Below are 115,343 nucleotides of genomic sequence, written 5' to 3'. Positions count from 1 at the left end.
TTATAATACGCTAGTTTAGAATCAATGTTATGTTTGTCGTTAATAATTACTTCATCGCTAGGAAATCCATCCATTTCAATTTGAACAGCTACATACTCTGCTCCTTCATTTACAGCTTCATTAAAACACTTTTCTAATTCCTCTAATGTTACACCCATCATTAACCTCCTATTTAAATGTCCATTTTGCTCAATAAAAAAGAGCATCCACGTCAGTAGATGCTAAAATATGAGAAGGGGATTTCCCCAATGAGCATTGAATAGGATATAAGCGGTTAGCTTGTCCTACACTATACTATATGATTTCTATATTAAAATGGTTCATCAAAAAGACACCTTATACAGGTGCCCTTTCATGAACATAGAGGTAACACTAAAACGCAGCAATAAATTTGATATCGTGGTGTCAATATCATTCTATGCTCGATATTCCCTAATATGCTTAATGGTTAATGTGTAATTTCTATATAACAAAGAAAAAAGCACCCGTTTTGGATGCTTTTTTTGTATTTAATCCTTCTTCTCTTTTACCACTAAAGAGAATACATTGTCCAAATTAACCATACGATCTCCAAATCTGAAGAATCTAGCTTCTCTTGCTTGTATAGAATTTTCTATAGCAGCAACTGTTACTGTCTTTTTATACTCAATTTCAAATTCGTGTTGTTTACCATCGACTGCTTCTATGCTTATTATAAATTTTTTCATTTACTTATTCCCCACCTCTCCCAATCTATCTATTCGACAGAAAAGAAGAATATCCTACAAAACAAAAAGCCATCACCGAAGTGACAGCTCCTGAAGGGGAAGAGAGAGAACAAATGGCAATAAGTATCTCTTCAAGCCTCTGGTATTCTAGATACTCTCAGTCTTCTCGTTTATACTCCGTAGAGTCGGCTACTTAATGTCATTTTCGCCAATGTCGAATTATAAAAGATTTATATCCAGACGCATATGTTTCTTCCTACGCCTTGTTTGAACCACACATAAAACTGAGGGGAATGTTCAGCTGTATTGGCTCAAACAAAGAGCGGAAGCTCTCTGCTCGTTTAATCGTTTAAGAAGAACAGCCTGACTTATATCGGTGATTGTCGGTAGCAATTACTAATATAATTTAGACTTTCCTTCTTTTATGACATGCAGTTCATTCAATCAAACCATCATATCCAATTGGTGCCGATCTAGTTTTAACATAGAAATCAAGAAATCCACATGACAGGCGTGATTTTACTACCTATGAGTCCACAAACGAAAGGCGGTACGCTTATACACTCAATGAGAAGTAAAATATAAATAATTTCGGGAAGCTCTTATTCCCTCCAGCCTCCGCGTCACCGAGTAACGTTATTATAATGGGAACGCTATCCCCAAAACGTATTCTCTTTTCAAAGAACTGTTTATAGGAATAGCTTATAATTTTCACGTTTTTATTTAGTCCCCCAAAAAGTTCGCATTTTGTTCGCGGTTTTCAGATGATTCCTAGCGCTGTAGCAATCAACTTAACTGCACTCTGCTTCTTCTCATAGAAGTATGTCTTCTTGAGTAATAGATCGTGATAAACATCTGAATCCTTCACTCTCTCGTTTGTCAGGAACTTCCGCTCTACAATTACGCTCATCTTCATCTAATAAATTGTTAAGTGCCTTTTCAACCTGCTGCACCTTCCATTTACTCGTGTTCCTTGAATCACGTAGTTCCGGAAACAAGCTGATTCCTTCTTGCTCCACTTCATTACTAAATCGCATCTTGAGTGCCCTGTATTCCTTTAAAATGCTCACTACTTCCTTCTGTACTTTCTTATCATCGATATCCGGTAACAAAGATAATTGTCTCTCCAAGTTGGAATCCCTCCTATTTCAAATTTTGGTTTTTATATTAACATCAGGTACGCGAAATTTTAATATCTCATTGTTGAATAAGGGAAACATGCATAGCGAGTAGCCCCCACCATCCACTCTGCATGGTTCCGTTATCCATTAAGCCTTTAATAATTTTCGTTTCTTGTTGACCATCTTCTCTTTTGTTGCTTCAATGTTATTCGTTACCTTTTTATGGTCCTGATCAAATTGAATCATGCCATCTATTACCGGTGTAAATCCTTGCTCATCGACGTATTGCAAGTAATCAACTGGTGCTCGTTCCGTCTGATCTACTAAGTACCCATAAATATCAAAGTCTGCTCTTGGTATCGACTTCTTACCTTTTGGCTGATGAGACATCCTTACATAAGATTGAATGACTGATAATGGTACCACGAATACTGACTTGTCTTTGCTAAACTCAATAAGGAAGAAACAAATCGCTCCCATCTTCTCTGCCTTCTCTAGATAATCCAATTGGTGCTGCGCAATGTTCTTTAAATCAAATCGTGTAGCATTCTCTGTAGACTTCGCTTCAAACGCAATAGCTCGTCCCTTATAAACGCCATCATAGTCCACTGTACTTTTAGCTTCATAGAATCCATTTAATACACGGCCGCCTTTACTTTTTAACACCTTCATAGGAGTTGGACACTTGTTTATAAGCGCCACTCCCCCTCTTTGATACATTTCGTTCGATAGATTAATAACCTTATCAAATGCCATTCCTTTGTTTCCTAGTCCCATAGTTATTCCTCGCTTTCTACTTGTAAATTTCTATTTCAATTGAATATGCAATATTTCATATTTTATTATTTTAATATCCTTTTATTAACTATTATTTTCTAGTTAATCATTAATATACATTGATAAATCAAAGTTTGTAATTTAATTCCTTATATTAAACCCGGAAAAAATACTTTTTAACACTATATCCAAATAACTACATTGGAATTTCTTAGTCTACACATCTATACGTGTTTTGTGTATTATATAGCAGAAGAGTAAGGTAAGAGTTACTCTTTGCCATTTTAGGAAAGGTTCTGTTGGAGACAACAGGGCCTTTTTTGTTCGAATTTCAATAAAACAATTCTTAAATTCCGTCTTATTTGAAATAACTATATAATGAAACTGATTAAATATTAGGAGTGTTATTAATGTCTGATATAATCCGTCTCTTAATTATCATGCTGCTTGCAATCTTTTTATTTTCTTCCATAATAATGGAGTTTAAAAAACCTCAAAAAAGTATGTTTTGGTTCTCAATTGAAGTCCTGTCTCTCCTCGGTGTTTTACTGCTAATAAAGGAATTTTTCATCAATCATATAACATAACCTCCCGAATAAAACTTAATATTCCGTCAATACTATAGATGACATTAGATTTTTCTCCTTGTTCCCCCTTGGAGATGAGCAGTTAGTTTTTGCTAACTGCTCTTTTATTTATGACAAAGATAAGATTCTTTAGAATGATTCTTCTTTATTTCTCAATATAAGGAGCCTTGGATTTTCATTAAAACTCCTGTAGTATATGAACAAAGAGTAAGGTAAGAGTTACTCTTTGCCATTTTAGGAAAGGTTCTGTTGGAGACAACAGGACCTTTTTTCGTAAAAGGATTATTTTGTTATGTTTTCTAACAAACTTCATTTCAAAATTTTCAGATCCAGATGAACCTCTAGACGCATACACCATATAATAATTTAAATACTTCTTAATAAAGCAGGTGAAAACTATACCATCTGTTGTTGGAAATCTGGTTGTACAAAATAGTAACGGTTCTTTCAACTTAGGCGATTTTTACAACGTTTCTCCAAAGGAAAATACGAAGGCTTATAATGGTTCAGGATCATCCAATGTTGCTTTTGTTGCCAATACCTTTAGCGGTGTTAGTGCAACAAACACATACGATTCTGATGTTGCAGACCAAAACCAAGTTGGGACAGTCTAGAATTGTTCATTTTCCTCTTCCTCCCCTGAATAAAACTCAATATTCCGTCAATAATATAGATAGGCGATAGCCAGAACTCATTTAATGAAGTCCCTAACCTTTCTCCTTTCCCCATTGGAGAACCAGCCGAGCAGTTAGCTTTTGCTAGCTGCTTTTTTACAAATACTAATTAATTTATCCAAGCACATTTTGAAAAATCCCGTATGATTTGGTGTATCCTTTCTTTTAAGTGAATGAACTCGTAACGAGAGCACTTTATTAAGTGCTCTTTTCGTGTTTCAAATACATACAAAATGAATTTTTTGTTTAAAACCATCCTTATTTTTAGCTATAGTCTTACTAACACTTTTGTGTTAAAATCCTCTAGAATATTGATCTTTATATTATTTTTTGGAGGATTTATGAATAATCAAAACAACAATGGAACAAACAACATCAGTAGACTATTGGCAATTTTTCTAATAGTATCACCACTATTAATACCTATTGTGCTCCCTACAGCTATAATTGTAGGAATAAAACAATGGATGCCTGATGACGTTGAATATCCAAGTATAATATCACTATTGACATTATGTATTGGATTTTTCATAGTAGGAATCATCTTCTCTTTAGTATTACGAGTATTCAAATTATCTGAGGAAAAGCTAAAAGAATTAGGTTTCTTAGGGTTTACAGTTTCAATTGTTAGTACCTTCCTGACGATGTATGTCGGATATTTTTGGCTAGCTAATCTTAATTTTACAACTGTGAAATTAACACCTCATGCTGTATTGATTTTTGCTATTTTATCTACGGTTCTTCTAGAGGCTATCTTTAAATTAATCGATAAATTTGATACCTCCGATGAAAGAGAATCAATAAATTAAAATTCAGCACCCCTTATCCAAGAGCACATACTCAAATGTGCTCTCTTTTATTTACTTATTAAACTAGCGTTTTTGTTCTAAATGATACCCTCATTCATTAGGACACATTTACCAGTATTTTTACCAAAAAATTCATGATATCGTTAATTAGTCGAGTACGTCATTACTTGACGATTACCCTTAGGAGCCCCGCAGACAATCGGGGTTTCTTTTATTTAAATAAGGATTTTGTTAAAATCTTACATACATTTAGCTTTTGATATATAATGGAAATATCTATATATTAGGAGTGTTAAAAATGTCAGAAACCATAATAATCTGCCTATATATTGTTTTCGGTATAAGTGCAGTATTGGGCTTAATTAAAGAATTAAAAAAGCCAAAGAAAAACCAATTTTTGATTTTATTTGAATCTCTAATTTTGATAGGAGCTATATTTCTAGTAGCTAGTATCTTCATCTAAATTACATAACGAGAACAGCGGAGCAGCTAGCGAAGGCTAACTGCTTTTTTATTAAATAACGCTTTTATTCAGTTTTGTTACCGCATGTCATCACGTTGTTCTATATAGTTCAGTAATTCTTTTGAGCTTCGTTCGATTTCTTTCGTCAAATTCGAAATGCCATTCTCTGCTTTTTCTTCTTCAATATGTCCTTCCTGTGACAAGTGAAACAGCATTTCTATCTTAGCGACCATTTCTGCCGTATACCTTGCGTAGTCTCTTACATGATTAATTCGATATTGGTTTAATCCATGTTTGTATTTCATCTCTCATTCCTCTTTTCTTAACAAAATTTAAATTCGGTCTTACTTCACTCCTATAGATCCGAATCCGTTTTCTCCTCTTTGGCCGTCCACTTCAACAAAACTCGCTGTTTTCACTGGCGCTATGACACCTTGGGCGATACGTGTACCTCTTTCGGTTTGTCCTTTAATAGTCACGCTCACTTTAACAAAATAACCAGTTGGTGTTTGTAAATATGGAACCTTTATCCCTTCCACATTTGGTAATGGAAATTCATAAATTTCGGCAGAGACATTGGGATCTATCTTCTTAACTTCAGCCCACGCACATGCCCAAGTGAGATATGATAAGTTAGCCTTTTTCTCTAATTTGTCATTCACATTTATGTCGTATAATTGTTGGAAAAGTGTTTTATCACTCATCCTATTCTCACGCCTTCACTCTGACGTAATGTAATTCCATCCCACTGCATTTCCTCTTTAACAGCTGCAAGTAATGATTTCTTATCAACCTTTGCTGGTTGTGGAACCATGTATTCCGGTGGAACTACAGCATCTAGTGCGATATCTAAGCTTGCTGGGTTCTTCTGAATACCAACTGTTACGATTGTTCCTTTGATACGCTTTACTTCTAATAAAGTCATTTTCTGATAGAGGTAATCTTTTAAGCTCTTACAATTGTTTTCTACCGCTCTCCTACGTTCTGCTAATCGCTTTTCTTCTCACTTGATAGCTTCTGTATCTGCTTCAAGGTTGCGAATCAGTAGAGCAAGGTTTTGCGCTTTATCTTGAATGCTTTCTTCAATAGCTTGTAATCTACCTTCTAATGCTGATGGACCTACACCATCCTCAATCATCATTTGTAATTCGTTATAGTTATTTGTTAAGTCGTAAAGTCTCATAGTTTATTTCCCACCTAGAATGGCATTCTTCCATACGCTTGACCTGTTAAAACTGTAATTACATAATCAATATCTAACTTTTTAAGCTTGTCCTGTTCTCAGACATCTTTTTTAATTCTTCAACCGCATGAGCCACTTGTTTAGGTAAAAAGTCTGTCATATTCTAACTCCTCCTTGTTCTTAGGAGAAAACATTTGATATAATGTAATTAGCGTAATTACATGTATTTTCTCCAAACCGTCCTAGGGGTAGGGCGGTTTTTTATTTTGTTTTGATGTTTCGCACATCGGAATATCCAGGAACCCATTTGCTAGGTGGGGGGTACCATTAGATTCCTGAATATATCAACAAGCGAAGACTTGTCCTATTGTTCATAATTCCGTAACACATATACATGAGTTCCTGTGTTACACTAAGCTCATTCGAAGAAGTCATTCGTTATTTATTGAATCAACAATTCTTAATATCCCTTCCCCTGCCCTAGCTCCCCTGCTAGGGTTTTGTGTTTTCTCTCGACTCTTTTGGGATTTCTAAAAGAGCATAGAACGTATTTCTTTTAATCGTTTCCAACAATCGAAAGCTTCATGAGGCGTATAGCCTTTTTCTTCAACTAATCTCGCTAGCCCAGTGATTATTAACTTTTGACCGAAACTACCCAAATTCAATTCATCTTTATTCATTTTCCATTCCCCTTTGTTCATAATTTCGTAACATCTATATATAAAGTTTGTATGAATTATGTGTTACACTTTGTACATTCCAAGAAGTTCTTATAGAATCGACAACTCGATGATCTTAGTACTGCCCTGCATCCTCTGCAGGGCTTCCCTCATTTATCTAGAGTTATATAATGGTACTTCACGATGACTTTCACGCTTTTATGTAACCCAGAAGATGAGAGAGAAAAAGAAAGCTTGGGAACAGTTAGAGATGTATGTTACTTATATGTAAAATAAAAAGAATGGCTAATCAAAGAAGACTACTTAACGTGACAGTCTTCTTTTTTATGTATTTGATTTTCCTTATAAGATTCATCTAGATATATTTTAAAAATATCTTCTGCTTTAATCGGAACCCCATGTTTCAAACCCCATTTCACCGCTTCCCTAACTCATTGCTCTTTCGTCATCATAAATTCCCCCTGCATCCTCTTTGTAGTTTGTTATTTTTTCCGAATATATCAATTTTTACTTAAATTAAGAAAAAAGAATTTCCCCAGAAAGCACGAAAACGAACGTACATTTTTGTCATCCGTGCTGTATTATTTAAATATTTTCTTATTCCTACACTATTATTCAGTAGTTTACATTCAAATCCTCATAAATATTGACTTCAACCAAATTACCCTGATATCCTCAAAATTTTAAACAAAAGTATACATTCAAAACAATATAAATAAAGAAATCGAAAGACTCAAAAATACAAAACTCATATTACTATTTTTATAATCTTATTATAAGACGAATATACCTCATAAAAGCATCTACTATTAATAAGGTACTGATACTCATAGATTATTGTCTGTAGTTTATTAATAAACTACAATAAATAAAATTTAAAAACTAGTATACAAGCACATACATAAATAAAAGAAATGAATATATTGACATTGAACAGTTTTAAAAATCTAAAGTAATTTCAAAAAGGAGATTAGATAATATGAGCGAACAATGTCCAATTAATGTACCTTGTCAGGTAGACGGACAAACTCAAACACCATTAAGTGATGCAGCTGCAACACCAATTCTTACTCCAGGAGCACCGATTGTAAAAATACCAGTTGTATTAGCAGAAAGAACAATTCAAATTGTTGTAGAATCTGATATTTCATTAGATCCTCCAGCAGTTGAAATTAAACGTATCTTAAAAAACGTGTTTTTAACACAATGTAAATTAGTTCCTGTAGCATTTACTCCAGTACCAGGTACAAATTACCGCCGAGTTACAAGAGCAAAATTATTTGTACAAGGATATATTCGTAAAAATATCGAATATGCAAATGATGAGTGTAATGGAGTGCTATATGATCGTATTGCAAATGTTCCATTTTCTGGTTTTGCAGATTTAACAGCAGCAGATTTTCTATCACAAGCTATAGTAGCTTCTTCCTCAGATACTACATCTCACTTTATTAATCCTAAAAATGGTGATTTACCACGTTTAGACAAATACTTCTTCGAAAATACAGTGTTTTATAATGAACAACCATATTGTGAATTAGTAAGCGCTCAATTTTTCGAATTAGACTTTTCCCCTTGTCCAACAGATTTAAACGAGCCATTTGATACACTTCGCGAAAAAATTGTACTAGATCTTACTTTAAAAGTTTTACAAGTACAACAAGTACAAGTTTAAAATAAGAGGACTTCTTTTTATTCAAAACCAACCTAGGTGAACTACTCGCCACTTAGCAAAGCTTGAAGTGGGAATTACTTTATTTCCAAAAACTAAGGGTTTTGAAATCTTTTTATAAAAAATAAAAAAGGTAAAGGGACCAATATGTCCCTTCACCTTTTCCTATACATGCATTGCTAATTTAAATTCAAGCCATATGCCTTGAGTCAAGTTTATGTTTGTAAATCTTTGCACCAGAGTCGTTTCCGTACCCCCTATTGATTCACTTCTTTTGCTACAAGAGCAGCATAAGCTTCTGCACCTATTTTCGTTAAATGTACGCCATCTGGTTCAAAGTACGCCTTATTTCCAGCACTTGCTGAATACCAATCAACTAACACCACATTTTTGTAAGATGATGCTGCTTCTTTTAGCTTCTCATTCACCAACGATTCCCACGGACGTGGTACCCTCGTATTGATTAATATAATTTTACGTTCATTCCCGATTACTTCTATTAATGATGCTAATTGCTCCTTGGTAAAGGCTCCATTTGTACCTAATCCAATAATGACATTACTTCCTAAATTCCCCTCATTCTTTAGCTGTTCCACAGCAGGGATTGCCTGTGACATTTGCCGTCCTATTTTCGCATCAATCCTAATATTAGGAAAAGCATTTTTTAAATACGGAGTAATATCAATCATGATTGAGTCCCCTACAGCTGTAACTGTTAGAGGATCTTTAGGCTGTGCGGGATTCTCTTCTTTTTGTTCTTCTTTATTCTGAGGTGGTTCATCGGCTGGTTTTTCCCAAACTGCAACTGGATGTTTAGCCTGTTCTTCTTGCACTGCTTCCACCTTATCTTTTTGAGTATTCTCCTTTTCTTTACTAGCTGTTGTTAATCCAAAAGTAGCTATCGAAGAAATGAATACTGCACATATTAAAACTAACTTACAACTTAAAGTTAAGTTTCTTATTTTCAAGTTCTTAATCCGAATATTCTTCAATGCGCCTTTTCGGATTGGATTTTCAATAAACTTCCACGAAATTTGTGCAACAATTATAATAAGAAGAAATTGAAGAATGGCTCTTGTAAACGAAAACTCCCCAGTATTTACCTTCGGAGTCGTCAATGTAATAATCGGATAATGCCAAAGATATATCCCATATGATCGTACCCCCATCCAACGCAGTGGTCTAAATCTCAAAAATTGTGCGATTCTGCTAGCCGGATGAGCGAGGTTAGCGACTAACAAGGCAGTAGCAATTGATAAAAGAACCATTCCCCCACGGTATAGAAACGGCTCATATTGATTCGTCTTCCAAAACATAGTGAGAATGATGATAAGAGCAACTCCCCCAATGATATCAAGAATAAGACGTGCTTGCGGAATAATTTTACTCGCAAGCCTACTGCTTGGCCAAATTAAGGCAAGTGCCGCTCCAATTAGTAAAGAAAAAGCCCGTGTATCAGTACCGTAATAAATTCTACTCGGGTCAGTGCCTGGCTCATATAGGATTGCCATTGCTAAAGCGGAAGCAATCGCTCCTAGACAAATAAATAAGATCATGCGTGATTGTTTTTTTATGTAATAAAACCCCAAACTAATGACAAATGGCCAGACCACATAAAATTGTTCCTCAACAGCTAACGACCAAAAGTGATTTAGCGGGGAAAGCTGACTAAAGCTATCAAAATAAGATAATTTATGATAAATATACCACCAATTACTAAAATATAATAAAGCAGCTAGTGAGTCTCCTCGCATTTTTACAAGTAAAGAACTATGAAAAATTGTAATCCATGCTAAGGTGACGATGAGCATGATAAGCATTCCAGGAAGTAATCTCCTTGCCCTACTGAGCCAGAATTTCTTCAAATCAATTCTCTTATTATTCTTCCATTCTATAGCCAGAATATCTGTAATTAAATAACCGGAAAGTACAAAAAATACAGTGACACCTAAAAATCCACCGGGCATCCAATTAAAATTGATATGATACAAAATAACACCTAGTATGGCTAGGCCCCTTAGACTGTCCAATCCAACCATATAGCGACTATTTTTCTTTAATGGTTCGGGCATTCGCAGTCACCCCCTATATTCATCTAAAAATTCTGCAAATACTTTTACTATAAAAACCTATTAATTTCATTCCCTCTAAAAAGTATGAACTATTTCCAAAATATAAAGATTACAAAAATATTACAAAACTCATTAACAAATAAACTTACTTTTTATGATTAGATACACAGCAACTAGAATTTTATCACGTTATCTAGTTTCATAAAATAGTTTTATACATAAACCTTTAGGTTCTGGTGCAAATATAATCAAATTTGAAAAAAGGGCAATAGATTTTGTTAGGAATCTACTGTTATACAATGAAACCGAAGAGAGTATTGAGGTTCTGGTGCAAAAAATACTGTCATTGTGTACACTGAAAATATTCATAAATAAAGGACGTGTACGACAATGAAAAAACCAGTGGATTTTAAATGGAAGCATTATGAACCGGAGATTATTCTATTAGCAGTTAGATGGTACCTCCGGTACAGTTTAAGTGGTTCTGGTGCAAAAAATCTCTTAAACTTGGACATACTGATACTATCAATCTAGAAAAGGGATGGTGTTCAGTGTGAATAAGTAAAACTCGTTCAAATGGAAGCACTATTAGCCTGATATTATTTTGCTAACAGTAAGATGGTACCTACGGTACAATCTTAGTTTTCGTGATTTAGTGGAAATGATGGAGGAGCGAGGTCTGTCCATTGCTCACACTACCATCATGCGATGGGTACATCAATATAGCCCTGAGTTAGACAAACGAGTTCGACGCTATTTAAAGAAAACCAATGATTCTTGGAGAGTCGATGAGACATATGTAAAAGTCAAAGGGAAATGGATGTACCTGTATCGTGCTGTGGATTCTGAAGGAAATACCATCGATTTTTATCTGAGCAAGCATAGAAATGCTAAATCAGCCAAGCGCTTCTTGAAGAAAGCCTTGGCTTTCTGTCATTCCGTAACACCTCGAGTGATTACAGTCGATAAGAACTCAGCATATCCTGTTGCTATGAAAGCATTACATTAAGAAAAAAGCATGCCGATAGGTGTGAAGTTGAGGCAAATTCGGTATTTAAATAACATTGTGGAACAGGATCACCGCTTTATCAAGAAACGCATACGTACTATGTTAAGTTTAAAGTCCTTTCGGACTGCCAAATGGATCATTGCTGGGATTGAAGCCATGCATATGATGAAAAAAGGACAAACCTCTAAAGAGAAGTCTGTCCAAAATCAAGTGAACCTCATTCATCAACTATTCGGTATTCTAGCATAAAAGCGGATTCCGTTAAGAATCTCTTTACTTCTTTATATCTTCAAAAAATGTTTGCAACAGAACCCCTCATAATCCAATTCAATCTCATAACTACTTGTTCCAAAATGACTATTTGTTTATTAACGCCATCACGATACTCATCACTGTCAATTCTCAAAAAGCCATTTCGGACTCGTTTTAAATTAGATAGTCTTCGTTCTGAATCGTTTATGAGCTGTTGAATTTCTTCACACTGCCAAAATCACATACGGTGTTATACACTCTTTTACATTAGAAATCTCTGTCCAAAGAACACCTTTCGCACTTTTCACTATAACCTTTCATATATTGTATTATGCTTGTCTATCACGTGAGATCGTTACTCACGTTATCTGGATTACAGAAAGGAGTGAAAAAATGTTCTCATCTAGTCATAGATTTTCTAACTTTAATTGTGAAGCACAAGCAGCTAGTACACTACCTGCCCTTGGTTTTGCCTTTAATGCTACTGCACCTCAATTTGCAACATTATTTACGCCACTACTATTACCTAGTACAAGCCCAAACCCAAATCTTACTGTTCCTGTAATAAATGATACAATTAGTGTTGGAACCGGTATCAGAATTCAAATAGCGGGTATTTATCAAATCAGTTATACATTAACAATAAGCCTTGATAACTCTCCTGTTGCACCAGAAGCAGCACGCTTTTTCTTGACACTAAATTCACCAACTAACATTATTCCAGGTTCAGGAACCGCAGTCCGTTCTAATATTATTGGCACTGGTGAGGTAGATGTGTCCAGCGGTGTCATTCTTATTAACTTAAACCCTGGTGATCTAATTCAAATTGTACCCGTTGAAGTAATTGGTACAGTAGACATTCGCGCTGCAGCGTTAACAGTTGCACAAATTCGTTAATAAAAACACAATGCTACCCAATCAATATTTAACTTTTCTCCTGCTCCCAGAACATATCTATATATCTTTTCTACTAAAATAGTGTTTTGCGGATTTGTCACACACTTAAATCGACCAAGCATATTTTATTGTATGTTGACCATCCGGTCATACAAATCTACGCTTTCATAAGAGCATACTTATATGTATGCTCCTTTTATTTGCTATTCAAATAACGCTTTTATAAAGAATTATTGAGGCATATTCATCGCCTTTTTTCATATATTAAAGTGTCAAAGAAAAACGAATGGAGGATACAAGTGACAAACCAACACATTTACGACTTCATTATGAAATATGCTCGAGGACCTCATTTCCATCAAGATTTCCCCATAATATTATTTTGGAGTCAAAAAAGCGGATGTACTTCACTTGCTCATAGGTTTTTTTATCAAATCAACTTGTTTAAGGAAGCAATAAAGTATAATCCATCCATTCATCCATAATTACGAATATGATATATACAAAAATTCAGCTTACTACTTTACAGGACTAGCTAATGCATTAAATACAAACGAAAAGCAGACATATAAACTTGTAAGAAATCCTTATAAAAGAACAGTAAGTTCATTCCTCTCTCTAATCGCTCCATTACATATTGAACATCCAGAATGGAAGCCAATCCGACGCTTTTTATACCACGATGAAAATTGTAATAAAAAAATCTCCTTTAAACTCTTCCTATATTACTTAAAAGCACATATGACAAATTTAGATGAAGTGAACCCACACTATGTGCAGCAATATATACAAGATGAGGAACGCTATGTGACCGACTATATATATTTAGAAAACTTTTCTGATGAAATTGCTAAAATAGAAGACATTTAGGGGTTGAAAAAATCTCCTTTAGACTTATTAACCAAATCATGGCACCATCAAAGTGGGCGTACTATTTTCGAAGGAGATTATGTGGATGCTGACATTACTGATCCTTTATTTCCACGAATCCCAACATATAATAGTTTTTATGACACTGAAACTATTCAATTAGTTGAAGACATTTTCAATAAAGATTTCACTACATACCAATACCCTCTAACCCTCCTTTAAGAACTAAACATTTTCTTAAAAGCTCTTTCATATCAAGTAACATTTTTATAAGGAGGTTTTTTTATTAATACTACTTTAATTTCCCATTTCTACAATGAAGAGTATCTACTCCCATGGTGGTTAATGCACCACACAAAACTATTTGATCACGGTATTCTTATTAATCGCGGATCTACTGATCGTTCAGTAGAAATATGTAGATTATTTGCACCTCATTGGGAAATCCGCAATTCAAAAGTCTTAGAGTTTGATGCCTTATTAGTTGATCAAGAAGTTATGGAAATCGAAAAAGAAATTACAGGCTGGAAAATGGTATTGAATACCACTGAATTTCTTTGCTGTTTTGATAAGGAAGCATTTTTTTCATCTCTTGCTACTTTAGGGCAAAACATGTATGCCATTAGGACTATTCTGATGGTGGATGATCCTACTCACGGTTATACCAATCCAAGATACGGAATTCCCCTTGTCAAACAGCGTTATCATGGGATAATACTCCACCCTAATCCACCTGCCCCTTAATACGGTGGTAGATTACTACACAATTATTTGTATGGTAACTATTGGGCAGGGCGGCATTGGTCACCTCATCCATTTATCGTTTACATGTATCCTGCTTTCGTTTTAAAATTCTTTTACAGCCCGTGGAATAAAGCTATGAAAAAGCGAAAATTACAAATTGGCCCTACTCTTTCTAAACATAGCATCCTGCATGACTTAGGTACTCATCACCTGGCAACACTAGATAAATTAGAAAAAAATTATATACACTTTACAACCTCAACTACTGATCTTCGGTTAATCCCGGAATATCAAGTTTTATTTCCAGATTTAAGTCTTCCTAACTAGTAATACATCAAAAAACATTTTCAAACTTTTCATACACACAAAAATCCCCTTGCACTTATAAATCATCATATTACTGTAATTATCCAGATAACGATTTTTTTTAAACTTTACAAAATTCACCTACCCTATTAATGAGTTGCATGCTATTTTTACTTATAATTGTAAAATTTCTTGTTCATACCTTTTAGAGAAAACATCTTATGCCATTTGAATCGACCTCCAGCACATGACATTTGTACAGCCGTTCCTATAAAAGGAACGGTCTAATTTTATCTTCGTATTTCCCTTTTCGCTATTTATTAAACTAACGGGCAAGATATGTTAATCAATTCGCGAATACTTCAAATAATCATTAGCAAAGATTCTGCATGAACCATAAAAAATGGTACCCTTAAAAAAGTGAAGGGGCGGCATAGCCTTATGAGACTAGGACATATAATGATTTTCGTCAATGACATGACAAAGGCGAGATGGTTTTATTCTGAATTGCTGGGTTTAAAAACATTGTTAGAGCAAGAAAATAAGCTTGCATTTGCCCTTGACGGCTGTCAGCTTATAGCTTTTAAATGTGAAAAGACCAAAGAAATTGGAGATTATTCAAACGAGGCTAGAACAGTTTTGGTGTTTGAGGTCGTATCTGTTGAGCAAACTTATAAGGAACTGAAGGAAAAGGGTATTCAATTTTTGCATGATAAACCTACTCAAGGGCGATATGCTGCTTTCGTTGATCCGTTTGGTAACGTGCATGAAATCGCTGAATCGTTCGGATGAGTCCCACGGCAACAATTCTTTCTTTTTCGGGCCATTTATAAAAACCTTTAAGACGATATGATAAAACCGTGATTTAAAAGTATATAGAGTTGAAATATGTAAAGAGAAGCCCTTTAAATATGTTCCTTAAACTTATTTTTATCACCGTTTATATGTGTTCTGTAAACAAATGTTGTTAAAATCACCTCAAAAAGTTAACGGAATTCCAGTTCTGTTAACTTAAAATGACGAGTGGTCCCTAAAAGCAGTAATCTTTGCCGTGCCCCTTATAGAATAAAAGTGTCCTAGCAGTTCAAGATATTGATCCCTATTGTTTGTATTAAATTAGTTTGTTTTGCCTATAAGGGGTACCGCCACATCGCTATCAAGCTAATAAAAAGAAATGCCCTCAAAACGAAAAAAAGGTTCTTTTTCATACGTGTCTAAACCTCGTGTGATAACAGTAGATAAGAGCCCTGCCTATCCTGTAGCGATGCAAGAGTTGAAAGAAGAGAACCATATGCCTGAAGGCATAAAACTAAGGCAAGTTAGATATCTTAATAATATAGTGGAACAAGATCATCGTTTTATCAAGAAGCGTGTGCGTTCTATGTTGGGATTTAAGTCGTATAAAACAGCAACTTCTATATTGAGTGGTGTGGAGGCCATGCATATGGTCAAAAAAGAACAAATTGATTTTTAGGACCAGTCTGTCCAAAATCAGAATATTTTTATCAACCAGCTGTTTGGATTAACTGCTTAACAGGTGATTCCGTTAGGAATCCTTGATTCTTTTTTATTTATTATCTTTTTGCACCAGAACCATAGATTACCTTATATCGCTACTCTATGTATGCAGAATTACATATCAACCTCTATTGAAAATAATCCTCGTTGTAACTATAATGGTTTCAGGATGTTTTATTTTCACTTCCTTTTCAAATCTCACAATATATTAAAGGAGGAACTAGCATTATGAAAAAAGTTATTTTAGCAGGGGCACTAGGAATTGGAGTACTGTCAGGTATGAATTTACCAGGGGCAGAGGCATCAAAAGCGAGTGCAGCAACTACGAATTTAGAAATTCAAGAAGTTACAAAATATTACTCTATGAGTTCTTATGAAGTGCCTCAAAAGGAAACATTTAATCTCAATAAAGGAGAAGAACTTACAGTCTTTGTACAAAATTCTGGGTTCCCAATTTCTTATACGGTCTTTGATGCAGATAACCAAGTAATTGGCACCTACAATGCTAATTCACCATATGGTCGAGTATTCAAAGCACAAAAAAACGGTAATATTTCTGTACAATTTCAAGCAGGTGTAAATTCTTCGTACATGAAGAAGATGAATTTCACAGCTAAATTTGCAGTTTCTAAGCTTAACTAACAATCAAAATTTCATTATCCTCTTTCAAAAAATTAAAAAGGTATATCCTTTCAACAGGATATACCTTTAACTTTAGTGAATTTTATATCGACCTGATAATTGTTCTTGCGCCATACGAACTAAACGTTTTGTAATTTCTCCACCTACTGAACCATTCGCTCGTGCTGTTGAATCCGATCCAAGGGTAACACCAAACTCCTGAGCAATTTCATATTTCATTTGCTCAATAGCACTTGCTGCAGCTGCTACTAAAATTTCATTTGAATTATTATTTTCACGAATTTGCATTCCTTACACTCCTCCACTGATTTTAGTAATATTATGTTTCATTTACGAAAAAATATGTAAATAATCTCCAAAACAAAAAAAGACACCTTAAGATGCCTTTTTTCAATATGTTCATGTAACGCTTAATTTGTTTTTAATTGTTAAAGCAAGTAAAGGGTCCACTGAAGTACTTTCTTCCTCATGATATACAGTTACTACAATGTTCTCCAATGTAATCATAGTTCAAAGATCTGTGCTTTTATAAGTCTAGAATTCCCATAACTTCTTTCGTAAATAGCTTAAAGTCTTTTAGATGTTTTTCAATAATTTGACGAACAATATCTAAGTTTACACTTTGATAATCATGAACAGCAATATTTCGAAACCCAACCATTGCTTTTAACTTACTTGCCAGTTCTGTACTAAGTAGATCTGCATCAACCAACAAATCAAATGCCTCTCTACTAGATTGAGGTAGTCCCAACTTCTTCCCTGCAACAATATGCATTGCTAAATCAATACTTGCTTCGCATGCTCTTTGAATATTTAATATTATAGAATCTTGCTTTGTATAATCCTCTAAATTATCAGGGTTATTTCCATATACCTCTTGAATTCTTTTTATACAACGCTCTATTGTAGAAATTTTATTCAAAATAACTTCATTCTTCATATATAGAACCTCTTTTCTTTATATCCTCAAATACGATTTTGCGTTCCTCATTCAATTTTGAATACATTTTTAAAGTTTTCATTTCAAAAATTGTTTTTCGCTCTTCATCCGAACAAAATATTGTCTTTCCTGTATGTATAATTTGAGCTTGGAAAACTGTAGAAGCTTCTGATAAATCAACTAAATCAACATCTCTATGAACAATATCCGCTAACTCCTGTGCTAATAAAAAACGTTCATAATTCCCTAATTTTATGTCACTTAAATAAGCTATATCAATGTCACTATCATCTCGTTCTCTGTCCTCTGCAGTGGATCCAAATACAATTATCCAATAGGGATTCACGGTCTCTTGTAATTTTTCTATAATAGCTGTAATCATGCTTTGAAAAATCATTTAATTCATCCCCCCTTATTATACTTGAATTTTATTATATCATAACCATTACCCAATCTTTTAAGCTGCACAACTACATAATTAAATTAAACCTTCTTGACGCTTAAAACACTTTATAGTTATAGATTTTTTTGCTAGAAGAATCCCATTGCAGGACTTAGGCCGCTTTTAGTGATAGGATTAAGACCTAATGCTGTAAACAGAAAATTTAAAGTTCTTGTAGGTATAAACCTTATATCATTATTTAAAATGTAATAACTACACAGATTTATAAACCTTTATATTTTCCTCATTTAAATACACCAGAAAGGTGTTAGAATCATATCCAAAATTATATATGGAAATATAGTATGTCATAATGTTATTTCATTTTTGAAGTTTTCTTTACAAAATTCTTAATTTCTTTTAATGTTTTTCCACTAATATTATCTTTGATGGTTGAATCTATTTCATTTTCAATATAAAAAGTTTTCTCATTAACCTTTGTTTCAAATTTATATTTGTTTTTATCCCAATTTATTAGATTACTTTTTAGGTGTGCGATATTCACTAAATCAAATTGAATCATAAAAGGTTCTAAAGCTGGATAAAAATGTCCAAGTTTACTATTCTCTTTTAAAAAAACTATATATGTGTCACCAGATTTAGGTTTTATATACAATGGATCTTTATTTTTCACTTTTTTTGTAAACACTTTCGTAGCACCTTTCAGAATTATTCCATTGTCATCAATAACTTCATTACTTTCCTCTAATACGAGACTTTCTGAGTATCTATGATTTATTAAAATTTTATTCTCTACAGAGTCCCCTTTTAAAATTTCTTTGACATGAAAATTAAACAGATGGCCTTCGACATCTTCACCTTGATTCTCATATGATGAATTGTTTGCCATATTCCATTTAGAGTGTAAACCGTCATATTCACCTAGTACAATTACATCTGATTCTTCCACCATTTCACTTAAATGATTTGTAGTTTTGAATGTCTTACTTAATACTATAGTTTCAGAATTCGATGAAACATTAGACATTTCTGCTATGTCTGTATTTGACCAAATTGTTTTACCAATAATAATTAAAAAAGTAAATATTAATAAACATAGACTCCATTTCATTACTTTATGTTTATACATTATAATAACGTCTCCTTAAAAGAAATTTTTTATGCCATTTTCTCAATATAAAATATTCGAAATTTTTAAAAAATATTAATCCAAAACAAGAGAATGATGCTATAATTCTCTTGTTAAAAATAATCTTTGGAGGGATAATATGAATTTTAGAAAAGGGGTTACTGCATTTTTATTAGGTAGTGTATTTGTCTTTTCCAGCGTTGGAGTTTCAGAAGCTTATGTAAAAGAAGGATGGAAGCTACCTTCAAAATCAGCTACATATAAGTGGGGAGACAGATTAGACGATGGCTCAAGTATCATTAAATCCGGTTGGCAAGCTGCAGATTCAGCCTGGTACACTGCTTCTCGTATTAACTTTACAGTTTCTTCTTCTTCTGTGAACAAATTAAACTCTTGGTTTGAAAGTTCCTCTACTTATTATGGAAGAATGAACACTACTTATAATACATCCACTAAAAAAGTAACGAAATTCGCTGGTGATATTAATGCAGGGAATACAAATATTACAAAATCTAATGTTGCTAAAAGTACAGGAGTTCATGAGTTTGGTCATGCAATAGGAATAGGTCACAACAGTGGCACTTCAATTATGAACAGCAATCGTAATCGTACTACTATGCATGTCCCTCAAACTGACGATAAGAATGGTGTAAATGCAATCTATTAACAGAAAAAGGAGATGATTTCTTAATGTTAAGTAAAAAAGCAAAAACTATAGTAATTGCAATTCCTTTGGCTGCAGTGATTGGTTTTGGAGGATATTCAGCATTTAATAGTCAATTCTCCATTGTTGCTGGCGAAGATAAGAATGCTGAAACTGTCATTCTCAGTAAGGATTTCCCTGCCACAAGTGATTTAAATCAAATGATTAATGAAGCTGATCTAGTTGTAATTGGTGAATATGAAGGTCTTGACTCTAAGTGGAATATGGCACGTAATCCAAGTAATCCATCAGAAGAGGATACAGAAAATTATGTTGAAGGACATCTATATAATTTCAATATTTCCGAAACAATTAAAGGTGTGACTGAAAATAAACAAATAAAAATCAATCATCGTTTTGCTGAAACTGTTAAGCTTGAAGATTCTAATGCAGTTGTTGCACCAGATGGCACAGTTACAAAACAAGCTACTAAGGTAACTACTAAAGAGGTTCAAAATAAGGATCCTTTATATATCGAACCTAAAGTTAATAAAAAATATATGATGTTTTTGAAGAAAGATCAATTATTTGGAAACTACTACGGAGCAATTGAACCATTCGCAATTACTTTTGATGAAAATAACAAAGCTGACCTTCAAACAAACATAGAAACTATTAATGAAAGTAAGATGTCTTCCAAGGCACAAATTGCAGGAAAAACAATTGTATTGAAAAATGAAATACATGAAACTATTACTGACAATATTAGCGGTAAGACCCTTAATGAATTAAAAGATCAAGTAAAACAAAATGTTAAGTAATAACCATGACTTATAATAATTTGTCCTAATTCATAAGATAGTTAAAATTAATTTATAAAAGTTGTCACAAATTAAATACAAATTATCTTGAACCACCCCTACTTTCACTTCGTTTAGAATTTTGGGATAGATGTCAGGAAATAATAAAAAAAAGGGCTTATCTTTAAGCAACCCTTAACATAAGCCCTTCCTTCTATCTAATTATTAAAACACATTCGTTTCTATCACTATTTACAGCAATTTCAATTGCAATAGATTACCTATTTCAAATAGCAAAGACTACAAATTAGGTGAAAAATTGAACGTTTATGCAGTTGGTTGGACTGCACTATTACCACCAATTTCCGTTATGCATACAATTGAAAAAGTAGCCCATTTCTAAATTTAGAATGAGGCTACACTGAAAGTTATTTAATTTTTGATATAAGACACTTCACCTAAAATATCCACTGTAGTACTTTCCTACTCATATAGTTAAAAGGCTCTTATGCTACTACGCATAAGAGCCTTTTTGACTAGTATCATAAACAACTAGTTATATAAGAATCCTGCAACAGAAAATAACAAAAAAGAATTACTTAAAGTATAAGTTACATTCTAATATTTTATTGTTGATAACTGACGGTATCATTATACAGCTTATTTAGAAGAGTCATGTACATTTCGAAGAAGTTCTTCAATAAGTATTGTTTTTTCATTCACCTTTGTGGCATATGTGAAATCACCATAACAATATGGATACCTAAAATTATTTTTATTTCCACCACAAGTGTACATCGCTGGGTTTTGATCAACTTTCATCTTAGAAAACTTTTTGGCCGAATCTTCCGAGTGTTGTTTAACTTCTTGACTAGCAATAAAATCAATATACCCTGGCCCCATATTATAGCTTTGAATAATTGTATCCATGCTAACATCTTTTTCCGTTCCATATTTGTACATTTTAGCAAAGTGTTTTACCCCTTGTTTAATGCTCAAGCTTGTCTCTTGAATTTCATTTGGCTTTAATCCAAGTGATTCAGATGACTGCATAGGGTCGTTTCCCTCACCTCTACTCTCTTGGTACATAATTCCTAATAAAACTGCTGTTTTCCCTCCTAAATTATATTTTTCTAATTCTTTTTTCAAGGTAGGGTCATATTGCAATACACGTTTTTCGGTAGCGAGCGCTTTATTTTGTTGAATATTAGTTTTATGATTAAAATATAGTATTCCAAGCATTGTTCCTAAACCTAAAAAACTAATAAAGAATAATATAATAATTTGTTTTTTACTCGTATTCTTCATATATTCCTCCTCGTATAAGAAATTCCATTTTTCAATGGTGGTTGGTTATTTACAAAAGATGTAATAATCATCTATTTCCCTGCCCCTTTTTAGACTCAAATTTATTTCTTTTAGGTTTAAAGTTTAATATAGAAATTTAAAAATAAAGTAAAGATAAGATAAAGAAAAGATAAAGTGCATTTTTTAGAGTACTTTAAAAAGATATTGGTACAAACGGATATGTGGGACAACTTGTTGATATGAATGGATATAGTGATAATGGAGAGGTTATTGTACAAGTTATTAATTATGGAGATATCATTCCAGAAGAAGATTTACCACCTTCTAACAATCAGCATCACACACGGCTTAATACATTATCAAAAAGAAAAAAGCTCTGCACTATGCAGGCTTTCTTTATGATTCCACTGTTAAATTATTCATAAAACTTTCTATAGAATTCGCCTGGAATATACGGAAATAAGGAGATTGAACGTCGTAATGTTTGTCAGTAATGATAAGGATTGAAGGAAAGAATTTAGAAGCTTTCGGTTGCCAATATTCATTATGCCATTCTTGGCTATGGAAGTATAACTCATATCTATTTATCTTATCTTGCATTAGCTTTTTACTGTACACTGACTTTTGAACTTCAATAAAGAATGGCGATCTACGCCATATTGTAAAAGCATCCGGCTCCATATATTCTTTCCCATACTTTGGTTCAACTTCGAATAGTTTAGGATTTTCATAATGAACGAGTTGTTTGTATACGTCCACAATACCAAGGAAATGAGGAATTTTTTGACTCGTTTTTCTGATAGAACTGGGTTGCGGAAAATAAATGTATGGGTGCTGCAATACGTTAGCATCAACATGACCATCTCTTCTTAATCGTTTCATAACTGTATTACAACAAGTTACCGCATTCTTTAAGCCTTGAAAATGCAAGTCAATAATATCGTCACGGGACATGCATCTAAATCGATTCAAATCATTCAAAATTCCTTTATCTCTACTCTTCATCATCTAACACCCCAAATAACGGAATTTCTTCTTGCGATGAATTCTGGAGTATTTTCTCCTCTTTAGACATGCGATATGTTTCAACAATTTGTTTCGCCTTACTTAATTCCAAATAAGGAGCTTGCACTTTCTTTAATCCATTTCGTTTTAAAATCATTTGGCCCGATTGCTCTAAATACTCTGAACCAGGAGTACCCATGATATTACTATTAATCACACTATCACATTTAAAGCCGATTCTTACAGTCATATTAAGTTTCAACTTACCATCTAACACCTTGGCATCTGGCCTCTGCATACTAAGCATAAGAAAGACTCCAAGTGATCGCCCGACTGCTGAAATCTTTTCAATTGTAGCCATACACTCTTTTTCATCTTTAAGCATAGCCACCTCATCGATAGCAAGTAGAATATATGATTTTTGATGATTAGGATTTAATTTGTTGTACGCATCAATATGATCAACTTCATATTCTTCCATAAGTTTTCTTCGTTCTCTGATTTCCTTCCATAACTTTTGAAGCATTATTTTCATTTCAATTTCTTCCATACAAACTTCTTTCACATGCTTCACTCTACGCAAAAAATGAAATTCAGAGTTTTTTAAGTCACCAAGGTACAAATACAACTTTTCAGGAGACATATATTGAATAAGTGTGGATAATACAACACGTACCATACTACTTTTCCCGCTTCCCGTTTCTCCTGCAATTAATAAGTGCGGTGAATTGGAATCAATCATATCGTATGCAATCATCTTTCCGAATTGGTCCCTACCGACCACAACAGGTAAACGGTACCCTTTTAATAGTGGCTGCCATTCTTTATAACAATAATTGTACGGTTTTAGCCCAGCATTCGAACGGAATACATGTAGGACAAATTTTTTCACATCACCTTCAATCGTAATATTACGTCCTAATATTTGTTGGAAACAAAACCACTTCTTTTCAATCTTCTGTGGATCTAATCCGTTGGGTATGGTAAATACATATCTCACGCTTTCTTTTGAAGAAGAAATATTATGTACCTTTGGATAAATAGGTACTTTCCCCCCGCGTGTTTGATGTTCCATATATAGACCTGCTTTTCCAAATACCTCTATAAGTTGATTCCTTAACCTTTGTGTATGAAGCCACTTCTTTATCAGTTTCATATACTCCCCCCTAAAACATGATTACGATGCGAATAAATACATATCCAATCAAACAAACTCCACCAATTCGCATGCCGTGATAAATTCCTTCACTTACAAATTTAGCTGCGGATATATAGTCATGTCGTACCAAATATTTTTCTAACATGACTGCCCCGATTAAAACCGTTCCCATTACTCCTAATGCAATGTAAGTAGTGAGTACCTGATTCGACATATGAAGGAATGCAAAAGGACTTAATGAATTATATTTACGTATTTTTTTTTCTTTATCTTCGTATGACCGATTCATAAACTCACGAAAAGAAATTGTTTCCTTCCTATCACGCATTTAAATGCCCCCTCTATAAACAGAATGAACAAACTAGATAAATATAGGGTTTATACGCTTATTACCTTGATAGCAGTATCTTGACTGTTAACGTGGTAGATACTTTGCTAGTACAAAGGCTAGTTGATTTGGTATCTACTTTGGTAATAAGTTTGCTAGATACCATGGTGGCCACCTTGATACATCATATTGCTTGGGGCTTGTACATTATTAACACTTTTGTTTAAAAAAATCATGCTTTGGTAAAGATGTGATTAATAGAGGATTTAAGAATAGGAGTGTTCACAATGTTTGGCTTGGGGAAACCATTATCAAAGTTTGGTAAATTTTTAAGAAGAAATAATATTACTCAAACCGAATTAAAGGAATGGAGTGGAGTAAATCAAAATACAATTAGTCGTATTTCTCGTTCAAATACATACAAACCTTCATTAGGGAATGGTCAAAAACTAATTAGGGCCTTAAAAAGAAAAGGTTACGGCGTAGACTTTGAGGATTTCTGGATGTAATAATCAGCTCGATAAACCGAGCTGATTATTTTTTGAGGAATTCATCATTCTTTTTGATTTTTTCAATACCGGTTTCTCTTTCATAAGTAAGAAATAGATTCAAAAACATTTAATTTAGATTTTTGGGCCTCGCTAGCTTATATAAAATTTCCCCACCTAAATCCATATAAAAGATCACTTTGATATTTATGTATACAGAATTTATGAGTGATACATCAACTAGAATGAACACAATTTTTCTAAAGGTATCACAAACTGAACCACAACTGGACAATTAAAATTAAAAGAACATTTTAATTCTCAAACTAAATATGGTGAAAGTAGAGGCTTGCTTCAATTGTTTAAAGTGAAACTAAAAACCTACCTTGAGGATATGAGGATTTAAAGTGCACTCGAATAACGTTCTTTTATTTGAATTTTCATAAAACATTTTTAAAATTCCGTGCCATTGGAAATACCTATATAATAAAAATAATTAATTATTAGGAGTGTCATAAATGCCTGATGTAATCCGTCTCTGTATTGCGATAGTCATTGCCTTATTTTTATTTTCCTCCATAATAATGGAGTTTAAAAAACCTCAAAAAGATAGTTTTCGATTGAAGTCTTATCTCTCCTTGGAGTTTTACTGCTAATAAAAGAGTTTTTAATTAATCATATAACATAATCTCTTGAATAAAACTCAATATTCTGTCAATATTGTAGACAACATGATAGTTTCTCCATTCCCCCTTGGAGATGAGCAGTTAGCTTTTGCTGGCTGCTCTTTTGTATTTTTCTTATCCAGTCTTTAATTGGCAACATTTTTTCTGTATATCCAATTTCATCAATCAAATTCATATCCTGGTAGAATCTTAAAAACTAATGTTTTTGAGACGTTAGCCTTTCTCTATTTTCGTTCGTTGAGTTCGTTTGTTTTTTTGTCCCCATATAAGCTACCCTATTCCTAATCAAATTAAGAAAGTGATAAATCCTATCCCGATGATTTTTAATATAGCTTTCAAAACAATTTCACCCAATCCGTTCATCATATAGCCATCATCCTTATCTTTCCTTAACAACAAATAAGACGCTAACCGATCACGGCAGCGCCTAAAATAATAATTACAAATTTAATTAGACAGACATACTACGGTAATGAACGTCTAATTTCTTCTATACGTTTGTTCATGAATCAAATACAAATTTATATTTAAAACAAGTTCTGTATGTCTTATATACTTACATTAATTTCAAGATACGTTCTATTTCCCCCATACTAATTACGCACCCTTTTTAGAGTAATAGTATAAGTATATCCAAGATTTAGGCAATACTTGCAATTATCTTGATGTTTTTGCACCCAAATCATTTTTAGCACACCGACTGTCGATTAATCGTTTCGCTCGTTCTACCAATTTTGTTGAATAATCGTCTGCCCCTAATTCAAATCCAGGTAACATATTATCTCCATCTACAAAGGGCGTCAACATAATGATAGGCACATTTGATGTCTGACGGATTCGCTGACAAACAGACCAACCATCTGCTTCAGGTAACATGATATCCACAATAACTAGATGAACTTCGTTTTCTTCAAATAAGGATAATGCTCCTTTCCTATCTATTGCTTCTAATACTTCATATTCTGCATTTAGAAAAGAATCTTTGATAATTTCACGCAAAACATCTTTATATTTCACTATTAAAATTATTCCTCGCATGTACGTTCTCCTATATTGTAATAAGAATAATAACTTTTCCCCTTCTTCTAACCAATAAGAAATTTTATTTATAGATTTACTATTCACTGGCTGTAGTGGATGGTAATGAAAGAGCTTCATATAAAATCCATTATTTTTTAGGTTCTGTTGCAAAGTTGAACAAAATGTAGAGAAGATTATAGATTTGAGGTAGCATTTAAGCAACCGATACTAATTTTTGCAGTTCTTTGTACGCTGAAAAGACGGAGTCCGTTTGAAGACTTCGTCTCTGTTTATATAGGGCCTGAATCGTTTCAATCCCTTTTATGGTACGTGAAGCATGACGAATATTTTGGAATCCAGAAGATGTGGCAAAACGTCGTTTCACATGCCGGTGGTCTTGTTCAATCAGGTTATTGAGATACTTGGCGGTGCAATGTTTCGTACTCACATAAAAGCCGTTATTTTTTAGCTTTTTGATTAGTTAGGGTAACACCATAGATATCGATTGGAATCAAATCCTATACAAGAGATAACAAAGGGGTTAAACGTTCTATTGTTTTCGTTCGTAATTTTAAGTGCATAATATTTAAGCCAATTTAATATAATACAATTTCATTTATAGGTAATCTGATTATTAATTAAAAATGAAGTAAAAAATTTAAGTAGCCATTTATATATATCAATAAAAAGTGGCATATCAAGAATACCTAATACAAAAATGGATTTAAAGCAATAATTCCTAAGTGACATTTTTTTGTTATAGAATAAACAAATCCAGGTATTGCAGTAACTACTGTTTTGAGGTCAATTTACTGTACATTAAGTGTTTAATGTCTACTTTTACTTTGGATTTATATTGCAGCACCTCTTAATTAGAGGTGCTGTTTTTTGTTAATTAACAACCATTGTACTCATAAAAATTAATAATATGTTATTGTGATGCGGTAATAAAGCTAGGGAGCATAGAGAATGTTAATACAAAGATTAACAACATATTAAAAATCTTTTTCATATGTCTTGTCTCCTTTGCTATTTCTATTCCTTTTGAAATCTATTCATTTCTTCCTCTTTTGCGGAAAAATTAAACTAATGTTGCGACCATTAATATATTGCCAATTAGATAAAAACAGTTGGCAATATACCGCCAGTATTTTGAATATTCCATTCGTCTTTTGTGTTTTCTACTTTTATTTTTTGAACTGATGATGAAACCTCTACCTCAATTGGATCTTCTAAATAACATATATCCATTTGGTGCTTGAATTGTTTCCACTGTATACTTTCTGAAGCATAGTGGTTCAGAAGTAGACTTACCATTTTCATCTGTTGTTAATTTCTCAACTTCTTTACCATCTTTGTCTAAAATTTGGAACACAGCATTTTTTCAGTTTTACATTTGAATCAGTAGCATCCACTTTTTCAATCTCAATTTGTCCAAGTGATTGAAATGGAATTTGGCTGTTGGTTCTTGCGGTGGTACAGTATCTCCTGTGACTTTCGCTGTATTTTTAATCTCTTTTCCAGCTTGGCCCTCGCATGGAATACCACTGTATGCCACTCTGTATTTGTCACATCTCCAAATTTTCCGTTTGCTTTTCCTGCATCAAATTCACCCTTGTCTGTGTCGACTGCATCTTTCACTGTTTGGCCATCTACTTGTAATGTGCCTGGGACATATTCCAATCCTTCTGGCAATGTATCCGCAATGGGTAGATTTTTCACAAGACTAGCAAGAAACGAACTCCGCTCATTTCACTGTCGTTTAGAAAATTACAAGAAAAAGATCTATTTCTTTCCACTCAGATAAAGTGTCTTTCACCCTTTTCCTATCTACCTCAATATTTAGATGCTAATTACAAATAAATAATATATGATTTTCATAAAAAAAATATAGTAATATTTTGTCGTGAATTGTATTATTTTGATATTGATAGTAATATTTTGTCGTGAATTGTACTATTTTGATATTGATAGTAATATTTTGTCGTGAATTATACCTGACGGAAAATAATTTATGAATCTATAAAGGAACAATGTGAAAATTTATCATTTAATTTAATTAAAAGGAGAAGGTAATGAATAATTCCATCGATATAAAACACTTGTGTGATCTCGCACATAAAGCTTTTAATGTACCTGTTCACATTTTATCTACAGACAAAAAAATCTTATATCATTCTACTTCTGATGATGTTTGTAGTCCTTTTTATTCTTCTAAAGAAGAACATCTTAGTGAAATTTATCAAGAAAATGACCCCAATAACTTCCCACTTTTCAGATGTAACAGTTATCTTGAAAATTTCGTCCTAATTCATATAACAAATCATGATTATATAAAAGGGTCTATTATAATCGGTCCCACTATACATCCAAAGGGCTCAGATGATATAACCTTGAAACTTCGGAAAGAATTTAGCTCAAATAATAATATTCAAGAAAGACTAGCCTATTATCAGTGCCTACCTGAGATTAAACAAACTACTTTAATTGATATGGGAGTTTTATTACATTACATGATTTTCAATGAAAAATTAGATGTAGATATTGTTTTAGAAAAAAATAAAGTGCTAGAGGAAGTTCCCTATAAAATTGTGAAACCTGATCTATATATTTTAAAACGCCAACAAAATAAACCTAAAACTCACAACATGGCATTAGTACATAATTATTTTTCAGCAATCAAAGAAGGAGATAAAAAGAAGTTATTGCAATATATGTATGCAGTTTCGCAAGAAGATGTTGAATTAATTTTAACAGCGGATCCACTCAGAAACCAAAAAAATCATGGGATTATTGCGATTACTTTAGCTACTCGATATGCGATAGAAGGTAACCTCCCACCAGACATTGCTTTTGCTCTTAGTATTTTGTATATCCAAACCATGGAACAACTAGATAACGTGGACTCTGTAAGACGATTGTCAGGAGACGCTTTACGTACTTTTGCAGATCGGGTGAAAGAATACAATGCGCAAAAATTTTCAAATGCGATTACTACATGTATGAATCATATTAGTAAAAATGTTTACGATGGAATATCTCTCAATGAACTCGCTAATCATTTGGATATTACCCCTACTTATTTATCTAAATTATTTAAAAAAGAAGTGGGGATTCCTTTAAGTGAATATATTCAAAGGGAACGAGTGGAAGAAGCAAAAAAATTATTAACACTCACTACATATCCATTATCAGATATTTGTGCTTGGCTTAACTTTAACGACCAAAGTTATTTTACAAGGGTTTTCAAAAAATCAACTAACACGACTCCTAGACAGTATCGTGAAAAATATACCGTAATATAAGCTTGGTGTCTGTTTCTGGTACAAAAACTTTAATATACGTATAATTAATCTCTAAAACTTGGGCATACTGTTTCTATTACTCTAGAAATGGTACGTGATTGATCTGGAAAAGGAACATGTATTCAAATAGATACATTATCAGCCTGATATTATTTTGTTAACGGTACGACCTCAGTTGTCGTGATTTGGTGAAAATGATGGAGAAACGGGGTTTATCCATTTTTCATACAACTATTATACGTTGCATACATCAGTATGGTTCTGAATTGGACAAATGAATCTAATTTCACCTCAAACCAATCACTCTTGAAGAGTCCATAAAACATATATCAAAGTAAAAGCGCAATGGATATATTTATATCATCGTGTTAATTTGAAAGGAAACACAAACCATTTTTTTCTAAGCAAAACAAAAAAACAGAAGGCTGCAAAGCGCTTTTTCAAGAAAGCTTTGCGGCCCTTTCATGCTTCAAAACTTCTTGTTATAACGATCGATATGAATCCAGTGGTTCTGTTGCAAAGTTGAACAAAATGTAGAGAAGATTATAGATTTGAGGTAGAGTTTAAGCAACCGATACTAATCTTTGCAGTTCTTTGTACGCTGGAAAGACGGAGTCCGTTTGAAGACTTCGTCTCTGTTTATATAGGGCCTTGAATCGTTTCAATCCCTTTTGTGGTACGTGAAGCATGACGAATATTTTGGAATCCAGAAGATGTGGCAAAACGTCGTTTCACATGCCGGTGGTCTTGTTCAATCAGGTTATTGAGATACTTGGCGGTGCAATGTTTCGTACTCACATAAAAGTCGTTATTTTTTAGCTTTTTGAACGCACAAAGCAAGGCTGGAGCTTTGTCTGTAGTAAGAACCGTTGGTTCTCCAAAAGTTTTGACGAGCCGCTTCATAAACATATAAGCCGTTTGATGATTGCGTGTTCTACGAAGGTGAATATCTAAAGTATGTCCATCCCCATCAATGGCACGATAAAGATAACACCACTCCCCCTTAACTTTGATATAAGTCTCATCTAAGTGCCAGGCATGATTTGGAGATTTATTTTTCTTCTTCCAGATTTGATAAATCAGGTTTCCGTATACATGAACCCAGCGCATTATCATTGTTGGATGAACCGACATCCCACGTTCCCTCAAGAGTTCAGAGACATCGCGATAACTTAAAGAAAAACGACAATAGTAGCCAACGGCTACCAAAATAATATCTTGTTTGAATTGTTTCCCCTTAAAATACCCCATGTTTCATGCTCCTTATCTCATTTTCCCTATAGTTTAGCTCTACTCGAAAAACTTTGCAACAGAACCGAAATTAATTACTCCTTCTTAAACTACACGTTAGTTTAAGAGAAACCTTCACAATCTCATCTAAAATTTAACATAGATATTCAATTTTCTTAAAAGGTATTGCTCAACCAAATATCCCTTTAACCGAATAACATGACTGGTGTTTTTCAAACAACTTTATTATCTCTGTACAGTTTCGGAAATTCGTTATATGATCCTTATAGTTTTTGCACCAGAACCGAAAAAAACTGTAGCAAACATATAAAATACTTTTGCTACAGTCTCTATTAATATTTCAACTAGTTATTATATAATTTTATTTCTGAAGCTGAAGCAAATCCACTATGCCCTGATACCACTTCAAGCTTTACATACCTAGCATCTACTTTACTGAAACTTGCATTCTTTGTAAGGTTATTATCTGCCCAGGTTCCAGTAGCAACCTTTGTAAAGTTAATTCCATCCATACTTGTGTATATATTATAACTAGTTATGTTACCGTTAGAGTTACTATCTTGTCTTGGAACATAAGCTAATTGTGATATACTAGTAACTTCATTAAGCTTTATGGTAATGTATGGAGTCTTATCACTGCCATTCCATAACGTATGCCACATTGTTATAGAGTTTCCATCGATTGCATTTGCAGCAGCATTATTAGCTGAAATTTCCTGACTTGAGACACCTGCAACTGATAAGTTTTTGTGCGGTATTAATCCTACTACAGCAGTATTAGTAAATTTAAAGTTAACAGCATCACTTGCTGGATTTGAACCAACAGCAAACTTTCTAACTGTTAAAGTAACATTTCCTGTTAAATCTGGTAAGTTAGGAGAAGTTGGATTATATTTTGTCCAGTTCGAACCTTGATCCGTGCTAAATTCCATCGTACCATCTATACCAAAAACTAAGTTCTCATCATCATTTGAAGAAACATTTAATTTAGCAGCTTTTCCAATTGGAATTAGTAAAGGCTGCGTTGTTCCAATCACTCTTACTAAAATACCATTCGTTGAATTGATTGCTGAGATTTCTTCATTACTAAGAAGCATATCATTGCTTGTAGCAGCTCTATACGTTTTCCCCCCATCAATACTGTATTCCGTATCGGTTTTAATTCCCATTAATTTCCCTGCATTTACTCCATCAAAACTAAAAGTAGCAAGGTACAACCCTAAACTTGGCATTTGGGCTTTTATATTATTAGCTACTTGCTTCTCATTAACATTTGTTATTGTGGAGAATGCATTTAATATATTTAAAGTATATTGCTGAAGCTTAGCTCTATCACCTGTATTAAGAACATGGCTTCTAATTTGAGTAAGAAGATCCATCATAGGTCTTGGCTCATTAGCAAAAGCAGAAACTATACTGTTATTTAATTCTTGCCACTCAGCATCTGTTACATTTTGATTTTGTAACATGAGAGAAACGTAATCTTTCCATACTAAAACATTAATTGGTAGAATATTAGTAGCTGTTTTATAAATTGCACTTTTCTTATCTGATGAAGACATCGCTTTCGCTAACCAGCGTAATCGCTCTGATTGATCTAGTTTTACTGAATCACGTTCAGCATTTTCAAATAATAATATGTTCGGTACTTGATTTTTCAAACTATTATCTGACCAAGGAATAACAGTTACATCATGACGGCCCGATTCTCCCCATCCAGATATATCATTTCCTAAATTCCAAGAAGATGGTTTGTCATTCCATATGAGTGCACAATGTCCAGGCTGTGTAACAGGCATAGCTGCCACACCAAAGGCTTGACTTACTTGCACACCAAACTTTGAAATACCACCGCATACCGCACCATTTCTGTAAATTGAGGAAAGATTCCAACCTAAACCATAGAATGCATCATTTCCAGCTTGAACGCTAACTCCATCTTTGTTGTTTGTTACATACTGAATCAAATATGCACTTTTCCCTATCTTATCTTGACTTTTAAGCTCTGGATGTTCCGTATTTATCATATTTCTTGCCCAAGTTAAATCTTCTTCAGGTGACCAAGTATTCACTACTAATCTTAAATGCCAAACATCATATGTTCTAAAGCAAGGAAGTAACTCATTATTTTGATCTGCTGATTTATAATGTTGATACCTCGTTAATGGATTAATAGGTTTATTATTTGTCCAATATTTTATAGGTTCAGCATGAGCTAACGATGTAGCTATCGCTAATTTTAAATACAATCCTTCATGAGAATCTGCATCCGCATTCCATATCGTATTCCATATCTCAAGTGCATTTACTGGATTCTTTCCAGTTGGACTACCTCCTTCAAGAAACGTATTCATTACATCTGTATTTTTCATAACCCAATTAAGAAAATTTTGATGCGCAGCATCTTTTTTAGCGAATGTATTCATTGCTGCAGCACCTGTTTGTGAGATCAATTGCCACTGAGCCAAAGCTGCTGCAAATACTGGGTCTGCAAGCTTATTTTGTAAATCCAATTCAGTGATATTTCCAATATTTCCATTCAGATACGCTGTGAGATAACTCAAATGACCCTCAAAATTACCATTTGCAATTGCCTGGTTTGTCTTTTGATTCAATGTTTCCAAATTGAATGTTTCTAGATTGGATGACACCGTTTCAGCTGAAACTTTTGTATACGGAATCGTAGCAATACTCCCTAACATAATTGGCATAGTTAATAATAAAGATGAAATCTTTTTCAAAATAAGTCCCCCTTGTTTTGTTTTTGACCTTTGACTGCTGCATTATCATCCTTTATATAAAATAATTCCCCACACCTAAAGGCATGAGGAATTAAACAGCCAACATGAATAAAATTTGGTAGTTTCCTAACCTTTCGGCAACTGGCTGACATAGTGGAATGCACCTTAGTCCCTATAGCTTTGCGCCATTAGCTTTCACTAATTTTGCCTTTATCGAATTTCACTCTCGGATAGAATCGTAACAAAATTCAAAATATATTTATATATTTTGAAACTTATTAAATCCAATTTCATTTAATAATGTGGTAATCCTTAATTAAGGAAAAAATTCTTCAATAGTTTTTTACCACTAGTTATTATCGTTATGGTTCATCGTGTTACATCTAAAATGATAAATAAAACTTTCATGAAAAAAACGACTTGAATAGTGACAATTCGTTTTTCTTCCGTAGGATAGAAAAACGAAAGAGTAGAAATGGAAAGTGTACAAACACAAAAATAATAATGATTCTAAATTTTCAGAAAATATAATCGAAAGGGGTTTATGTCCACTCTCTCTATAATTAAGATTTTATCACTAGAAATAAAATTAAACAACAAAATTCGCATAAATTCGACAATTTTTCTTAAATTAACTTAATATTATCTCAGTCTTTATAACCAAGTAATATACTTTTTATCTTTTTCCGATATTCATCTCCCACCTAAAATTGATGTTTCACACCTTCATATTTTCGAGGAAGGAGTCTTCTGTCGAAAAAAAATAAAAAATAACCCGAGTAGTGATTTTTTATCTTTTCTACTACTCGGGTTACGTTACTATAAAAAAAGCTAATTATTGAACTTTTCTACGGTAGAATAGAATTCCACCTAAAACGAACAAAATCATACCTCCAATAATTGAAATCATATCCAATGATTTTCCACCTGTATTAGGAAGCCAGGATGATTTCTCCTGATTATCTTTAGTAGATAGTACTTTTGTATCATCCTTAGGGTTTACAGGGTCCTTAGGGTCCACAGGGTCCTTAGGGTCCACAGGGTCCTTAGGGTCCACAGGGTCCTTAGGGTCTACTGGGTCTTTAGGATCTACAGGGTCTACATCCTTGATTTTTGTATTCGTGATGTCATAACCTTTTACTTCAGATTTATATCCGTCTACCGGTTGTTCTTTCACTTCGTACTTATATGCCTTACCTTCGGCATCATATGCCGCTAAATCTTTAAATTCATATATCCAATCGCTTGCTTTTGTTACTTCTTGCGTTGCGATTACTTGGCCATTTTGTAGTAACTCTACTTTAATCATTTCTGGACGATTTGTTGTGTTATCGTCTTTCCATGTCTTCGTTCCTTCTACTGTTGTCTGCGCTACTTTTGTATTCGTAATGTCATAACCGTGAACTTCTGATTTATATCCATCCACCGGTTGTTCTTTTACTTCATACTTATACGCATTACCTTCGGCATCATATGCCGCTAAATCTTTAAATGCATATTTCCAATCGCTTGCTTTTGTTACTTCTCGTGTTGCGATTACTTTATCATTTTGTAGTAAGTCTACTTTAATCATTTCTGGACGATTTGTTGCGTTTCCGTCCTTCCACATTTTTGTTCCTTCTACTGTTGTCTGCGCTACTTTTGTATTCGTAATGTCATAACCGTGAACTTCTGATTTATATCCATCCACCGGTTGTTCTTTTACTTCATACTTATACGCATTACCTTCGGCATCATATGCCGCTAAATCTTTAAATGCATATCTCCAATCGCTTGCTTTTGTTACTTCTCGTGTTGCGATTACTTTATCATTTTGTAGTAAGTCTACTTTAATCATTTCTGGACGATTTGTTGCGTTTCCGTCCTTCCACATTTTTGTTCCTTCTACTGTTGTCTGCGCTACTTTTGTATTCGTAATGTCATAACCGTGAACTTCTGATTTATATCCATCCACCGGTTGTTCTTTTACTTCATACTTATACGCATTACCTTCGGCATCATATGCCGCTAAATCTTTAAATGCATATTTCCAATCGCTTGCTTTTGTTACTTCTCGTGTTGCGATTACTTTATCATTTTGTAGTAAGTCTACTTTAATCATTTCTGGACGATTTGTTGCGTTTCCGTCCTTCCACATTTTTGTTCCTTCTACTGTTGTCTGCGCTACTTTTGTATTCGTAATGTCATAACCGTGAACTTCTGCTTTATATCCATCCACCGGTTGTTCTTTTACTTCATACTTATACGCATTACCTTCGGCATCATATGCCGCTAAATCTTTAAATGCATATTTCCAATCGCTTGCTTCTGTTACTTCTTGCGTTGCGATCACTTGACCGTTTTGTAGTAGGTCTACTTTTATTGTTTTTGGACGTTCTTTCGCATTGCCATCTTTCCACGTCTTTGTTCCTTCTACTTCTGTTTGCGCTACTTTTGTATTTGTAATGTCATAACCTTTTACTTCTGCTTTATATCCATCCACCGGTTGTTCTTTTACTTCATACTTATACGCATTACCTTCGGCATCATATGCCGCTAAATCCTTAAATGTATATTTCCAACCTGTTGCTTCACTTACTTCTTTCGTGTCAATCACTTGATCGTTTTGTAGTAGGTCTACTTTTATTGTTTTTGGACGTTCTTTCGCATTGCCATCTTTCCACGCCTTTGTTCCTTCTACTTCTGTTTGCGCTACTTTTGTATTTGTAATGTCATAACCTTTTACTTCTGATTTATATCCATCCACCGGTTGTTCTTTTACTTCATACTTATACGCATTACCTTCGGCATCATATGCCGCTAAATCTTTAAATGCATATTTCCAATCGCTTGCTTCTGTTACTTCTTGCGTTGCGATCACTTGACCGTTTTGTAGTAGGTCTACTTTTATTGTTTTTGGACGTTCTTTCGCATTGCCATCTTTCCACGTCTTTGTTCCTTCTACTTCTGTTTGCGCTACTTTTGTATTTGTAATGTCATAACCTTTTACTTCTGATTTATATCCATCCACCGGTTGTTCTTTTACTTCATACTTATACGCATTACCTTCGGCATCATATGCCGCTAAATCCTTAAATGTATATTTCCAACCTGTTGCTTCACTTACTTCTTTCGTATCAATCACTTGATCGTTTTGTAGTAGGTCTACTTTTATTGTTTTTGGACGTTCTTTCGCATTGCCATCTTTCCACGTCTTTGTTCCTTCTACTTCTGTTTGCGCTACTTTTGTATTTGTAATGTCATAACCTTTTACTTCTGATTTATATCCATCCACCGGTTGTTCTTTTACTTTATACTTATACGCATTACCTTCGGCATCATATGCCGCTAAATCTTTAAATGCATATTTCCAATCGCTTGCTTTTGTTACTTCTCGTGTTGCGATTACTTTATCATTTTGTAGTAAGTCTACTTTAATCATTTCTGGACGATTTGTTGCGTTTCCGTCCTTCCACATTTTTGTTCCTTCTACTGTTGTCTGCGCTACTTTTGTATTCGTAATGTCATAACCGTGAACTTCTGATTTATATCCATCCACCGGTTGTTCTTTTACTTCATACTTATACGCATTACCTTCGGCATCATATGCCGCTAAATCTTTAAATGCATATTTCCAATCGCTTGCTTTTGTTACTTCTCGTGTTGCGATTACTTTATCATTTTGTAGTAAGTCTACTTTAATCATTTCTGGACGATTTGTTGCGTTTCCGTCCTTCCACATTTTTGTTCCTTCTACTGTTGTCTGCGCTACTTTTGTATTCGTAATGTCATAACCGTGAACTTCTGATTTATATCCATCCACCGGTTGTTCTTTTACTTCATACTTATACGCATTACCTTCGGCATCATATGCCGCTAAATCTTTAAATGCATATTTCCAATCGCTTGCTTCTGTTACTTCTTGCGTTGCGATCACTTGACCGTTTTGTAGTAGGTCTACTTTTATTGTTTTTGGACGTTCTTTCGCATTGCCATCTTTCCACGTCTTTGTTCCTTCTACTTCTGTTTGCGCTACTTTTGTATTTGTAATGTCATAACCTTTTACTTCTGATTTATATCCATCCACCGGTTGTTCTTTTACTTCATACTTATACGCATTACCTTCGGCATCATATGCCGCTAAATCTTTAAATGCATATTTCCAATCGCTTGCTTTTGTTACTTCTCGTGTTGCGATTACTTTATCATTTTGTAGTAAGTCTACTTTAATCATTTCTGGACGATTTGTTGCGTTTCCGTCCTTCCACATTTTTGTTCCTTCTACTGTTGTCTGCGCTACTTTTGTATTCGTAATGTCATAACCTTTTACTTCTGATTTATATCCATCCACCGGTTGTTCTTTTACTTCATACTTATACGCATTACCTTCGGCATCATATGCCGCTAAATCTTTAAATGCATATTTCCAATCGCTTGCTTCTGTTACTTCTTGCGTTGCGATCACTTGACCGTTTTGTAGTAGGTCTACTTTTATTGTTTTTGGACGTTCTTTCGCATTGCCATCTTTCCACGTCTTTGTTCCTTCTACTTCTGTTTGCGCTACTTTTGTATTTGTAATGTCATAACCTTTTACTTCTGATTTATATCCATCCACCGGTTGTTCTTTTACTTCATACTTATACGCATTACCTTCGGCATCATATGCCGCTAAATCCTTAAATGTATATTTCCAACCTGTTGCTTCACTTACTTCTTTCGTATCAATCACTTGATCGTTTTGTAGTAGGTCTACTTTTATTGTTTTTGGACGTTCTTTCGCATTGCCATCTTTCCACGTCTTTGTTCCTTCTACTTCTGTTTGCGCTACTTTTGTATTTGTAATGTCATAACCTTTTACTTCTGATTTATATCCATCCACCGGTTGTTCTTTTACTTTATACTTATACGCATTACCTTCGGCATCATATGCCGCTAAATCTTTAAATGCATATTTCCAATCGCTTGCTTTTGTTACTTCTCGTGTTGCGATTACTTTATCATTTTGTAGTAAGTCTACTTTAATCATTTCTGGACGATTTGTTGCGTTTCCGTCCTTCCACATTTTTGTTCCTTCTACTGTTGTCTGCGCTACTTTTGTATTCGTAATGTCATAACCTTTTACTTCTGATTTATATCCATCCACCGGTTGTTCTTTTACTTCATACTTATACGCATTACCTTCGGCATCATATGCCGCTAAATCTTTAAATGCATATTTCCAATCGCTTGCTTTTGTTACTTCTCGTGTTGCGATTACTTTATCATTTTGTAGTAAGTCTACTTGAATCATTTCTGGACGATTTGTTGCGTTTCCGTCCTTCCACATTTTTGTTCCTTCTACTGTTGTCTGCGCTACTTTTGTATTTGTAATGTCATAACCGTGAACTTCTGATTTATATCCATCTACTGCTTTTTCTTTTACTGTATACGTATAGGCATTACCGTCATTATCATACGCAGGTACATTTGCAAATGTATAATTCCAACCGTTTGCTGCTGTTACGTCTTGTGTTTGGATTGCGTTACCATTTTGCAGTAAGTCTACTTGAATCGTGCTCGGACGATCTGTTGCATTGTTATCATTCCAAGTCTTCGTTCCTGAAACGGATATCGTTTTCACTTTATTCGGAATCTTAAGCTTTATGCCTTTTTCATCATTTGCGTCAATTGTAAAAGACACTTTTACTTGAGGATCGAAATCCAAATAGTTTGGACCTGTAATCTCCTGCACATAATAATTACCTGGGTCTAGATTAGGGACCTCAACCATACCTTGTCCATCCGTTGTATACGTACCGCCAATTTTCTGACCTGACTCTGTATATAAGTTAAATGAAACATTCGGTATGAATTTTGTTTCATCTCCGGCAATGTGCTTCACGATTCTTAACGTTCCTTTAGGAGGTAAATCGCCTTGCGCATCACCGCCCTGTTCTATATTGTTAACTCTAGCGCTACCCGATGTTGATACAGGATTTTCATTCGTAATCTTGTAATCAACCGTATATTGATTATCAAAATATGGTTGACTCTTTCCACTTGCAGTTATAGTAGATGTATAGGTGAACGCAAAAGTAAGACCACTTGCCTTATCCTTATTAATCACAACTTTAAACGCGTTATCACCCATAAAAGTAACCGTTCCATAACCTTGGGCTTGAAATTCTTGAGGTGTCATTGGAGCCGCAAATCCTCCAATACGGAAACTATCTTGATTAAGCGTTTGTCCAGGTTGCAAAGTATCTGTCAAAACAATATCATTATCTACATTTTGTTTCGCTCCATTTATATTCAAATACCAATTTACTATATTGCCATTTTCCGGTTTAATGTTACCCCCTTTACTATGAAATACTCCAGGGCTAGGGCCACCACCACCAGTTTCACCAATAATCGTGACTGCTTGAGCCTCTAAATTTGTACCTAGATTCGTATAGATTGTTTTCTGTTCTCCCTGTGCTACATCCCGAGTCGCTTCAACTTGAAAATAAAAATTCCCTCTAACATTTAGAAGTTTCTCAGCTGTATCACTAAATGTACATACCACATTATTTGTAGTTATTTGACAAGTACCAAAATTTTGTCCTTGCTCATCGTTCAAGGGAATCTCTCCCGTGAATCCTTTTAATTCCGGAGGCAACGTTAATGTTAATGTGTCTCCATTTTTTATTTCAAATCCTGGTTTTTCACTAAAATTAACTCTTATTCTCGTCTGTTCACCGACACCTAGTTTCGTTTTGTCGATTGTAAAGCTATTAACAAGATTTGTTGTATTTAATTCTTGTGCATTTGCTACTATAGGCACCAAACTCTGACCTAACGTCAACATAAAAAGCATTAAACTTAAAAAAATCGAAACTACTCTTTTTATCATGTCATTCTCCTATTAATTATATTTAGGTGGCTCCTAATATGCATGTGCAGCATCATATGCCGCTAAATCTGTAAACTCATATTTCTAACCTGTTGCTTCACTTACTTCTCTCGTGTCAATTACTTGACCGTTTTGTAGTAGGTCTACTTTAATTGTTTTTGTATGTTCTGTTGCGTTTCGGTCCTTCCACGTTTTTGTTCCATCAATTTTTCCCCATAACTACATTCCCTATAGGATTCGAAGGTTTTTCTGGTACTTCGCGAGCTGATACTGTAGCTGTATTTATAATTTTAGTTCCAGGTTGTACACCCTCATTTACTTTAACTTTGAATGTAATAACCGCTTTACTTTCTTCATGCACAAACACAACACCAAAATTTGTTCTAGGCGACTTTACTAGCATTCCTGTTTCAACCGGTCTCTTCCAATCAATATCATCTACTACTTTTTTCCTGTCCAATGCAGTAGTACCCGGAACATAAATTACATATTTCGGAAGTTAATCTTTCGCCGTTTTCCCTGTCGATGCTATCATTATTTGCAATTTCTAACGTATAAGTTAGTTCTTCGCACAGTTGAATTTCACCATTTGGACTAACAGGTTTCTTAAATGTGAGAGGCGCCACTTCTTTGTCTGCTACTGCTTCTTTATTTAAATTAGAATAAGGTCTGATTAAAAGGTGCTCACAAAAATAGAAATGGGATGCAAGGAAGTCCAACGCTCTAGATTACAACATCAAACAAAGTACTATCAAAAATATTTACAATCCGAATTTTCCTCCTTTATGCTGAGATACATAAATATTAAGCCCTCCACCAATAAATTTATGGTAATATTTTTATTGTATTTAGTATTTTTATAGCACTATATGTAATATTTTTCGAGTTCCAGTACAATGAATCTATCAAACCTAATATTCTATATTAATACTATAAAAAAGACTTAACCATTGAGCTCCGATTGAATATCGAATCTCGATGGCTGCATTGTCTTTTTTACAGCTGTCTACTTGACGGGGTAAGACCAGTCTTTTAATAATGACATAATACCTACATGTGGGGTAGGTATCGTAAGAGGATACTTTATCAATTTCCGCAATACTGGTAGTGTTTTATATCCAAGTTTTAAAGATTAGTTACCATTGTCTTGATAAATAAACATAACGGGTTCCTTCGTATACAAGGAACCGGTTATTTCATGTCCAAACTGTGTATACACGTTCGATTTTTATTGTAAGAGATTAAATGGCTAATCTCCTTTTTTATTTTAAAATAAACGTTAGGTCATTCAGTTTCTATTCTTAAGTTAATCGATATGAGAGACATCCCCTATTTTACAGCTCCGCCTATATATGCAGAAATATCAACATTTAATGCTTGTGCTAAACGTATACCATACTCTCTATCCGCACGGAAGAAGTTGCAAATCGCAAGTAATTTCGTTTGCTCATTCACATCTTTTAAATCATTTGTTAAGTTTGCGATTAAATTATCTTGTTCTTCTTTAGAGAATGAACGGTAGCGCTCACCAGCTTGCTGGAAGTCGTTTGGTTTATCAATTTTTTCACGAGATACATAACCTTCAAGCTTCATAGTTGAATCGCGGTAAGCCGGATCTTCAACTGGGTTTTCAACATGACGACTTGGCTCGTAGTTCGTTGTTGATGGGTTTTGATTCATTTGCATCGCACCATCACGTTGCTGATTATGAACAGCGGCGTATGGGCAGTTTACAGGAATTTGTAAATAGTTTGCCCCAAGACGATAACGCTGTGTATCTGGATAAGAGAATAAACGACCTTGTAATAATTTATCTTCAGATGGTTCAATACCAGGTACAGTTGCACTCGGAGTAAACGCCACTTGTTCTACTTCCGCAAAGAAATTTTGTGGGTTACGATTTAACGTCATTGTTCCTACTTCAATTAATGGGAAGCGGTCTTCCGGCCATACTTTCGTCGGATCTAATGGATCGAATTCTAACGTATCCGTTTCATCTAATTGCATCACTTGTACGTGTAAATCCCATTTCGGATGGTTTCCTTTTTCAATTGCATCGAATAAGTCACGAGTTGCGTGGTTGAAATCTCTCCCCTGCACTTGTTCCACTTCTTTTGTACTTAAATTACGTACACCTTGCTGCGGTTTCCAGTGGTATTTAATATAAACAATTTTACCTTCTGCGTTAATCCATTTAAATGAATGCACACCGAAGCCTTCCATTTCACGATAATTTGCAGGTGTACCGTAATCAGAAAATACCCATGTCATCATATGTGTAGATTCTGGCGTTAACGTCATAAAGTCCCAGTAACGATCTGGTGTTTGGATATTTGTATCAGGTGCGGGTTTTAATGAGTGCACCATGTCCGGGAATTTGATTGCATCGCGAATGAAGAAAACAGGCAAATGGTTACCTACGATATCGTAGTTTCCTTCTTCTGTATAAAACTTAACAGCGAAACCACGTGGGTCACGAGCTGTTTCTGGAGAACCTTGACCATGAATAACCGTTGAGAAACGAACGAATACAGGTGTTTCAGTTCCTTCATTTTGTAAAAATGCTGCTTTCGTATATTGTTTCATGCTATTTTTCGTTACAAAAACACCATGAGCACCTGCGCCCCGTGCATGTACAACACGCTCCGGAATACGTTCACGATCAAAATGAGCAAGTTTTTCTACTAAATGATAATCTTCTAATAATACCGGTCCACGGCGACCAGCTGTACGAGAATTTTGGTTATCTCCTACTGGAGCCCCTTGGTTTGTTGTTAAGCGATTATTGGGATTCATTTCCCTTCCCCCTTTTATAATAAATATTTATTTAAAATGATTATAATTTAATTATCATTAAAAAACAAGTACTTACTGTGCGGTTTTTATAATAAATACTTATTTAAAATAACTATAATTTGATTATTATTTAAAAATAAGCACATACTGTACAGCTTTTATATAAATTTTTAGTTTTGGTAAACAAACTTCAAATAATCCGCAAAGACGTTAAATAGTAAGTAATTCAAGCACAGACTGTATCTCTTTTTTTAGGTTATAGTATTCATATATCTAAGCCATATTGGTTTCTTGTATCAGAACCTCCAAATACTCTTATTGTTCAAGATGATGAATCTACTTATTGTTTTATTTGTAGGATTTTCTTATTTTTTGTCGAATATATTCAATAGGAGGAGGAATATTATATGCTTTTCAAAGGATTCTTCATTAATCTATCTATTTTTGCTTTCCTAGTTAGCTCAGCTATATTTATTCGAGTGTTGATTTTGAATATTAATTCAAAATTAAACCAGCTATATGGAGGAGTATTTGCCGGTATCATTGCTGCTATTTTGATGGTCTTTAATTTTAAGCACATGGGATTATTTTATGATCTCCGAATGGCTCCTCTTATAATTTCTTACATTTATTTTGGTCGTACGGCTGGTTGGATTACAATAACATTTATTATAATTATGAGAATTTTCTATCTTGGTGGTGATTGGGGACCATCTTTGATTGTTTATTTAGGAATAGCTACTATATATACTATTTTTGAAACATATCTCAAGAAGCCTCATCCTTTTAAAAGAATCTTTCTCTATTTAGCAGTTTATATAGCTATGATCCATTGGGTATTCGGATTCTTTTTTCCTTTAATATCCCTTGCATTTTTTGACATTCAAGGTACATTATTTATATCTTCTGGACTATTGATTGGTATTTTTCTTATGGAATCCTATCAAAAATTATATTGTTTAACACAAAATTTAACTAAAGCGAATGAAACATTACTAGAATCCAAGCAAGTATTAAGGGATACTGTACATGAATTGCAAGGAGGTATTTTTAAATTTAAAAAAGAAAATGGGGATTTTATCCACACTTTATGTGATGGGCAGTTATTTTATCACCATGGGTTTCACTCCGAACAAGTGGTAGGAAAAAGTTTACTGACCATAGATTCTTCCATTGTTCCATTTCATTTACTTCCTCGACTACTAAAATATTATCAAGAGGCATGGGATGGTGAAGAAGTCAATTTCGAACTGCCATGGCCAACTGATGAGACTATTATCCTTTTCTCTCTTAGGCCTGTTATACGAGAAGGAACAGTTATTGAGGTAGTTGGTTCTACGGTTGATATAACGAAAAGAAAAAATGCGGAAGATGAACTAAAGGTGACGAAAGAACGTCTGGAATCATTTGTAAATCATAACGTAGATGCTATCACTATATTTGATTTAGATGGACATATGATACAAGCGAATAAAGCTTATGAGAAGATATTTGGTTGGTCAGAAAAAGAAAGCTTGGGAAAAAAATTACCTTGCGTACCTGATTTTTTAATGAATGAAACCTTAGATACTATCAAAAATATTAAAAATATTAATACAAAAGACCCTGTTATTAATAGAGTAGAAACAGTTAGACAACGAAAAGACAAAACGCTCATTGATGTAAGCTTGACAATTTCACCCATTCTAGATTTAAGGGGCAATGTAATTGCTTTATCAGGAATTTGTAGAGACGTTTCTGAAAGAAAACAAGCAGAAAGAGAACTACATCGATTACATCAACAATTAAGGGACAGTGAAATGAAATACCGTGCATTAATCGAACAAGCAACTGACGCAGTATATGTAGTAGAGCTGGATGAGGATCATGTTCCAACTCGATTTATTGAGGTAAATCCTGTTGGGTGTAAAAGATTTGGATATAGTAGAGAAAAGCTTCTCTCGATACCATTTCCCGATACTGTACCACAAGACTCTCCAATGATCATACGGTTGTTAAAAAAAATTAGAGAAGGACAGACTTTTTTCACTTTGCAAGATGAATTTGTTTTCCCGACAGGTCAAACAATTACAACTGAGTTTAGTGTACGTATTTTTAACTTGAATGGCAAAAGCGTTTTCCTAAGTATCTCTCGTGATATCACTGAACGGTTAAAAACAGAAGAATTATTACGAAAATCGGAGAAACTTGCTGTAGTAGGCCAATTAGCCACTGCAATTGCACATGAAATTAACAACCCTTTAACGGCAATGCAAGGATTTATGCATTTACTAAAGTCACCAGAAAATAAGAACAATGAACATTATATAGATGTGGTATTATCAGAGATTAAACGAATAGGTAGTATCACCAATGAATTTATGGCGTTAGCGAAGCCTCAGGCGTTAGAAATTAAAATAAATGACCTTAATATATTAATAAAACAAGTTGTAATGATACTTGAGCCTCAAGCAATGATGCATAATATACAAATTATAACTGAGGTTACATCTGATACTGCATTCATACTTTGTGAAGAAAATCAATTAAAACAAGTGTTTATAAATATCTTAAAAAATGCGATTGAAGCGACACCAATAGGGGGAGAGATCTTAATTCAAATCGAATATTCGCCTGACAAGCACCAGGTAGATATTCGATTTATCGATCATGGGTGTGGTATTTCAAAAGAACGTATACCCTATCTAGGAGAGCCGTTTTATAGTCTCAAAGAAAATGGTATCGGTTTAGGATTAATGATCTGTTATAAAATTATTGAAAAACACCAAGGTAAGATACTTATTGAAAGTGAGGTAGGTAAAGGAACGACAATCAATGTAAACCTTCCTATATCTACTCTCGAAAACTAATATTCTTTCTTCTTAGGTACCATCATATCACCGGGAATTTAAAAATAATAACATATCAAAAGCGAAAGAATTTCTCTTCGCTTTTGATATGTTAATGTAGCTTAATATAATGGCATTTTCGAACAATCCTCCTTTTCCTAAAGTAATTTTCTATCCTTTCCTAACATCCTTCATCTTCCTTCAAATTGTAAATTATCAACCTTGCTTTTTAACTAGAATTTGAAAGAAACCTCTTTTTTCTAAGCGTAAAGTACAAAGTTCAGTGAAACTGGGAGATGAATTTCAGATTTTAGTTAAACTCCCCACACCTGAACTAAGTTTCATTGTCTCACCAAATTGGCTCTGACCACCTACGAATACACAAAAAATAGTGTTTTTTTCATTTTCAGATATTATTTGTTAATTAATAACAAATAATATCCAATATGTCTTTTAATTACATTCTCTCTTCACTAAAATCAACAACTGTATTACTATAATGAATTGGCAAAAATAATGTAACTGAAGTTCCTTTCCCGACTTGGCTTCTTATACTTATTTTTCCGCCATGACTTTCAATAATTCGATAACTAATCATGAGCCCAATACCCGTGCCCTTTTCTTTTGTACTATAGAAAGGTTCTCCAAGTCTGTTAATTCGCTCTGGAGGAATGCCTACCCCTTTATCTGCAATACAAATCATAACCTCGGTACTATTATGTTTTTTCACGTTAATAATGATGTCTTGACCATTCTGTATAGCTTCAATAGAATTTTGTAAAATATTTAAAAAAACTTGTTTTAATTGACTTTCGCAGCACTCAACTATTAAATTTTCAAAATCCATGTTTAATGAAATATGAATATTCTTCATAATTGCTTGCGTACTAATTAAAGCAACTACGTTATCTAATATAGTGCAAATGTTTTGGGGTTCAAATACTGCCACATTCGGTTCTGCAATAGATAAAAATTCTTGAAGAATCGTTTCAATACTTCTTATTTCAGAAAATATTAGTCTAAAGTAGTCTTTGTCTTCCCCTACTTCTTGTTGTACTAATTGCATGAATCCTTTAATTACTGTTAAAGGGTTACGAACTTCATGAGCAACCCCAGCTGCCAATTGCCCCACTGCTTTAAGAGTGTCTGATTTCTTTAATAATTCCGTTGTTTTTTTACGTTCTGTAATATCACGTACAATAATCATAATTTTATCCTTAAAAAGCGGTAAAAGTCTTGCTTCAAAATAATAAATTTCATCATCTAGTTGTAAAGAATAATCTATTAAAACAGGTGCGGCCAAAATTTGTGTTTGATTAATAGCTTCCTCAAATTGTTTCGTGATTTCAACAGGTAATACCTCTTGGAATTTTTTCCCTATAAATTCTTCGATTGGAACATACAATTTATGTATAGAATTAGCTTTATAATCCTTAATAGTCCCATCAAGATCTGACAAAAAGTATAAATCAGGAATTGCTTTAAAAATTAATTCTAGTTCAGCTGATGTCTGTTTAAGTTTTTCTTCCATTCTCTTACGGTTGGTTATATCAACTCCAATTGCCCCTATATTCCAGCCTGAAATAGGAATACTATGTAAAATATTTGACCACATGATAGTTTTTATCTCACCATTTTTACAAGTTATGTTGACCTCCCAATCTCTAAAATCATTTCCACTTATCAATAACTCATTACATAACTCATCTCTATAAGCTTTATTAGGGTGTAGCAATTCCATTGCTGCAGGATTGTTAATAATTTCATCTGCATTATATCCAGTTACTACTTCACACTCGCGATTCCACATAATAATATTTCCTTTTTCATCAATAGCATTAATCATAATTGGCATATTTTGTAATATACTATATAAATGATTATCATCATGTTGTGTTACGTTTTTCATTTTTGAATTTTTTTCATACAATTTTTTAAGGTGTAATTGTTGATTTGCCATCTCTTCAATTTGATTTGCAACACATTTAAAATGGTCTATCTGAGAACCCACAATACCCTCTTTATTAGCACTTTCCCCTATAACAAAGGTTCCTATATGTTCCCGTTCAATAATGATAGGAATATGATTTTCATGGGACAATTTGATTTTTTGATTATAAAAAGAATGGTCACCTTTGGAAAATAGAACATTTTGTTTATGATCAAGGAGACAGTATGAAACTTTAGTTAAATTATAAAGTTGTTCAGTTATGTTCTTAAATTCATTTATATTTATAAGATCTCCAAGTGTGTATCTCATTATTTAACCCATCCCCTTTATATATATTTATAACTCTTCAACGCAAATTGACTGTTCAGAAAAACAAACACTTTGGATAATCCCCTAATACAGCGATGTTCTTTTTCTACACTATCATCCGGGTATTTTATCCATTTTTTTGTAATTACTGTTAGTATTTTTTCCACTTTCTTCAACTCTGCACTGCCATAGGATTGGTAGAGTACTTGTCTAGAGTAATAACACAAGGATTTGGAATATAAAAAGGCCGCAAAGCTTTTTTAAAAATTGCTCTGCGGCCTTTTAACCTCTTGTTTTACCTAAATAAAAATCAATTGTGTTTCCTTCTGAACCATCGGCACGCTATAAATAGATCTATTACTCTTTTACTTTCATATAGATTATTTAATTCTGAATCATACTGATGAACCTGATTTGCAATAATCCCCAATTGAATTCACTTGGCTTAGATATACATCATCTTCAATCTTTATAAGTTGATAATATCAGTATGTCCTAGTTTGATAGATTCTTTACATCAGAAACAGTTTTTTATTATCTCATTCGTTGACGAGCGAATAGGATTCCACCTAAAATCAACAGCAACATACCTCCAATTATTGAGATCATCTCCATTGATGTTCCGCCTGTTTTAGGAAGCCATGCTGACATCTTATCATTTTCTTTAGTAGGTGGAACTTCTGGATCTACCTTTGGAGTTGTGTTCTCTTTAGGATTTACAACTGTTTCGTCTTTGATTTTTGTATTCGTGATGTTATAACCTTTTATTTCAGATTTATATCCATCTACTGGTTGTTCTTTTACTTCATACTTATACGCATTACCTTCGGCATCATATGCTGCTAAATCTTTAAATGTATATTTCCACCCTGTTGCTTCGCTTACTTCTTGCGTTGCGATCACTTGGCCATTTTGTAGTAAGTCCACTTTAATCATATTCGGACGATCCGTCGCATTATCGTCTTTCCATGTTTTCGTTCCCTCTACTTTTGTTTGACCAACCTTTGTATTCGTGATGTCATAACCTTTTACTTCGGATTTATATCCATCCACCGGTTGTTCTTTCACTTCATACTTATACGCATTACCTTCGGCATCATATGCTGCTAAATCTTTAAATGTATATTTCCACCCTGTTGCTTCACTTACTTCTTGTGTTTTGATGACCTGACCGTTTTGTAATACGTCTACTTTGACTGTTTTCGGACGATCTGTCGCATTGCCATCTTTCCACGTCTTTGTTCCTTCTACTTTTGTTTCGCCTACTTTTGTATTCGTAATGTCATAACCTTTTACTTCGGATTTATATCCATCCACTGGTTGTTCTTTTACTTCATACTTATACGCGTTACCTTCGGCATCATATGCCGCTTGATCTTTAAACTCGTATTTCCACCCTGTTGCTTCTGTTACTTCTTGCGTTGCGATCACTTGGCCGTTTTGTAGTAAGTCTACTTTTATTGTTTTTGGACGATTTGTTGCGTTTCCGTCCTTCCACGTTTTTGTTCCTTCTACTGTTGTCTGTGCCACTTTTGTATTTGTAATGTCATAACCGTGAACTTCGGATTTATATCCATCCACCGGTTGTTCTTTTACTTCATACTTATACGCATTACCTTCGGCATCATATGCCGCTTGATCTTTAAATGTATATTTCCAGCCTGTTGCTTCTGTTACTTCTTGCGTTGCGATCACTTGGCCGTTTTGTAGTAAGTCTACTTTTATTGTTTTTGGACGATTTGTCGCGTTTCCGTCCTTCCACGTTTTCGTTCCTTCTACTGTTGTCTGTGCCACTTTTGTATTTGTAATGTCATAACCGTGAACTTCGGATTTATATCCATCCACTGGTTGTTCTTTTACTTCATACTTATACGCGTTACCTTCGGCATCATATGCCGCTTGATCTTTAAACTCGTATTTCCAACCGCTCGCTTCTGTTACTTCTTGCGTTGCGATCACTTGGCCGTTTTGTAGTAAGTCTACTTTTATTGTTTTTGGACGATTTGTCGCGTTTCCGTCCTTCCACGTTTTCGTTCCTTCTACTGTTGTCTGTGCCACTTTTGTATTTGTAATGTCATAACCGTGAACTTCGGATTTATATCCATCCACTGGTTGTTCTTTTACTTCATACTTATACGTATTACCTTCGGCATCATATGCTGCTAAATCTTTAAATGTATATTTCCACCCTGTTGCTTCACTTACTTCTTGTGTTTTGATGACCTGACCGTTTTGTAATACGTCTACTTTGACTGTTTTCGGACGATCTGTCGCATTGCCATCTTTCCACGTCTTTGTTCCTTCTACTTTTGTTTCGCCTACTTTTGTATTCGTAATGTCATAACCTTTTACTTCGGATTTATATCCATCCACTGGTTGTTCTTTTACTTCATACTTATACGCGTTACCTTCGGCATCATATGCCGCTTGATCTTTAAACTCGTATTTCCAACCGCTCGCTTCTGTTACTTCTTGCGTTGCGATCACTTGGCCGTTTTGTAGTAAGTCTACTTTTATTGTTTTTGGACGATTTGTTGCGTTTCCGTCCTTCCACGTTTTTGTTCCTTCTACTGTTGTCTGTGCCACTTTTGTATTTGTAATGTCATAACCGTGAACTTCGGATTTATATCCATCCACCGGTTGTTCTTTTACTTCATACTTATACGCATTACCTTCGGCATCATATGCCGCTTGATCTTTAAATGTATATTTCCAGCCTGTTGCTTCTGTTACTTCTTGCGTTGCGATCACTTGGCCGTTTTGTAGTAAGTCTACTTTTATTGTTTTTGGACGATTTGTCGCGTTTCCGTCCTTCCACGTTTTCGTTCCTTCTACTGTTGTCTGTGCCACTTTTGTATTTGTAATGTCATAACCGTGAACTTCGGATTTATATCCATCCACTGGTTGTTCTTTTACTTCATACTTATACGCGTTACCTTCGGCATCATATGCCGCTTGATCTTTAAACTCGTATTTCCAACCGCTCGCTTCTGTTACTTCTTGCGTTGCGATCACTTGGCCGTTTTGTAGTAAGTCTACTTTTATTGTTTTTGGACGATTTGTCGCGTTTCCGTCCTTCCACGTTTTCGTTCCTTCTACTGTTGTCTGTGCCACTTTTGTATTTGTAATGTCATAACCGTGAACTTCGGATTTATATCCATCCACTGGTTGTTCTTTTACTTCATACTTATACGTATTACCTTCGGCATCATATGCTGCTAAATCTTTAAATGTATATTTCCACCCTGTTGCTTCACTTACTTCTTGTGTTTTGATGACCTGACCGTTTTGTAATACGTCTACTTTGACTGTTTTCGGACGATCTGTCGCATTGCCATCTTTCCACGTCTTTGTTCCTTCTACTTTTGTTTCGCCTACTTTTGTATTCGTAATGTCATAACCTTTTACTTCGGATTTATATCCATCCACTGGTTGTTCTTTTACTTCATACTTATACGCGTTACCTTCGGCATCATATGCCGCTTGATCTTTAAACTCGTATTTCCAACCGCTCGCTTCTGTTACTTCTTGCGTTGCGATCACTTGGCCGTTTTGTAGTAAGTCTACTTTTATTGTTTTTGGACGATTTGTTGCGTTTCCGTCCTTCCACGTTTTTGTTCCTTCTACTGTTGTCTGTGCCACTTTTGTATTTGTAATGTCATAACCGTGAACTTCGGATTTATATCCATCCACCGGTTGTTCTTTTACTTCATACTTATACGCATTACCTTCGGCATCATATGCCGCTTGATCTTTAAACTCGTATTTCCAACCGCTCGCTTCTGTTACTTCTTGCGTTGCGATCACTTGGCCGTTTTGTAGTAAGTCTACTTTTATTGTTTTTGGACGATTTGTCGCGTTTCCGTCCTTCCACGTTTTCGTTCCTTCTACTGTTGTCTGTGCCACTTTTGTATTTGTAATGTCATAACCGTGAACTTCGGATTTATATCCATCCACTGGTTGTTCTTTTACTTCATACTTATACGCGTTACCTTCGGCATCATATGCCGCTTGATCTTTAAACTCGTATTTCCAACCGCTCGCTTCTGTTACTTCTTGCGTTGCGATCACTTGGCCGTTTTGTAGTAAGTCTACTTTTATTGTTTTTGGACGATTTGTCGCGTTTCCGTCCTTCCACGTTTTCGTTCCTTCTACTGTTGTCTGTGCCACTTTTGTATTTGTAATGTCATAACCGTGAACTTCGGATTTATATCCATCCACTGGTTGTTCTTTTACTTCATACTTATACGTATTACCTTCGGCATCATATGCTGCTAAATCTTTAAATGTATATTTCCACCCTGTTGCTTCACTTACTTCTTGTGTTTTGATGACCTGACCGTTTTGTAATACGTCTACTTTGACTGTTTTCGGACGATCTGTCGCATTGCCATCTTTCCACGTCTTTGTTCCTTCTACTTTTGTTTCGCCTACTTTTGTATTCGTAATGTCATAACCTTTTACTTCGGATTTATATCCATCCACCGGTTGTTCTTTTACTTCATACTTATATGCATTACCTTCGGCATCATATGCCGCTTGATCTTTAAATGTATATTTCCAGCCTGTTGCTTCTGTTACTTCTTGCGTTGCGATCACTTGGCCGTTTTGTAGTAAGTCTACTTTTATTGTTTTTGGACGATTTGTCGCGTTTCCGTCCTTCCACGTTTTCGTTCCTTCTACTGTTGTCTGTGCCACTTTTGTATTTGTAATGTCATAACCTTTTACTTCGGATTTATATCCATCCACTGGTTGTTCTTTTACTTCATACTTATACGCGTTACCTTCGGCATCATATGCCGCTTGATCTTTAAACTCGTATTTCCAACCGCTCGCTTCTGTTACTTCTTGCGTTGCGATCACTTGGCCGTTTTGTAGTAAGTCTACTTTTATTGTTTTTGGACGATTTGTCGCGTTTCCGTCCTTCCACGTTTTCGTTCCTTCTACTGTTGTCTGCGCTACTTTTGTATTCGTAATGTCATAACCGTGAACTTCTGATTTATATCCATCTACTGGTTGTTCTTTCACTGTATAGATGTAAGCTACTCCGTTTGTATCGTATGCTTGGAGTTTGTCAAATGTATACTTCCAGTTTGTTGCCACTGTTACTTCTTTTGTGTCTACTACTTTACCGTTTTGTAGTAAATCTACTTTAACCGTGCTTGGACGATCTGTTGCGTTGTTATCGTTCCAAGTCTTTGTTCCTTCTACTTTCGTTTCGCCTACTTTTGTATTCGTAATGTCATAACCTTTTACTTCAGATTTATATCCATCTACTGGCTGTTCTTTCACTGTATAGATGTAAGCTACTCCATTTGTATCGTATGCTTGGAGTTTGTCAAATGTATACTTCCAGTTTGTTGCCACTGTTACTTCTTTTGTGTCTACTACTTTACCGTTTTGTAGTAAATCTACTTTAACCGTGCTTGGACGATCTGTTGCGTTGTTATCGTTCCACGCCTTCGTTCCTTCTACTTTCGTTTCGCCTACTTTTGTATTCGTAATGTCATAACCGCTTACGCTAGACTTATATCCCGCTATCGGTTGTTCTTTCACTTCATACTGATAAGCTACTCCATTCGCATCGTATGCTTCTAAATCTGCGAATATATATTTCCAACCCATTACTGCTAGTACGTCTTGTGTTTTGATTACGTTACCGTTTTGTAGTAAGTCTACTTTGATCATTGCCGGACGGTCTGTTGCGTTTCCGTCTTTCCACGTCTTCGTTCCTTCTACTGTCAATTTTGCCACTTTTGTGTTTGTAATGTTGTAGCCATTTACTTCCGATTTATATCCCGCTACTGGATGCTCTTTTACTGTGTACGCATAAAGAACACCATTTGCATCATATTGTGCTAGGTCTGCAAATGTATAATTCCAACCGTTTCCTGCTGTTACATCTTGTGTTTGAATTACGTTACCATTTTGCAATAAGTCTACTTGGATTGTTGTTGGTCGATCTGTTGCATTGTTGTCATTCCAAGTTTTCGTTCCTGCTACTGTTGTTTTTGCATCTTTTGTATTCGTAATGTTATAACCGTTTACTTCCGATTTATATCCCGCTACCGGATGCTCTTTTACTGTGTACGTATAAGGAACACCATTTGCATCATATTGTGCTAAGTCTGCAAATGTATAATTCCAATTGTTTGCTGCTGTTACATCTTGTGTTTGAATTACGTTACCATTTTGCAATAAGTCTACTTGGATTGTTGTTGGTCGATCTGTTGCATTGTTGTCATTCCAAGTTTTCGTTCCTGCTACTGTTGTTTTTGCATCTTTTGTATTCGTAATGTTATAACCGTTTACTTCCGATTTATATCCCGCTACCGGATGCTCTTTTACTGTGTACGTATAAGGAACACCATTTGCATCATATTGTGCTAAGTCTGCAAATGTATAATTCCAATTGTTTGCTGCTGTTACATCTTGTGTTTGAATTACGTTACCATTTTGCAATAAGTCTACTTGGATTGTTGTTGGTCGATCTGTTGCATTGTTGTCATTCCAAGTTTTCGTTCCTGCTACTGTTGTTTTTGCATCTTTTGTATTCGTAATGTTATAACCGTTTACTTCCGATTTATATCCCGCTACCGGATGCTCTTTTACTGTGTACGTATAAGGAACACCATTTGCATCATATTGTGCTAAGTCTGCAAATGTATAATTCCAATTGTTTGCTGCTGTTACATCTTGTGTTTGGATTACATTTCCATTTTGCAATAAGTCTACTTGGATTGTTGTTGGTCGATCTGTTGCATTGTTGTCATTCCAAGTTTTCGTTCCTGCTACTGTTGTTTTTGCATCTTTTGTATTCGTAATGTTATAACCGTTTACTTCCGATTTATATCCCGCTACCGGATGCTCTTTTACTGTGTACGTATAAAGAACACCATTTGCATCATATTGTGCTAAGTCTGCAAATGTATAATTCCAATTGTTTGCTGCTGTTACATCTTGTGTTTGGATTACATTTCCATTTTGCAATAAGTCTACTTGGATTGTTGTTGGTCGATCTGTTGCATTGTTGTCATTCCAAGTTTTCGTTCCTGCTACTGTTGTTTTTGCATCTTTTGTATTCGTAATGTTATAACCGTTTACTTCTGATTTATATCCCGTTACTGGATGTTCTTTTACTGTATACGTATAGACATTACCGTCATTATCATACGCAGGTATATTTGCAAATGTATAATTCCAACCGTTTGCTGCTGTCACGTCTTGTGTCTGGATTACGTCACCATTTTTCAGTAAGTCTACTTGAATCGTGCTCGGACGATCTGTTGCATTGTTATCATTCCAAGTCTTCGTTCCTGAAACGGATGTCGTTTTCACCTTATTAGGAATCATCAACTTTACACCTTTTTGAGCAGTTGCATCAATTGTAAAGTTGATTTTTGTTTGAGGATCAAAATCCACATAGTCTGGAGCTTTAATCTCTGTTACATAGTAATTTCCTGGGTCTAGATTAGGGACCTCAACCATACCTTGTCCATCCGTTGTATAAGTATCGCCAATTTGTTCACCCGATTCCTTATACAACTTAAACGTAACATCTGGAAGGAGTTTTGTTTCATCTCCTTCAATATGCTTCACGATTCTTAACGTTCCTTTAGGAGGTAAATCTCCGTCAGCACCCCCACCTGAGTTTATATTATCAGCCCAGGCCTGCTCTGAAAACGTTACCGGTTGCTCATTTAAAATTTGGTAATTAATCGTATAGTTATTGAAAAAAGTTTTTTGCTTCATTCCACTTTCAGCTACAGTAGATGTATATCTTAAAAGTAGGTTCTTACCGCTACTCTGATCTTTATAAAACCTAACTTCGAAAGAATTACCATTAAAGGTAATCGTCCCATAACCCCCATCATTAAATTGTTGAGGTGTTAAATTTTGATTTCCAACAGCTATACTAAAACCATCTTGATCCAGCGTTTGTCCCGCCTCTAAAGTATCAGTCAAAACTATATCAGAACTAAATTGTTGCTTGTTATTATTTATAGGTATTTCCCACTTCACTTTAGTTGGAGCATCCGCATCCATTCTACCTGTCTTGTAGGAAAACGGTAGTGTACCTCCACCACCTTCAGTTGGACCCTTAATTGTGATCCTTTGCGTTTGTAATTGTGTACCTAAGTTTGTATCAACTGTGAGCGTTTGTCCCGTTGCTACATTCTTAGTTGCTTGAACTTCAAAATAAAAATGTCCTCTAATATTTTGAAGTTTCTCAACAACATCGCTAAATGTACATACCACATTCGTTGACGTTACTTGACAAGTACCAAAGCTTACACCTGCATCATTTTTTAAATCAATCGTTCTAGCATAGCCCTGTAATTCGGGTGGTAGTGTTAATGTTAGTGTGTCTCCAGCCTTCATTTTATTTCCAGATTTATCACTAAAATCAACTTTTATTCCCGTTCGTTCTCCGTAAGTTAGATCCGTTTTGTCGAACTTAAATGTATCAACAAATCCTGTTGTATTTAATTCTTGTGCATTGGCTATTATAGATGTGAAACTCTGACCTATGGTCAACATAAATAGCATTATAATCGTAGAAATCGAAATCACTCTTTTTACCATGTCATTCTCCTGTCAATTATATTTAGATGGCTACTAATATGAATATGCTATGACAATGACTCAATAGGTTGATGGCATTTTTTGTCTTTCGATTGTTATAAACTTAAAATCTTGAAAATTGATTTTCTATAAACAATTCTTCTATTCTCCATAAATCCTCATTTTTTCTGACCTAAAATCATATAATTTAAATATTTACATATCTAAAATTATATGATAGTATTGTAATCGGGAAGGCCATATTCTTGCATCATTCCTATCGAATCTTGCAATCTTACGTTGTATCATGTATGCCATCTCATTAGAAGCATAAAATTTCTGGTTAATACTGTTTTCATTCAAATACTATTGACTTATTCATACTACTTCCCATCATTTTTAGATTCATAATATCAGTATGTCCAAGTTTGATAGCACCTTTTTAATGATTCACAATTTTATTTACCAGATTCTCTTCCCTCCCCCTAAGGACATTTTTTTTTCATGCTCCCACCCGTAATATTAAGACTATTTAAATAATAAAAATAGTTTTTGTAACTTTTGTAACTGATTTTGTAATTAAAGAAATCAAACTGTTGTTCCAATGCAACTAAATACCATATTTCGAAATAACCTCTTATTTTATACTTCCTCTTACGTACACCTAAATATCAACCTTTAATACTTGCACTAAACTCATACCGAATTCTTGATTCACACCGGAAAAGTTACACATCACAAGCACCTTTGTTTATTCATGTACGTCTTTTAAATCATCTGATTCTACAATTTTCACAAGATCTACATGACCTATACATACCATAGCGAAATCTCGATATACTAGATCTACAATTAAGTGTTTCACGTGACGATTAAGTTCATAATTAATTGTAGATGCATGTTTCTTTGCTTACATGAAACCAGACTTCACATTGTCCATGATGTACCTAACATATAGAGAATTTATAGGTGTTTATAAGTATTTTACACCTACGAGATGACACTGTTATCTGGGTAAGAGAATAAACGTCCTTACAATAGTTTACCCTCAGCTGGTTCAGTACCAAAGTTCCATTACAATTTATGAACATGTAGCCTGCTCTACTTCTGCTAATTAATATATCTTAGTCACCTCCCATACCCACTCTATAATGTTTAATATATATATAACAAAGAAAGAGTAGTAAACATACATGTCAATCCGACAAATTCTAAAAAACTGAATTTTCAGTCTTTTTTATTTAAAGGAGGATATCCTCAACTACTCTCTCTTTGTGAGTATAAGTTTAACACTAAATATATAGTATAACAAGACAAAAAAATACATTTTTCAGACAAATTCGACATTTTTTTCAGAAGTTTAAAAAATACCTCTTACAATAATTATCTCATTGCGCATAAAACAATAAATTAATTTTTCAGGAAAAAACAACCGGAATAAGAACGAGTTGTTTTTTCCTATAGAGTACAACAAAGAAAGAGTATGGAATGCAAGCTAAAACATGTGAATTAAATATTATAGGGTAAACCAGACTCCAAAAACTGACTATTTAAAAAATCAGGATGATAAAGGGTTTTTGGTTACTCTTTCTTTGTTGGTATGAGTTTAACATTAAAAATAAAACAAAACAACAAATTTATACAAAATTCTCATATTTTCGACATTTTTTTCAAAACTTAACATACTACAGCTTAATAATAGTTAAAAAACAAAGGGTATTAGGACTACCAACTTCTGTTTACAATATAATCTTAGAACTATACTTAATTACGCTTTTACTTCGAAGTCGGAGCAGCTAAACATCTACTGGATAATCAATTGAATCTTTTACTTTTAGTTTCTATGTACTTGTTAGATCAAGCGTTTGAACCGCTTGATTCTTAAAAAAAGGATTTTCCAGATTAGACATCCCTATTTGTTATCCAGCCTCGGGAGCAACTGATTAATTACCTACCTGTTGGTATAGTGCAATCTATATTAATCATATGTACAATTATTATTTTGATTGAAATCAAATGGTTTCGTAACATAAAGGTATAACATCTATTTTAATATTCATTATTTTGGATCCACATATAGGCCCCCCTTATATTCTTGTTAATATTATTAATGTGGATTTGAAATAAAGTCGTACCACTTATAATAAAGTTATACCGTTCGCAAAAAAATGCACCGTTTTATTTCAAAGCAAGTAGTCTATGAATTAAGGCTTGAATTCCCGGTGAAGGCATTTCTATTGCTCGCAGCCATTCCACGTAGTACGTATTATTATTGGGTGAAACACTTCAATCGATCTAATCCAGATACAGAGCTAAAAACGCTGATTCAATCGATTTATGACGAACATGAAGGCCGTTATAGTTACCGCCGTATTCGTGATGAATTTACCAATTGCGGACACAAAATAAATCACAAAAGAATCAGGACAAAATTAAAAGGCATGAGCCCGGTACAATACCGGATCCATGCCTTTTAGTTTTGCCTAATGGAACAGCCTATCTAACTTTATAGGGTCACTTCATACCCTATTTAATAAAGTAACATGGCTTTTCCTGTTGTTTGATAAGATCACGGTTTTCTAATCAAACACTTACACAAGTTATAACATTACGATTACAAAAGTTGACCAAATAACTTTTGTAATATAAGAATATCACTGGATAGAGGCTTTAAAATTAATATTTTTTCCTTTAATAACCGAAAAAAAAGAGCGTTTTTACTATTTTACTTGTGAGCACAGTGTGTACTTTTTTTACGATGGTACCCCTTTGATTGGCATAAAAGCGTACAAAAGGTTATCAAAATCACTAAAGATAATGAACAACGTAGTAGAGGCCACTCTATTGTTATGGTAAAATTACCAATGATTTATAATAAATTCTAATACCTAACATTAATTTACAATAAATAAAAGTAATGTATGGTTTTAAATTTTTGATAATTTTAAGGAAAGGTAACATATTCATGCGTAATTTTATTTACAGTTTAATAGATGATAAAGCAATAAAAAGACAAATTTTTATACTGGAAGCTTTAAATAATGAACAAAAATTAGTATCGTCTCAAAAGCTTGCAGATCAACTACAGTGCTCGACACGAACAATCATGAATGATATTTCGAAATTAAAAAATAAATTGCCCGAAAATTGGGAAATTATTAGTGTTAAAACGAGAGGATACATTTTCATCAAACCGGTGGAAGAGTCTGTATTACCTGTGATTCATTCTTATTTGACAGCAAGTGTACTTTATAAAGTTATGTTAGAAATATTTCATAATAAGTATTACACATTAGAAAAATGGTCTCAAATTTTATATATGAATAAGTTAACTTTGAGAAATCATTTAAAAGATTATAATAAAATTTTAAATAAAAGTAGGTTAAAAATTAAATTCAGGGATCTTCAACTAGAAGGAGATGAAATAAATATAAGATATTACTATATTTGTTTCTTTTATTTTACGCAACAATTTTCAGATCAATCTTTATTACCTATTGAGTTAAGAAAAAAAGTTTTATCTATTCTCTATCGTAATGAAGTTTCCATGGATATTTTATTATTACGCAGTATTGTTTTTGTGTTTATAAATAGATTTTATAATAAACAGTTTGTAATGAAAGAAATAAAATTCAGGCCTATATTTAGCCATAATCAATTAAATTGCCTTAATGAAATAATTATAGAAATTGAGAACTATTATAAAATCGAATTTCCAAAATATGAAAAAGATGCACTGCATTTATTTTTATTTTTTGGATCAATGAGTACAAATTCACAGGGAAAGATAATGCTTGAATATTTAAGTGAATGTGATCAGGATCTTTATAAAAAATTTATGGATCTCATTGATATCCTTTTAACAAATAATCAATTACCGAGTAAACTGAAGGATAAATTAAAAGCTGAAGTCATTCCGTATTTTTATAAGGTGTGTATTTCGTTAAAACTTAATTTCTCAACTAGTCATGTTTTTGATCCAATACAATCTTCGGACAGTGTATCATTGCGAAATTATAAGGAAAATATATCTTTAATTTCCAATTGGAATGACATATACAACGATAGAAAATTTACGAAAGATGAAATAAAATATATCGCCTCTCATGCTACTGCAATTCTTAATTCCATCTGTAATGAAATAAGTATTGTGCTTATACTGTCTGGGACAACCGTTGAAAAAAATCTTATTTATGGAAAGCTAAAACAAAGCTTAGAGGAAAATGTACATATACATAGGATACCAAATTATAATATTAAATATGATTTTATTATTAGTAATTGTCATTTATTAGATACAAGGGCACCTGTTATTTATATTTCTCAAATGTTGACTGCGTATGAAATCAATTCTATAAAGAATCGTATTTTTAATTTAGAGTGAACTACCCGCCACTTAACGTCCTTACGGACTATTTGAAGTGGGGGCTTCTTGGGAAGTAGATACTTTTATTAGCCATCTATATTTACCAAGCTATAGGGGCAGTCCCTGCCCCTATAGAAAATACCAATTACATGGCCAGTTTTAGCAAGTTGATACTTGCGTTTACATCCCTATCATGATGGCTATTACATTCTGGACAAGTCCATTCACGAAGATTTAGATTTTTTACTTCTTGGTTTTTATAGCCACAGCAAGAACACAGTTGACTACTTGCATAGTTTTTAGATGCGAATAAGTGATGGCTTTTCCTAGAGCACTTTTTGGTAAAACACAATCTTTCTGTTCATGAAGCCATAAAAAAGCAGGTCCAGAATGGCCCTGCTTTTTTATGGCTTCTGGTGCAAAAACTTTGAAGTATATGAAAATGGTCTATCACACTTGGACATACTGATTGTACTACCCTATAAAAGATGTGTGATTAGTATTGAAAAGGAAAATATATTTAGGTGGAAATGATGGAGGAACGAGGGTTATCCCTGGCTCATATAACTATTATGCGATGGGTGTATCAATAGCGTTTACTTTATTAGAACTTAACCACTTTTGCGTCAAGTTAGGCATGCAAGTGTCTCGATGACTTGTCTCAAAATCCTTATCGGTGTTAAGTTCTTCATTTCTAAGCGTAGGAACTACGAGGATAGCCTAATGAATTAGAAACCATTAGGTTTCCGTACTTAGGAATCTCCTACTTCAAACAGTCTGTGAGGATGTTAAGTGGTGAGTAGTTCAAATCATATAACACACTAACATTATACATATTAATAATAAGGGAATGCATGTATACTGATTTACACTGCATTCCCTTATTGTAATTGTATGTCCACTATATTTTTATTCTTCCTTTTCCAAAATTAAAAAACTAACATCCAAATTTCTTAGTTTTCACCTCTTTCTGGATCCACTCCATTGAAATGCAAATTTCTCATTAAACATCTAATCTATTAGCTGCTGCCCCCCTCCTGTAAACTAGAATAACTTTAAAAATGGTAATCCCAACTGCTATAAAAATAACAAATTAAATTTTTACAAAAGAAAACAACTTGGATAAAAACAGGTTGTTTTCTTTTATAGGGTAGAACAAAGAAAGAGTGGAAAAGCAATACACAACATGTAAATCACATAGAGTAAACCGATCAATAAAACTAAAAATTCCAAAAATTTAATCGCTAAGGGTTTTCGTTTACTCTTTCTTTGTTGTTATGATTTTAACATTAAAAATAACATAAATCAACAAAAAAATACAAAATTCTGATATATTCGACATTTATTTTATAAATTAACATACCACTACTTATCAGCAGTCAATGGATTTAGTAACCTAGAAAAGCCCCTTCAAAATACTGAAGGGACTTTTCTTTTACAGAATTAGGGTTTGTATACTAAACAAAGAAAGAATAATAGATACACGTAGACACTGCAAACGTACAAGTGGAGGAAAAAACTTAAAATTCTGACTTATTTACCTTTAAGGGTATTTGTGCTTACTCTTTCTTTGTTATTATGAGTTTAACATTGAAAATAAAATAAAACAACAAAAAAATACAAAATTCCAATAAATTCGACACTTTTATCTCGGGTTATCATAAAACTGCTTATCATATAGTAAAAGTCTAGCAATAGACTAGTCTTTCCTTCTAGAGTTCGCTCATACAAATGATCTGGTTCTGGTGCAAAAAGTCTCTTAAACTTAGATATACTGATAACAAAGGGACAGATTGATTTACGGAATCAGTCTGTCCAAGATCAAAAAAAGTTTATCCACCTAATATTTGGATTTCTAGCATAAAATACGATTCTGCTAGAAATCTACTATTGTCCATGTTCTTCTTCATATAATTGCACCAGAACCTATATTACGTCTTTGAAAAATTTTAAAAAGGAGTCTTCTGTCGGAAAAAGATAAAATAGGCTCTTCTTACATTTCTATATAATAGTTAACTATTACATCTTTTCTAATATCTCTTGTCTCTCATACCACTTAGACAATTTATCAACTGCATTAGTTGATAAACGCTTGGTTTGTTTATTGCAAAATCTAGATAATGTAGGCGCTGATATTTTCATTTCTTTTGCGAGCTCTCGTATACTTATATTATCGACATTTCGCCGCTTTAGTATTTTTTCACGAACAGCTTCTTCATCAAAAATATCAGGCTCTTTACTAACTGCTATTTGTGACATATCAATAATAGCTTTAGTCTCTTCACTATATTCTATTATTGTTTCATTATCATTCTCTATTTCTAATATTTTTTTCTTTGGTAAATTATACATAGACTTAATTAATTCTTCTGGTGGAAGAATTATAATGTTTAAATTAATCCAATAACCTTTAAACCAATTTTTTTTATTTAAACGTTCTTCGTCTAATTTACTCGAATACTCCCACTTAGAAATCACACTCTCTCTTTCTAAGTCAGTAAGAACATTCTCTAAATGGTCTCGAATGCGACTCGGCTTCCAAGTAAGCGGAATTGCCATGACAGCCAATAGCCCTTTATCTCCCCCAATAGAGTATGGTCGTTTTAAAGTTGAATATATTTGGCGGATCCTCCATTGCCATGTTAAATAGCGGATTAATCGTTTATGATATTTATGTCGGTAACTATTATATTCAAGTGCCTTTTTAGATAATAAGGCTGTAGTGTTATTTGAATCATATAAATAACTTGATAAGAAGCTTCCAGGTTTAATTCGGCAGGATTCAATCCCCATATATTCATTCGTAGTATTATGTCTCCATAATACTACTGAGTCTAGAACAAATAACCTTTTAATGACTTCTCTTCTTACTTTATATTCCTCATCATTTTCATTTTCATCATTTAAAACTACTACTTCATTATCGTCATTTAAATATATAAAAATGCTTGCTAAAGCAGCAATCCTCTTAGCAACCTTAATTTTATCCTCTGGTCTATAATATTCTCCCTTACTTACTTTCTTTTTCGGTACATTACACATATCTAATACTTGCTCATATGAGAACTCGATGAATTCATCCGGTGACTTCGCTTGAGCTAACCATTGTATAGTGATTGAATCTAATACATCTGCCGTAAGATCATCCATATTACTCATTACATCATTAACTAAAGTGTTCCATCGGGACGCTTCATCATCCTTTATAAGCTTCAAATCCTCATCTCGATGCGAAGAAAGCTGAGCTATCGCATTACTCTCCTTTGTTTCAATCGGATAAGATTTTACCCCTATATTTGAATCCTCTTCAAAATGATTTTTGGAGATCCCGTCACGTAATTTAAAGTATACCGCGGAATTATTGACCTCAAAATAATCTTTCTCAACTGTTTCATCTTTATTTTTTTCTAACTGAATTACTGTGTCATCACTTAATTTTGACTTTTTATCATTCTTAAACTCTTTGGCTAAAAGATGTTCAAGTTCTGAATGAATTTCATCCTTATACTGGTTCAACTTAATAGCAATTTGTAGTGAGGTTATTCCACTTTCATTCTTTTTACTAAGCCACGATACTAATGCTGAAAAAGATGGTGAAACATATTGTGAAGTTACAACCCTGCTATTTTCTTTTTCTACATCTGCACTAAAAGAAGTCCATTTATCCCAAATTGCTTTGTTATTTCCATATAAGGGCTCAGATATTAACAAAGCATCAGTAAACAATTGTGCTAATTTCTCCACTTTGTCACTCCTTCCTCTCGTACATTCCCTTCAAATAACCTAATATTTAGGCGATTATATATATAAATCCTCATTTTTTCCGGTCCTATTCTGTTCATAAAAATAATGAAACACTTTTTCCTTCTTTGTATACATGAAATAACATTTATTATACATTACCACCCAATATACCATCAATCAATCTAAGAAAGTAATATCTGAAACACTTTTAGACATATTGTTAACCTTTTTATAAATATGAAACACTTGAACCATACGACTTCCCTACCATACACATACATAAGCTTTTACACAAATAACACTCCTACAGTGCACTAGCTTCATTCATATCTATCTACAACAAACAATTGAAACATCTTTGCCCTATCCTTGACCTTTAATTTGAAAGATGAAACATTACTTATTTTTTCTATTTCAATTATAAAGTTTTAAAATATCTTTCAACATCGCATAAACCCATATACACCAAACGTTTATCCTTGTTTGTACCAAAATAGATTCTAGACCCTCATGAAACGTTTTTGCCATATCCTTTACCTTACTATACATAAAAAACAGCCTTAAACCCTTATGTATCAAGGAATTAGTATAATTCTTTTCTTTTTTCTAGTGCATATAAAACATGAAACACTTTTGCCATATCCTTGACCTTTTAAATTTAAAAACATGAAACGTTTTTTGCCATATCCTTGACCTACAATCCTTCTCGATTCTCTTCTAACCCTTCATATCACTATATTCAACGGATTTCCTTATAATATGTGACTTATAAATAAACATGAAACACTTTTGCCATATCCTTGACCTAAAAAAATGAAATCCCTTCATTTAATCCATATATAACAACAGTTCCTCTACTGTTTCACCATTAATTTGATGCATCCAAAACATGAAACGTTTTTTGCCGTATCCTTGACACAAAAAAAAATGATAGAAATCCTGTACCCCTTGTCACAACTGGTTTTATGTAGTGTTTCATCATTTCAAAATTCCCCTTAAAGGAGCACCTTTCGACATTTTTCGATTTGCTATAATTAAAATTGCTATATTTTATAGTATCCTAGCATATGTTTCTGAATTTACAGAAGGAGGTGAAAAAGATGGGAAAATCATTTATTATTCCTAATCAACGTAGTTTAAATGGACAATCTACAAATGTAGTATTAGTCACACTGAAGTCTTGGCAAAAACTTGTTGAAACTTTCGAAGAGAAATACTACAGCTATAAAGATACATTCCTTGAGGATATTGTTGATCATATGACATATGAAGAACGTATTGCAGATGTGGATGGCTTTATGGAAAAAGCGAAACCCTCTTTTTCACGTCGTACATTGTCTACTATTTCAGAAACAATGGGAAGAAAACATAAATTATATGGTATTACAAACGCTGATCTGGAGGTCTTCTTATATCTACACAAAAAGTGTTACACAAATGGAGTCATTCCAAATGTAACAGTACATATGCTATGGGAAGATTATAAGCAATATAAAGAAGAGTTTGCTCACATACAGCATTCCCAATTCTATATTGCATTAAAAAAATTAACGCTACATAACATTGTCACGATTGAAAAAGAATTAGATGGCCGATATACAATTAAGCTAACTGATTTTATGAATGAAGAAACTGAAAAGGCAAACCCTTATGTTTATATTAGCCCAGTGGTATTTACAAAGTCCTTCTTTAAGCTGTCCGTTGCAGCTAAGAAACTATTCTTGGACATTGCTATGCAACAACACAGAGAAACTACATTAAAACGTTCCTTGGACAAACAAGATGAAAGAGGAAATAAAACTCATTTTGGTGGGATGTACCGCTTTTTACATAAGAAATACCCGCATCAAATCCGTGCGGTTATGACAGAATTAGCAACTGCACTACCATGTACAGAAACTCCCCTATTCAAAATTTGCAAATTACAAAAAGGAGTCACTAATAAGAAAAGATATACGACTTTATATCTCTCCTTACATACGGATTTCTTATGTACAAAAGAAGCAGGAGAAGTACAGTATCGTGATCCATTCACACCAAAGACAACTTATGCCCGTAAAGCTCATTTTATTGAATCTGTGCTACAAGAGATGAATATTGGTGAGTTTACGCAAGACATGAATAAATTTATTCATGTGCTTAAATATACATGCCACCGACAAATTCGTAGTGTAATTCATAGCTTGCGTGACATGATAGATCTTAATGAAGAATATCCAAATAAATTAGTATATACACTGAAAAAATTATTGAATCAAACGTCACAATATCAAATTCTTGATACAGCAGCTAAAGAGGGGATCTATCCTCTTATTACACAACATGTATCAAAAGAAAAAAAGGAACAAGCTGTATTTGATTTCGGATTACATTTCTCTATGTACTCTCTTCGAAACATCAAACGGTTGTTCCGTAAAACGTATGAGTTACTTAAATACAAATTTTCTGTACCTGTTACAGAAGAGTCCTATCACCGCAACTATCTAAAATATCAAGAAGAAACGTTATTTAGAAAGTACGCCTATGAACAAGGTACAAATCTAAATGCTTATATAGCTTTAGAAATAGAAATACGTGAACTCCTAAAAGCAAGAGGACATAAAGATCGCTTTATTCCAAGTGATGTTCGCGAATTGTTCATTGAAAAGATAGATAGATTACCTAAAGAAAAGCTTCGCGTTATTGAAGTACCAGATGACTTCAATTTGATTATATTTATGCGTGCCTTTGAAAAGTTAATTCGCTCTGGGATTCAAGTAACAACAGCTGAACAAGTACTTGAAGTAATAGAAACAAATTAACTATACCCCGCTCTCTATTTTTGAAAAAATTAAAAGTAGAGGGCTATTCGTGTTGGTTCTATTATTTGAAAGCCTTACACTTATTCCTTATCATAACCAACTTTACTCGATTCTATTAGTAATAGAGTCTTTTTTTATGCACTCTTATACAATAACTATACTGAAACTGATTAACTTTCCACAAATACTTCCATATAAGGATTTCATAAAATGTGTTAATGCATTCAAATACCTACAAATAATCGCAAATAATAAGTTGAATTTGGTGTATAAGTAGATAAGTATAGTCAAATGTGAATAATAAAGCACTAGAATCATTGATATACATAGATTCTAGGAACTCACCTATCAAAAATCATCAATATTTATGTGAGTTATGTTATAAATTCGAATTATGTTGATTAATACACATTTAATGTGTATTAATTGTGGATAAATATAATAAGATTGTGGAAATATAGTAAATTAGTATGTAATTATACGATTGAATAAACATGCTTAGTGATGTATTAATTTGTTTCGTTTTTTATGTAGAAATATATAGTTTTATTTATGATTATTTGTAGTTTTTATATCAATATGATGCCTAATTCTCCGTTGTCAGTTTTTACATTTTATGATTTTTTATGTTATAGCCTCATTAGAATCCTTGCTACAGTAAGAGGGAATACATATTTACAAATACTATATAAGTTTTATCTTTATATTTTAAATATATATAAGATATATATTTATATAAGATTTTAGGTTCTGGTGCAAAGATAAAATAAAAGAGAATATAGCTCATATATTTCTAGTGGAATTCTATTTTATGCTGTAATCCCAAACAATCGATGGATGAATTCTTTCTGGTTTTGGACAGACTGATCCCGTAAATCAATCTGTTCTTTTTTTATCATATGCATAGCTTCCACTGCTGCGAGTAGTAATGTGACCGTCCAATAAGCAATCATTTTTCCTTTTGTTTTCATTCTTTGATCCCTTCCTTTAATCATTGATTTAAAAATGAAATACCATTACTGTGGTAGTTCCTTACAACTCTTCACATTTGTCAGGACAATCAGCTTAGCGTTGTAAATCCACATTTCCCTGACGGTTCCCCTATTATATTGTCTTTTCTTGAAATCTATTTTCATCCTCACGGTTTATTCCTGTTTCTTTAATATAGGATTCAATGTACTTGTTCGTACTTCACCTGTCACTGGGCCAAAAGCAGGAGAAGAAAAAGGGAACTTTTCCATCTCCTTTAAATCTTTTTCTCGAAGCAGAGTCATTGAACCGTGCTCAGGCGAGCACGTAGAATGATAGCTCCACTCATGATCAGAGATTGGCTCCGTAATGCTTGCCAGAACAGCGAACCAACCAGACCAACATAGCCAAGGCCGATGGTCCAAACCAAAGCGACACGCTGACCCGTCGAGAGCCGCAGGAAACGCTGCACCGAGAGGAACCAGCCAAGAAAAGGCAGCACTTGGAGGGCATGTAACCCAACAAAATGGGCGATGCGTAGATCACCACCAGTGGTACTCCCCCCCAGAAAGGGCAAGCCAGGGCCACCATCTGGAACGCCAACGCTGTGAGCGCCAAAAATCGGAGGCAGATGTCCAGCGTGGTAGGCGACCAGTTGTGCTGGGGTTGCTTGCGTCATCAAGAAACCAACAAACATGCCGAACATCATAATCACGAGGCCCAGGCGCAATGACCAGATCAAAGTGCGGTCGGTGCGACGCTCGAACAGAAGGAAGATGGCGGTCACGAAGGCAGCCAAAAAGATCATCGTTGAGCCAAAACCCATGATTCGGTACACCATATCGTCAAAGGGGGTAGCCACGTTGAAATGGCTCTGGACGCCACGAATCACCTGCAAAACAATCAGCACCATGTCTAAGAGCACTCCAATCGAGGTCATGGCAGCAATAGCCATGACAATTTTTTCCAGCGCTGCAGAAATGAAAGGAGCCAGACGAACGTAAAGCAATAGACACTAAATGAGATGGCGAACTTCGCTGGCTTGGCCCAGGCAGGAGCACCAGCGATCACTCGATGATCAATGAGCAACCCCACGCACGTTGCCAGCAGTGTGATGACTATCAGCAAACCCAACATGGTCAGCAATGCATTCAAAGCCAATCCCTTGCGAAGCCAGAGGAAGAGCGGATGAAATTTTTCTGTCGTTTGAGATGTGGGTACCATAGGAACCTCCCTGTGCTATAATGTAAATTTTTAGCAACCAAGCAAATAGCATTGTCTATTTGCTAGTGATACAAGTTGAATGACGATATATTTAAGCATCCAAAATTTGTTCTTTTTCATAAAGTTGTAAAGGCATAGGTTTCACCTCTTTATAATTATATTGACCAATGGGTAATATAATCACAAGATTTTCTTGACCATTAATCAATATAATTTTTTGCGGGTGTTTTTGCCCAGTCGGGTAGGTCAGGCTCCTTTCAGAACCATCCCTCCTAGCAATCCATGTCGTGCTTCGCTGGGTTCTGATGCAAAAACTTTGAAGTATATGAAAATGGTCTATCAAACTTGGAAATACTGATAGTACTACTCTATAAAAGGTGTGTGATCAGTATGGAAAAGGAGAATTTATTTAAGTGGAAACATTATCAGCCAGACATCATCTTGTTAACTGTACGTTGGTACCTACGGTACAACTGAAGCTTTCGTGATTTGGTGGAAATGATGGAGGAACGAGGGTTATTCCTGGCTCATACAACTATTATGCGATGGGTACATCAATATGGACCGGAGTTTGATAAACGAATTCGACGTCATCTCAAACAAACGAATAACTCATGGAGAGTGGACGAAACATATATAAAAGTAAAAGGACAATGGATGTATTTATATCGTGCTGTTGATTCTGAAGGAAACACGATTGACTTTTATTTGAGTAAATCTAGAAATCATAAGGCTGCAAAGCGATTCTACAAGAAAGCCTTGCGGTCTTTTCATGTCTCAAAACCTCGTATCATCACGGTTGATAAGAACCCTGCTTATCCAATTGCTATCGAACAGTTGAAGAAAGAAAAAAGGATGCCAATAGGCACCAAAATCCGAAGGATAAAATATTCAAATAACATAGTAGAACAAGATCATCGTTTTATTAAAAAACGTATACGCTCTATGTTGGGATTTAAATCATACAAAATATCAGCCTCTATATTGAGTGGCGTTGAAGCCACGCATATGGTCATATTGCTTATCCACCTTTATATTATTTGTTTTTTCTGATATTCCATTACGATAAATACCTTCTATAAACTGTAAATTCAGAAAAAAATACCAATTCCGCATAATGGAATTGGTATGAAAAACTTCTAATCTATAGTAATAATTTTTTCTGATTCGGACGCATAAACCCTTGCTCCCAGGAAAAAACATTAGCTTTCGTATAATCAATCATATGGGGCCTATTTAAAGTACTTTATACGCTTTTCCTATTTCATTAGGTGACAATAGCATTACATTTCCTTATTAAAGTTCTTTAGGAAACTTTAATAAGGAAATGTATTAATTTTGAAGTGTACAAATAGGGAGAGTAACTTCAACTATTGTTCCTTTATTTATTTCACTCTCAATACATACCTTTCCGTGATGTGTTTCGATAATTTTATAACAGATCATTAATCCTAAGCCAATCCCCTCTTCCTTAATACTGTAAAAAGGTTCTCCTAGATATGGTATACGTTCTTTTGGGATCCCACACCCTTGATCGATAAAACGAATGCTTATTTGATCATTATCAAGTTTATCAATTTGAATCAGAATTTCTCCTCCCATTGGCATGGATTCAATTGCATTTTTTAAAATATTAACAAATACTTGTTTTAATTGATTTCCTTCACATGGAATCAATGGAATACCAGGTGTAAAATCTGTTCTAATTTGTATATTATTCATCATTGCTTGAGGTTGCAGTAGCAATAAAACTTGATCAGTTAGCACACTAATATCATTAGGTTGTATCTTTACCACCTGTGGTTTGGCTACCGCCATAAATTCATTCGTAATACTTTCTATACGCTCAATCTCTGATGATACTATATTTATATACCCCTGATTATTCTTATTTTCTGTTGATTTTAGTAATTGCATAAACCCTTTCATTGCGGTTAATGGATTATTAATTTCATGAGCTATTGCAGTGGCTAATTGTCCTACGACAGCGAGTTTTTCAGATTTTCGTAATAATTCTTCTGTTTTTAACCGTTCAGTGATATCACGAGAGATACTTAAGAAAACTTTTTTGCCATTCAAGTTAAAAATACGGACACTAAACTCGGTTGTTATTGTTTTTCCGGTTGGAAAAATATGTTCATCTTGCAAAGTGAAAGAAGTCTGTCCCCCTCTAATTTTTTCTAACAACTGTATGATAATTGGAGAATCTTGTGGTACATTATTGGGAAATGGCATCGAGAGAAGCTCTTCTCTACTATATCCAAATCTGTTACACCCAACAGGATTTACCTCAATAAATCGACTTGGAAATTGATCCTCATTCAACTCTACAACATATACTGCATCAGTTGCTTGTTCAATTAGTGCACGATATTTCATTTCACTATCTCTTAATTGTTGATGTAATCGTAGCCGTTCTCTTTCTGCTTGTTTTCTTTCGGAAATGTCCCTACATATTGCAGATAAAGCTATCACATTTCCCCTTACATCTAGAATAGGTGAAACTGTCAGACTGACATCAAGAAGGCTTCCATCGTCACGTTGTCTAACTGTTTCTAATCTCGTAACTACGGATTCTCCTGTTAGAATTTTCCGGATATTTCCAAGTGATTCATCCATTAAGAAATCAGGCACACAAGGTAATCTTTTACCTATGATTTCGTGTGATGACCAACCAAATATCTTTTCATAAGCTTTATTAGCTTGTAAAATATGTCCCTCCCGATCAGATATGGTAATCGCATCTACATTATGTTTTATAAATGATTCCAGTAATTCTTTAGTTGCCCTTAATTCCGATTCTACCTTTTTCCTTTCGGTTATATCGACTGTAGAACCAACAACTTCAATAACTTGTCCATTTCGTTTAATCGGTCTAAGCGCAATAAGAATAATAGTTTTATCATTCGGCCAGGGTAATTCAAATATAATTTCTTTCCCTTCCCACGCCTGAAGATAATACTTCATTAATTGTGGAACTAAATGGGGAGGAATAATAGAAGCATCAATAGTACGTAAGCTTTTTCCTACCACCCGTTCAGAATAAATTCCGTTTTGATAATAAAACTGTCCATCACACAAAGTGTGTATAAAATGTTTATCCATTTTTTTGAATTTAAAGATACCCCCTTGAAGCTCATGTACGGTATCTTGGAGTTCTTGCTTCGATTTTTTTAATTTTTGATTCATTTTAGATAAGTCCTGTGTTAAGTAATATAATCTTTGGTAAGCTTCCATAAGAAAAACACCGATTAAAAGTCCTAAAGCTATAAATACTAAGCCTGGAGTGTAAAGCACTGTAGTAATAAAGAATACACCTACTAACCACTTCATACCCACAAAAACAGAAAAGTATAGAGGTGCACTTTTAAATGGATGAAGGCTTTTGAAATAAGTTTTAAAAATAGTAAATAGAATACCCATACCGAAATAAGCCATCACAGGTGGTTCCCAATACCCACCAATGTAAAAGATGCGCATTATAATAATACTAATTAATGTAATCCAACCAGCAATGCGACCAAAGTAAATAAAAGAAAGAATAAGAGGAACAGCCCGGAGATCGTAGGAAAATCCCATGTACGGAAAAGAAAAGAACATCAAAGTAACTGCGATGATCCCTCCATAGAATTTTTCAACATATCGCCTGGAATGAATCGTAAACACTTGAATAAATATTGCTGCGCTAACAAGTAGAGAAAAAATAGAAAGATTGATGAAATAGTCTTTAATAATCATGTAATGTCCCTCCTTGTATTAAGTATATTCGACAAAAAAGCAGAAAATCCTACAAATAGTATAAACGGTTCAGGTGCAAAAACTTCAAAATACATGTAAGTAATCTTTAAATCTTGGACATACTGATACTGTTACTCTAAAAAGCTGTACAATAGGTATAAATATTGAAGAATTAGTACTTTATACAAAGAAATTCTTCCCGAAGGATATCAACACGAGATTGACATTTCACGAAATCGGATCAAAATACAAACTAGAAATGAGGTTAACATATCAACAGACATTAACATGTTAACCTTTGGGAAAATAAAAATATCAACCTCATGTCAACTCCCCTTGCTATTAATCATAACAAGAAACTAACAATACGTGGATAAACCATAGGTTTATTAGAATGGGAATTGAAATACAAAAATTCACAGCATTTAAAAACCCACAATAAATACAATGATTCCTTATCAACATATAAAGAATGTTTCTTCATATGTTGATAAGAGAATTTCGAGCGGAAGATTAATAGAACATATAGACTGTAAAGTAAAATTACATCCAGTGTATCTGATTGTATTTAATAAAGTAATATCAGAATTACTTAGTAACATGCAACTTAGAGATTCCCGATCTACTATTAGATGCATAATTGAATATTTAGTACTTCATATAAATAAATTCTTCTCACGGAGTATCGATATAACATTAACATTTCGCGAAGTAGGATCTAACTGCATACCAAGAATGGGATTGACACATCAACAGACATTAACATGTTAATCCTCAAGAGAATAAAAATATCGATGTTATGTTAACTATCATTGGTTTTAATAAAGACAAGACATTAACAACAGATCTATAAAACTACAATTTCATTAGGATGAGAATTAAAATGCGAAAATCCACACTAGTTAAGAACCACACTTTATAAATCGCTAGAAATTCCGCGCTGAAAATTATTAAGAAATGCAGACTATCAAGCAAAGCACTGTCCATTATAGTGAATTCATATCAATAGAATAATATCTTAATTTGAGCAAAATTACTTTGCAATATAAGCTTTAGAAGTTTTAAATTCACTCTTGGGTATGTAATTGAAGGAACAATGTTTTAATTAGAGAAATCCCCCCCTATGAGTATTGACATGAGATCAACATTCTATAGAACCGGGTCAGCATACGTACTAGAAATGAAATTAACATATCAAGAAACATTAACATGTTAAGTCTTGGAACGACACAATTGTTAATCTTATATCAACCATTCTTAATTCTATCGATGATAAGACATTGACAAAACATTGATAGATGTAAGTCCTTATTAATAGAGCTATTAATATACCAGGTTCACAACGATTGAATATTATTTACGATTAATAAAGGCTGCATAGATCCTATTAGTAAAAGCTTTTTCTTTGTGATTTACACTTACAAAATAACCATTGAAGCTAATCAACAAAGCGAATAGTACTTTATAGTGTTTCAAACGACTAATAACCACTAAATTGACTAACCTATACAGTCATCAAATTAGAATTTAACGTTCATATAGACCTATAATAGTTATTATTGAAAATTGCTTTACAAGTCTTGGAATCAGTTAAAAAGAGACACTGCCTCTATTAATCAAACAGATATCCGTTCTATACTCTCAAGTGTTATTAATGAAACAGGCTCATACTGCAATTATTAATAATATGGACTCTTTTTATCATATTTATACCTATTATTTTCGAAAGTTCAATGCTATATCCTCATAATTTATTTACAAATCGGTTATATTTACTTATCATTAATATTATGTGAATAAAACTGTCAATCTCATAGCAACAATTTATAAGGATATGGGGGGCAAAGTTACCTCATTAATCCTATATAACATTGATGCATTTTAAGTCCCGGTTAACAAAACATTAACATTTGGCGAGAATTAACAGCACTTTGTTAACGTAACATTAACACTTTGAATGCAACATGTTAATGTCATCTTTCATGTTAATATCAGATAAGGAAGGGATTCCTATTAATATCGTCGAAAAACACTTAACATATCAATCTCACATTTCATGTTAATGTCATTTATCAGCACAATTACATACTGTTAAGGAGGTAACACTATGATTAAGCAGGAAAACCAATCAGAACAAACCATGGTAGATGATGAGAACTCATTACACGAAGACGCTTTTGAAAAAGCCTGGCGGATAACAGAGTTTTCTAAGTTAGTAGGTAGACACCATAATACTGTTTATAATTGGTTCAATACGTTAGAAGAGAAGGGATTGCACGGGACTCTTAGAACCAATAATACAAATGAAAAGCTATATAATTCATTGGATTTAAATATAGCTCTTTTCATAAAACAGAAAAGGGATGAAAAATGGTCTTTAGATGCCATAATCGAACTTTTGCCGCATCAATTCGAACTAAGGCCAGTATCTCCTGAAAACCACTCTAACGAAGTATTATCTCAAATTGATTTTCAAGACGCAGCTGAGACAATTGAAAAATTGGTGGAACAAAAAGTTCAAGCACATTTACAAAACATCGAAATACAATTCCAAGAGAAATTTGAAAATGTATTAAAAGCATTGCCTCAACCTGAAGATCCAATTGCTATGAAAGAACGTCAAAGACAAGAAAGACTTGATAACATAATAATTGAACATAGAGCTCGTAAAGAGTTAAGAAGACAAGCTGAAAAACTCTGGAATGAAAAGCCTGAGGAAGAGCGTGTGAAAAAAGTTGGTTGGTTTAAAAAAGAGGAAGATTTAGCAAAAAAACATCTTTTTATAGAGAATTATTTAAACGAAAACATGATAGAGTATATGAAATCTATTATGACATCAGAATAAAAAAGAGGCCCGGGATATTAAAATGTACCCTATAGAATAGACACTGAAAAAAAGTCTATTCTATAGGGTATTTCTTGTATAATGAGAGAAAATTGGGATCGGAGAAAGTTCAAAATGACAAAAAAGCTATTTACAGAAAGAGACATTCAAATTCTATCAAATAACCCCTACATAAAATCTGTAAGTCAGAAAGGTATCACTTATACAGATGAATTTAAGCGTATTTTTATTGAGGAAAATGAGAAAGGAAAACTACCTCGAAATATTTTTGAAGAATGTGGTTTTGATATAGATATGATTGGAATGAAACGAATTATGTCATCAGGAAGTAGGTGGCGTGCTGCTTACAGAAAAAATGGTGTATTTGGTTTGCGAGATACACGCACCCAAAACGCGGGAAGAACTCTTGAGAGAGAGCTTACGTTAGAAGAGAAGTATGCTCGTTTAGAAGCCGAACGGAACTTACTAAAGGCAGAAAATGAATTGTTAAAAAATAAAACTTATGGAAGGGAGGATGAGAAGGAAATAACGTTATCACCTAGTCAGAAATATATCCTGATTCGTTCTGTCATCATAAAATATAACTTAAGAAATATGGTGAGTTATTTGTGTAAAGTAGCTGGTGTATCCCGTTCGGGATACTATAATTATTTTTCCATTTCATCTCAAGAACAACGGAAACAAAAGAACAATCAAGATGAAATCGTGAAAAAAATCATATTAAAAGCACTTCGATTTAGAAATCGAAAGAAAGGGGCTCGTCAAATAAAAATGACATTGGTGGGTCATTTTCAAGTTGTCTACAATTTAAAGCGTATCCGTAGAATCATGAAAAAATATGAGATTATCTGTCCGATTCGGAAAGCAAATCCTTATAAAAGAATGCTGAAAGCTTCAAAAGAACATCGAGTAGTGCCGAATCAATTAAATCGAGAATTTAAACAAAACACCCCAGGAAAAACGCTTCTTACAGATATCACTTATTTAGTTTACGGTAAGAATAAAAGAGCTTATTTATCTACAATTTTAGATGGCTCAACCAATGAAATTTTAGCTTACCATGTTTCAGAACAGATGACATTAGACCTCGTAACAACAACTCTTCATAAACTAAAACGGAATAAGAGGATTCGATTGACTGAAGGTGCATATATTCATTCAGATCAAGGAGCCCACTACACAAGCCCTACCTACCAAAAATTAGTCAAAAAGCTAAAGCTCGGACAATCTATGTCAAGAAGAGGGAACTGTTGGGATAACGCTCCACAAGAATCATTTTTTGGTCATCTGAAAGATGAAGCACATATAAAACCTTGCGAGTCTTTTACTGAGTTGAAACAAGAGATTAAGAAATATATGACGTACTATAATCACTATAGATATCAATGGAATTTAAAAAAGATGACTCCTGTTGGATACAGAAATCATCTTCTTGATGTTGCCTAACTTTTTTAAAAATGTCCTTTACAAAGGGTACAGATTATATTCCCAGGCCTCTTTTTTATTATTTTGATGTACCAAACATTTTGTCTGGATCCATAAATGCAGCTAATTCTTCATCATTCTCAGCATCTGCTGATGGTTCCTCATTACTAGTTCCCATATCGATGTAATCACCGAAATTAATACTGAAATCATCGTCTTGATCTTGCATTTCAATTGTATTAATTTGAGATTTTTTAAACTGAATTTGATTTTGCTTCTCTTTAAATTCATTGAATTCTTCAACTAAACCTTTAGACAAACGAGACGGTAATGCATCAGTTTTATAGAACGTATACACACTGCCCATAAAATCATTTTTACTAATTAAATACCCATTAAATACCGTACCGTTAATTGGTAATGTATTTGTAACTTCTACTTTTGCATCATCCATAAATGAATCATCAATATTCTTTTGTTCGTCTAGAATTGCAAGCATTCCAAAATGATGCACCTTAGAGGCCTCCAACTCACCATCATCGTTCTTTTTCACTAATTCTATAGGATGGTGGAAAGAGCTTCCTTTCAACGATTCTGTGAACATGTCTACTATTTCTTTACTATTTTCAATTTGATTCATATTGCGGGAAATTTTATTAATAACTAGACAACCAGTTTTCTCTAATAAAATACGTTTAAAGTCCTGAGAATCTAAAATAACAGATGTTCCTGCGCCATTAGAAGCTGTATTTAATTCATGGATGATTTCACCAATGCGCTGATTTGCATAGTCTCGTGAATTAGCAATACCTCTTTTCTCATTTTCGTTTAATCCCTTAAATTCATCATAGAAATGTTGGTTATCTGCGAAAACAACGAATGCAACACCTTTTGCTGGGTCATTTGCTAACTTCCAAATCTCTTGAGAGAATTTATTTACTTGTCTTAGTACATCAGGACCATCAGCTCTTACAGGAAGTGTCACAACAATACCCATTTTAATAAAATCTTTACGTTCAATTGCATTATTAAAAGCAATTCTCGCGTACTTTTGCTGATTAGCCAATAATTCTTCTCTAGGGACTTGTTGTGCTATTTTCTTTAGTTCTTGGCCAATAATCGGTTTATTATGAAAAGATGAAAATTCTTCAATTGCTTTAATGATTGTAGAAGTACCTGTTCCACCGCCTAAGCCAGCAAAAAATAGAACCAATTCATCTGTTGGTCTTACACGCTCTGTGATGAATTCTTTTAACTTTTCTTTCGCTTCATCATTTGATTCTAGTACTTTTACAGCACGTTCTGGATTCTTCCCTAGTCCGCCTAATTTTAGTGATACTTGGTTACTTGTAGGCACATTTTTTAATTCGGCTAAATCACCATCGTTACTATTTAGGGCAAGGCAGTTGTACACAGATGTTCCATCCGTATGCTTATATTCAGCAAATTTATCTACCATTCTAGTTCCAGCCTGACCAAAACCAACCATTGTCATTTTTACTGCTACTTCGTTTTTCAGAAAGTTCTTCGCCATTATTTTATCTCTCCTTTTTCTTATCTATTGGTTTGTTTACGTCTTCCTAGTTCAATTAACAACTGCTGTCCTCTAATTGTTGAGATTAAAAATTTATAAGGATGCATAATCTTTTCAGTTATTAATGACATTGAAGATAATGTACTAACACTTACTTCAGCTGATCTTCTTGATATATTGGTTCGTTCAACCTCTAATGAGTACGATTTTCCCTTTAATTTCTTAACTCTCCTATCAATTACAACATTACCTACTATTTCATTTATTGAGATGCCTCTCATATATTTTGTCTCTTGGTATTGTTTATTTACCTCAGATCCTATGTAATGAAATACATTATAAAGTATTTCGTCTTCTTCAAGAATGTCTGCAAACATGTTCACAACTTCGTCAGGAAATTTAATTACTTTATACTTTTCGCTCAATACCTCGTTCAAGTTGCCTCCCCCTTAAAACATTGGTTAATTATTCCTACGAATATATTACATTATTATAAAGCGTATATCAAGTCATTATATATAGAACTTACATATAAAGCGTGTAAGTATTAAAGTAGGTTGAAATGTTGATATATAAACACAAATTGATACGACGTATATGTACGATGTATGTTGTATATGTCAATTATAGGTTTCATGTAATTAACAATACCGTCTATAAAACTATAAATTCATTATTTAATTTGACATTCTTTTGAATAATCCTTTATAAAAAATATCAAATTACAAACATTCCAAGTTAAAAAACTTCACAAAGTATCCATACGCTTTATTTATAAACCCTATTTATAAGCTGTATATATAAACCTTCAAAAACAAAGGTTTGTAGTTCCTATATCAATTTCATATTAACATATTTAACGCATTTTCTTCCTGCACAGCTTATATGCAAGGTTTATATATAAGCTGTGCATGCAAAGGGTGTATATAATATAAAAAAGCATTGCTCTTTTCATATCAAATGGTTTGATATGAACTTACTAGTTTAATAAAGAGATCTTCCTATTCATTTTTATTTATTAACATCTTTTCTACCATTTATATCTATTGATAAAGAAGATCTGTCAATGTCGTGTTATAAGTTCACTTCTCTGTTATTAACTCACATACTTGCAAATTCATTATCTCTAGTGTTAGGTTCTACACATTCACATGTTAATCTCATATGTACAACATCTTTATAATTAACATGTGGAGTCATAATATTAATAAATACAACTAAATTTATTATATTTTTATTTGAGTATAGATTTACTAATTGAATTATACATATTACTGTAATACAGCTATCAACTTAACAAAGCAATAGATACATCAAATTACGATTAGTTCTGTTCAAGAAATTGGACTTGATGTTTATCCTGACAAGAAAGAGGACGAGGGGGATTGCTGAAAAAATGAAAAGTTGCTCAGGATACATCAGAAAGTGAAGAAATTTTAATATGTTGTAGAGGAGTCCATTTTGATCAGTACTTTTTCGAAATGGATTCGTTCTATGTGTTATAAAATAAGAATTTACAAACTATTTTCAGCCAGATTTTAATTCAAAGCTACATTAAAATTAAGTAAAAAAGAGGAAACCATTTTCAAAGTGGTTTCCTCTTTTTTACTTACATAGACTCGATTATCATTTGTCTTTCATACCATTTGGTTAATTTATCATTAACACTGTTTGAGATGCGTTTCATTTTCTTATTACAGAATCTCGATAGTGTGGCAGGGGATAAGCCTAACTCATCTGCTATTTCGCGCATTGTTCTATTTTGATGCATATGTTGCTGCATAATCTTCTCTCTAATTAGCTCCTCAGTACTTACTGTACTATGAGTTATCGTATTTGTAATCAAATTATTTTCTTGCTTATCCGGAGTATCAGTTACCTTTTTCTTTGCCAAACTCCCGATATTATCCATTAACTCTTTTGGTGGTAAAATGATGATTCCTAATTTTGAGTAATAATTTTCAAACCAGTTCCGTTCTCCAATTCTTGATTCATCAATTTCCTCAGCGTACTCCCAATGTGAAATAACTTTTTCTTTTTCTAAATCTATTAATACATTTTCTAATTGCTCACGAATACGGTGCGGGCGCCCCTTAGCTATATTAATCCCCATAACAGACAGTAATCCTTTTTCTCCACCAATTGAATATGGTCTTTTTAAATTACTGTACTGTTGTCGAATTCTCCACTGCCAAGATAAATAGCGAATTAGTCGCTTATGGAATTTGTGTCGATAACTATTATACTCCAATGCTTTTTTAGATAATAACGCTGTTGTGCTACTAGATCCGTATAAATACATTGACAAAAAGCTACCCGGCTTTATTCTACAAGATTCAATACCTACGTAATCATTGGTATTTTTATCTCTCCAAAGAACTACAGAATCTAAAACGAAAAGTCTTTTAATTATTTCGCGCTTCATTTCAAATTGCTCACCAGTTTCTGCACGATCATTTAAAACTACGACCTCATTATCATCATTTAAATAAATAAAGATACTTGCCAAGGCAGCTATACGCTGTGCAATTTTTATTTTATCTTCTGCGCGATAATACTCAATACCGTTTGCTGATGCTTTTGGTATATTACACATATCTAGTACATTTTCATAGCTGAAATCAATAAAATCATCTTGAGATTTCGCTTGATTCAACCACTGTATTGTAATTGTATCTAAACAGTCTGCGGTAAGATCATCCATATTACTAATAACACCATCGACTAGTATTGACCATCTTTCTGCTTCATTAGTATTTACTAGCCTTAAATCTTCATCCTTATGTGACGATAGCTGAGCAACTCCGCTTGTATTTTTAGTTTCTAATGGTAAAACAGATACTGCTCCTACTTCATCTTCTTCAAAGTGATTCTTGGCTATACCATCTCGTAGTTGATAATATACCGCATCATTACTTACAGGATAGTAGTCCTCTTGTAGATCAATTGAATGCTCTTTTAACTTTTCATCGGTTGTATTAGATATTATGGCCGTTTCAACTTCTTCAGACGTACCTCCAAATTCTTGCTCTATTATTTTATCGAGTACATTTCGAATCTCAATTTTATATTTATCTAGATTTGCGTATATATGCAATAATGAAATCCCTTGTTCTTGTTTCTGGCCTAACCAAGAGACAAGAGCTGAAAATGAAGGGGATATATTAGCTGAGGTTACTACTTTGTCATGATTTCCCTGTACTTCCTCATAATATCTATTCCACTTTTCCCATAGCTGCGTGTTCTTTTCATACATTGGCGCAGCAAGTAAAAGGGCATCGCTAAACAACACTAATACTTTCTCCATATTCAAAAACCTCCTTACTAAATTCCTACCAATTAGAAATATAAATTATAGAACTTGAGACGTTATAGCTATATGGTGGCAACAAAGCATATAAGTTGAAACGTTATCAGAATAATCTATATCGAGAAATGATTTATCGAACAGTATTTGTCCTATCAAGTAAACATTCTTGTACTTGTATTATATAAGACTGTACTTATTTGTAAAATTACTACTTTACACTACAATCTCCATGCGGGAAACCCATTTGGTATTAAATAGTGTAAATCATACTTTTAAAGTGAAACGTAATTGTCCCTTTTCTTACAAATGAAATAAAACATTATAGCGTTATGATAACAATTACTTTCTTACCAATAAACATCGATGATTTGCTGGTTTCATCTAAAAAATTATTTGTATCATTCTATACAATGATACAAATACCCTTACTTTCATGAAACGTCATAGCTACATTGTGGCAAGTACTCCTTAGAACTTGAAACGTTTTAGCTTTATAGTGGCAAGTATATTCGAAACAAAAAATACCGATAAACTGTTGATTTCCACTTCACAAGCATTAACGTTATTTCATACTTCGACACAGATACCTCTACTTTTATGAAACATTATAGCTGCATTGTGGCAGTTACTATTGAAAACTTGAAACGGTTTAGCTTTATGATGGCAAGTATATTCTGAACAAGAAATACCAATGAATTTTTGGATTTCATTTAACAAGAATTAACGTTATTCCATATATCAGCACGAATACCTCTCTTTTATGAAACCCCTTAGCTACATTGTGGCAAGTACTATTGAAGACTTGAAACGGTTTAGCTTTATGATGGCAAGTATATTCTGAACAAGAAATACCAATGAATTTTTGGATTTCATTTAACAAGAATTAACGTTATTCCATATATCAGCACGAATACCTCTCTTTTATGAAACCCCTTAGCTACATTGTGGCAAGTACTATTGAAGACTTGAAACGGTTTAGCTTTATGATGGCAAGTATATTCTGAACAAGAAATACCAATGAATTTTTGGATTTCATTTAACAAGAATTAACGTTATTCCATATATCGGCACGAATACCTTTACTTTTATGAAACATCATAGCTACATTGTGGCAGTTACTATTAAAAACTTGAAACGTTATAGCTATATGGTGGCAACAACTCTTTAAATCTGAAACATAAACGCACTAAAATCTGTTCATATAAAAAAAAATATTTTTTATTTAAATTAGTGCTAAACATTGATATAAAGCCATTCTTTAAAAAAACTAAAAAATCCCAATGAAATGCTATAGCTATATGATGGCAACAACTTTTTTTAAAAAAAACCTATGAATCCATATGTAACAAGGGTTTAGGTACATTTCAAGCGCAATGAAACATTGATCTCAAACTTGAAACGCCATAGCTTTATGATGGCAACAATCTAAAAAAAACATGAAACGTATATAGCTATATGATGGCAATAGTCCCTTGACGTAAATTAACATGAAAACGCTATACCACAACATTTATGAATGAATTCTACACATTATTTAGTCATTTCAAAATATGAAACGTTATAGCTATATGATGGCAACAACTTTTAGACAAAATTACTAAAAAACCTATCATATCAAGGTTTAGGTGCTGTTTCATTAATTTCAGATACGTTTCATATTCAAAATACCTTATAGCTTTATGGTGGCCAAAAGTTTTTTTTTGTGAAACGTTGAATCCCTTGTGCCTCTAAGGCTGAGGTTGCGTTTCACATTTTTGATTTTCCTCTTAAAGAGACACATTTCACCAAGATTCGATTTGATATAATCAAAATTGAATTTTTATATCCTATTTAGGTAAAAACTGAAACTCATAATAAGAGGAGGTGAAAAAGATGGCTAAACCTTTCGTTATAAAGAACAAACGTAGTTTAAATGGTGAAACAACAACTCCAGTATTAGTAACAATTAAAGCATGGCAAAAATTAGTGGAAGCTTTAGAAGGCAAATACTATAGCTTTAAAGATACATATCTAGAAGATATCGTAAATTCAATGTCTTACGAGGAACGAATTGCAGATGAAGAAGGGTTTGTTGAAAAAGCCAAACCATCTTTTTCACTTCAAATGAAAAATCTCTTCACTAAAGCAAATGGTAGAAAGCATAAGCTATATGGTATTACTAATGCAGATCTAGAAGTATTTCTATTTCTACATAAAAAATGTAATACCTATGGTGAACTTTCTCATGTTTCCATTCACATGCTTTGGGAGGACTACAAAAACTATAAAGAAGCATTTGCACATATTCATCATTCACAATTCTATGTTGCGTTGAAAAAGCTTAGCTTACACAACATCATTGAAATTGAGAATGAATACAGTGGTAAATATAAAATTACATTAACTGATTTTATGAACAAGGAAACAAATAAAGCGAATCCTTACACGTTTATCAGCCCAATTGTATTTACAAAAGAGTTCTTCGATTTATCCATTGCTGCTAAAAAGCTATTTATTGATATCGCAATGCAGCAAAAACGAGAAACTACTCTGAAACGTTCACTAAACAAATTTGATGAACAAGGACAACAGACTCATTTGGGCGGTATGTATCGCTTCTTACATAAGAAATACCCACATCAGATACGTTCTGTAATGGCTGAATTAACAACTAAATCAACTGCTACTGGATCTTCTTTGTTTAAAATTTGCAAATTAGAAAAAGGGAAAAAGAATAAAAAGCAGTATACAACACTGCATTTATCTGTACACCCTGATTTCCTGTGTAATAAGGAAGTAGGGGAAGAGTATCGCGATCCATTTACACCAAGACTTACATATAAACGTAAAGCTAAGTTCATTGAAGAAGCGTTAGTTGAAATGAATATTGCAGAATTTACAAAAGATATAAACCAATTTATAAATGTCTTAAAACATTCCTGTCATCGTCAAATCCGCCAAGTAATTCGTGGATTACGCGAAATGATTGATAGACAAGAGGGTTTCCCTAAAAATCTTGTTTATACACTAAGCAAATTATTAAAGCAGTCTTCTCAATATCGCGTATTAGATACGGCTGCTAAAACAGGTATTTATTCTCTGATTACACATAATGTACCGAGAGAAAAACAAGAAGATGCGTTATTTAAATTTGGTACTCACTTTGCTATATATTCATTGCAACATGTTAAGAAGTTATTCTGTAAAGCACATGACCTTCTTCATTCTACATATGCGGTTCCTGTGACTGAAGAAGCATACCATCGTAATTATATGCAGTATCAAGAAGAAACACTATTTAGGAAGTATGCTTTTGAGCAAGGAGTAAATGTTAACGCATATATTGCATTAGAAATTAAAATTCGTGAATTATTAAAATCTCATGGCCATAAAGAACATCATATTCCAAGTGATATTCGCGAACTGTTCATTGAAAAAATAGATAGAGTGCCTAAGGAAAAAATCCGCGTAATTGAAGTTCCTAAAGACTTTAATTTAATCGATTTTCTTCATTCCTTAGAAGCTTATTACCGTAAAAATAGTGAAACACCATGCACGGTAGATCAACTGCTTCCTGCAATGTAAAATTACATGCTCTCCTTTTTTGAAAAATCAAAGAAGGAGGGCTATTCGTGCTGAAATTAGAAATTATATTCGTACTATCCAAACAAAAAAGAGAGAGATTCTTAAATTTGAGTTAGAATACCTCTCTTTTTTTATACACTTCTATACAAAATTCCTAAAATATAATCAGTAATTCACAATTTCACTTTACTTTTTTCTGAACATTCGTTCTCTTACTGGCATTTAATCTACTAAAAATCGTAAATATATATATTAATTCAGTGGATATCTTAATAATATTGCCCAAATGTGTACAATAAAATAGCTCAAAGCTTTATTTATAAACGTTTTATATATAAAGCTACTTAAAATCAGAATGTTTTTTGTTAATAATGTTGATTTACTGAATTATGTCTATAACTTACTTCTAAATGTTAATAAAATGTGGGTTATTTTATAGCGTATGTGGAAATCATGTTATTAATTTAAGCTAGACTACCATTAATCTTATATACACTTTTACGCATCAAAATGATGCTGATTATATGTAGGTTAAGTAATTCAACTTTATGATATTTTGTATATTTAGAGCGACGTAAAACGCAATAAATACATTTCCAATAAGTGTTTTTTTCGATTTTTTATGGTTCTATAACTTTGCAGACACTGTTATTACTGAGTTTGTAGGCCATTTTTCATAAGTATAATAGTTTTATCTTTATATTCTTTTTATATAAAAGATATATATTATATTAGGTTTTAACGTAATATCCGAAAAATGTGCATCTCTTAATTATCTAAAAGGTAATAATCTTTCACTAAGTAAAAAATAAATTTAAATACTTGAAAATACTGAGGGTATTATTTTAGAAAAGATGTGTAATCAGTATGAAAAGGAAAATTAATTCAAATAGAAACATTATCAGTATGAACTAAAGGGAAGAGATGTATTAATTGCTCAGACAACAATTATACGCTGAGTTTATCCATATAGACCTTAATTAGAAGAGACAATACAATATCATCTTAAATGAACAAACAACTCATGAGGAGTCGATAAAACCTATATTAGAGTAAAAAGAAAACTTATTTTGTCGAACAAGTCTATCTAAGATCAAAAACACTTTATGAATAAAGTGTTTTGTTTAGCTTCATAAGCTAGAAATGTAGAAAAAATTTCTACTCTATGTTTGTATACTTTAATTTTGTATCAGAACCATCCAAAATTAAAGTATACAAATTATGGAAACTATTTGAAGTTTACAAGATTCCCTTTGTATATTGAAAATATGCCAAGCTCTCTAAAGAAATGACAAAAAATATAGAATACTATATTTAATAAATCTTGTTTTAGAAATTAAAAAAAATAAAAACATTAGAATTAATTTTTGATCTTTCATACTTACTACAGCAAGCTATTGAAGATTTAAGCTTAGTAAATTTCAAAGTTAATCCATTGGTAAATGAATGAATATTCAGTATCTATTAAATGTAATTTCTATAGTAGAGTTACCCGGAGACTGATAACAGTTCACAGAAAACAAGCACGGCTATTGAAGATTTTTGTGTTGAAAAATACTAAGATTCTAGAAAACTATAAGAGGACATGACAAATAACCTTGCTGTATATGATTATTTTGAGCAAGGCTATTTGTCATTGGATTTTTTAAAATTTATCTGTTCTGTTTTCTTCTAAAAAATTATAGAAAACAAACATACGATTATTATTTGCACTCAAAAACGAGTTTGTTTTTTGGGTATGACGTTTTCTACGTTCTTGATTCTGTTTAGATTTTTGATTAAACATCTTTATGAAATGCGCAGGATTGCTGATTTCAGCTGTATTAAACTGAAACCATTGCACACATTCTTCAATATCCCATCTTGTGTAGCGATCGATATCAGGTGGCAGTCTTAAAGCAATTATGTACGCATCATTTTCGGAAAGGTATGTTAATTCTTGACTCAAAATGTAATAATATGCTTTTTTCTGATCATCACTTAAGTAATCGTTTAGGTCATGTAATCTGTTATTATCTTCTTTTGATTCAATATTTGAATTTGGTTTGACTTGCTTTTCTATGCTGAAAAGATCTATAGAAGATGAAGCTTTTATATTTTTCTTTATATCTTTATAATTAGATACAACACGCTTCTTAATGTACTTGTTTTTTAAAAAGCTAATAAAAGTAGAGCAGACATCAATTGTTAAAGCCCATTTTACCTTAAAGTATTCAATAATTTTCAAATAATTATTATGTATGGTTAAAATGTAAATGGAAGGGGCAATCCTACCATGCCGCCTTACTTTAATCTGCTGGCATATATCCAAATCTTGCAGCCAATTTAACACATAGTTAATAAGGGGCTTTGAAATACCCGATTTTTTGCTGATATAATCTTGCTTTACCTGAGAATACCCTTCTTGTACTAGATATGATAAAACTGTTTCTAAAGCTTCATACTTACGTTTGGTGAGGTAATCCTTTGTAGTGACACCTTCATATTCTAGGACTATACTATCAATGTAAGTAATAACTTTCTTAATTGATTGATTAATAGCTCCAGTTTTTTTAGATAAGTGTTTGATGTGGGGACTTAGTTCCACTTTTGCTCGACTGAGCAAAAAGTTGTGTAATAACACAGAAAAAACCTCCTAAATTTCCCACCACAAATAAACAGGAAAACAGAGGTTTTATATTCACATTATATGTACCATATGATATAATTTTTATATCAAGTATGTAAAGAAAAACACATACATTTGTAATGTGGATAAAACTCTATCTCTTAGAGTTTTTAATTGGTTCCGGTCGCCAAACTAGAAACCAATTAAAAACTGAACGGTGGGGTTTTATTTTTTTGTTTATAAAAACTAACGTATGTTGACAAGTTAATTATATTTTACAATTCCGTTTGAATAATATCAACACTCTAAGTTCATATTTTAATAGTAAAGACAAAAATTTAGATGAACTAACTATTTTTTATTTAAAAATAACAGAATATTCTTTTAATAAATGAGAAAAATAGAAAGTGTTTAGCTATGGTATAATCACCTTAAATATATAAATTTCAGAATATTTTACAAGTTTGATTACATACCGCTGAAAAAGAGGTGAAAATACATGGGAAATCTAAATAAAGTAATTGATGATTACATATCATTTAGAAACATGACATACACAGATCTTGCAAAAGAAGTTGGTGTCGCTAAATCAACTATTTCAAATTATCTTAACAAGAATAATGCATTATCAGTATACACCTTTTCAAAACTTGTATATGTTGTTTTTGAAAATGACAAGGATAAGCAAGAACAAATGATTATTAATTACTTAAGTACATTAAAAGATAGAATGAATATAAATGTAAAAGTTGCATTTGCAATTGCCCATTTAAATGATTACTTAAAATTAATGAAATTTATTTCTCAACTTTGTAAGAAAAGTGACGATATAGAAATGAAACGATTGGAACGAGTTTTTAATCTATATAATGCCCGTTTAGACGGTGAAGATGTCAAAGATATATATTTAGATATTGAGAAAGCGAGAACGATATCTAATAAAAAGAATTATGATATAGAAATTTTTTGTGATCTCCTTAGTATGCTAATTTTATGTGATTTAGGTGACTTTGGATTAATGGAAGGGTATAAAGTTAGAATTGAAAATAATATAGAATTAGTGACTAATAGTTACTTAAAGAATTTATATTATTTTTGGGTCAAAGAACTATGGAGTTATTCACTTTTAAGAACAGATATGTGTCAGGATTTTGAAGAACACAATATATATTTAAAAACATATAAAGATCTGAAATTTTTTCCGGTCATGGAAGCGTTTTTGAATATTAGGTGCGGAGAAAATTACATGTTTTCTGATTATAAAAAGTCCTTAAATTTCTTTTTAGAAGCTATAAATATATTGTGTGGAGCGAAAGAGAGTTTAAAATTTACGATAGCATTGAATGATATTAATTTTATAAGAATTGTTTGGTGGAAAGATATAGATAAAATAGAATTTAATAGACTTCATCCAGCTGAGCATGCCCTTTTTTTAATCAAGGAAGGGAAAAAGAATGAAGCTATAAATATACTGGAAAATATTGAAATGAAAAAAGGGTATTTATCACCAATGCAGACATGCTATATGGGGATGGCTAAGAGTGATTTAGCATTGGTAAAGAAATCTATTAATATGTTTAAGTCAAATAATGATTTTTTGTATGTAAAGTTTGCAGAAGGAATATATGATAAATATATAGAAAAAGTAATGTGATTTTTACAGAAAGGAAAGAATAGAATGAAAAAGTTATCTGGATTGATAATAGTTACCTTGTTTTTGATAACAATAGTAAGTAGTTTATCAGGTAAAATGATATCTAATCAACATGATTTTAAATATAAAAATATTGATAATCAATCTGTTTCTTATATGAAAGTCGACTCTGGTGAAAGCTCTCCTAGTTTATTTGAATCTTATGAATCTAATAAAGTTACAGTTAATAAATCTATAATGTATAGAATGGTCGATCCTGGTGGTGGTGGCTAATTCTAAATCTGCTTTATTTACAAAAGACATCGTTTAAACGATGTCTTTTGTGCTTTTATAAAACGTTTCATAACTTTTTAAATAAGAAATTGCGAAATATATGTGTCTAGATTCACAATCTATAAATGGAGGGATAGAAATGAAATTAAGTATAAATGAGCTTATAGAAATTGTAAAAGAGATGGATCTACAAACTTTTGGTGAAATTATTGAATTATGTTCAGAATATAGCTGTAAAGAGGAATAAAAGAGTCTTAAAAACAATGACTCTCTTATTCCTCTTCATCAATTTGCATCGTTAGTTTGTTTGCATATTTTAGTAATTCTTCTTCGATTCTAGGCTTATGTTTATCTGGGACACTCATGTACTTGTCATAAAGTAGTCGGGCTAGGCGTTCAACAGGGTCTTCACCCTTTATAGTATTTAATAATTCTTTATCAGGGATTTCGTTTTTTAATAAAGAAGCTGTATTAACGTTAAAATAATTTGCGATTTCTTCTAGTTTGTTTAAGCGTGGCTTCTTTTCTCCTGTTTCCCAACTAGAAACAGTTCTATACGTAGTTTTAAGATCTTTCCCCATTTCTTTTCGACTTACTCCTTTTAAAGCCCTTAATTTTTTTATGTTTTTTCCTAATACGTTTTCTTCAATCTTCATATAATTCATCACTCCAATATTAAGCAAGTAGGTTTTAAAATGAATATCTAGCTAATCGTGTACTAAAAGTGTTAAAAATAAGAACTTTAAGTGTTGACTTTGGGCTAATAGACTAATAAACTGTAAATAAGGAGGCGAGACATTTGACAGTTCTAAGAGAAATTCGTGAATCAAAGGGCTATACAATTAATGAGGTTTCAAAAGGTTCAAAAATCCCCTCTAGTACTTTGTATGATGTTGAATCAGGGAGAAAAGGCCTAATTACCAGTCGGGCAAAAAGTATTGCAAATTTTTTGGGAGTACCTATCGAAAACCTCTTTTTTGCAACATATTATCGAGCAAATTTGGAATAAGCGATTTTCATAAAAAAAATCATACATTTATATTGTAAATGAATCATGTAGAAAAGGTACAATTTTATTACTATTTTTTAAGTTTTTAAATCTGAAATTTCAGATTAATCATATTATTCCGGTAAACATACGAAAAACATTTGCATCGGATGGATAATTACTTAACAAAGAAACTTTTTCTTTTGAAATTAAAGAGGCTGATCAAATTATTATCTATATAGTGAAGAATCAAAAGAATCCCATATCACATCAATCGGACCAACCACAGGTACTGGAATAACGAAAAGTAACCGAAACTCCTGTCATACCACAACTAGAGAAACCACAGCTAAAACAAACACCAAAGAAAATCGAAACTTATCTTCCGACAACAGGCAGTAAAGCCGAAACTCCGAAAATCCATACATAAAATGGATCGGTCTTGCATGTGTCGTACTTGGCTTAATTGGAGCCGCATTTTCAGTAAGAAACCGTAAGAAAGCTCAATTGTGAAAGGAGTAATTACAAATTGAGACAAGGAAAAATGAAAGAATATGAAGCTCATTTTAGTGAAATAGATGAAAATCCGCTAGGCTTTGCTATTGGATTTCGGAATGCATGTATACTCGTAATTCCCATTTGGACAGTTGTTTTTTGATAGGGAGCAAGATATAAAAAAACGAGAGGGAGATGAAATGTCAGGAATCTACATCGGTAATGTTAAACAAAGCCCTATTAACCCATTGGATATAAAGAGTATATATGAAACGGAAAAAAATCTATTAGTTTTAGGGAAACCCGGAAAAGGAACGAATCATCGTAAAAGTGATTGGCTTTCTAAAGAATTAATGCAAGCTATTTCCATCTCTCAAACTGTAATTAAGCTGAAAGAACGGTATGATTTCTGGATAGAATCCGCTACAAATTTATTGGCAGGAAGTATCTTGTATTTAAATCGACGGCATGGAGATTTGTACTATTTAGATTTAGAAAAGGTTAGGGAATTTGTACAAAAAGCAAAAGAAAAAGATAACTATCTTTTTAAGTTAAGTGAGTTATTGAAGAAAGATCATCCGGCCTATCAAATGTTTAGAGTTTTAGCTTTGTCAGCAAAAGAAATAAGGCAAGGTACAATCATTACACTTTTACGAATTTTAGATGAACAGAAAGAACAACATGAGAAAATAGAGAAACAGAGAGGGTATTTTTGGTTTCAATACTAGTCATAAGCGGAAAATGAGATAGGAAGGAGTGCAAAGCATGTTAGGCGTAGCTAAGAAGTATACAAAGGTGATTAGAGCGTTGAAAGAACTGAATGAAGGGGAAAAGGTTGCAGGTGTGATAAAAGCTCGTTTTTGGGCTTATAAATTGGTCATAGAAGGTGTAAAAGAAACAACCAATGATTTTATTTTCATTTTTGATCCAAAAGGAATCTTTTATGAAGATACACATCATGAAAAACGAGAACAAGGGTATCAAATAATCAAACATGATTTATTAACTGGTTATGAAACGCTACAAATGGATCTAAAACAAAAATCCGTTGTGTATATCAGTGTAGAAACGGAAACAAGTACGTATCAAGGTAGAGGAGAAGCATTATCAAGTTTTCTTCAGTATCTAACAGAATGCAAGAATATAAGACCGATTCACCTGGTATTTCATCAATATGATTTGTACCCAATCCCTCATATGGAGCAGTTTTTAAAAGAAAGCGCAACATACCACATTCATCATTCAATCGTAGTTGAATCTCAATCCGCATTACAGCACATATACGGAAAAGAGGCCGCACAACGCATCATAAGCTCGTATAACACAACAATCCTAGCATGATATCAAGCACTCGTTCACTATTTCATCCTATCTAGATGGTTAGAAAACTAGACAAGTGAGAAGCATTTTTCTCCCTTCTTTATCAAAAATAGGAGGCGTTCATATGGGAAAAGAACAAAGACTCACATTTTATGATATTGCCGCATCACAGGCTCATAGTGTTAAAACTTTTGATGGAAAAACATACGAACTGAAAGGCACCATTGCAATTGAAAGTACTACAGGAAGCATCGAAAAAGTAGCTCAAATTTATTATCAAGTGCGCTCTGTCAGAGACGAACATCAAAACTTAATTGCAAAACGAAAACATAAACAAGCTGAATTAGTAGCTGTAAAACAAAAGTGTAAATAAAAAAAGCGATTTTGAAGTGTGCTGAGAACATGGCGCAAAGTAACTTGCTCTTTGACAAAGTAAGATCTATTTAGCGTGCCTCCCTTGAAACGGTCACTAGAGGGGTTAGGTATACGATTATCGTTGGATGAGTGAGATCGTAAAACTTATCTGTGACTATTGGGAAATGTAATGTATCAAAGATCTGTATGTGCCAGTAATCGTGAGGAATATCCCATTTTGACATTCTAAAGAAGCGGTGAACAACACCAACAGTAGATACATAAGGTTCTACGTTCACACCAAAATACGTAGTGCGGTATTGGGCTAAAGAGACTAAGTCGGGGTTAGTCTCTTTATGCATGCCAATACAGGGTTCGTCATTCCAGCCATAAATGACATTTTTGTTTTTGATCTTATTTTCCTTTAAATATTTTGAAATAAAGACAGATGATGAAGTATAAATGTGTCTCACCACACTTGAAAATCGCTTATTAAAATAGGGTAATAGCAAAGGGAGGGATATGTATGAGTCGTAAAGGGTGGATTATATCCGCTGTTGTTGGACTATTAATTGCAATTGGTATTGGTTCAACATTTGTCTTTAGCTCTGGAAAAGGGGAAGTAATGGATCTTAGTCCGTTAGAAATGAAAAAGTTCATGAGTGAGGATGGAACAGGTTTTATTATGTTGAACTCTAATATGAGACATAGTGATGATTGGATTTTTCTTGTGAAGAAAATAGCTGAAAAGGAAAAGATTCAAGTAAGAGGATTGAATGAAAATCGTGAGGACATTCCAGGTTCAAGTAATCCTCACGATTGGGGATTATCACAACGAAGAGATTCTCTGGCTTATTATGAAAAAGGAAAACTGAAAAAAGATATTGATTTTTCTAAGTTTAAAGAGTCCGAACTTGAAAAAGAAGTTACCTATTTTGTTCAAGATTGTAAAGATCAATATCAGAAGTAATCACATAATCATTGAAAGGTGGTGATACAGTGGCGATTACACAGAAGGAATTAAAAAAAGAAAAAGAAATGGTAGCAAACCTATTAAAAGCCAATGGTCAGGATTATAACCATTGGCTTCATTTACATCATCAGAAATGTATGGAAGAAAATCAAGATTTAGTAATGAAAGCTTTACAAGCTTATAAAGCAACATCAACAGAAGTAAAAGAAGACAGCAAACCGAATGAAACAAGTCAGCTTAGTAACGTATAAGCATCTAAAAATGAAAAGGGAGTGAATGTATATGTCAATGTTGGAAACAGTAGCTCAAATGTTAGTGTTAGGTGATGCGATGGATGGTCTAATTAATACGGGTAATTCATTTATTACATGGATGCAAAGAGGAGCACAGGTTAGTACAGCTATTGTATTTTGTTGGGGCGCTTATCTCTTAATTTGGGGTGGTGAACGAGGAAGACATAAATGTGTTTGGTGGTTTATTGGTGGGGCAGCCGGACTCGTTATCGTAATGGGGTGCATGTACTTATCAGAGAGCGTAACGAGTAATGTTAAATTTGGTCAAATATTATTTCCATTTCTTTGGATGAAGTAGTGAATAAATATAAATAAGGCAATGAGGAAGCTATGCAAAGGGTATGGCTTTTTTTGTTGCCTTTTTTCATGGAATTTAAAGTAAATGTGAGAAAGGAGAAGCCATGTTTGTCATTTTTAAGAGTAGTAATGGAACAGAAATTCAGTCGGGTAAGCAATATTCGTTTCATGAGGCTTATACCTTAACTAAAAGATTAGAACGTGTGTATAGAGAAGCAGGGCGGCAAGAACATATTGATTTCGATTTGTTAGATGGTCATTCTAATGAAATTTATAACGGTACTTTATCACTTGGTTCGAGATATGCAGATCATATTTTTGATCACATTTCTAAAAAAATGAATGTGATGCAATTAGATCCAGAACAAGAGGAACAAAAAAAGGAGCTGTTAGAAACGTTAGAAAGGGAAATCAATGATTCTCCTTTTCATGAAGAATATGAATATCAAGAAGAATTATCAGAAAGAAAGGAAGAACCCTCTTATAGTCCATCGGATGAAGTGAAAACACAAGTAAAGCCTGGAAAGGAAAATAGAAAAGGATTCAAAATTATTGCGAGTGTCATAGGAAGCGTCGTGTTAATTGGAGCTGGTGCCATATTTGCCTTTAAATTATTCTCTTCCGAGCCAGTTTCGAGTGCAAATGCTGGTTCTGAACAATACGTAGTAAAAGGATTACAACAGGCAGCCATTCAACAGTATGGGGAAGCTGTTAAATACTTCGATAAAGTCAATTACACAGAATTAGATAGAGATAGTCAGAAGGCAGTTTTATTTACTTATTTATTAAATGGAAAGGCAAATAAGGCATTACAATATGAGCCGAAATTTGCAGAAAGTGTGGTTGCTTATTTTATTGGGATAGACAACATGAATAAAATCAATGAAATTGATGTCAAAAATGATGTAATCGACTTTGAAAAGGCAGCGCTTAATAAGAAATATGAGGAGGTAATCAAGCTTAAGGGGAAAGTCAATATGGATGGTAGACGTGAAAAACTCATTGTTGAAGCTTTTGTAAATCTAAAAAAATATGAAGATTGTTATTCTTTTGCCAAAACGCAAGGAAATAAAAACTTGATGAAAGAAGTCAAAGAATTAGAGAAACGAGATATTCAACAATCTACGATAAGTGAAGAGGAAAAGAAAGCTAAGATTGAAAAAATTGATAAAGATCTACAGAACATCTAAGGGGGAAAAAATAACATGCCATTAAATTATGAGAATTTGTACAAAAAAATGGGAATTGTTTTTCTTGGTGGTTCATTGATATTAAGTACGACAGGTTGCAGTTGGTTTGGAAGTAAGGAATCATCAAAAAGTAAACCAGCTATTACAAAAAAGGTGGATAAGAATAAGCCGGATGAAAAGAAAGAAGATCTGAACAAACAAGATTTTGAAGCAATTACAGAAAACGCAATTCAACGTAAAGATAATGAAGTTGCTTATGTACTCGAAGAATTGGATAAATCAAAAATTAATTTTAAAGAAAAATCTATTGTAAGTAATCTTCAAAATGGGGATGAAACCACTTCTCGTGTTCTAGCACTCTTTGATAAAGAAACAACAGATAAATCAATTCAAGATACAGCAAAGGATAATGTGATTGCAGCTATTACAGATAATAAGCCACAAGTCACCGTGAATGGAGATCATTTTGCATTTGGCGATCAAAATATTGATTCTTCAGTAGCGAGTATAGGAGATATTCTTCCACCAGAGAAGAAACCAGATGCAATTGTGAACCCACCAATTACACCGGAGGGTGAGAATGGTAATACGGAAAATATAGGGATAGAAAAACCAAAACCACCAATAGAGCCGGAGAAACCAACAAATCCAGAGAAACCGACAGAACCGGAAAAACCAACAGATCCAGAAAAACCAACAGATCCAGAAAAACCAACAGATCCAGAGAAGCCAACAGATCCAGAAAAACCAACAGAACCAGAGAAACCAACAGATCCAGAGAAACCAACAGATCCAGAGAAGCCGACAGATCCAGAGAAGCCAACAGATCCAGAGAAACCAACAGATCCAGAGAAACCAACAGATCCAGAGAAACCAACAGATCCAGAGAAGCCGACAGAACCAGAGAAACCAACAGATCCAGAGAAACCAACAGATCCAGAGAAACCGACAGATCCAGAGAAACCAACAGATCCAGAGAAACCAACAGATCCAGAGAAACCAACAGATCCAGGGAAGCCGACAGAACCAGAAAAACCAACAGAACCGGAGAAACCAACAGAACCAGAAAAACCAACAGAACCGGACAAACCAACAAATCCAGAGAAACCAACAGAACCGGAGAAACCAACAAAACCAGAGAAACCGACAGAACCAGAAAAGCCAACAGAGTTAAATAACCAAGAGTCAAAATCAGATGTAACAGTTTAAAGGGGGATTCGCTTACCCATGTACAAGGATGAAATTTCAATTAAATATAAGTTAGCAGAAAAAAAAGTACTCATTCCATTGAGTACTTTTTTGTTTGTTGGAATATTTTTAATCGCAAATTTTTTACTCAATTTATCTTTAGAGCTGATAGAAACAACATTTAGTGACTTATTACATCCCAAACCATTTCATATAGAGGTAGGATTTCTTTTTCGGATGCCAATTGCAGAACATCCGATTTACTACATGCTTGTTTTCCTTGTAGTGATTGGAACCATTGCAAGAACGGTGTACAAACTAAAATCTTCCTTTAAAAACTTAAATAATCATCAGAAAGGATCTAGTCGTTTTACAACAGTTGAAGAGCTGAAAAAGCAGTATCGAGCTGTACCAGATCGAGAGGAATCATTTAAAGGTGGCGGCGGTGTTGTTATCTCCCGACTAGGTGATAAGGTATTTATTGATGATAGCCCGGTAAATAATTTAATCATTGGTACAACACGCTCTGGTAAAGGGGAAACTTATGTATTTCCTACAATTGATGTTTATTCCAGAGCGGAGCATCAGCCTTCTTTAATTATTAATACACCAAAAGGGGAACTATTTACGGCATCGAAAGATACCCTGGAAGAACGAGGGTATCACATTGAAGTTTTGAACTTGTTAAACCCACTTGATTCTATGAGTTATAACTTATTGCAGCTTGTAAAAGATGCTTATAAAGATGGAGATTATTCAACAGCTCAAGCACTATGTAAAACACTTTCTCACACTTTGTATTACAACCCAACTGTCAAAGATCCTTTTTGGCAACAGTGCGCTATGAGCTTGTGCAATGCCATGATATTAGCTGTTACGGATAAATGTATTGCAGAAGGAACAGAAGAAAAAATCACAATGTATGCAGTAGCAAATATGTTATCAGAACTTGGTTCAAAAGAGGTAATCGTAGATCCGGAAGCCGATCCACAAAATGCATTAGATTTATACTTTGAAGGTTTGCCAGCAGATAGTGTTGCGAAAATGCAATATGCAACCTCAAACTTCTCGAAAGGAACGACACGAGGCGGAATCTTCACCCAAACAATGAACGGACTCTCTATCTTTACGTTTGATGAAATCGCAAAAATGACAGCAAAAAACAGTGTAGACTTAAAGCGTGTAGGTTTTGGGAAAACCATTAAAGGAAAAGCAATACCTAGAAAACGAGTGGAAATTATATTCCCGGATGGTTCAAAAGAATCTGTAAAAACAGATGTTATAGGACGTTTTGTATTGGATTTTAAACAAAAAATAAAAGTGAAAGACACAATACAAATCATTGAAAAAGGGAGTAATAAAGAAACAATAGTTTCTATTACGAAAATAGATGATAAGACAGGGGATACAGAGTTTCAATTGTTAAAGAAACATGAAGATATACAGGTAACAAAGATTGACTTCTTTGATAAGCCAATTGCTATCTTTATGATTACACCAGACTATGATTCTTCGAATCATGTCATTGCTTCTATTTTTGTAAGGCAGCTCTATTTCATATTAGCGAAGGGGGCATCGCTTGCTCGAGGGGGAGAATGCCACCGTGAAGTAGTATTTTTACTCGATGAATTTGGCAACATGCCGAGTATAGAAGGAATGGCGAATATTATTACGGTTTGTCTCGGTAGAAATATTCGCTTTAACCTTGTTGTTCAAGCATACGCACAAATAAAAAATAAGTATGGAGATGATGCAGATACCATTGATGGAAACTGTGGGAATACCATTTACATTCTAACAAACGATCAAGAAACAGCAGAAAAAGTGTCCAAAAAGCTTGGGAATAAGACAATTAACCTACCTTCTCGAAGTGGAAAAGGTCTTTCTACTGATAAAAATAAAACGGAAGGTCTAGATCAACGACCATTGTTAACATCAAATGAACTGATGAGTTTTAAAGAAGGAGAAAGTGCCGTTATTCGTGTAATAAAACGTCAAGATAATAATCGAAAACGTATCAGACCACGACCAATATATAATAGGGAAGAAACAGCCTTAAAATATAGATGGGAGTACTTAGGAGTAGAGTTCGATACGGATAAATCCATTTTAGATATAGATATTGATTCTCTACATGATGATGTAGATCCGAAAAAACTCATTGTAGATTTTTTAGGAGAGAGAAAAGTAGAACAAATTGAGAAAGAAACATCAGAGCCAGAGCGGGAAGATTTATCACCAGTAGAGACACCGCAGCCAGTAGAAGAACCAACAATGATGGGAATTGATGAAGATATTCCCGAAGAGGCGTTTCAACAGGAAGATAGCCCGTTTGATTCCCTCTCCATTAAAAATTGGAAAGAAAAAACGGTTAATGAATTTTTTGAATCTGATTTAGCGGTTTTGAAACTGGTTGATAAGTTCTTTTTAGCACAGTTAGGCAAATCAATAGATGAAGTTAAAAATCAAGAAATGGGCGAGTTTTACAGTGAATTTCAAATGTTGGCCCACAATGACCACATCGACAAAAGTGTTTATCAAGCAGTCGAAAACAAGATTAATCGAATCTTACGTGATTTAGAAGAAAAAGAACAAGTGACGAGTTAGAAACGCACTCAAATGATTGAGTGCGTTTTTGAATTCAAACTAAAGGAGGAAGAGGGAATGTGCGTACCGACAATAACGGATAAAATGCAATTGATTTTAGATAGTTACTCGCCGTTTGTAACAGAAGAAAATGAGGTCATTCTTGGTCTAGAAGATGCGGTTCTTTTCCTTTCAGTAGATCGGGAACAAAAAGGGAAATTGATTATTCGTATTGACAGATTGAATGAAAGGGTGAATTGGACAGCAAAGGAAATATTAGGGCAGTAATAAGCAAGAGAGGAGGATAAATGGTGAAAGATGAAGAGATTTTAAAAACTATAGAAGCGTTCTCGGATTATCTTCAAGTAGGAGACATCGTGAATTATGTATTGCGTTGGATAGGATGGTTCCTAATTGTAGGCTTATCTTTAGTTGTAGATGCTTTAGAAGGTGTGACAGATGCCATACTGGGGATTAAAGGATTCTTTAATTCACCGGAAATACAAAATTTTGTTGATATGTTATATCCATTGTTTGTCGTTCTTTTAGCCATATCGTTTTTATATATTGGCTACATGTTCATTATGAACAAACAAATGAACCGTTCTCAAATTATCATCAATATTTTTGTAACACTGAGTGTACTTTGTTTGTTAAGTACTGGTATGACAAAGGTTGATAAGTTCACCGATGATGCTATAGCAGTTGTGAAATCAGAGCAAAAAGGTTCGTTGAGTGATGAAATTATTAAGAAGAACATAACGGATATTGCAGTAATAGATCAAAATAAGTGGAAAAAGAAAGAGGATATGAATCCGAAAAATAATATTCCCGAGAAAAACATTAGGCAGATAGATATTACCGAAAAAATAGATAAAGATTTTGAGTTCACAAAGGATAAAAATTTATCGGATGATGGTCAGAAAATTTTGCAGAATAAAAGAGTAATGGATGCGTTAGGAGTCGCATCTTTAGCCGAATTGAAAGATGGATGGTTTGATTTCTTTCCCGAAAAGTATTATCGCTGGCATTGGAACTTTTGGAATATATTCTTTACTTTACTGATAACAGGCGCAACGTTGTTATTGGTGAGTATTAAATTAGCTAGGTTATTTTATGAATTGGCATTTAACTACTTGTTAGCGAACATATTAGCACCAGCCGATGTTGCGAATGGTCAAAAGTTAAAAGCCGTGTTATCCCATATCCTCAATATATTTATAGCAACGATTATGATATTCCTATCTTTGAAGCTATATATAATGGGAACGGCGTTTCTCCATGACAAATTAAATGGTGTACCGTATCTTATTGCATTAGCGGCATTTAGTATGGCAGTTTTAGATGGCCCGGCAGTCGTAGAAAGGCTATTTGGAATAGATATTGGATTAAAGAGCAGTTGGGGCATGTTAGCAGGTGGTTTAGCAGGTGGTTTCGCACTTGGTAAAGGAATTGGCGCTCTTGCAAATTCAAAACCAATGAAAGGTCTAGGAAATATGATTGGAATAGGAGCAAAAGGTGCAGCAAAAGGTGCTGGTGTTGCAGCAACAAAAACCGCAAATGCGGCTGGAGGTATGGCAGGTATCATAAGTGGCTTGAAAAAAGGGAATGAATCCGGAAATAAAGAGTCTTTGCAGGATCAAATGAAAAAAGCGGATCAAAAAAAAACACAGGGCAATGACTCAGCAAATAAAGAAAAAGAAAAAGGTAACTTAAACAAGGAAGAAGATAAAAAGAATGGTGGCACGCCATCTATTCAAGAAGATATGAAAAAAGAAGGGAATGAAAACCCAGGGGTAGCAAATGGGCAAGAATCGGGAACAACAAGTCTTCAAGATGAAATGAAAGAAGCTGGAAAAGCAATTGGAGCGAGTGAAGGAAATCCAACAGCCGGAGCGGTAAAACAAGGAGCAAGTGAAGGGAATCCAACAGCCGGAGGAGTAAGAAAAGGAGCAAGTGAAGGAAGTCAAACAGCAGGAACGGTAAGACAAGGAGCAAGTGAAGGAAATCCAACGGCAGGAACAGTAAGACAAGGAGCAAGTGAAGGAAATCCAACGGCAGGAACAGTAAGACAAGGAGCAAGTGAAGGAAATCCAACGGCAGGAACAGTAAGACAAGGAGCGAATGAAGGAAGTCAAACACCAGGAATAGTAAGACAAGGAGCGAATGAAGGAAGTCAAACACCAGGAACAGTAAGACAAGGAGCAAGTGAAGGAAATCCAACGGCAGGAACAGTAAGAAAAGGAACAAGTGAAGGAAATCCAACGGCAGGAACAGTAAGACAAGGAGCAAGTGAAGGAAATCCAACGGCAGGAACAGTAAGACAAGGAGCGAATGAAGGAAGTCAAACACCAGGACCAGTACCAAGTGGAAGTAGCCCGGCACCAGTAGAAGCATCAAGACCAGTGCCAAACGGAAGTAGCCCGGCACCAGTAGAAGCATCAAGACCAGTAGCAAGCGGAGGAAGCCCGGCACCAGTAGAAACATCAAGCCCAGCACCAAGTGGAGGAAGCCCAGCACCAGTGGAAACGCCAAGATCAGTGCCAAGTGGAAGTAGCCCGATTATTCCTTATGAAAGTGATAAAGAAGTGGCAGCAAGTAGAAGTCAGGAAACACGGACATTAGGACAATATACAACGGATAAAGTTAAACATACTACATCATCCATGAAACAAAAAGTAAGAGGAGTGCAAGAACGAATTAATACTTCTGAAACGTTACAGAATACAAAGCGTTTTTATCAAATGGGTCAAAATACGGGTCAAAGTTGGAGAGATATCGTGAGCAAAAATAAAAATAATGTGGATAAAAAATAAGCGTAATCGTACGCTTATTTTTTATTGTCGAAAAGGAGGGAATCCCGATGAGAAGCTATCGGATTCCGAAGGAAATCAGTACAGAATTACGGATTAATAAAGTGCTTTATCTAATAGATTTCTTTTTATTAATTGGTTTATTAGTTGTAACGATGATTCTTAGGAACTTTGTACATGATTCCTTTCAATTACCATTTCTTATTTTCATGGCAGCTATTGCAATTATCATGATTTGGCGACCAAGTACGAATCCTCAAAAACGAATGTATGAAGTGTTGATTATTACATTGCTAAGAAGAAAAGGCGCATATTGTGCCGTTGATAACGATCAATAAGGGAGGGATCACATATGGCGTTATTCAGCGAAAAAGATGTAGAGAAAGAAGAGCCAAAACAACTAGAAAGACCGAAGAAAAAAGTATTTCGATTTAACGAAAAAAATGTAAAAGAATCACTTTCTGAACCAAAAGAAATTGTTAAGGTGATACCCAACAAAAAGAAAGAAGAAGAAAAAATAAAGGTAGAAAGAAACGTAAAAAAACAGAAGAAAGAAAAGCCAAAGAAAGATGTTTCGAAAAAGAAAAATCCAAAACTTTTAGGTTTTTTATCTAGAAAAAAGAAAGAAGCACCACCAAAGGTAAAGAAAAGTATTGCGGAAATTATGCAAATTATAGATATGACGGAGGATGGCATATTTGAGCTGAAAAATGAGGAGTTTTTAGAAATTCTTCAAGTGGAAGGTGACGATATGTTCTCTAAGAATAGCGATGAACAAGCATTTGTTATTTTCTCACATGCGTATTTTTATCAAGCTTACAAACAGTCCATTAAACTCGTTTTTTTAAACTTCCCATGTCAAACTACCGAACAGCAACGATATATGGAGAAAAAAATTAAAGAATGTACCAGTCCTTTGTATGAGCGAATTTTAAATCAAAAGTTAAAAGAACTTCAGTTTTTAGAATGGGGCAGAACAAATCGGGAAGCCTTCTTATTTATTTACGGAGAAACGGAATTAATCGTAAAAGAGCGTGTAGATGCAGCAAAGCGATATATCAAACGCTCTACCGAACTATTAGAGGTGGATGAAGAGAAAAAGTTAGAGCTTATGTTTAAATTGTTTAATCAAAATGCAAAATTAGGAACGAAAAATATATGGTAGTGAGGGGGAAACAAGATGTTTGCGTTCAAAAGTAAAAAATCCAAAAAGGAAAAACAAAAAGAACTAAAAAAGAAAAAAGGTTACAACCCTTATTTAGTAGCTAGGCTTCAGCCACAAGGGGGAATCAGTTTTAAAGAAAGTTATGTGCAAACAGGTGATGGATTTGCTACTTGTATTCATATCTATGATTATCCAACAGAGGTAAATGATTTTTGGTTAGAACAAATTATGAATATGCCCAATGTGATTACAATACTAGATGTAATGAGTGATGACCGAAAAGAGGTTGTTGAATCCATTAATAAATCCATGAGTGAACAAAGTGTTCGGCATGATACAGCGAAAGATAATATAGATCGGATTGATGCGAAAAATGAATTCTTAGAGCTGGAAGCTCTTTATACGGACTTAAAACAAGGTGAAGTCATGAAGCGTATTCACATCCGTATCTATGTTTCCGCTAGAACATTAGATGAGTTAGAAAAACAAGTGAAAGAAATCATGGAAACATTAGAATCCTATAACTTTCGCGGAGCTGTCTTTTTAAATGAACAAGAATATGAATGGGATGCACTCGTAACGAGTTTTGATACACAAAAAAACTATGTGAACCGAAGAAAAGGGAAAGAAATTCCGGCAGTCAGTTTGGCTGGTGGATGTCCATTTCACTATTCTTATTTGCACGATCCATACGGTACGTATTATGGAACAACGAAAACAAAAGGAAATGTTATCTTTGATATTTTTCATAAAGACAAACAAAGAAAGGGTTATAACGGGGTAATGGTTGGAAAGCCTGGTGCTGGAAAATCAACCTTACTAAAAAAGAAAGCCGTGGATTATGCAAGTAAAGGACATTTTATCCGTATTTTTGATATTGTAGGTGAATTTGAGGAAACAGTACGTGACTTGAATGGAAAAACAATTGCATTAGATGGATCACAAGGTCAAATTAACCCACTTCAAGTATATAAGACAGCAGAAAGTGAGGAAGTTAGTTTCATTCAGCATTTATCTAAAGTGACAACTTTTTATCGCTTTATTGCACCAGAAGCAAAAGATGATGAAATTAAAGAGTATGAAAATTTGCTTCGAAAATTATATATTCGTATGGGATTATGGAATGATAAAAAAGGAGCAACAAATGAAATTACAACAAGAAAACCGAAAGAATACCCTATCTTCTCCGATTTTTTAAATTTTGTTCGTAACGAGTTATATCAAGATGTAGAAAGTAAAAAACACCATGAAAATTTAGGAGACAGTAGAATCCATCGTTTAGAATTAATTGAATTAAATCTTATGAACCTAGTAGAAGTGTATGCACAATTATTCGATGGACATTCTACAATTGAAGATTTCAAGAAAGAACAAGTCGTATCTTTTTCCTTACGGAATATATCCAGTTCTAAAGCAGAAGTGTTTCAAGCGCAAATCTTTAATGTGTTAAATCTCCTTTGGGATGAAATGATTTCAAATGGTGCGCCTCAATTAAGAGCCTTTAACAAAAAGCAAATTGCTTTTGAAGATGTCATTCGATATTTCATTATTATTGACGAAGCACATCATATTATCGTGCGCCCGTAAGGGACTTATACGATTGCCTAAATAAGGCTAGAGAAGACGACTCTCTATCGTCAACCACCTTATCCTAAGGGGAAACCCAAGGGGGAGTGTAGCATGGTGTGTAAAGGCACAAGTCAGGTAAACCATACATCCTGCGACTGAGTGTCGAGACGAAAAGATTGAGAAGGAATAAAGCTGGATTGCCTGAACCCCAGTGCAAGGAGAGTAATGGTGTTCCTTTACCTATTATGGTTAAGAGGTAATGTTGATAGGGTTAGCGTATTTTATGATTGCGTCTAACAAAAGTGCAGAGTATTTGGTGATTGCTCTGTGTGTCGTCCAACATATCAGTCCACGCTCAATATAGAGTGAACGCACGAACGGGGATTCCTAACTCAATCACAAGTATCGATAAGTTGCTAAACGGGGATTACCTAAGTCGGAAAGCATGAATAAGGCTATGGTACAACTGGTATCTGAATATCCGATATGGTAACGGAGTTCTCGTAGTAGTCTGAGCTAGGGAAAGCCTAGTACATGGCGAAGGGGAACAGTTTATCCTATCTGAAAAATAAAGGAAGGTTATGGTGGATGCCATGAGAAGACCTGAACTGATTTTAGACGTCCTAAGTAAAAAAGCCAGAAACAAGGAGTATGTATTTGAAGGCCTATACAAGAATCTCTATAATCCTGACTTCTTCCTAAAAGCATATGGAAATATCTATGCAAAAGAAGGGAACATGACAGAGGGCACTGACGGCAAGACTATAGACGGCTTTAATCTCGAACTTGTTGAAAAATTAATCGAATCGCTCAAAAAGGAATCTTATAAACCTAAACCTGCAAGAAGAAAATACATTCCTAAGAAAGATGGTAAGCAAAGACCGTTAGGGATACCGTCTTTTGATGATAAATTAGTCCAAGAAGTTGTGAGACAAATCTTAGAAAGCATCTATGAAGTACGCTTCTTAGACTCGTCACATGGTTTTAGACCTAAGAGAAGTTGCCATACTGCTTTGATGGCAGTAAAGGGAAAATGCTCAGGTGTGAAATGGTGGATAGAAGGAGATATTAAAGGCTTCTTCGACAATATCAATCATCAAACATTGATAAATTTACTAAGAAGGACAATAAAGGATGAAAGATTTATCAATCTAATATGGAAATTCCTAAAAGCAGGGTACATGGAGGACTGGATATTCAATAAAGCATATAGTGGAACACCTCAAGGAGGGATTGTAAGCCCGATACTAGCCAACATATATCTTCACGAATTAGACTCTTTCATGGAGAAATTGAAATTCAGTTTCAACAAAGGCAAAAGAAGGCGAAACAGTCCCGAATATAGCAGCCTAAATAATAAGGTTTGGAACCGTAACAAAAAAATACGAGAACAAAAATTGAGCGAAGAAGAAATAAAACAAGTTGAAAAAGAAATTAAAGAACTGTCAATGGCAAGAGAAAAAATATCGTCAGAGGACCCAATGGATGAAAACTTTAAACGATTGCAATATATACGATACGCAGATGATTTCGTTGTTGCAGTTATAGGAACAAAAGAAGATGCTAAGGAAATTAGAGATAAAATCGCCAGATTTTTAGATAATACTTTGAAATTGGAACTTTCAATGGAAAAGACTCTTATAACCCATGCGAAATCAAAGCGAATGTCTTTTCTAGGATATGAAGTTAGTGTAGGAGGGAACAAAAAAGTTACTTCTTCAAGTGGGATTACACGAAGAAGTCTTAGTGGCATTCCTATGCTACATCTACCACATGAAAAGATGAGAGACTTTTTATTTAATAAAAAGTACATGGTAGAAAAAAACGGAAACTGGAAAGCTACCCATCGCAAGGATTTGATAGGGAATGATAATTTAGAAATTATAGCGACCTATAATGCGGAAATAAGAGGATTCTACGAGTACTATAAATTGGCGGTAGATGTGAGAAAGCTAGATGGTGCATATCACATTATGAAAACGAGTTGTGCCATGACACTAGCCAACAAATACAAAACTTCTTGTCACAAGATTTATAGGAAGTTTAGCCAAAAAGGAATCTTTGGAGTCTCTTACGAGACTAAGAAAGGAACAAAATTTCGTCCCCTCTACAATGAGGGTTTTAAAACAATTAAAACGCCTACATTGAAAAGCATAAGATTATTTGACTATGAAATAGATTCTAAGCCCAACGAAATGGAATATAAAGGACGCACCTCTCTAGAAGAAAGGTTACTTGCAGGAAAATGCGAGTACTGCGGAAAAGAGGAACAATGCGAAGTTCATCATGTGAGGAAATTAAAAGACCTCAAAGGTAAGAAAAAATGGGAAGAATTTATGATAGCTAGGAGACGAAAAACATTAGTTCTTTGTAAAGATTGCCATGTTAAACTTCACGCTGGCAAAATGGATTAGGGCGAATCTAGGGTAAATGGCGAGCCGTATACTCTGAGAGGAGTACGTACGGTTCTGAGAGGAGTTCTTGAAAACCTACCTCTGCGAAGACGGAAAGGCGTCGGGTTCTTACTCTACAACACACGAAAAGAAAGTGCACACGCTTTACAATTTTTAATTAAATTTAGCCGAGAAGATCGGAAATATTTTGCTGGTCTTTTATATGCAAGTCATACAATTCGAGATTTTGTACCGGAAGGATCTTCACAAGAAATGATTGATGAAATTAAAAAGCTATTTGAACTTACACAGTACAAATTTATCATGCAACAAGATAATAACAGTTTAGATATGTTAAGAAAAGTATTTGCAGGACAGTTAAGTGAAAGTGAGATTGCAGCCATTCCACATTTGCCAACAGGGGATGTCATTTTAAGTATTGGGGCTGTAAAAAACATTCATTTTCATGTAGAAGTAACAGACGAAGAATTGATGTTATTTGGGGGAGGTGCTTAATACCATGCATCTAGTTTTAAAGATTATACCAAAGAAATGGCTCATCACTTTAGCACTAATTGTGATGGGTCTTTTTTCTTTTCTTTTACTTGGAGTTATAAGTATTTTTATTGCGGCAATGGGTGGAGAGAGTGGAACAGACGCAGGTGATATTACGTATACAGGTGAAGGGCAAGTCATGAATGTTTCACCCGAAGTTTTAAAATGGGAGCCAACCATACGGAAGCATGCGAAAGCCTTTGGTGTGGAACCGTTTGTTGCTTTAATGCTTGCCCAAATGATGCAAGAAAGCGGAGGGCGTGGTAGTGATCCGATGCAGAGTTCCGAAGGCGCATTTAATACGAAATATTGTAAATCACCAAACTGTATTACAGATCCAGATTACAGTATTTGGGCTGGTGTACAGGAGTTTAAACATGCGATAGAAAGAGCCGGAGTAACGAGTCCAGGGGACATGGATCATATCAAAACAGCACTTCAAGCTTACAATTTTGGAACAGGATTTTTTGATTTTGTTAATTCAAATGGTGGTAAATATACAAAGGAATTAGCCATAAAATTCTCACAGGAGCAATACAAAAAAGTAGCCCACACTGGTATGTATCATTGCCTTAGACCAGAAGCTGTACCGTATCAAGCGTGTTATGGCGATATACTGTACGTTGATGCGGTTTTAAAATATTATCAGCCGGGTTCTGTCGTTTCTGGTGGAGGAGGAAATCCAGGAAGTGGAGGAAGTAGCGGTTCCAAAGTTGTCGATGTAGGTCGTCAATGGATAGGGCGTTCTACGTATGTATTTGGTGGAGGACGTAACACAAATGACATTGCAAGAGGGATTTTTGATTGTTCAAGTTTTGTGCGCTGGGCATTCGAACAAGTAGGAATGAATGTTAGTCCAATGGGAGCTGTAAGTACGGAAACCTTAAATAAAATTGGTACAACAGTATCAGTAAATGATATGAAACCGGGTGACGTTATTTTCTTTGATACCTACAAGCATGACGGACACGTTGGAATTGTAATTGATAAAAATACTTTCATTGGATGCCAAACAAATAAAGGTGTTTCCATTGAAGATTTAAATAATCCGTATTGGAAAAAAGTCTTTTCTGGTCATGTAAGAAGGTTCTAAAAGCCGAAAGAATAGGAGACTGAAAGAATGAAAGATAAACGAAAATCTTTGTTTATTGTGTTTGTCATTTTAGTTGTAGGTGTGACAGCTTTTAATATCTATTTGAGCAAAAAATCAATGAGTGATGGAAAAGAAAAACAGTTAAAACTTTCAAATGAATTACTAACAAAACAAAATGAAGACTTAAAAAAACGTCTGGATAAGGTGCTTCCTTCCGCACAAGAACAACAGAGAAGGGCGTACTTATCGACAGCCGAAATGTTTATACAATTATCATTTCACCGAGAAAAAGAAGGGTACAGTGAGCGAAAAGAAAAGGCAAAATCCATTATGAGCGAAGAACTTTTACAACAATTCTATCCCACTGACAAATACGAATTAGGAGATACGTATAAAACAAAACCAATAGAAATGAAGTTTTATTTACAAGAAAATGAACCCGATAAAGAGGAGGTAAATGTGTTAGCTGAATTTATAAATGTCACGACAGATTCAGCGCAAAAGCGAGAAGAAAAAGTGAACAATGTGTTGCGAATCATTATAAAAAAGGAAAAGGAAACATGGCGAGTTACGAGTGTAGAAGAACTCAATATGAAAGTTTTATAACGAAAAAGGTGGGGTGAGAGTGTGATAGGTGCAATTAGTAAGAGGAGTGAAAGAATCAATTTAAGAAAAAATAAGTCGTGGGTTTATCTAACAATTATCAGCTTTCTATTTTTGGGTTTTTTCGCTTTCTTGACATCTAAAATTTACATGCCAAACGATGAAAAACTATTCCATACGGAGACAAATAAAGTAATCAAGTTATCAGGAATGGGAAAATTGATTGTAGAACAAAGGGAATACAATCCACACAAAAACTTTATACAAATTCGCTTTCGAATAGAAGGATATGAGGAAACAGGATTCACATTTAAAGTACAAGAAAAGGCAAAGTCTGGTGTTCAATTACCTGTCAAAGTGTTGTATGAAGAGAACGGAAATTATGTGGTAGAAGTAAAAGAGTTATCTCCGAATTGGGGAGCGTTAGCTTTCGACATTTACAATAAAAACGGTGAAAAAGAACAAATGGATATTCGTAAATTCACGCAAGATGTTAACGAATATGAAGAAGAAAATGCATCAACAAAGAGTACGAATAAATTAGTTCAGACGATTTTTACCGATCAAAGAAAAACAAAAGCAAATGATGAATTGTTAGCTGAAAATAAAAAAACATATGAGCTAGATTTTATAGAAAGAGACAAAAAAGATATCGAAACAAAGATCAAAAATTATGGGAAAGCAATCAAACTGGAAGAAGAAAATGCAAAGACAGTTTATGAAAAAGTAAAAGAATTAAAAGATGAAATGAAGTACCAAACTGAAGCGGAAAAAACGGAAACACAATCCAAAATAGCATCTTTAGAATCTAAAATAAAATCATCAGAAAAGAACGTTGAATTGTTTAAAGGGGAACAAAAAATTGCACGAGATAAGATCAAAAAATTAGAAGAAAAGGCACAAGAAATTAATAAAAAGTGAAAAAAGTCATGTCGTGAGTGAGTCTACATCAGGGTATTTCGTATCGTGAGTGAGTCCACATCAAGAAAAAATGAGTCGTGAGTGAGTCTACACCTATAAGCTTTTCTTGCCCCCATCGTTTCGCTAGGCTCCGCCTAGCCCCACACCCTCGGTGGGGGCAGAAACCCCTTATGCTCTTCTCACTATTTTTTGATCTCTACCCACAATTGCAGAAAGGAGCGGAAATTGTGAATCTAAAAATAAGAGATATAGATCCAGTTGCCATAAAGAAAATAGATGAAATTGCAAAGAGGAAAGGATTATCCCGGCAAAAATTTTTGAAAGCTCAAATTGAAATGCTGGCATTTTTTCAGCAGCAAAATAAAAGGGAAATGGAATTAGAAAATCTCATTGAAAAGAACATCCATATGATGAGCGATTGTTATAGCGCAATGGAAAAAATGAATGAGTTTATTCAAATGATGATGCAGGATGTTGAAAATGAATAATGCTGTTCCTGTTCAATCTTCAGTCACAACAGGTGTTGTATTAAAAACGAAATTTGTGTTACCGAGTTCCGATGCTTTTCAGAACTATATAGAGTATGTGGATCGGGAGGAAGCGAAAAGTGAAGTGAAGCTGAATCCGAAAATGTTTGAAACGTATCAGGAATATATGGGGAATCCAGAAAAGACATCGGCACTATTTACGGAACACGCAAATCGTTTAACAGAAAATGAAAAAAAATCCTTAAAGGAAATGTTTAAAACCGCTCATGAAAATGGAAGTATCATGTGGCAGGATGTCATTTCTTTTCATAATCCTTGGCTAGAGGAACAAGGCATTTATGATGAGAAAACAAAAACATTGGATGAAAAAAAGTTGATGGATGTAACACGGCTTGCGATGAAGGAAATGCAAAAAAGAGAGGGGTTGGAAAAAAGCTCTATCTGGTCGGCAGCCATTCATTTTAATACGGATAATATTCATATTCATGTGGCAACTGTTGAACCATTTCCAACGAGAGAACGTGGCAAAAGAAAACCCAAAACATTGGATGCGATGAGGGGAAAAGTCGTAAATAATCTGTTAGATCGTAAGCAGGAGCAAAAACAAATTAATGATTTAATTCGAAAAAACATGGTGGGAAGTAAAAAAGAAAATTCCGTTTTTGATTGGCGCAATCAACATTTGAAACCTTTATTTTTACAAATCTATAAACAGTTACCAAGTGATAAAAGACAGTGGCAATATAGCTACAATACAATTCAGCCATTGAAACCAGAAATTGATGAATTAAGCAGGCGATATATTCAACATCATCATAAAAAAGATTATGATCAGTTTCTCAAAAAGTTAGATAAAGAAGTGCAAGTTTTTAAAGAAGCTTATGGGGAAGGAAAATATGATAAGAAGCAATATGAAAATTATAAAACGAATAAAATCAATGACCTGTATAAAAGAATGGGGAACGCTTTTTTACAAGAAATGAAGGCATATGATAAAGAACAAAAAAGAATCCATCGCATGAAAAAGTCAAAGCCGTTTCAAAAATTTCAAGAGCATGTATCTATTCAATACTCAATGAAAAAAATGGAACGTGCTTTTAAAAGCGAATATGAAAGTTGGAAGAATCAAAAGTATTATGAGCGTATGCAAAAAGAAAGTGCATATCAAAATGAGAGGGGTTATTAAATGAAAGACTTTCGTATGCAAATTACATTGGATGAGGAAACAGATACGTATATTAAAGATTATATGAAAGAACACAATATCAGATATAACGGTGAAGCAATTGTTAGGATTTGTAGAGAACACCAGGCATCAAAAAATACAGAATGGTCATTGAATTATATTTCTGAAGTTGTATCAAAAAACTTACACGATGTGTTGAAAAGTGAACTAACAAAAATCCGTCTTGGTGCAAATAGTGCGGATAGAAATACACAAGTTTTAATTGAATTAATGAATGGATACTTTTTTGCTAATGACCTGGATTTAGAAAGTATTATTACAACGGATAAAATAGAAGTCGGTGGCGTGAAGATAGCAAAAGAAGTCGTAGCGGAACGGATTAGTAATGCAAGACAAAAACGTATAGATCATGAGGCATCAAAGAGCAATGTAACGTAAGCTACATTGTTTTTTTATCAAAAAACAGGAGGTTATTTAGATGTTATTATTTCATGAAGATATCGCATTAGGAGTCATTAAAGAAATTGGAGAAGATGATATTGTGTTACTTGTAAAAGATGAAGAACTAACAATTAAAATTACAAGAGAACAAGTGAGAGAACTGGCAATCCATGTCATGAATCAAGAAAATATGCTAGTTCCGGTTAATGTAAAAACTCATGAGCTTTTCTTTGATACAGCTGAGAGATGGAATGAAGAAGAAATGGAGGAATTGCAAAGAGCGAGTGAAAGAGTAGGAGAAGATCATGAGTAAGAATTATAAGAAAAAGTATCAAACGAAATCACCAGAAGAAAAGAAAGAAGCTGTGCAAGCTTTAACAAAAAAGATGGAAAAAAGCGTAGAAGGTTATTTTCGTACACCGGGAGATTTGAAAGAGTATTTAACGTTTATGGCAAAGTTTTATCACTATTCACCATCTAATATTTCATTAATACAGAGTCAATTCGAGGGAGCCAGTGCAGTTGGTTCCTTTTCTTTTTGGAAAGAAAAAGGGTTTGCGGTTAAGAAGGGCGAGAAAGGAATCCAGATCCTTGTTCCAAACCGAACTGTAGCAAAATTTAAAGACAAAGAAGGCACTTGGAAAACAGTAACTAAAGCAAGTGAGGAAGAGAAAAAACAAATCGAATCTAAAAGCGTAGAAGTGATACCTGGTCGCTTATATTTTGCTATCGGTCATGTGTTTGATGTGTCGCAAACAAGCGCAACAGCAAAAGATCTACCTCGTATTTTTCCGAATCGTTGGCTAGAAGGAAGCATAAAAGATTACAAGAGTTTGTACAGAGGGATGGAAGCTGTTGCAGAAAAAAACGGTGTGAAAATTATTGC

The 115,343-nt window shown here is 33.8% G+C and carries 77 protein-coding genes, 18 pseudogenes and 1 riboswitch (2 of these 96 cut by a window edge); of the genes and pseudogenes, 54 read left to right on the top strand and 41 right to left on the bottom strand.

Features of this window, described 5'->3' with window-relative positions; all coding sequences use genetic code 11:
* The 4 genes and pseudogenes from ACE38F_RS27045 to ACE38F_RS27030 all read right to left on the bottom strand — a co-directional run.
* Positions 1–158, bottom strand: partial view of a hypothetical protein gene (locus ACE38F_RS27045; RefSeq protein WP_016119217.1) — the 5' portion only. Its footprint begins 118 nt before the window's first position; 158 of the gene's 276 nt are visible here — the first part of the coding sequence; its start codon is at positions 156–158; the stop codon falls past the left edge of the window.
* 351 nt (positions 159–509) lie between these two features.
* Positions 510–707: a hypothetical protein gene (locus tag ACE38F_RS27040; protein ID WP_002069589.1), complete on the bottom strand. Its 198-nt coding sequence runs from the start codon at positions 705–707 to the stop codon at positions 510–512.
* Between the two features lie 760 nt (positions 708–1,467).
* Positions 1,468–1,837 (bottom strand): annotated as a pseudogene (locus ACE38F_RS27035) (ArpU family phage packaging/lysis transcriptional regulator).
* 138 nt (positions 1,838–1,975) lie between these two features.
* A complete protein-coding gene (locus ACE38F_RS27030) occupies positions 1,976–2,605 on the bottom strand; it encodes a Holliday junction resolvase RecU (RefSeq protein ID WP_375371325.1) in 630 nt (209 codons plus the stop codon).
* A gap of 985 nt (positions 2,606–3,590) precedes the next feature.
* Between ACE38F_RS27030 and ACE38F_RS27025 the strand changes: the two genes are divergently transcribed.
* Positions 3,591–3,806, top strand: coding sequence for a spore germination protein (locus ACE38F_RS27025; RefSeq protein WP_002161752.1), 216 nt, complete (start codon positions 3,591–3,593; stop codon positions 3,804–3,806).
* Positions 3,807–4,207: 401 nt separating this feature from the next.
* The gene (locus tag ACE38F_RS27020) at positions 4,208–4,675 is read left to right on the top strand and encodes an epimerase (protein WP_375371326.1); all 468 of its coding nucleotides are present in this window, start codon (positions 4,208–4,210) and stop codon (positions 4,673–4,675) included.
* A gap of 540 nt (positions 4,676–5,215) precedes the next feature.
* On the opposite strand, the gene ACE38F_RS27015 is transcribed toward ACE38F_RS27020, so the two are convergent.
* The 5 genes and pseudogenes from ACE38F_RS27015 to ACE38F_RS26995 all read right to left on the bottom strand — a co-directional run bounded on the left by ACE38F_RS27015 (position 5,216) and on the right by ACE38F_RS26995 (position 7,001).
* On the bottom strand, positions 5,216–5,443 hold the full coding sequence (locus ACE38F_RS27015; RefSeq protein WP_002187359.1) for a hypothetical protein: 228 nt from the start codon (positions 5,441–5,443) through the stop codon (positions 5,216–5,218).
* Positions 5,444–5,482: 39 nt separating this feature from the next.
* The gene (locus tag ACE38F_RS27010; RefSeq protein ID WP_462782504.1) at positions 5,483–5,800 is read right to left on the bottom strand and encodes a Sak single strand annealing protein; all 318 of its coding nucleotides are present in this window, start codon (positions 5,798–5,800) and stop codon (positions 5,483–5,485) included.
* A gap of 38 nt (positions 5,801–5,838) precedes the next feature.
* Positions 5,839–6,321, bottom strand: a pseudogene (locus ACE38F_RS27005) (siphovirus Gp157 family protein).
* 73 nt (positions 6,322–6,394) lie between these two features.
* Complete coding sequence (locus ACE38F_RS27000; RefSeq protein ID WP_372421388.1) at positions 6,395–6,481, bottom strand: hypothetical protein; 87 nt, start codon at positions 6,479–6,481, stop codon at positions 6,395–6,397.
* 332 nt (positions 6,482–6,813) lie between these two features.
* Positions 6,814–7,001 (bottom strand): annotated as a pseudogene (locus tag ACE38F_RS26995) (hypothetical protein).
* A 979-nt stretch (positions 7,002–7,980) separates the two neighbouring features.
* Here ACE38F_RS26995 and ACE38F_RS26990 point away from each other — a divergent pair.
* Positions 7,981–8,676, top strand: a complete 696-nt coding sequence (locus tag ACE38F_RS26990) for a CsxC family protein (protein WP_063225943.1) — start codon at positions 7,981–7,983, stop codon at positions 8,674–8,676.
* 254 nt (positions 8,677–8,930) lie between these two features.
* Here ACE38F_RS26990 and ACE38F_RS26985 read toward each other — a convergent pair whose 3' ends face one another.
* A complete protein-coding gene (locus ACE38F_RS26985; RefSeq protein WP_063225942.1) occupies positions 8,931–10,745 on the bottom strand; it encodes an acyltransferase family protein in 1,815 nt (604 codons plus the stop codon).
* Positions 10,746–11,343: 598 nt separating this feature from the next.
* Between ACE38F_RS26985 and ACE38F_RS26980 the strand changes: the two are divergent.
* The 7 genes and pseudogenes from ACE38F_RS26980 (at position 11,344) to ACE38F_RS26950 (ending at position 16,983) form a co-directional block, all read left to right on the top strand.
* Positions 11,344–12,003: pseudogene (locus ACE38F_RS26980) on the top strand (IS6 family transposase).
* Between the two features lie 396 nt (positions 12,004–12,399).
* The gene (gene exsF, locus ACE38F_RS26975) at positions 12,400–12,903 is read left to right on the top strand and encodes an exosporium protein ExsF (RefSeq protein ID WP_002187365.1); all 504 of its coding nucleotides are present in this window, start codon (positions 12,400–12,402) and stop codon (positions 12,901–12,903) included.
* 329 nt (positions 12,904–13,232) lie between these two features.
* Positions 13,233–13,995 (top strand): annotated as a pseudogene (locus ACE38F_RS26970) (sulfotransferase family 2 domain-containing protein).
* 123 nt (positions 13,996–14,118) lie between these two features.
* Positions 14,119–14,844, top strand: a pseudogene (locus tag ACE38F_RS26965) (glycosyltransferase family 2 protein).
* Positions 14,845–15,264: 420 nt separating this feature from the next.
* On the top strand, positions 15,265–15,615 hold the full coding sequence (locus tag ACE38F_RS26960; protein WP_375371328.1) for a VOC family protein: 351 nt from the start codon (positions 15,265–15,267) through the stop codon (positions 15,613–15,615).
* 415 nt (positions 15,616–16,030) lie between these two features.
* Positions 16,031–16,297 (top strand): annotated as a pseudogene (locus ACE38F_RS26955) (DDE-type integrase/transposase/recombinase); the annotation flags it as partial.
* Between the two features lie 272 nt (positions 16,298–16,569).
* On the top strand, positions 16,570–16,983 hold the full coding sequence (locus tag ACE38F_RS26950) for a hypothetical protein (protein WP_375371329.1): 414 nt from the start codon (positions 16,570–16,572) through the stop codon (positions 16,981–16,983).
* A gap of 72 nt (positions 16,984–17,055) precedes the next feature.
* Here the strand turns inward: ACE38F_RS26950 and ACE38F_RS26945 are convergent, their stop codons facing one another.
* From ACE38F_RS26945 to ACE38F_RS26930, 4 genes are all read right to left on the bottom strand, one after another.
* Positions 17,056–17,271 carry a small, acid-soluble spore protein, alpha/beta type gene (locus tag ACE38F_RS26945; RefSeq protein ID WP_375371330.1) on the bottom strand — a complete coding sequence of 72 codons (216 nt, stop codon included), beginning with the start codon at positions 17,269–17,271 and terminating at the stop codon, positions 17,056–17,058.
* Between the two features lie 238 nt (positions 17,272–17,509).
* Complete coding sequence (hepT, locus tag ACE38F_RS26940) at positions 17,510–17,923, bottom strand: type VII toxin-antitoxin system HepT family RNase toxin (RefSeq protein WP_000787552.1); 414 nt, start codon at positions 17,921–17,923, stop codon at positions 17,510–17,512.
* Positions 17,913–18,320 (bottom strand): type VII toxin-antitoxin system MntA family adenylyltransferase antitoxin, encoded by a 408-nt coding sequence (gene mntA, locus ACE38F_RS26935; protein WP_078178644.1) that lies wholly within the window; start codon positions 18,318–18,320, stop codon positions 17,913–17,915. Before mntA ends, hepT begins: the two co-directional genes overlap by 11 nt.
* Before the next feature lie 361 nt (positions 18,321–18,681).
* Positions 18,682–19,455: a hypothetical protein gene (locus tag ACE38F_RS26930; RefSeq protein ID WP_375371331.1), complete on the bottom strand. Its 774-nt coding sequence runs from the start codon at positions 19,453–19,455 to the stop codon at positions 18,682–18,684.
* A gap of 139 nt (positions 19,456–19,594) precedes the next feature.
* Between ACE38F_RS26930 and ACE38F_RS26925 the strand changes: the two genes are divergently transcribed.
* The 3 genes and pseudogenes from ACE38F_RS26925 to ACE38F_RS26915 all read left to right on the top strand — a co-directional run.
* Positions 19,595–20,122, top strand: a complete 528-nt coding sequence (locus ACE38F_RS26925; RefSeq protein WP_002162058.1) for a matrixin family metalloprotease — start codon at positions 19,595–19,597, stop codon at positions 20,120–20,122.
* Between the two features lie 23 nt (positions 20,123–20,145).
* Positions 20,146–20,919 (top strand): cardiolipin synthase, encoded by a 774-nt coding sequence (locus tag ACE38F_RS26920; protein ID WP_375371333.1) that lies wholly within the window; start codon positions 20,146–20,148, stop codon positions 20,917–20,919.
* Between the two features lie 253 nt (positions 20,920–21,172).
* A pseudogene (locus tag ACE38F_RS26915) lies at positions 21,173–21,301 on the top strand (DUF3221 domain-containing protein); the annotation flags it as partial.
* 257 nt (positions 21,302–21,558) lie between these two features.
* On the opposite strand, the gene ACE38F_RS26910 reads toward ACE38F_RS26915, so the two are convergent.
* From ACE38F_RS26910 to ACE38F_RS26895, 4 genes are all read right to left on the bottom strand, one after another.
* Positions 21,559–22,206, bottom strand: coding sequence for a lysozyme family protein (locus ACE38F_RS26910; RefSeq protein WP_375371334.1), 648 nt, complete (start codon positions 22,204–22,206; stop codon positions 21,559–21,561).
* 396 nt (positions 22,207–22,602) lie between these two features.
* Complete coding sequence (locus ACE38F_RS26905) at positions 22,603–23,178, bottom strand: replication-relaxation family protein (protein ID WP_375371345.1); 576 nt, start codon at positions 23,176–23,178, stop codon at positions 22,603–22,605.
* A gap of 22 nt (positions 23,179–23,200) precedes the next feature.
* A complete protein-coding gene (locus ACE38F_RS26900; RefSeq protein ID WP_375371335.1) occupies positions 23,201–24,367 on the bottom strand; it encodes an FtsK/SpoIIIE domain-containing protein in 1,167 nt (388 codons plus the stop codon).
* Between the two features lie 10 nt (positions 24,368–24,377).
* Positions 24,378–24,698 (bottom strand): hypothetical protein, encoded by a 321-nt coding sequence (locus tag ACE38F_RS26895; protein WP_375371336.1) that lies wholly within the window; start codon positions 24,696–24,698, stop codon positions 24,378–24,380.
* A gap of 287 nt (positions 24,699–24,985) precedes the next feature.
* Here ACE38F_RS26895 and ACE38F_RS26890 point away from each other — a divergent pair, with 287 nt between their 5' ends.
* Positions 24,986–25,207: a helix-turn-helix domain-containing protein gene (locus ACE38F_RS26890; protein ID WP_375371337.1), complete on the top strand. Its 222-nt coding sequence runs from the start codon at positions 24,986–24,988 to the stop codon at positions 25,205–25,207.
* 1,361 nt (positions 25,208–26,568) lie between these two features.
* On the opposite strand, the pseudogene ACE38F_RS26885 reads toward ACE38F_RS26890, so the two are convergent.
* From ACE38F_RS26885 to ACE38F_RS26870, 4 genes and pseudogenes are all read right to left on the bottom strand, one after another.
* Positions 26,569–26,910: pseudogene (locus ACE38F_RS26885) on the bottom strand (response regulator); the annotation flags it as partial.
* Between the two features lie 196 nt (positions 26,911–27,106).
* Positions 27,107–27,367, bottom strand: a pseudogene (locus ACE38F_RS26880) (DDE-type integrase/transposase/recombinase); the annotation flags it as partial.
* A gap of 744 nt (positions 27,368–28,111) precedes the next feature.
* Positions 28,112–28,267 (bottom strand): MSCRAMM family protein, encoded by a 156-nt coding sequence (locus ACE38F_RS26875; RefSeq protein WP_375371338.1) that lies wholly within the window; start codon positions 28,265–28,267, stop codon positions 28,112–28,114.
* A gap of 50 nt (positions 28,268–28,317) precedes the next feature.
* Positions 28,318–28,614, bottom strand: a complete 297-nt coding sequence (locus tag ACE38F_RS26870; RefSeq protein ID WP_375371339.1) for a hypothetical protein — start codon at positions 28,612–28,614, stop codon at positions 28,318–28,320.
* Positions 28,615–28,967: 353 nt separating this feature from the next.
* On the opposite strand from ACE38F_RS26870, the gene ACE38F_RS26865 reads away from it, so the two are divergent.
* Both ACE38F_RS26865 and ACE38F_RS26860 read left to right on the top strand, forming a co-directional pair.
* Positions 28,968–30,197 (top strand): helix-turn-helix domain-containing protein, encoded by a 1,230-nt coding sequence (locus ACE38F_RS26865; protein ID WP_375371340.1) that lies wholly within the window; start codon positions 28,968–28,970, stop codon positions 30,195–30,197.
* Between the two features lie 130 nt (positions 30,198–30,327).
* A pseudogene (locus ACE38F_RS26860) lies at positions 30,328–30,702 on the top strand (DDE-type integrase/transposase/recombinase); the annotation flags it as partial.
* Positions 30,703–30,760: 58 nt separating this feature from the next.
* On the opposite strand, the gene ACE38F_RS26855 reads toward ACE38F_RS26860, so the two are convergent.
* The 6 genes from ACE38F_RS26855 to ACE38F_RS26830 form a co-directional block, all read right to left on the bottom strand.
* Positions 30,761–31,448 (bottom strand): IS6 family transposase gene (locus ACE38F_RS26855; RefSeq protein ID WP_375371341.1). Its coding sequence is split into 2 segments (ribosomal slippage): positions 30,761–30,844 and positions 30,846–31,448, totalling 687 coding nucleotides; the frame shifts between segments, so codons are not numbered across the junction.
* Positions 31,449–31,792: 344 nt separating this feature from the next.
* Entirely contained in the window at positions 31,793–34,189 is a 2,397-nt protein-coding gene (locus tag ACE38F_RS26850) for a discoidin domain-containing protein (protein WP_375371342.1), read from the bottom strand.
* 133 nt (positions 34,190–34,322) lie between these two features.
* Positions 34,323–34,408, bottom strand: a riboswitch (cyclic di-GMP riboswitch).
* Between the two features lie 616 nt (positions 34,409–35,024).
* Positions 35,025–41,042, bottom strand: a complete 6,018-nt coding sequence (locus ACE38F_RS26845) for a Cna B-type domain-containing protein (RefSeq protein WP_462782503.1) — start codon at positions 41,040–41,042, stop codon at positions 35,025–35,027.
* Positions 41,043–41,126: 84 nt separating this feature from the next.
* Positions 41,127–41,195 carry a hypothetical protein gene (locus tag ACE38F_RS26840; protein ID WP_375371399.1) on the bottom strand — a complete coding sequence of 23 codons (69 nt, stop codon included), beginning with the start codon at positions 41,193–41,195 and terminating at the stop codon, positions 41,127–41,129.
* Between the two features lie 49 nt (positions 41,196–41,244).
* On the bottom strand, positions 41,245–41,502 hold the full coding sequence (locus tag ACE38F_RS26835) for a hypothetical protein (RefSeq protein ID WP_375371397.1): 258 nt from the start codon (positions 41,500–41,502) through the stop codon (positions 41,245–41,247).
* Between the two features lie 869 nt (positions 41,503–42,371).
* Complete coding sequence (locus tag ACE38F_RS26830) at positions 42,372–43,838, bottom strand: catalase (RefSeq protein ID WP_375371396.1); 1,467 nt, start codon at positions 43,836–43,838, stop codon at positions 42,372–42,374.
* Positions 43,839–44,245: 407 nt separating this feature from the next.
* Here ACE38F_RS26830 and ACE38F_RS26825 point away from each other — a divergent pair, with 407 nt between their 5' ends.
* Positions 44,246–46,687, top strand: a complete 2,442-nt coding sequence (locus tag ACE38F_RS26825; RefSeq protein ID WP_375371395.1) for a PAS domain S-box protein — start codon at positions 44,246–44,248, stop codon at positions 46,685–46,687.
* Positions 46,688–47,123: 436 nt separating this feature from the next.
* Here the strand turns inward: ACE38F_RS26825 and ACE38F_RS26820 are convergent, their stop codons facing one another.
* Positions 47,124–48,926, bottom strand: a complete 1,803-nt coding sequence (locus ACE38F_RS26820; RefSeq protein ID WP_375371394.1) for an ATP-binding protein — start codon at positions 48,924–48,926, stop codon at positions 47,124–47,126.
* 534 nt (positions 48,927–49,460) lie between these two features.
* Positions 49,461–57,512 (bottom strand): Cna B-type domain-containing protein, encoded by an 8,052-nt coding sequence (locus ACE38F_RS26815; protein WP_462782502.1) that lies wholly within the window; start codon positions 57,510–57,512, stop codon positions 49,461–49,463.
* A gap of 2,168 nt (positions 57,513–59,680) precedes the next feature.
* Here ACE38F_RS26815 and ACE38F_RS26810 point away from each other — a divergent pair.
* Positions 59,681–59,968, top strand: a pseudogene (locus tag ACE38F_RS26810) (IS3 family transposase); the annotation flags it as partial.
* 488 nt (positions 59,969–60,456) lie between these two features.
* Positions 60,457–61,875: a helix-turn-helix domain-containing protein gene (locus tag ACE38F_RS26805; protein ID WP_375371381.1), complete on the top strand. Its 1,419-nt coding sequence runs from the start codon at positions 60,457–60,459 to the stop codon at positions 61,873–61,875.
* 127 nt (positions 61,876–62,002) lie between these two features.
* Here the strand turns inward: ACE38F_RS26805 and ACE38F_RS26800 are convergent.
* Positions 62,003–62,161 (bottom strand): annotated as a pseudogene (locus ACE38F_RS26800) (zinc ribbon domain-containing protein); the annotation flags it as partial.
* A gap of 1,470 nt (positions 62,162–63,631) precedes the next feature.
* Between ACE38F_RS26800 and ACE38F_RS26795 the strand changes: the two are divergent.
* Positions 63,632–63,721: pseudogene (locus ACE38F_RS26795) on the top strand (IS6 family transposase); the annotation flags it as partial.
* A gap of 155 nt (positions 63,722–63,876) precedes the next feature.
* On the opposite strand, the gene ACE38F_RS26790 reads toward ACE38F_RS26795, so the two are convergent.
* On the bottom strand, positions 63,877–65,601 hold the full coding sequence (locus tag ACE38F_RS26790; protein WP_375371382.1) for a helix-turn-helix domain-containing protein: 1,725 nt from the start codon (positions 65,599–65,601) through the stop codon (positions 63,877–63,879).
* A gap of 1,100 nt (positions 65,602–66,701) precedes the next feature.
* Here ACE38F_RS26790 and ACE38F_RS26785 point away from each other — a divergent pair.
* Positions 66,702–68,402, top strand: a complete 1,701-nt coding sequence (locus tag ACE38F_RS26785; protein ID WP_375371383.1) for a hypothetical protein — start codon at positions 66,702–66,704, stop codon at positions 68,400–68,402.
* Between the two features lie 809 nt (positions 68,403–69,211).
* Here the strand turns inward: ACE38F_RS26785 and ACE38F_RS26780 are convergent.
* The 3 genes and pseudogenes from ACE38F_RS26780 to ACE38F_RS26770 all read right to left on the bottom strand — a co-directional run.
* Positions 69,212–69,334 (bottom strand): annotated as a pseudogene (locus ACE38F_RS26780) (IS6 family transposase); the annotation flags it as partial.
* 338 nt (positions 69,335–69,672) lie between these two features.
* Positions 69,673–70,326: a hypothetical protein gene (locus ACE38F_RS26775; protein WP_375371384.1), complete on the bottom strand. Its 654-nt coding sequence runs from the start codon at positions 70,324–70,326 to the stop codon at positions 69,673–69,675.
* Positions 70,308–70,595 carry a hypothetical protein gene (locus ACE38F_RS26770; protein WP_375371385.1) on the bottom strand — a complete coding sequence of 96 codons (288 nt, stop codon included), beginning with the start codon at positions 70,593–70,595 and terminating at the stop codon, positions 70,308–70,310. Before ACE38F_RS26770 ends, ACE38F_RS26775 begins: the two co-directional genes overlap by 19 nt.
* A 390-nt stretch (positions 70,596–70,985) precedes the next feature.
* On the opposite strand from ACE38F_RS26770, the pseudogene ACE38F_RS26765 reads away from it, so the two are divergent.
* A pseudogene (locus ACE38F_RS26765) lies at positions 70,986–71,648 on the top strand (IS6 family transposase).
* 279 nt (positions 71,649–71,927) lie between these two features.
* Here the strand turns inward: ACE38F_RS26765 and ACE38F_RS26760 are convergent.
* Positions 71,928–74,333 carry a PAS domain S-box protein gene (locus tag ACE38F_RS26760; protein WP_375371386.1) on the bottom strand — a complete coding sequence of 802 codons (2,406 nt, stop codon included), beginning with the start codon at positions 74,331–74,333 and terminating at the stop codon, positions 71,928–71,930.
* Positions 74,334–76,440: 2,107 nt separating this feature from the next.
* Here ACE38F_RS26760 and ACE38F_RS26755 point away from each other — a divergent pair.
* Both ACE38F_RS26755 and ACE38F_RS26750 read left to right on the top strand, forming a co-directional pair.
* A complete protein-coding gene (locus ACE38F_RS26755; protein ID WP_002204183.1) occupies positions 76,441–77,178 on the top strand; it encodes a terminase gpP N-terminus-related DNA-binding protein in 738 nt (245 codons plus the stop codon).
* 114 nt (positions 77,179–77,292) lie between these two features.
* Entirely contained in the window at positions 77,293–78,624 is a 1,332-nt protein-coding gene (locus ACE38F_RS26750; RefSeq protein ID WP_462782388.1) for an IS3 family transposase, read from the top strand.
* A gap of 58 nt (positions 78,625–78,682) precedes the next feature.
* Here ACE38F_RS26750 and ACE38F_RS26745 read toward each other — a convergent pair whose 3' ends face one another.
* The 3 genes from ACE38F_RS26745 to ACE38F_RS26735 form a co-directional block, all read right to left on the bottom strand.
* Positions 78,683–80,137, bottom strand: coding sequence for an FtsZ/tubulin family protein (locus tag ACE38F_RS26745; RefSeq protein WP_375370932.1), 1,455 nt, complete (start codon positions 80,135–80,137; stop codon positions 78,683–78,685).
* Between the two features lie 20 nt (positions 80,138–80,157).
* Positions 80,158–80,574 (bottom strand): hypothetical protein, encoded by a 417-nt coding sequence (locus tag ACE38F_RS26740; protein ID WP_375370933.1) that lies wholly within the window; start codon positions 80,572–80,574, stop codon positions 80,158–80,160.
* A 1,172-nt stretch (positions 80,575–81,746) separates the two neighbouring features.
* Complete coding sequence (locus ACE38F_RS26735; RefSeq protein ID WP_375370934.1) at positions 81,747–83,444, bottom strand: XRE family transcriptional regulator; 1,698 nt, start codon at positions 83,442–83,444, stop codon at positions 81,747–81,749.
* A gap of 1,875 nt (positions 83,445–85,319) precedes the next feature.
* On the opposite strand from ACE38F_RS26735, the gene ACE38F_RS26730 reads away from it, so the two are divergent.
* Entirely contained in the window at positions 85,320–87,011 is a 1,692-nt protein-coding gene (locus ACE38F_RS26730; RefSeq protein WP_375370935.1) for a hypothetical protein, read from the top strand.
* A 1,645-nt stretch (positions 87,012–88,656) separates the two neighbouring features.
* Here ACE38F_RS26730 and ACE38F_RS26725 read toward each other — a convergent pair.
* On the bottom strand, positions 88,657–89,634 hold the full coding sequence (locus tag ACE38F_RS26725) for a Replicase RepFR55 (RefSeq protein ID WP_375370936.1): 978 nt from the start codon (positions 89,632–89,634) through the stop codon (positions 88,657–88,659).
* A 484-nt stretch (positions 89,635–90,118) separates the two neighbouring features.
* Between ACE38F_RS26725 and ACE38F_RS26720 the strand changes: the two genes are divergently transcribed.
* On the top strand, positions 90,119–91,273 hold the full coding sequence (locus tag ACE38F_RS26720; RefSeq protein ID WP_375370937.1) for an AimR family lysis-lysogeny pheromone receptor: 1,155 nt from the start codon (positions 90,119–90,121) through the stop codon (positions 91,271–91,273).
* A gap of 24 nt (positions 91,274–91,297) precedes the next feature.
* Positions 91,298–91,546 carry a hypothetical protein gene (locus tag ACE38F_RS26715; protein WP_375370938.1) on the top strand — a complete coding sequence of 83 codons (249 nt, stop codon included), beginning with the start codon at positions 91,298–91,300 and terminating at the stop codon, positions 91,544–91,546.
* A gap of 272 nt (positions 91,547–91,818) precedes the next feature.
* Here the strand turns inward: ACE38F_RS26715 and ACE38F_RS26710 are convergent, their stop codons facing one another.
* Positions 91,819–92,202, bottom strand: a complete 384-nt coding sequence (locus ACE38F_RS26710) for a helix-turn-helix domain-containing protein (RefSeq protein WP_215556891.1) — start codon at positions 92,200–92,202, stop codon at positions 91,819–91,821.
* Positions 92,203–92,345: 143 nt separating this feature from the next.
* On the opposite strand from ACE38F_RS26710, the gene ACE38F_RS26705 reads away from it, so the two are divergent.
* From ACE38F_RS26705 to ACE38F_RS26575, 27 genes and pseudogenes are all read left to right on the top strand, one after another.
* The gene (locus ACE38F_RS26705; RefSeq protein WP_215556890.1) at positions 92,346–92,555 is read left to right on the top strand and encodes a helix-turn-helix domain-containing protein; all 210 of its coding nucleotides are present in this window, start codon (positions 92,346–92,348) and stop codon (positions 92,553–92,555) included.
* Between the two features lie 130 nt (positions 92,556–92,685).
* Positions 92,686–93,047 (top strand): annotated as a pseudogene (locus ACE38F_RS26700) (adhesin); the annotation flags it as partial.
* A 16-nt stretch (positions 93,048–93,063) separates the two neighbouring features.
* Positions 93,064–93,192 (top strand): hypothetical protein, encoded by a 129-nt coding sequence (locus tag ACE38F_RS26695; RefSeq protein WP_375371043.1) that lies wholly within the window; start codon positions 93,064–93,066, stop codon positions 93,190–93,192.
* A gap of 37 nt (positions 93,193–93,229) precedes the next feature.
* Positions 93,230–93,757: a hypothetical protein gene (locus ACE38F_RS26690; protein WP_375370939.1), complete on the top strand. Its 528-nt coding sequence runs from the start codon at positions 93,230–93,232 to the stop codon at positions 93,755–93,757.
* A 37-nt stretch (positions 93,758–93,794) separates the two neighbouring features.
* Positions 93,795–94,370, top strand: a complete 576-nt coding sequence (locus tag ACE38F_RS26685; RefSeq protein WP_375370940.1) for a TraM recognition domain-containing protein — start codon at positions 93,795–93,797, stop codon at positions 94,368–94,370.
* Between the two features lie 103 nt (positions 94,371–94,473).
* Entirely contained in the window at positions 94,474–94,722 is a 249-nt protein-coding gene (locus ACE38F_RS26680; protein WP_048536243.1) for a hypothetical protein, read from the top strand.
* A 507-nt stretch (positions 94,723–95,229) separates the two neighbouring features.
* The gene (locus tag ACE38F_RS26675; RefSeq protein WP_375370941.1) at positions 95,230–95,673 is read left to right on the top strand and encodes a hypothetical protein; all 444 of its coding nucleotides are present in this window, start codon (positions 95,230–95,232) and stop codon (positions 95,671–95,673) included.
* A gap of 29 nt (positions 95,674–95,702) precedes the next feature.
* Positions 95,703–95,927, top strand: coding sequence for a hypothetical protein (locus ACE38F_RS26670; RefSeq protein WP_375370942.1), 225 nt, complete (start codon positions 95,703–95,705; stop codon positions 95,925–95,927).
* Between the two features lie 31 nt (positions 95,928–95,958).
* On the top strand, positions 95,959–96,267 hold the full coding sequence (locus ACE38F_RS26665; protein WP_002090834.1) for a hypothetical protein: 309 nt from the start codon (positions 95,959–95,961) through the stop codon (positions 96,265–96,267).
* Between the two features lie 103 nt (positions 96,268–96,370).
* Positions 96,371–97,456 (top strand): hypothetical protein, encoded by a 1,086-nt coding sequence (locus ACE38F_RS26660; RefSeq protein WP_375370943.1) that lies wholly within the window; start codon positions 96,371–96,373, stop codon positions 97,454–97,456.
* 15 nt (positions 97,457–97,471) lie between these two features.
* Positions 97,472–98,665, top strand: coding sequence for a hypothetical protein (locus tag ACE38F_RS26655; RefSeq protein ID WP_375370944.1), 1,194 nt, complete (start codon positions 97,472–97,474; stop codon positions 98,663–98,665).
* An 18-nt stretch (positions 98,666–98,683) separates the two neighbouring features.
* Positions 98,684–101,251: a VirD4-like conjugal transfer protein, CD1115 family gene (locus tag ACE38F_RS26650; protein WP_375370945.1), complete on the top strand. Its 2,568-nt coding sequence runs from the start codon at positions 98,684–98,686 to the stop codon at positions 101,249–101,251.
* A gap of 57 nt (positions 101,252–101,308) precedes the next feature.
* Positions 101,309–101,518 (top strand): hypothetical protein, encoded by a 210-nt coding sequence (locus ACE38F_RS26645; RefSeq protein WP_328054060.1) that lies wholly within the window; start codon positions 101,309–101,311, stop codon positions 101,516–101,518.
* A 23-nt stretch (positions 101,519–101,541) separates the two neighbouring features.
* Positions 101,542–104,046, top strand: a complete 2,505-nt coding sequence (locus ACE38F_RS26640; RefSeq protein ID WP_462782501.1) for a pLS20_p028 family conjugation system transmembrane protein — start codon at positions 101,542–101,544, stop codon at positions 104,044–104,046.
* A 47-nt stretch (positions 104,047–104,093) separates the two neighbouring features.
* On the top strand, positions 104,094–104,381 hold the full coding sequence (locus ACE38F_RS26635; protein ID WP_375370947.1) for a DUF5592 family protein: 288 nt from the start codon (positions 104,094–104,096) through the stop codon (positions 104,379–104,381).
* Positions 104,382–104,395: 14 nt separating this feature from the next.
* The gene (locus ACE38F_RS26630; protein WP_375370948.1) at positions 104,396–105,208 is read left to right on the top strand and encodes a hypothetical protein; all 813 of its coding nucleotides are present in this window, start codon (positions 104,396–104,398) and stop codon (positions 105,206–105,208) included.
* Positions 105,209–105,223: 15 nt separating this feature from the next.
* Complete coding sequence (locus tag ACE38F_RS26625) at positions 105,224–106,795, top strand: VirB4 family type IV secretion system protein (protein WP_375370949.1); 1,572 nt, start codon at positions 105,224–105,226, stop codon at positions 106,793–106,795.
* Positions 106,796–107,370: 575 nt separating this feature from the next.
* A complete protein-coding gene (locus ACE38F_RS26620) occupies positions 107,371–109,191 on the top strand; it encodes a reverse transcriptase/maturase family protein (protein ID WP_375370950.1) in 1,821 nt (606 codons plus the stop codon).
* A gap of 111 nt (positions 109,192–109,302) precedes the next feature.
* Positions 109,303–109,686: pseudogene (locus tag ACE38F_RS26615) on the top strand (VirB4 family type IV secretion system protein); the annotation flags it as partial.
* A gap of 4 nt (positions 109,687–109,690) precedes the next feature.
* Positions 109,691–110,818 carry a bifunctional lytic transglycosylase/C40 family peptidase gene (locus ACE38F_RS26610; RefSeq protein WP_375370951.1) on the top strand — a complete coding sequence of 376 codons (1,128 nt, stop codon included), beginning with the start codon at positions 109,691–109,693 and terminating at the stop codon, positions 110,816–110,818.
* Positions 110,819–110,845: 27 nt separating this feature from the next.
* A complete protein-coding gene (locus ACE38F_RS26605) occupies positions 110,846–111,424 on the top strand; it encodes a mediator of RNA polymerase II transcription subunit 8 family protein (RefSeq protein ID WP_375370952.1) in 579 nt (192 codons plus the stop codon).
* Positions 111,425–111,445: 21 nt separating this feature from the next.
* Positions 111,446–112,342: a hypothetical protein gene (locus ACE38F_RS26600; RefSeq protein WP_375370953.1), complete on the top strand. Its 897-nt coding sequence runs from the start codon at positions 111,446–111,448 to the stop codon at positions 112,340–112,342.
* A gap of 227 nt (positions 112,343–112,569) precedes the next feature.
* Positions 112,570–112,830 (top strand): hypothetical protein, encoded by a 261-nt coding sequence (locus ACE38F_RS26595; RefSeq protein WP_375370954.1) that lies wholly within the window; start codon positions 112,570–112,572, stop codon positions 112,828–112,830.
* Entirely contained in the window at positions 112,823–114,016 is a 1,194-nt protein-coding gene (gene mobP2 / locus ACE38F_RS26590; RefSeq protein ID WP_375370955.1) for a MobP2 family relaxase, read from the top strand. Before ACE38F_RS26595 ends, mobP2 begins: the two co-directional genes overlap by 8 nt.
* The gene (locus ACE38F_RS26585) at positions 114,017–114,454 is read left to right on the top strand and encodes a hypothetical protein (protein WP_375370956.1); all 438 of its coding nucleotides are present in this window, start codon (positions 114,017–114,019) and stop codon (positions 114,452–114,454) included.
* A 40-nt stretch (positions 114,455–114,494) separates the two neighbouring features.
* Positions 114,495–114,770: a hypothetical protein gene (locus ACE38F_RS26580; RefSeq protein ID WP_375370957.1), complete on the top strand. Its 276-nt coding sequence runs from the start codon at positions 114,495–114,497 to the stop codon at positions 114,768–114,770.
* A protein-coding gene (locus ACE38F_RS26575; protein WP_375370958.1) for an LPD25 domain-containing protein crosses the window boundary here: on the top strand, positions 114,763–115,343 show its 5' portion. 1,921 nt of this gene lie beyond the right edge of the window; 581 of the gene's 2,502 nt are visible here — the first part of the coding sequence; it begins with the start codon at positions 114,763–114,765; the stop codon falls past the right edge of the window. The genes ACE38F_RS26580 and ACE38F_RS26575 overlap by 8 nt, the downstream gene beginning before the upstream one ends.

The sequence above is a fragment of the Bacillus altaicus genome, assembly GCF_042136375.2.
In the GTDB taxonomy this organism is placed as follows: Bacteria; Bacillota; Bacilli; order Bacillales; family Bacillaceae_G; genus Bacillus_A; species Bacillus_A cereus_U.
This window is presented reverse-complemented; position numbering and strand designations above follow the sequence as displayed.

Coding starts and splice junctions, on each gene's coding strand:
- ACE38F_RS27040 (WP_002069589.1), bottom strand. CDS start 707: ATGAAAAAATTTATAATAAGCATAGAAGCAGTCGATGGTAAACAACAC.
- ACE38F_RS26925 (WP_002162058.1), top strand. CDS start 19,595: ATGAATTTTAGAAAAGGGGTTACTGCATTTTTATTAGGTAGTGTATTT.
- ACE38F_RS26805 (WP_375371381.1), top strand. CDS start 60,457: ATGCGTAATTTTATTTACAGTTTAATAGATGATAAAGCAATAAAAAGA.
- ACE38F_RS26985 (WP_063225942.1), bottom strand. CDS start 10,745: ATGCCCGAACCATTAAAGAAAAATAGTCGCTATATGGTTGGATTGGAC.
- ACE38F_RS27015 (WP_002187359.1), bottom strand. CDS start 5,443: ATGAAATACAAACATGGATTAAACCAATATCGAATTAATCATGTAAGA.
- ACE38F_RS26930 (WP_375371331.1), bottom strand. CDS start 19,455: ATGTATAAACATAAAGTAATGAAATGGAGTCTATGTTTATTAATATTT.
- ACE38F_RS26825 (WP_375371395.1), top strand. CDS start 44,246: ATGCTTTTCAAAGGATTCTTCATTAATCTATCTATTTTTGCTTTCCTA.
- ACE38F_RS26910 (WP_375371334.1), bottom strand. CDS start 22,206: ATGAAGAATACGAGTAAAAAACAAATTATTATATTATTCTTTATTAGT.
- ACE38F_RS26745 (WP_375370932.1), bottom strand. CDS start 80,137: ATGGCGAAGAACTTTCTGAAAAACGAAGTAGCAGTAAAAATGACAATG.
- ACE38F_RS26815 (WP_462782502.1), bottom strand. CDS start 57,512: ATGGTAAAAAGAGTGATTTCGATTTCTACGATTATAATGCTATTTATG.
- ACE38F_RS26610 (WP_375370951.1), top strand. CDS start 109,691: ATGCATCTAGTTTTAAAGATTATACCAAAGAAATGGCTCATCACTTTA.
- ACE38F_RS26730 (WP_375370935.1), top strand. CDS start 85,320: ATGGCTAAACCTTTCGTTATAAAGAACAAACGTAGTTTAAATGGTGAA.
- ACE38F_RS26895 (WP_375371336.1), bottom strand. CDS start 24,698: ATGCGTGATAGGAAGGAAACAATTTCTTTTCGTGAGTTTATGAATCGG.
- ACE38F_RS26845 (WP_462782503.1), bottom strand. CDS start 41,042: ATGATAAAAAGAGTAGTTTCGATTTTTTTAAGTTTAATGCTTTTTATG.
- ACE38F_RS26605 (WP_375370952.1), top strand. CDS start 110,846: ATGAAAGATAAACGAAAATCTTTGTTTATTGTGTTTGTCATTTTAGTT.
- ACE38F_RS26625 (WP_375370949.1), top strand. CDS start 105,224: ATGTTTGCGTTCAAAAGTAAAAAATCCAAAAAGGAAAAACAAAAAGAA.
- ACE38F_RS26920 (WP_375371333.1), top strand. CDS start 20,146: ATGTTAAGTAAAAAAGCAAAAACTATAGTAATTGCAATTCCTTTGGCT.
- ACE38F_RS26635 (WP_375370947.1), top strand. CDS start 104,094: ATGAGAAGCTATCGGATTCCGAAGGAAATCAGTACAGAATTACGGATT.
- ACE38F_RS26665 (WP_002090834.1), top strand. CDS start 95,959: ATGTCAATGTTGGAAACAGTAGCTCAAATGTTAGTGTTAGGTGATGCG.
- ACE38F_RS26990 (WP_063225943.1), top strand. CDS start 7,981: ATGAGCGAACAATGTCCAATTAATGTACCTTGTCAGGTAGACGGACAA.
- hepT (WP_000787552.1), bottom strand. CDS start 17,923: ATGAAGAATGAAGTTATTTTGAATAAAATTTCTACAATAGAGCGTTGT.
- ACE38F_RS26770 (WP_375371385.1), bottom strand. CDS start 70,595: ATGGTACCCACATCTCAAACGACAGAAAAATTTCATCCGCTCTTCCTC.
- ACE38F_RS26950 (WP_375371329.1), top strand. CDS start 16,570: ATGAAAAAAGTTATTTTAGCAGGGGCACTAGGAATTGGAGTACTGTCA.
- ACE38F_RS26735 (WP_375370934.1), bottom strand. CDS start 83,444: ATGGAGAAAGTATTAGTGTTGTTTAGCGATGCCCTTTTACTTGCTGCG.
- ACE38F_RS26820 (WP_375371394.1), bottom strand. CDS start 48,926: ATGAGATACACACTTGGAGATCTTATAAATATAAATGAATTTAAGAAC.
- ACE38F_RS26645 (WP_328054060.1), top strand. CDS start 101,309: ATGTGCGTACCGACAATAACGGATAAAATGCAATTGATTTTAGATAGT.
- ACE38F_RS26685 (WP_375370940.1), top strand. CDS start 93,795: ATGTTAGGCGTAGCTAAGAAGTATACAAAGGTGATTAGAGCGTTGAAA.
- ACE38F_RS26830 (WP_375371396.1), bottom strand. CDS start 43,838: ATGAATCCCAATAATCGCTTAACAACAAACCAAGGGGCTCCAGTAGGA.
- ACE38F_RS26630 (WP_375370948.1), top strand. CDS start 104,396: ATGGCGTTATTCAGCGAAAAAGATGTAGAGAAAGAAGAGCCAAAACAA.
- ACE38F_RS27000 (WP_372421388.1), bottom strand. CDS start 6,481: ATGACAGACTTTTTACCTAAACAAGTGGCTCATGCGGTTGAAGAATTA.
- ACE38F_RS26650 (WP_375370945.1), top strand. CDS start 98,684: ATGTACAAGGATGAAATTTCAATTAAATATAAGTTAGCAGAAAAAAAA.
- ACE38F_RS26750 (WP_462782388.1), top strand. CDS start 77,293: ATGACAAAAAAGCTATTTACAGAAAGAGACATTCAAATTCTATCAAAT.
- ACE38F_RS26755 (WP_002204183.1), top strand. CDS start 76,441: ATGATTAAGCAGGAAAACCAATCAGAACAAACCATGGTAGATGATGAG.
- mobP2 (WP_375370955.1), top strand. CDS start 112,823: ATGAATAATGCTGTTCCTGTTCAATCTTCAGTCACAACAGGTGTTGTA.
- ACE38F_RS26655 (WP_375370944.1), top strand. CDS start 97,472: ATGCCATTAAATTATGAGAATTTGTACAAAAAAATGGGAATTGTTTTT.
- ACE38F_RS27030 (WP_375371325.1), bottom strand. CDS start 2,605: ATGGGACTAGGAAACAAAGGAATGGCATTTGATAAGGTTATTAATCTA.
- ACE38F_RS26775 (WP_375371384.1), bottom strand. CDS start 70,326: ATGGCTATTGCTGCCATGACCTCGATTGGAGTGCTCTTAGACATGGTG.
- ACE38F_RS26715 (WP_375370938.1), top strand. CDS start 91,298: ATGAAAAAGTTATCTGGATTGATAATAGTTACCTTGTTTTTGATAACA.
- ACE38F_RS26945 (WP_375371330.1), bottom strand. CDS start 17,271: ATGCAAATTCGTGAAAATAATAATTCAAATGAAATTTTAGTAGCAGCT.
- ACE38F_RS26585 (WP_375370956.1), top strand. CDS start 114,017: ATGAAAGACTTTCGTATGCAAATTACATTGGATGAGGAAACAGATACG.
- ACE38F_RS26760 (WP_375371386.1), bottom strand. CDS start 74,333: ATGATTATTAAAGACTATTTCATCAATCTTTCTATTTTTTCTCTACTT.
- ACE38F_RS26900 (WP_375371335.1), bottom strand. CDS start 24,367: ATGAAACTGATAAAGAAGTGGCTTCATACACAAAGGTTAAGGAATCAA.
- ACE38F_RS26580 (WP_375370957.1), top strand. CDS start 114,495: ATGTTATTATTTCATGAAGATATCGCATTAGGAGTCATTAAAGAAATT.
- ACE38F_RS26680 (WP_048536243.1), top strand. CDS start 94,474: ATGGGAAAAGAACAAAGACTCACATTTTATGATATTGCCGCATCACAG.
- ACE38F_RS26710 (WP_215556891.1), bottom strand. CDS start 92,202: ATGAAGATTGAAGAAAACGTATTAGGAAAAAACATAAAAAAATTAAGG.
- ACE38F_RS26890 (WP_375371337.1), top strand. CDS start 24,986: ATGTTTGGCTTGGGGAAACCATTATCAAAGTTTGGTAAATTTTTAAGA.
- ACE38F_RS26720 (WP_375370937.1), top strand. CDS start 90,119: ATGGGAAATCTAAATAAAGTAATTGATGATTACATATCATTTAGAAAC.
- ACE38F_RS26865 (WP_375371340.1), top strand. CDS start 28,968: ATGAATAATTCCATCGATATAAAACACTTGTGTGATCTCGCACATAAA.
- ACE38F_RS26660 (WP_375370943.1), top strand. CDS start 96,371: ATGTTTGTCATTTTTAAGAGTAGTAATGGAACAGAAATTCAGTCGGGT.
- ACE38F_RS26675 (WP_375370941.1), top strand. CDS start 95,230: ATGAGTCGTAAAGGGTGGATTATATCCGCTGTTGTTGGACTATTAATT.
- exsF (WP_002187365.1), top strand. CDS start 12,400: ATGTTCTCATCTAGTCATAGATTTTCTAACTTTAATTGTGAAGCACAA.
- ACE38F_RS26620 (WP_375370950.1), top strand. CDS start 107,371: ATGAGAAGACCTGAACTGATTTTAGACGTCCTAAGTAAAAAAGCCAGA.
- ACE38F_RS27020 (WP_375371326.1), top strand. CDS start 4,208: ATGAATAATCAAAACAACAATGGAACAAACAACATCAGTAGACTATTG.
- ACE38F_RS26785 (WP_375371383.1), top strand. CDS start 66,702: ATGGGAAAATCATTTATTATTCCTAATCAACGTAGTTTAAATGGACAA.
- ACE38F_RS26690 (WP_375370939.1), top strand. CDS start 93,230: ATGTCAGGAATCTACATCGGTAATGTTAAACAAAGCCCTATTAACCCA.
- mntA (WP_078178644.1), bottom strand. CDS start 18,320: ATGATTTTTCAAAGCATGATTACAGCTATTATAGAAAAATTACAAGAG.
- ACE38F_RS26960 (WP_375371328.1), top strand. CDS start 15,265: ATGAGACTAGGACATATAATGATTTTCGTCAATGACATGACAAAGGCG.